The organism is Ruegeria sp. CF2, assembly GCF_056537385.1.
Map to the genome: position 1 here is coordinate 954,834 of NZ_JBQFRL010000001.1, position 110,275 is coordinate 1,065,108.

109 protein-coding genes, 3 tRNA genes and 1 pseudogene (2 of these 113 only partly in view) are annotated in these 110,275 nt (G+C 60.7%); 54 read left to right on the forward strand and 59 right to left on the reverse strand.

Translation table 11 applies throughout. The features are described from left to right. The 12 genes from ACR0IR_RS04625 to ACR0IR_RS04680 all read right to left on the reverse strand — a co-directional run. Positions 1-831: the 5' portion of a 2Fe-2S iron-sulfur cluster-binding protein gene (locus ACR0IR_RS04625; protein ID WP_170363611.1), read on the reverse strand. Its footprint begins 231 nt before the window's first position; only the first 831 of its 1,062 coding nucleotides appear in the window; its start codon is at positions 829-831; its stop codon lies beyond the left edge, outside the window. Positions 832-869: 38 nt separating this feature from the next. Then, positions 870-1,346 (reverse strand): hypothetical protein, encoded by a 477-nt coding sequence (locus ACR0IR_RS04630; RefSeq protein ID WP_170363610.1) that lies wholly within the window; start codon positions 1,344-1,346, stop codon positions 870-872. 88 nt (positions 1,347-1,434) lie between these two features. After that, the gene (locus ACR0IR_RS04635; RefSeq protein WP_170363609.1) at positions 1,435-2,598 is read right to left on the reverse strand and encodes an aromatic ring-hydroxylating oxygenase subunit alpha; all 1,164 of its coding nucleotides are present in this window, start codon (positions 2,596-2,598) and stop codon (positions 1,435-1,437) included. Positions 2,599-2,607: 9 nt separating this feature from the next. Next, a complete protein-coding gene (locus tag ACR0IR_RS04640; RefSeq protein WP_170363608.1) occupies positions 2,608-2,826 on the reverse strand; it encodes a hypothetical protein in 219 nt (72 codons plus the stop codon). A gap of 47 nt (positions 2,827-2,873) precedes the next feature. Then, the gene (locus tag ACR0IR_RS04645) at positions 2,874-3,464 is read right to left on the reverse strand and encodes a TetR/AcrR family transcriptional regulator (RefSeq protein ID WP_170363607.1); all 591 of its coding nucleotides are present in this window, start codon (positions 3,462-3,464) and stop codon (positions 2,874-2,876) included. A 262-nt stretch (positions 3,465-3,726) separates the two neighbouring features. After that, positions 3,727-4,371 (reverse strand): 3-oxo-tetronate 4-phosphate decarboxylase, encoded by a 645-nt coding sequence (otnC, locus tag ACR0IR_RS04650; protein ID WP_170363606.1) that lies wholly within the window; start codon positions 4,369-4,371, stop codon positions 3,727-3,729. Next, positions 4,368-5,597 (reverse strand): 3-oxo-tetronate kinase, encoded by a 1,230-nt coding sequence (gene otnK / locus ACR0IR_RS04655; protein WP_170363605.1) that lies wholly within the window; start codon positions 5,595-5,597, stop codon positions 4,368-4,370. Before otnK ends, otnC begins: the two co-directional genes overlap by 4 nt. Continuing rightward, the gene (locus ACR0IR_RS04660) at positions 5,594-6,391 is read right to left on the reverse strand and encodes an N-acyl homoserine lactonase family protein (protein WP_170363604.1); all 798 of its coding nucleotides are present in this window, start codon (positions 6,389-6,391) and stop codon (positions 5,594-5,596) included. Before ACR0IR_RS04660 ends, otnK begins: the two co-directional genes overlap by 4 nt. Further along, the gene (locus ACR0IR_RS04665) at positions 6,388-6,675 is read right to left on the reverse strand and encodes a putative quinol monooxygenase (protein ID WP_170363603.1); all 288 of its coding nucleotides are present in this window, start codon (positions 6,673-6,675) and stop codon (positions 6,388-6,390) included. The genes ACR0IR_RS04660 and ACR0IR_RS04665 overlap by 4 nt, the downstream gene beginning before the upstream one ends. Continuing rightward, positions 6,675-8,186 carry a tripartite tricarboxylate transporter permease gene (locus ACR0IR_RS04670; RefSeq protein WP_170363602.1) on the reverse strand — a complete coding sequence of 504 codons (1,512 nt, stop codon included), beginning with the start codon at positions 8,184-8,186 and terminating at the stop codon, positions 6,675-6,677. Before ACR0IR_RS04670 ends, ACR0IR_RS04665 begins: the two co-directional genes overlap by 1 nt. Before the next feature lie 4 nt (positions 8,187-8,190). Next, on the reverse strand, positions 8,191-8,940 hold the full coding sequence (locus tag ACR0IR_RS04675) for a hypothetical protein (RefSeq protein WP_170363601.1): 750 nt from the start codon (positions 8,938-8,940) through the stop codon (positions 8,191-8,193). A 58-nt stretch (positions 8,941-8,998) separates the two neighbouring features. After that, positions 8,999-10,006 carry a Bug family tripartite tricarboxylate transporter substrate binding protein gene (locus tag ACR0IR_RS04680; RefSeq protein WP_170363600.1) on the reverse strand — a complete coding sequence of 336 codons (1,008 nt, stop codon included), beginning with the start codon at positions 10,004-10,006 and terminating at the stop codon, positions 8,999-9,001. A 131-nt stretch (positions 10,007-10,137) separates the two neighbouring features. Between ACR0IR_RS04680 and ACR0IR_RS04685 the strand changes: the two genes are divergently transcribed. The 6 genes from ACR0IR_RS04685 (at position 10,138) to ACR0IR_RS04710 (ending at position 15,457) form a co-directional block, all read left to right on the forward strand. Continuing rightward, positions 10,138-11,229: an isocitrate/isopropylmalate dehydrogenase family protein gene (locus ACR0IR_RS04685; protein ID WP_170363599.1), complete on the forward strand. Its 1,092-nt coding sequence runs from the start codon at positions 10,138-10,140 to the stop codon at positions 11,227-11,229. Next, positions 11,226-12,257: a Gfo/Idh/MocA family protein gene (locus ACR0IR_RS04690; protein WP_170363598.1), complete on the forward strand. Its 1,032-nt coding sequence runs from the start codon at positions 11,226-11,228 to the stop codon at positions 12,255-12,257. The genes ACR0IR_RS04685 and ACR0IR_RS04690 overlap by 4 nt, the downstream gene beginning before the upstream one ends. Further along, the gene (locus ACR0IR_RS04695; protein ID WP_170338904.1) at positions 12,254-12,931 is read left to right on the forward strand and encodes a GntR family transcriptional regulator; all 678 of its coding nucleotides are present in this window, start codon (positions 12,254-12,256) and stop codon (positions 12,929-12,931) included. Before ACR0IR_RS04690 ends, ACR0IR_RS04695 begins: the two co-directional genes overlap by 4 nt. A gap of 114 nt (positions 12,932-13,045) precedes the next feature. Then, the gene (locus ACR0IR_RS04700) at positions 13,046-13,900 is read left to right on the forward strand and encodes a glycosyltransferase family 25 protein (protein WP_217357079.1); all 855 of its coding nucleotides are present in this window, start codon (positions 13,046-13,048) and stop codon (positions 13,898-13,900) included. A 133-nt stretch (positions 13,901-14,033) separates the two neighbouring features. Further along, on the forward strand, positions 14,034-14,402 hold the full coding sequence (locus ACR0IR_RS04705; protein WP_170363596.1) for a group I truncated hemoglobin: 369 nt from the start codon (positions 14,034-14,036) through the stop codon (positions 14,400-14,402). Then, on the forward strand, positions 14,399-15,457 hold the full coding sequence (locus tag ACR0IR_RS04710) for an adenylate/guanylate cyclase domain-containing protein (RefSeq protein WP_170363595.1): 1,059 nt from the start codon (positions 14,399-14,401) through the stop codon (positions 15,455-15,457). The genes ACR0IR_RS04705 and ACR0IR_RS04710 overlap by 4 nt, the downstream gene beginning before the upstream one ends. 3 nt (positions 15,458-15,460) lie before the next feature. On the opposite strand, the gene ACR0IR_RS04715 is transcribed toward ACR0IR_RS04710, so the two are convergent. The 9 genes from ACR0IR_RS04715 to guaA all read right to left on the reverse strand — a co-directional run bounded on the left by ACR0IR_RS04715 (position 15,461) and on the right by guaA (position 24,801). Beyond that, positions 15,461-16,075, reverse strand: coding sequence for a TetR/AcrR family transcriptional regulator (locus tag ACR0IR_RS04715; RefSeq protein WP_093961897.1), 615 nt, complete (start codon positions 16,073-16,075; stop codon positions 15,461-15,463). Between the two features lie 123 nt (positions 16,076-16,198). Further along, positions 16,199-17,068 (reverse strand): polyphosphate kinase 2, encoded by an 870-nt coding sequence (gene ppk2 / locus ACR0IR_RS04720; RefSeq protein WP_170363594.1) that lies wholly within the window; start codon positions 17,066-17,068, stop codon positions 16,199-16,201. Between the two features lie 49 nt (positions 17,069-17,117). Next, on the reverse strand, positions 17,118-18,047 hold the full coding sequence (locus ACR0IR_RS04725) for an alpha/beta fold hydrolase (RefSeq protein WP_254441543.1): 930 nt from the start codon (positions 18,045-18,047) through the stop codon (positions 17,118-17,120). 13 nt (positions 18,048-18,060) lie between these two features. Next, the gene (gene metA / locus ACR0IR_RS04730) at positions 18,061-18,978 is read right to left on the reverse strand and encodes a homoserine O-acetyltransferase MetA (protein WP_093961900.1); all 918 of its coding nucleotides are present in this window, start codon (positions 18,976-18,978) and stop codon (positions 18,061-18,063) included. Between the two features lie 37 nt (positions 18,979-19,015). Further along, entirely contained in the window at positions 19,016-19,888 is an 873-nt protein-coding gene (locus tag ACR0IR_RS04735) for an ATPase (RefSeq protein WP_170363592.1), read from the reverse strand. 49 nt (positions 19,889-19,937) lie between these two features. Then, positions 19,938-20,834, reverse strand: coding sequence for a DMT family transporter (locus ACR0IR_RS04740; protein WP_480778981.1), 897 nt, complete (start codon positions 20,832-20,834; stop codon positions 19,938-19,940). Between the two features lie 130 nt (positions 20,835-20,964). Continuing rightward, the gene (locus ACR0IR_RS04745) at positions 20,965-22,095 is read right to left on the reverse strand and encodes an OmpP1/FadL family transporter (protein WP_170363590.1); all 1,131 of its coding nucleotides are present in this window, start codon (positions 22,093-22,095) and stop codon (positions 20,965-20,967) included. A 142-nt stretch (positions 22,096-22,237) separates the two neighbouring features. After that, positions 22,238-23,143, reverse strand: a complete 906-nt coding sequence (locus tag ACR0IR_RS04750; RefSeq protein ID WP_170363589.1) for a DMT family transporter — start codon at positions 23,141-23,143, stop codon at positions 22,238-22,240. Between the two features lie 98 nt (positions 23,144-23,241). Continuing rightward, entirely contained in the window at positions 23,242-24,801 is a 1,560-nt protein-coding gene (guaA, locus tag ACR0IR_RS04755) for a glutamine-hydrolyzing GMP synthase (RefSeq protein ID WP_170363588.1), read from the reverse strand. 82 nt (positions 24,802-24,883) lie between these two features. On the opposite strand from guaA, the gene ACR0IR_RS04760 reads away from it, so the two are divergent. Further along, a complete protein-coding gene (locus tag ACR0IR_RS04760) occupies positions 24,884-25,321 on the forward strand; it encodes a GNAT family N-acetyltransferase (protein WP_170363587.1) in 438 nt (145 codons plus the stop codon). A gap of 140 nt (positions 25,322-25,461) precedes the next feature. Beyond that, a complete protein-coding gene (locus ACR0IR_RS04765) occupies positions 25,462-27,006 on the forward strand; it encodes a trimethylamine methyltransferase family protein (RefSeq protein ID WP_170357634.1) in 1,545 nt (514 codons plus the stop codon). Here ACR0IR_RS04765 and ACR0IR_RS04770 read toward each other — a convergent pair. Continuing rightward, on the reverse strand, positions 26,999-27,307 hold the full coding sequence (locus ACR0IR_RS04770; protein ID WP_170363586.1) for a DUF6477 family protein: 309 nt from the start codon (positions 27,305-27,307) through the stop codon (positions 26,999-27,001). The two genes, ACR0IR_RS04765 and ACR0IR_RS04770, sit on opposite strands and share 8 nt — an antisense overlap. Before the next feature lie 238 nt (positions 27,308-27,545). Here ACR0IR_RS04770 and ACR0IR_RS04775 point away from each other — a divergent pair, with 238 nt between their 5' ends. Both ACR0IR_RS04775 and ACR0IR_RS04780 read left to right on the forward strand, forming a co-directional pair. Next, the gene (locus ACR0IR_RS04775) at positions 27,546-28,649 is read left to right on the forward strand and encodes a DUF6456 domain-containing protein (RefSeq protein WP_170363585.1); all 1,104 of its coding nucleotides are present in this window, start codon (positions 27,546-27,548) and stop codon (positions 28,647-28,649) included. Positions 28,650-28,709: 60 nt separating this feature from the next. Then, complete coding sequence (locus tag ACR0IR_RS04780) at positions 28,710-29,633, forward strand: LysR substrate-binding domain-containing protein (RefSeq protein WP_170363584.1); 924 nt, start codon at positions 28,710-28,712, stop codon at positions 29,631-29,633. A gap of 48 nt (positions 29,634-29,681) precedes the next feature. On the opposite strand, the gene ACR0IR_RS04785 is transcribed toward ACR0IR_RS04780, so the two are convergent. Beyond that, positions 29,682-30,230: a peroxiredoxin gene (locus ACR0IR_RS04785; protein WP_170363583.1), complete on the reverse strand. Its 549-nt coding sequence runs from the start codon at positions 30,228-30,230 to the stop codon at positions 29,682-29,684. 266 nt (positions 30,231-30,496) lie between these two features. On the opposite strand from ACR0IR_RS04785, the gene lipA reads away from it, so the two are divergent. Together lipA and ACR0IR_RS04795 are read left to right on the forward strand one after the other, a co-directional pair. Continuing rightward, entirely contained in the window at positions 30,497-31,447 is a 951-nt protein-coding gene (gene lipA / locus ACR0IR_RS04790) for a lipoyl synthase (protein WP_170363582.1), read from the forward strand. Next, positions 31,444-32,598, forward strand: a complete 1,155-nt coding sequence (locus ACR0IR_RS04795) for an amidohydrolase (RefSeq protein WP_170363581.1) — start codon at positions 31,444-31,446, stop codon at positions 32,596-32,598. Before lipA ends, ACR0IR_RS04795 begins: the two co-directional genes overlap by 4 nt. Here ACR0IR_RS04795 and ACR0IR_RS04800 read toward each other — a convergent pair. Together ACR0IR_RS04800 and hpt are read right to left on the reverse strand one after the other, a co-directional pair. Further along, complete coding sequence (locus ACR0IR_RS04800; protein ID WP_170357639.1) at positions 32,588-32,761, reverse strand: hypothetical protein; 174 nt, start codon at positions 32,759-32,761, stop codon at positions 32,588-32,590. The two genes, ACR0IR_RS04795 and ACR0IR_RS04800, sit on opposite strands and share 11 nt — an antisense overlap. 23 nt (positions 32,762-32,784) lie before the next feature. Then, positions 32,785-33,327 (reverse strand): hypoxanthine phosphoribosyltransferase, encoded by a 543-nt coding sequence (gene hpt, locus ACR0IR_RS04805; RefSeq protein ID WP_005983543.1) that lies wholly within the window; start codon positions 33,325-33,327, stop codon positions 32,785-32,787. A 75-nt stretch (positions 33,328-33,402) separates the two neighbouring features. On the opposite strand from hpt, the gene ACR0IR_RS04810 reads away from it, so the two are divergent. Beyond that, on the forward strand, positions 33,403-33,849 hold the full coding sequence (locus ACR0IR_RS04810; RefSeq protein WP_480778982.1) for a type II toxin-antitoxin system RatA family toxin: 447 nt from the start codon (positions 33,403-33,405) through the stop codon (positions 33,847-33,849). Positions 33,850-33,887: 38 nt separating this feature from the next. Continuing rightward, positions 33,888-35,183, forward strand: a complete 1,296-nt coding sequence (locus ACR0IR_RS04815; RefSeq protein WP_170363579.1) for an MmgE/PrpD family protein — start codon at positions 33,888-33,890, stop codon at positions 35,181-35,183. On the opposite strand, the gene pyrC is transcribed toward ACR0IR_RS04815, so the two are convergent. After that, complete coding sequence (pyrC, locus tag ACR0IR_RS04820) at positions 35,180-36,217, reverse strand: dihydroorotase (protein ID WP_170363578.1); 1,038 nt, start codon at positions 36,215-36,217, stop codon at positions 35,180-35,182. The two genes, ACR0IR_RS04815 and pyrC, sit on opposite strands and share 4 nt — an antisense overlap. A gap of 144 nt (positions 36,218-36,361) precedes the next feature. On the opposite strand from pyrC, the gene ACR0IR_RS04825 reads away from it, so the two are divergent. Both ACR0IR_RS04825 and ACR0IR_RS04830 read left to right on the forward strand, forming a co-directional pair. Then, a complete protein-coding gene (locus tag ACR0IR_RS04825) occupies positions 36,362-37,270 on the forward strand; it encodes an AAA family ATPase (RefSeq protein ID WP_170363577.1) in 909 nt (302 codons plus the stop codon). Between the two features lie 37 nt (positions 37,271-37,307). Beyond that, complete coding sequence (locus ACR0IR_RS04830; protein WP_170363576.1) at positions 37,308-38,564, forward strand: vWA domain-containing protein; 1,257 nt, start codon at positions 37,308-37,310, stop codon at positions 38,562-38,564. A 2-nt stretch (positions 38,565-38,566) separates the two neighbouring features. Here ACR0IR_RS04830 and ACR0IR_RS04835 read toward each other — a convergent pair whose 3' ends face one another. Continuing rightward, positions 38,567-39,067: a hypothetical protein gene (locus tag ACR0IR_RS04835; RefSeq protein WP_170338859.1), complete on the reverse strand. Its 501-nt coding sequence runs from the start codon at positions 39,065-39,067 to the stop codon at positions 38,567-38,569. A 256-nt stretch (positions 39,068-39,323) separates the two neighbouring features. Here ACR0IR_RS04835 and ACR0IR_RS04840 point away from each other — a divergent pair, with 256 nt between their 5' ends. From ACR0IR_RS04840 to ACR0IR_RS04860, 5 genes are all read left to right on the forward strand, one after another. Beyond that, on the forward strand, positions 39,324-40,292 hold the full coding sequence (locus ACR0IR_RS04840; RefSeq protein WP_170363575.1) for an XdhC family protein: 969 nt from the start codon (positions 39,324-39,326) through the stop codon (positions 40,290-40,292). Beyond that, positions 40,289-41,293 carry a molybdopterin-binding protein gene (locus tag ACR0IR_RS04845; RefSeq protein WP_170363574.1) on the forward strand — a complete coding sequence of 335 codons (1,005 nt, stop codon included), beginning with the start codon at positions 40,289-40,291 and terminating at the stop codon, positions 41,291-41,293. Before ACR0IR_RS04840 ends, ACR0IR_RS04845 begins: the two co-directional genes overlap by 4 nt. 148 nt (positions 41,294-41,441) lie before the next feature. Next, positions 41,442-41,927 (forward strand): (2Fe-2S)-binding protein, encoded by a 486-nt coding sequence (locus tag ACR0IR_RS04850; protein WP_149775244.1) that lies wholly within the window; start codon positions 41,442-41,444, stop codon positions 41,925-41,927. An 81-nt stretch (positions 41,928-42,008) separates the two neighbouring features. Next, the gene (locus ACR0IR_RS04855; protein WP_170363573.1) at positions 42,009-44,369 is read left to right on the forward strand and encodes a xanthine dehydrogenase family protein molybdopterin-binding subunit; all 2,361 of its coding nucleotides are present in this window, start codon (positions 42,009-42,011) and stop codon (positions 44,367-44,369) included. Positions 44,370-44,469: 100 nt separating this feature from the next. Continuing rightward, positions 44,470-45,261: an FAD binding domain-containing protein gene (locus tag ACR0IR_RS04860; RefSeq protein WP_170338850.1), complete on the forward strand. Its 792-nt coding sequence runs from the start codon at positions 44,470-44,472 to the stop codon at positions 45,259-45,261. Positions 45,262-45,305: 44 nt separating this feature from the next. On the opposite strand, the gene ACR0IR_RS04865 is transcribed toward ACR0IR_RS04860, so the two are convergent. After that, positions 45,306-46,208 (reverse strand): MurR/RpiR family transcriptional regulator, encoded by a 903-nt coding sequence (locus ACR0IR_RS04865; RefSeq protein ID WP_170363572.1) that lies wholly within the window; start codon positions 46,206-46,208, stop codon positions 45,306-45,308. Between the two features lie 88 nt (positions 46,209-46,296). Here ACR0IR_RS04865 and ACR0IR_RS04870 point away from each other — a divergent pair, with 88 nt between their 5' ends. Both ACR0IR_RS04870 and ACR0IR_RS04875 read left to right on the forward strand, forming a co-directional pair. After that, on the forward strand, positions 46,297-47,058 hold the full coding sequence (locus tag ACR0IR_RS04870) for a beta-keto acid cleavage family enzyme (RefSeq protein WP_170363571.1): 762 nt from the start codon (positions 46,297-46,299) through the stop codon (positions 47,056-47,058). 1 nt (position 47,059) lies between these two features. After that, on the forward strand, positions 47,060-48,376 hold the full coding sequence (locus ACR0IR_RS04875; RefSeq protein ID WP_170363570.1) for an aspartate aminotransferase family protein: 1,317 nt from the start codon (positions 47,060-47,062) through the stop codon (positions 48,374-48,376). Between the two features lie 76 nt (positions 48,377-48,452). On the opposite strand, the gene infC is transcribed toward ACR0IR_RS04875, so the two are convergent. From infC to cobA, 7 genes and pseudogenes are all read right to left on the reverse strand, one after another. Then, on the reverse strand, positions 48,453-49,028 hold the full coding sequence (gene infC, locus ACR0IR_RS04880) for a translation initiation factor IF-3 (RefSeq protein ID WP_311201685.1): 576 nt from the start codon (positions 49,026-49,028) through the stop codon (positions 48,453-48,455). 131 nt (positions 49,029-49,159) lie between these two features. Next, positions 49,160-49,993, reverse strand: a complete 834-nt coding sequence (locus tag ACR0IR_RS04885; protein ID WP_170363569.1) for a ferredoxin--NADP reductase — start codon at positions 49,991-49,993, stop codon at positions 49,160-49,162. An 88-nt stretch (positions 49,994-50,081) separates the two neighbouring features. After that, on the reverse strand, positions 50,082-50,489 hold the full coding sequence (locus ACR0IR_RS04890) for a DUF934 domain-containing protein (protein WP_170363568.1): 408 nt from the start codon (positions 50,487-50,489) through the stop codon (positions 50,082-50,084). Next, positions 50,486-51,247 carry a phosphoadenylyl-sulfate reductase gene (locus ACR0IR_RS04895; RefSeq protein WP_093961927.1) on the reverse strand — a complete coding sequence of 254 codons (762 nt, stop codon included), beginning with the start codon at positions 51,245-51,247 and terminating at the stop codon, positions 50,486-50,488. The genes ACR0IR_RS04890 and ACR0IR_RS04895 overlap by 4 nt, the downstream gene beginning before the upstream one ends. After that, positions 51,237-52,901 (reverse strand): nitrite/sulfite reductase, encoded by a 1,665-nt coding sequence (locus ACR0IR_RS04900; RefSeq protein ID WP_170363567.1) that lies wholly within the window; start codon positions 52,899-52,901, stop codon positions 51,237-51,239. Before ACR0IR_RS04900 ends, ACR0IR_RS04895 begins: the two co-directional genes overlap by 11 nt. 65 nt (positions 52,902-52,966) lie before the next feature. After that, positions 52,967-53,281: a DUF2849 domain-containing protein gene (locus tag ACR0IR_RS04905; protein WP_093961929.1), complete on the reverse strand. Its 315-nt coding sequence runs from the start codon at positions 53,279-53,281 to the stop codon at positions 52,967-52,969. Continuing rightward, positions 53,281-54,027: pseudogene (gene cobA, locus ACR0IR_RS04910) on the reverse strand (uroporphyrinogen-III C-methyltransferase); the annotation flags it as partial. The pseudogene cobA and the gene ACR0IR_RS04905, both read right to left, overlap by 1 nt. A gap of 174 nt (positions 54,028-54,201) precedes the next feature. Between cobA and ACR0IR_RS04915 the strand changes: the two are divergent. Continuing rightward, on the forward strand, positions 54,202-54,681 hold the full coding sequence (locus tag ACR0IR_RS04915; RefSeq protein WP_170363565.1) for an Lrp/AsnC family transcriptional regulator: 480 nt from the start codon (positions 54,202-54,204) through the stop codon (positions 54,679-54,681). A gap of 7 nt (positions 54,682-54,688) precedes the next feature. Here ACR0IR_RS04915 and ACR0IR_RS04920 read toward each other — a convergent pair whose 3' ends face one another. Beyond that, complete coding sequence (locus ACR0IR_RS04920) at positions 54,689-55,870, reverse strand: cytochrome P450 (RefSeq protein WP_480779105.1); 1,182 nt, start codon at positions 55,868-55,870, stop codon at positions 54,689-54,691. A 47-nt stretch (positions 55,871-55,917) separates the two neighbouring features. Here ACR0IR_RS04920 and ACR0IR_RS04925 point away from each other — a divergent pair, with 47 nt between their 5' ends. The 7 genes from ACR0IR_RS04925 to ACR0IR_RS04955 all read left to right on the forward strand — a co-directional run bounded on the left by ACR0IR_RS04925 (position 55,918) and on the right by ACR0IR_RS04955 (position 63,344). Further along, complete coding sequence (locus ACR0IR_RS04925; protein WP_170363564.1) at positions 55,918-57,651, forward strand: sensor histidine kinase; 1,734 nt, start codon at positions 55,918-55,920, stop codon at positions 57,649-57,651. Further along, on the forward strand, positions 57,648-58,877 hold the full coding sequence (locus tag ACR0IR_RS04930; protein ID WP_170363563.1) for a sigma-54-dependent transcriptional regulator: 1,230 nt from the start codon (positions 57,648-57,650) through the stop codon (positions 58,875-58,877). The genes ACR0IR_RS04925 and ACR0IR_RS04930 overlap by 4 nt, the downstream gene beginning before the upstream one ends. A gap of 273 nt (positions 58,878-59,150) precedes the next feature. After that, a complete protein-coding gene (locus tag ACR0IR_RS04935; protein ID WP_170363562.1) occupies positions 59,151-60,152 on the forward strand; it encodes a DctP family TRAP transporter solute-binding subunit in 1,002 nt (333 codons plus the stop codon). 108 nt (positions 60,153-60,260) lie between these two features. Beyond that, positions 60,261-60,938: a TRAP transporter small permease gene (locus ACR0IR_RS04940; RefSeq protein WP_170338826.1), complete on the forward strand. Its 678-nt coding sequence runs from the start codon at positions 60,261-60,263 to the stop codon at positions 60,936-60,938. Next, entirely contained in the window at positions 60,938-62,314 is a 1,377-nt protein-coding gene (locus ACR0IR_RS04945) for a TRAP transporter large permease (RefSeq protein ID WP_170338824.1), read from the forward strand. The genes ACR0IR_RS04940 and ACR0IR_RS04945 overlap by 1 nt, the downstream gene beginning before the upstream one ends. Before the next feature lie 192 nt (positions 62,315-62,506). Then, positions 62,507-62,818 (forward strand): DMT family transporter, encoded by a 312-nt coding sequence (locus tag ACR0IR_RS04950; protein ID WP_170363561.1) that lies wholly within the window; start codon positions 62,507-62,509, stop codon positions 62,816-62,818. A gap of 49 nt (positions 62,819-62,867) precedes the next feature. Then, positions 62,868-63,344 carry a nucleoside deaminase gene (locus tag ACR0IR_RS04955; RefSeq protein ID WP_254441520.1) on the forward strand — a complete coding sequence of 159 codons (477 nt, stop codon included), beginning with the start codon at positions 62,868-62,870 and terminating at the stop codon, positions 63,342-63,344. A gap of 15 nt (positions 63,345-63,359) precedes the next feature. On the opposite strand, the gene tpiA is transcribed toward ACR0IR_RS04955, so the two are convergent. Next, entirely contained in the window at positions 63,360-64,109 is a 750-nt protein-coding gene (tpiA, locus tag ACR0IR_RS04960) for a triose-phosphate isomerase (protein ID WP_170363560.1), read from the reverse strand. 180 nt (positions 64,110-64,289) lie between these two features. Next, entirely contained in the window at positions 64,290-64,655 is a 366-nt protein-coding gene (locus tag ACR0IR_RS04965; protein ID WP_170338817.1) for a HesB/IscA family protein, read from the reverse strand. 231 nt (positions 64,656-64,886) lie between these two features. Here ACR0IR_RS04965 and ACR0IR_RS04970 point away from each other — a divergent pair, with 231 nt between their 5' ends. Then, complete coding sequence (locus tag ACR0IR_RS04970) at positions 64,887-65,159, forward strand: hypothetical protein (protein WP_254920117.1); 273 nt, start codon at positions 64,887-64,889, stop codon at positions 65,157-65,159. 262 nt (positions 65,160-65,421) lie between these two features. On the opposite strand, the gene ACR0IR_RS04975 is transcribed toward ACR0IR_RS04970, so the two are convergent. The 3 genes from ACR0IR_RS04975 to ACR0IR_RS04985 form a co-directional block, all read right to left on the reverse strand. Continuing rightward, a complete protein-coding gene (locus ACR0IR_RS04975) occupies positions 65,422-65,784 on the reverse strand; it encodes an SUF system Fe-S cluster assembly protein (protein ID WP_093961939.1) in 363 nt (120 codons plus the stop codon). Positions 65,785-65,879: 95 nt separating this feature from the next. After that, entirely contained in the window at positions 65,880-66,158 is a 279-nt protein-coding gene (locus ACR0IR_RS04980; RefSeq protein WP_170363559.1) for an NfeD family protein, read from the reverse strand. Further along, positions 66,158-67,048: an SPFH domain-containing protein gene (locus ACR0IR_RS04985; protein ID WP_170338815.1), complete on the reverse strand. Its 891-nt coding sequence runs from the start codon at positions 67,046-67,048 to the stop codon at positions 66,158-66,160. Before ACR0IR_RS04985 ends, ACR0IR_RS04980 begins: the two co-directional genes overlap by 1 nt. Before the next feature lie 175 nt (positions 67,049-67,223). On the opposite strand from ACR0IR_RS04985, the gene ACR0IR_RS04990 reads away from it, so the two are divergent. The 3 genes from ACR0IR_RS04990 (at position 67,224) to lon (ending at position 71,952) form a co-directional block, all read left to right on the forward strand. Then, positions 67,224-68,135, forward strand: a complete 912-nt coding sequence (locus ACR0IR_RS04990) for a nucleoside hydrolase (RefSeq protein WP_170363558.1) — start codon at positions 67,224-67,226, stop codon at positions 68,133-68,135. 63 nt (positions 68,136-68,198) lie between these two features. Beyond that, positions 68,199-69,329 (forward strand): tRNA guanosine(34) transglycosylase Tgt, encoded by a 1,131-nt coding sequence (tgt, locus tag ACR0IR_RS04995; protein ID WP_170363557.1) that lies wholly within the window; start codon positions 68,199-68,201, stop codon positions 69,327-69,329. 214 nt (positions 69,330-69,543) lie between these two features. Beyond that, entirely contained in the window at positions 69,544-71,952 is a 2,409-nt protein-coding gene (gene lon, locus ACR0IR_RS05000; protein WP_170363556.1) for an endopeptidase La, read from the forward strand. A gap of 47 nt (positions 71,953-71,999) precedes the next feature. Here lon and ACR0IR_RS05005 read toward each other — a convergent pair whose 3' ends face one another. Together ACR0IR_RS05005 and ACR0IR_RS05010 are read right to left on the reverse strand one after the other, a co-directional pair. Next, positions 72,000-73,583 (reverse strand): APC family permease, encoded by a 1,584-nt coding sequence (locus ACR0IR_RS05005; RefSeq protein ID WP_170363555.1) that lies wholly within the window; start codon positions 73,581-73,583, stop codon positions 72,000-72,002. A gap of 95 nt (positions 73,584-73,678) precedes the next feature. Beyond that, positions 73,679-73,753, reverse strand: a tRNA-Val gene (locus ACR0IR_RS05010). Between the two features lie 211 nt (positions 73,754-73,964). Between ACR0IR_RS05010 and ACR0IR_RS05015 the strand changes: the two genes are divergently transcribed. From ACR0IR_RS05015 to uvrA, 5 genes are all read left to right on the forward strand, one after another. After that, complete coding sequence (locus ACR0IR_RS05015) at positions 73,965-74,099, forward strand: hypothetical protein (RefSeq protein WP_260065949.1); 135 nt, start codon at positions 73,965-73,967, stop codon at positions 74,097-74,099. A 210-nt stretch (positions 74,100-74,309) separates the two neighbouring features. After that, positions 74,310-74,386: transfer RNA gene (locus ACR0IR_RS05020), tRNA-Asp, on the forward strand. 50 nt (positions 74,387-74,436) lie between these two features. After that, a tRNA-Asp gene (locus tag ACR0IR_RS05025) sits at positions 74,437-74,513 on the forward strand. 92 nt (positions 74,514-74,605) lie between these two features. Then, positions 74,606-75,175 (forward strand): methyltransferase domain-containing protein, encoded by a 570-nt coding sequence (locus ACR0IR_RS05030; RefSeq protein ID WP_170363554.1) that lies wholly within the window; start codon positions 74,606-74,608, stop codon positions 75,173-75,175. 104 nt (positions 75,176-75,279) lie between these two features. Then, on the forward strand, positions 75,280-78,138 hold the full coding sequence (gene uvrA / locus ACR0IR_RS05035; protein ID WP_170363553.1) for an excinuclease ABC subunit UvrA: 2,859 nt from the start codon (positions 75,280-75,282) through the stop codon (positions 78,136-78,138). 12 nt (positions 78,139-78,150) lie between these two features. Here the strand turns inward: uvrA and ACR0IR_RS05040 are convergent, their stop codons facing one another. From ACR0IR_RS05040 to ACR0IR_RS05055, 4 genes are all read right to left on the reverse strand, one after another. After that, a complete protein-coding gene (locus tag ACR0IR_RS05040) occupies positions 78,151-78,540 on the reverse strand; it encodes a hypothetical protein (protein WP_170363552.1) in 390 nt (129 codons plus the stop codon). A gap of 102 nt (positions 78,541-78,642) precedes the next feature. Then, positions 78,643-79,515 (reverse strand): 3-hydroxyisobutyrate dehydrogenase, encoded by an 873-nt coding sequence (gene mmsB / locus ACR0IR_RS05045; RefSeq protein ID WP_170363551.1) that lies wholly within the window; start codon positions 79,513-79,515, stop codon positions 78,643-78,645. A gap of 3 nt (positions 79,516-79,518) precedes the next feature. Beyond that, on the reverse strand, positions 79,519-80,553 hold the full coding sequence (locus ACR0IR_RS05050; RefSeq protein WP_170363550.1) for an enoyl-CoA hydratase/isomerase family protein: 1,035 nt from the start codon (positions 80,551-80,553) through the stop codon (positions 79,519-79,521). A gap of 7 nt (positions 80,554-80,560) precedes the next feature. Next, positions 80,561-81,703 carry an acyl-CoA dehydrogenase family protein gene (locus ACR0IR_RS05055; protein ID WP_170363549.1) on the reverse strand — a complete coding sequence of 381 codons (1,143 nt, stop codon included), beginning with the start codon at positions 81,701-81,703 and terminating at the stop codon, positions 80,561-80,563. A gap of 174 nt (positions 81,704-81,877) precedes the next feature. Between ACR0IR_RS05055 and ACR0IR_RS05060 the strand changes: the two genes are divergently transcribed. Continuing rightward, the gene (locus ACR0IR_RS05060) at positions 81,878-82,735 is read left to right on the forward strand and encodes a hypothetical protein (RefSeq protein ID WP_170338794.1); all 858 of its coding nucleotides are present in this window, start codon (positions 81,878-81,880) and stop codon (positions 82,733-82,735) included. A gap of 3 nt (positions 82,736-82,738) precedes the next feature. Here the strand turns inward: ACR0IR_RS05060 and ACR0IR_RS05065 are convergent, their stop codons facing one another. Beyond that, on the reverse strand, positions 82,739-83,854 hold the full coding sequence (locus ACR0IR_RS05065; protein WP_170363548.1) for a carboxylate-amine ligase: 1,116 nt from the start codon (positions 83,852-83,854) through the stop codon (positions 82,739-82,741). Positions 83,855-83,997: 143 nt separating this feature from the next. On the opposite strand from ACR0IR_RS05065, the gene ACR0IR_RS05070 reads away from it, so the two are divergent. Both ACR0IR_RS05070 and ACR0IR_RS05075 read left to right on the forward strand, forming a co-directional pair. Beyond that, positions 83,998-84,843: a class I SAM-dependent methyltransferase gene (locus tag ACR0IR_RS05070; RefSeq protein WP_170363547.1), complete on the forward strand. Its 846-nt coding sequence runs from the start codon at positions 83,998-84,000 to the stop codon at positions 84,841-84,843. 75 nt (positions 84,844-84,918) lie between these two features. Then, the gene (locus ACR0IR_RS05075) at positions 84,919-85,395 is read left to right on the forward strand and encodes a fasciclin domain-containing protein (RefSeq protein ID WP_170338788.1); all 477 of its coding nucleotides are present in this window, start codon (positions 84,919-84,921) and stop codon (positions 85,393-85,395) included. Positions 85,396-85,451: 56 nt separating this feature from the next. On the opposite strand, the gene ACR0IR_RS05080 is transcribed toward ACR0IR_RS05075, so the two are convergent. Together ACR0IR_RS05080 and ACR0IR_RS05085 are read right to left on the reverse strand one after the other, a co-directional pair. Further along, positions 85,452-86,048 (reverse strand): L,D-transpeptidase, encoded by a 597-nt coding sequence (locus ACR0IR_RS05080; protein WP_437342527.1) that lies wholly within the window; start codon positions 86,046-86,048, stop codon positions 85,452-85,454. Positions 86,049-86,268: 220 nt separating this feature from the next. Beyond that, the gene (locus ACR0IR_RS05085; RefSeq protein ID WP_170357673.1) at positions 86,269-87,768 is read right to left on the reverse strand and encodes a CoA-acylating methylmalonate-semialdehyde dehydrogenase; all 1,500 of its coding nucleotides are present in this window, start codon (positions 87,766-87,768) and stop codon (positions 86,269-86,271) included. A 101-nt stretch (positions 87,769-87,869) separates the two neighbouring features. Between ACR0IR_RS05085 and ACR0IR_RS05090 the strand changes: the two genes are divergently transcribed. The 3 genes from ACR0IR_RS05090 (at position 87,870) to coaD (ending at position 89,848) form a co-directional block, all read left to right on the forward strand. Continuing rightward, positions 87,870-88,772, forward strand: a complete 903-nt coding sequence (locus tag ACR0IR_RS05090) for a LysR family transcriptional regulator (RefSeq protein ID WP_170363545.1) — start codon at positions 87,870-87,872, stop codon at positions 88,770-88,772. Between the two features lie 61 nt (positions 88,773-88,833). Continuing rightward, positions 88,834-89,271 (forward strand): CBS domain-containing protein, encoded by a 438-nt coding sequence (locus ACR0IR_RS05095; protein WP_093961953.1) that lies wholly within the window; start codon positions 88,834-88,836, stop codon positions 89,269-89,271. A gap of 85 nt (positions 89,272-89,356) precedes the next feature. After that, the gene (gene coaD, locus ACR0IR_RS05100) at positions 89,357-89,848 is read left to right on the forward strand and encodes a pantetheine-phosphate adenylyltransferase (protein WP_093961954.1); all 492 of its coding nucleotides are present in this window, start codon (positions 89,357-89,359) and stop codon (positions 89,846-89,848) included. On the opposite strand, the gene gap (ACR0IR_RS05105) is transcribed toward coaD, so the two are convergent. The 3 genes from gap (ACR0IR_RS05105) to gap (ACR0IR_RS05115) form a co-directional block, all read right to left on the reverse strand. Continuing rightward, positions 89,840-90,844 (reverse strand): type I glyceraldehyde-3-phosphate dehydrogenase, encoded by a 1,005-nt coding sequence (gap, locus tag ACR0IR_RS05105; RefSeq protein WP_093961955.1) that lies wholly within the window; start codon positions 90,842-90,844, stop codon positions 89,840-89,842. The two genes, coaD and gap (ACR0IR_RS05105), sit on opposite strands and share 9 nt — an antisense overlap. Before the next feature lie 92 nt (positions 90,845-90,936). Next, entirely contained in the window at positions 90,937-91,080 is a 144-nt protein-coding gene (locus tag ACR0IR_RS05110; protein WP_170363544.1) for a hypothetical protein, read from the reverse strand. 71 nt (positions 91,081-91,151) lie between these two features. Next, on the reverse strand, positions 91,152-92,153 hold the full coding sequence (gap, locus tag ACR0IR_RS05115) for a type I glyceraldehyde-3-phosphate dehydrogenase (RefSeq protein ID WP_170363543.1): 1,002 nt from the start codon (positions 92,151-92,153) through the stop codon (positions 91,152-91,154). A 182-nt stretch (positions 92,154-92,335) separates the two neighbouring features. On the opposite strand from gap (ACR0IR_RS05115), the gene ACR0IR_RS05120 reads away from it, so the two are divergent. Next, entirely contained in the window at positions 92,336-93,307 is a 972-nt protein-coding gene (locus ACR0IR_RS05120) for a DUF808 domain-containing protein (RefSeq protein WP_480778983.1), read from the forward strand. Positions 93,308-93,364: 57 nt separating this feature from the next. On the opposite strand, the gene tkt is transcribed toward ACR0IR_RS05120, so the two are convergent. Beyond that, complete coding sequence (gene tkt, locus ACR0IR_RS05125; protein WP_480778984.1) at positions 93,365-95,386, reverse strand: transketolase; 2,022 nt, start codon at positions 95,384-95,386, stop codon at positions 93,365-93,367. A 235-nt stretch (positions 95,387-95,621) separates the two neighbouring features. Here tkt and ACR0IR_RS05130 point away from each other — a divergent pair, with 235 nt between their 5' ends. Genes ACR0IR_RS05130 through ACR0IR_RS05140 form a run of 3 tightly spaced genes read left to right on the forward strand, consistent with a single transcriptional unit; the run spans position 95,622 to position 97,047 of the window. Beyond that, on the forward strand, positions 95,622-96,308 hold the full coding sequence (locus ACR0IR_RS05130) for a hypothetical protein (protein ID WP_480778985.1): 687 nt from the start codon (positions 95,622-95,624) through the stop codon (positions 96,306-96,308). After that, positions 96,308-96,703 carry a cell division protein ZapA gene (locus ACR0IR_RS05135; RefSeq protein WP_170339348.1) on the forward strand — a complete coding sequence of 132 codons (396 nt, stop codon included), beginning with the start codon at positions 96,308-96,310 and terminating at the stop codon, positions 96,701-96,703. The genes ACR0IR_RS05130 and ACR0IR_RS05135 overlap by 1 nt, the downstream gene beginning before the upstream one ends. Next, positions 96,700-97,047, forward strand: coding sequence for an MliC family protein (locus tag ACR0IR_RS05140; RefSeq protein ID WP_170363539.1), 348 nt, complete (start codon positions 96,700-96,702; stop codon positions 97,045-97,047). The genes ACR0IR_RS05135 and ACR0IR_RS05140 overlap by 4 nt, the downstream gene beginning before the upstream one ends. Positions 97,048-97,055: 8 nt before the next feature. Here ACR0IR_RS05140 and grxD read toward each other — a convergent pair whose 3' ends face one another. The 5 genes from grxD to ACR0IR_RS05165 all read right to left on the reverse strand — a co-directional run bounded on the left by grxD (position 97,056) and on the right by ACR0IR_RS05165 (position 103,963). Continuing rightward, on the reverse strand, positions 97,056-97,418 hold the full coding sequence (gene grxD / locus ACR0IR_RS05145) for a Grx4 family monothiol glutaredoxin (protein ID WP_170338767.1): 363 nt from the start codon (positions 97,416-97,418) through the stop codon (positions 97,056-97,058). A gap of 382 nt (positions 97,419-97,800) precedes the next feature. Continuing rightward, the gene (locus ACR0IR_RS05150; protein ID WP_093961963.1) at positions 97,801-98,037 is read right to left on the reverse strand and encodes a BolA/IbaG family iron-sulfur metabolism protein; all 237 of its coding nucleotides are present in this window, start codon (positions 98,035-98,037) and stop codon (positions 97,801-97,803) included. A 139-nt stretch (positions 98,038-98,176) separates the two neighbouring features. Then, positions 98,177-100,336 carry a phosphoribosylformylglycinamidine synthase subunit PurL gene (gene purL, locus ACR0IR_RS05155; protein ID WP_170363538.1) on the reverse strand — a complete coding sequence of 720 codons (2,160 nt, stop codon included), beginning with the start codon at positions 100,334-100,336 and terminating at the stop codon, positions 98,177-98,179. Positions 100,337-100,532: 196 nt separating this feature from the next. After that, complete coding sequence (locus ACR0IR_RS05160; RefSeq protein WP_170363537.1) at positions 100,533-102,785, reverse strand: mechanosensitive ion channel family protein; 2,253 nt, start codon at positions 102,783-102,785, stop codon at positions 100,533-100,535. 269 nt (positions 102,786-103,054) lie between these two features. Continuing rightward, positions 103,055-103,963 (reverse strand): LysR family transcriptional regulator, encoded by a 909-nt coding sequence (locus tag ACR0IR_RS05165; RefSeq protein ID WP_093961966.1) that lies wholly within the window; start codon positions 103,961-103,963, stop codon positions 103,055-103,057. A gap of 169 nt (positions 103,964-104,132) precedes the next feature. Here ACR0IR_RS05165 and ACR0IR_RS05170 point away from each other — a divergent pair, with 169 nt between their 5' ends. From ACR0IR_RS05170 to argC, 4 genes are all read left to right on the forward strand, one after another. Then, positions 104,133-107,552 (forward strand): indolepyruvate ferredoxin oxidoreductase family protein, encoded by a 3,420-nt coding sequence (locus ACR0IR_RS05170; RefSeq protein ID WP_480778986.1) that lies wholly within the window; start codon positions 104,133-104,135, stop codon positions 107,550-107,552. A gap of 76 nt (positions 107,553-107,628) precedes the next feature. Then, complete coding sequence (locus ACR0IR_RS05175; RefSeq protein ID WP_170338757.1) at positions 107,629-108,507, forward strand: lysophospholipid acyltransferase family protein; 879 nt, start codon at positions 107,629-107,631, stop codon at positions 108,505-108,507. Positions 108,508-108,515: 8 nt separating this feature from the next. After that, positions 108,516-109,325 carry a glutamate racemase gene (locus tag ACR0IR_RS05180; protein WP_170363535.1) on the forward strand — a complete coding sequence of 270 codons (810 nt, stop codon included), beginning with the start codon at positions 108,516-108,518 and terminating at the stop codon, positions 109,323-109,325. A 93-nt stretch (positions 109,326-109,418) separates the two neighbouring features. Beyond that, on the forward strand, positions 109,419-110,275 hold the 5' portion of the coding sequence (gene argC, locus ACR0IR_RS05185) for an N-acetyl-gamma-glutamyl-phosphate reductase (protein ID WP_170363534.1). The gene runs 172 nt beyond the window's last position; only the first 857 of its 1,029 coding nucleotides appear in the window; its start codon is at positions 109,419-109,421; the stop codon falls past the right edge of the window.

The window sequence follows — 110,275 nt, forward strand, 5'->3', positions numbered from 1 at the left end:
AGGCACCTCGCGGGTTTCCCCATCCAGCGTCACCCTCGCTGTGGCCGCCATGCCGGATTGGTTCGTGTCATGAACTGGGTCGGCGCCGAAGCTTTCCATGTGGATGCGAGCATCGGGCACATCCAGCGCGTTCAGCGCTGCCCGAACGTCTGAGTTCATGCTGCCAGGGCCGCATATCCAATACTGGACGTCCTGTGCGAAGGGGGGTGACTCTTCGATTGCAGCCTTGATCGCATCCGAGTCAACGCGTCCGGTTCGCCAGGGGCTGAACCAGCTCAACAGCGATCGGGCAGACAAGACATGGCGCAAGGTGAACCGGTATGGGTTGGCCTCGACGAGGGCGTCCAGCGTTTTCCGAAACAGAATCTCGTTCTCGGACCGGTTACCGTAGATCAGATGGGCGACGGAATGTGGCTCGTGATCAAGCACGGCTCGGATCATCGCATAAAGCGGAGTCAACCCGCTGCCCGCGCCAAAAAAGTAGTGGGTGCGTCGTGCAGTTGCGTTGGGTTCCAGCGTGAAGCGGCCAAAGGGTGGCATCGCCTCGACCGTATCTCCGGCGCGCAGGGTGTTGCCGATATAGTTCGACACCAATCCCCTGGAAACGCGTTTCACGGTGATCCGCAGCGCCTCGTTTGGCGGGTTTGAGATGGTGTAGCAGCGTCGCTGCTCTTTCCCGCTCAGGCCGAAGCGCAGTGTCAGATGTTGGCCGGGGGACCAGCGAAACAGCTCGGTCAGGGCTGGTGGTACGTCCAGCACGACGGTGGTTGCTTCGCCACCGATTTCAGGCCGGATTTCAGCCACGGACAAGGGGAAGAATTCACGGGTCACGAGTGGTCCTTTCCTGAGCAAAAGACGGCCATCTTCAGTCAGCGATAATCCATGGTGGTGTGCAGTGCGCGGATCACCCATTTTCGGCCTTTGCGCGTGAGCGAAAAGCGGTCGGTTTGCGCCATCGTACCTGCGTGACCCTGCCAGTCGTACTTGACTGTGGAGACCGCTGTTGCCGTAGCGCTGCCCGGCTCTTCCGTGATCACGATCCGTGGGGGTGAGCGGTCTGTTTCCACATATCCCTGCAGCTCTGGGACAGATTCAAAGCCGGTGTCGCCGGTTCGCTGGGCCCAATCGGCCACCGAATAGCTAAAGTGATCATCCGGCTGGCCCTGACCATATTTTACGGTGATCGTGTGGATCGCTTCGGGATCCCAGTCGCTCCACGCGATCTGGGAGTCGGGGGCGGAGAGCTGACGTTCGGCAACCGCCTTCGGGTCGCTGCCGGGCGCGGCGAGTGCCAGTCCGCCTGCCAGGGCGATCCCAACCAAGCTGGCAAGAATGCGGAGTATCACGGGATGACCTTTGTGTTCTGGGCAATTGGGCGCGGGATGATTGGTGCCGGCCCAGGGATGGCGTTTGGGGAGAGTGTTTTGGGCCTGGTCATGTCTCGGCCTCAGCTTTGGTCATGAAGTCCAGAACAATTTGCTGATGCTGCAAAACCGGGCCTTCTCCGACAGAGGCGGGGCCGACTTCAAACAACGGGCTTGCCAAGGATTTCTGTTGCTGTTCGCAGGCATAGACATCTTCGGTCGTGAAGTCGCCCGAGGTCATCGGGTCATCTTTGGCCAACGCATCGTCGCCTTTGTATTTCGGGCCACCGAAGTCACGCCAGAACGCATAAGATGACCATTGCTGCCGCGAGTACTCCCACGCCGACGCGCTGGCCATTCTGGTGCGGTTCTCCACGCGTGTTTGGTCGGGCGCGAGTGGCGTGATGATGAAGATGTTCCAGCTGTCTTCACTGCCTGCCAGGCCAATGCCCGGAAACAGCATCGGCACCCAGGCGCCAACATGCGGTTTCGGGATTACCCGCGGAGTGGGCAGGTTTTTCTCGAGCGCGCGGGCATAGTCTGACGCGGGCGGCTCCCAAAAATGATAGTGCGGACCTTTCCAGCCATATTCGGCGCGACCGTGGTCATACATGTGAAGCGTGTTCGAATGCAGGTGGCTCAGGTGATAGACGTCGATGTAGTTCTCAACCACGATCTTCCAGTTGGCGCGGATCTCATAGCTTTGGCGGGCTTCGCTGTATTCGACCAATTCTTCGGGCTTGTGCGGGCCCAGCAACGGATCCACAGGCCCGAACCACTCCGCAAGGCTCGGCGCCTGCGGGTTAGGGTGCACAAAGATCATTCCGCGCCATAGATCGACGCTTGCGGGTTTCAACCCGAGGCAAGATTTGTCGATGCCGTCAGGATATTCGCGGTCTTCATCCGGGACCGAGATCAGGTTGCCTGCCAGATCGTAGGTCCAATCGTGATAGGGGCAGGTCAGTGCCTTCTGTGTTTTGCCCACTGCACGGATCAATTGGGTTCCGCGGTGACGGCAGATGTTGTGGAACGCCCGCAGCCGACGGTCGCGCCCCATTACCACGAAGATGTTGTTCAAACCCGCCTGGACCGAGATGTAGTGTCCGGGCTCGGGTACATCCTCTGCAAACCCGGCATATCGCCAGGTGCGAGAGAAGATCAGTTCTTGCTCGCGGTCGTACCAGTCCTGGGCTGTATAGGCAGAGGCGGGAAGCCGGTGATACATTGGTGTCATGAAAACCTCTCAGACCAGCCAGGCCGGATAGACGGCCGGTGCGATGTCGGCGGTAACCATCAGGCCGCCGAAGACCATCCAAAGAACAGTAACGGTCCAGAACAAGAGTGGATCGGTTTCGCGGTTGACGGTATCGATCAGGAAAGCTTGGCTGCTACGGATCGACGGTATGGCCCACCAGATGAATACCAGCCCCCAGGGCCACTGGAGCCCCAACCATGTGGCCACCAAAAGAACGGGTAGGGCTGCGTAGTTGATCAGTCTGGGGAGATTGATTATGCGTCACCCTCCAAGCTTGCAAGCAACGCCAGCGCCGCCGCTTTCAGATCGTCGCGCCACTGAACTGGCGGTGAAATCGGGACAAGCGCGTCGATGTTTTGAGCGCAAGCAGTTACTCCATGGGCGACTGCCCGAATGCGTTCGGGAGGTGCCGATGGATACGCGCGGGCCAGAATGCCTTCGATGACGGCCAGAAAGTCGGCGTAGCTTTGCGTCAGTTTGGGGCCCAGGTCAGGAATGCGTTCGGCGGCCGTTGCCAAAGCCTGCCAAGCCAGCATCAGACGGGGATCATGGCCGTGCCCGTCGTCAAACAGGGCATCAATCAACTCAGATGGCTCACCCTGCGACCCGAATTGAACCGAGACCGCCTCTGTCACTTCGGCAAAAGCGTTGATCACGTGGTCTGCCAATGCCGCCGTCATGTCATCCCGGTTTCCCAAGTAGTGGCGCAACAAGGGCCGCTTGACACCAGCCTCTGCCGCGATGCGTTCTTGTGTTGCGCCTTCCAATCCGAAACGGGCCACACAGGTCAGATAGGCATCGAGTATTTCAGCGGATCGTTGGTCTTTGAGCGTAGGCCGGGGCATTGGGGTTCCTTTATTGTCAGTTTTGACAAATAACTACGGCGCGTAAGTTGTCAATAATGAAAATTAACAGAGCAGGGTTGAGGACAGGCCAAAACCAGCCTGTCCCTGTTCAGGATTGGGCATGATGGGATGGTCGTCCGTGTCGGGTCTCGTCAGATCATACGACCGTTTTGCGCACCAGCACAAAAGCTGGCGACAATAGCCGATATCCGGCCGATTGGACCGCAAAGCGTGTTGTCAGAGCAGCAGGTGTTCGAACCGGCTACTTGCTGTGGCCTGTCATGTCGTACAGGGCTGAAATTTGTTCGGCGCTTAGCTGGTGAGGGTTCAGTCCTCGGGTCAACAGGGCGAGTTTTGCGGTTTCCTCCAGTTCCTCCATTGCGAAACTGGCCGCCCAGATGTCTTTGCCGGCAACCACAGGGCCATGATTGGCCAGCAGCACCGCGCTGCGCTGTCCGGCCAGTCCCCGGACCGCATTTCCCATTTCAGGGTCGCCGGGCAGGAAGAATGGCAGCAATTTCACCCGACCGACCCGCATGATTGAATACGGGGTCAATGGCGGCAGAACGTCCTCGGGGTCAACTTCGGGAAGCATGGACCAGGCCACCGAATGCGTCGAGTGGAGGTGGACCACAGCCCCGGTCTGCTGCCTTGTGTCGTAGAAGGCCGAGTGCAGAGGAACTTCCTTGGTCGGCAAGTCGCCATCAATGTGCTGAAACCGGGCATCCAGATGGCTGATCCGTGCCGGGTCGAGAAACCCCATCGAACTGCCGGTCGGCGTAACCAGGATCGTTCCGTCGGACAGCCGGGCCGAGATGTTGCCCGACGCACCGCAGGTCAGTCCCCGGTCGAACATCGACCTTGCAAGCAGACAGATTTCTTCCCGTAGCTTCGCCGCCTCGCTCATTGTTGTTGCTCCATTCTGTTCAAGGCGTCCGCAAAGAAATCGGGGCCGCCGAAATTGCCCGATTTCAGCGCCAGTGCAACGGACGGGGTGCCGGGCAGGAGTACCATGGGAACGCCGGCGGCCAAGCGGGGGCCGATCTGCAACTGTTGTGCGCGCAGGCCCTGGACAACCGCGCCCGAAGTCTCACCCCCTGCAATGACCATCCGGCGGAAGCCCGCGGTCCGCAGGCTGCGGGAGAGATCGGAGAACAGGTTTTCGATGGCTGCAGATGCCTTTTTCTTGCCGAAGCAGTCCTGTGCTTGCCTCACGACTTGTGGATCGGCCGAAGAGTAGATCAGCGGCGGTTGTTTCTGCTCGAGCGCCCAGTTGACCAATTCTTCCACCGAGATCGAGCCGCTGACCGCCTCCCGCGCGGTGACCTCGCGGTGTGGGGCGATGTCCCGGTAGCGCGAGACTTGCTCTCGGGTGGCGCGACTGCAGGATCCTGACAGCACAATGCCGGGTCCGGACACGCTGTCCCACTGTGGGTGTCGCGGTTTGAAGCCAAAATTTTCTGGCAACCCAAGCGCGATCCCGGACCCGCCGCAAAGGAGCAGGGTATCGCGGCCAGCCTTGCCGATTTCCAGCAGGTCTGCGTCGCGGATCGCGTCGACAATCGTATGACCTTTGGCAGGCAGGGCAGACCGAATGGCTGCAGCCCCCTGCATGACCACCAAGGCGGCCACATGATGAATCGGACGGGCGGACTGAGCGGCCAGCAGACGCCGGAGATCAGGGTCGGTCATCGGAGTCAGTGGATGGTTCTGCATGCCGCTTTCACTCAGCAACTTGTCCTGCACGAACAGGTGCCCTTGGTAGACGCTGCGCCCATTTTCAGGAAAAGCCGGGCAGACGATTGTGGTCGGAGCGTTCAGCCTTTCCGACAGCGCATCCAGAACCGGACCAATATTGCCCTTTGCGGTGCTGTCGAAGGTCGAACAGACCTTGAAGACGATTTGCTGCGCACCCTGGGACAGCAGCCAGTCACAGGCCGCCAGACTGTCGCGCACCGCCTCGTCAACCGGGGCCGTGCGTGACTTGAGCGCAACCACGGCCGCATCAAGATCCTGGTCCGCGTGGCCCTTTGGGATGCCAACAAACTGGCTGACGCGCATGCCGCCCTCAGCGAGGGTCAGGCCAATGTCGGATGCGCCGGTGAAATCATCGGCAATGACTCCGATCTTCATAGTTTGATCTCTCTGATTGGCCCCGTGTCCAAACGGTTGATGTGATCGGCTGGCCCCGGGGGAAAAACGGACCGGACCAGCGGATCGTGGCCTGGGATGATCAGGCCAGGGGCAGACGCGAGGCTTTGCAGCTTGTCAAAGCCGTCCAGCATGTCCTGCAGGTCGACCACAATGGGAAATGGTTTTCGGGCCATGAAGTTCTCGTAGTAATGCGATGCGTCCGACGCCAAAACCATCCAGCCGCTGGCAGTTCGGACCCGTACGCATTGCAGCCCGCGGGAGTGGCCGCCGATGCAGTGGACCGTGACACCGTCGGCCAACTCGGCGTCGCCGTCGTGGAAAACCACTTTGCCGGAATAAAGCCGCTTGACCGCCTCGCAGATATGACCGGCCGAAAATGGCGCGCGCAGAGTGCCGTGGCACATGCAGGGACCCGTGGCAAAGGCCATCTCGGCCGACTGCATATGCAACGTGGCGTTTGGAAACAGGTGCAGACCCCCTGCGTGGTCATAGTGCAGGTGCGTCACGATCACTTGCTGAATGGCCTCTGGCGCGATCCCGAAAGGCCGCATGGCTTCACGAGGATCCATGGCAATAGGCCGTCCGCGGCTCAGCCCTTCGTCGGTGTCATATCCGGTATCCACCAGAATGACCTGCGAGCCGCGCCTGAGCAGCCACAGGTAGTAGTCCATGGCATGAGGGGCCGCGTGATCGTCATCCATTATGAAGCTGTCGGCGCGGATGCGGGCATTTCTGTCCGCATATTTTATGGCATAGACTTCCCAGTCGTTCATCGCATGACCTCGGAGAATGTGTTGACCTGCTTTCGGACCACCATATCCGAAACCGCCAGATCGAATTCCTTGAAATGCGGACTGTCCAAGTGGATCCTGAACGCGTCAGCGTTCGAGTAGATCTCATACAGAAAAACGATGGCCGGATCGTCCCCTGCGCAGACATCGAATTGCAGGCACCCGGGCTCGTCGTTCAACGACGTGCGTGCGTTGTCCAGCATCAGAGGCAGGAAACGCTCGCGTGCCCAGGGCTTCAACTCGAAGGTTACGGTGACGGCATACATCAGGCGGGGGCTCCTTTCAGACGGGCGAACAGGCGTTTGACCGGAGGCAATTGGCTGAGGATCAGCGCCAGGTTCAACACCAGCAGAATTGCTGCTCCGGGTCGAGAAACAAATACCGACAGATCACCATCCGACAGGAACAGTGACCGGCGGAATGTCTCGTCGAACAACCCGCCAAGGATGACGCCAATGACCAGCGGCGCAATCGGATACTTCATCAGGTTCATGAAATACGCCACGAAGCCGACCCCCAGCATAAGGTAAAGGTCATTGATGCCGCCCCCCACACTGAACGACCCAATCGTGGTCAGAACCATCACGACGGGCAAGAAAACGGTTTGCGGGATTTTGAGAATCTTGATGAAGACCCGCGCGGTGAAAAGGCCCATCAGGAACATCGTCAACGATGCCAGCACCAGGATGGCCACGACCCGCAGGATGATTTCAGGGTCGATCGTGGGGCCGGGGATGACGTTGTTGATTTTGAACGCCCCCAGCAGCGCGGCCGCGGGTGGTGAGCCGGGGATGCCCAGCACCAACAGGGGGATCAGTGCGCCGCCGATGCAGGCGTTGTTGGCGGTCTCCGAACACAAAAGCCCGTCCAGTGAACCTTTGCCGAAGTTCTTCCCATCCTTCGAAACGGTTTTGCCGACACCGTAGCTGACCCATCCGGCAACATCCTCGCCGACGCCCGGCAGGGCACCAACGCCGGTGCCGATCACGCCGGACCTGCCGATGGTGGGCAGGTGACGGCGGACCGTCGAGAGATTTGGCAGGATCGAGCCTTTCAGAGCCATGACCTTGCCGGCTTCGACATGGCGCAGGCCTTCGATGATCTGAGGGATCGCGAAGGCCCCCATGAGAACGGGCACCACCTGGAACCCGCTCAGCATGTAGGACCAGCCGAAGGTGTAGCGGGGCTCGGACAGCAAGGGATCAAGCCCGACCATGGCCATGGCAAGCCCGATCAAACCGGATATCCACCCTTTGAGCACCAGGTCCTCGCTCATGAGCGTGCCAGACAGAAGGATACCGAACAGGGCCAGTAGCGCCTTTTCCGGGCTTGCGATGTTCTTTGAAACAAGCAGCAGCGCCCAGACGAAGATCAGGAGCGTGAGTGTGCCGATGATGGTCCCGATGAAGCTGGCCGTCGTCGTCAATCCAAGCGCCTCACCTCCGCGTCCGGCCTTGGCAAGCGGGTGACCGTCCATTGCGGTGGCGGCGCTGGCGGCGGTGCCTGGGATGTTCAGCAGGATCGAGGGGTAGGACCCACCGTAAATCGCCCCCACATAAGCGCCCAGCAGCGCGATCAAAGAGTAATCCAGCGGGATCTTGTTGCCGAAGAAACCGGTCAGAATGGTCACGGCAAGGGTCGCGGTCAGGCCGGGCAGGGCACCGAATGTGATGCCCAGAAAGACCGAAAAAACCAGATAGAGATAGGTCAGCGGATCGACGACCAGCGCAGCGAAGGCATGGCCGAAACCCGCCAGCTGAGACAAGACGAACTCCATGGTCTTAGCCTTTCCAGATCGGGCGGAGCGTCACGTAATAGTGGTACTCGATTTGTTGAAACAGCAGGCCACCGCGCGCCGGAACATTCTGGCGAAACCCGAAGGCCATTGCGCAAACAAGGGTAAACGGGGCGAGGACGGCAATGTAGGGAACGACCCGCAAAAGCCGCTCGGACCGGGCCTTGACCAAAACCGGGATCGTCAAGGCGACCCAAATGCCCAACGTGACCCAGTCGTCCGCATGTGCGTTCCAGTCGGCTTGAGCAGGGTAGAGCAACCAGGACGTGAACCCAGCCAGGCAAACGGCGCCGCAGGCGATCATCGCGCGCCGCGGGTGCCCCCCGTAATATCCAAATATGAGAGCGGTAATCAGAAGGCCGGAACACAGGATGAAATCGACTCGCGGGACCAGCCCGCCCACATAAGCCAGAAGGATCAGGCCAATCGTGGAAAAGCGAAATGCTTCGTCAGGGTTCCAGCCGATGCCAGCCGCACCAAGGGCGTGCCGCGCCCCGCCGGACCGGACCGAGATCACGAACAGCACCGTCGAGAGGCACAACAGGCCCACAAAGATGAACAACGGAACAATGGCTGCTGAGTCGTACCATTGGGTACCGCTGACCCCCGCCTTGTTTTCACCCCACAAGGGGATGTCCATGGTCTTCCACAGAAAGAACACCGATGTCGCCCCCAAAACCAGCGACGCCCAGAAATCCCGTGCGCGCAGGACCAGAATGTCCTCAGCCTTTTCCAACTTTGCCCTCCCGTGCAAAAAAGGGGCGCGGAACCGCGCCCCCAAGATCGTTTGTCGCTCAGGGCTTCTCGATGCCCAGAGAGGCCGGATCGACGGTCGTCGCACCCAAATCTTGCAGGGTGTATGCAAAGGTGGATTCCAACGTCGAGAACAGCTTCTGCGCCTCCGGTCCGTACTGTCCGCCGATGTCATAATTGTTTGCCGCGGCCCAATCGGCCACGGCCTGCGAGGCCATGGCTTTCTGGAATGCTTCGGCCAGTTTAGCCTTTACATCGTCGCTTGCCGAATTGTGGACCGCAAAGCCGATTGCCTGTTTCAGCGGCAAATACTGGTCGAGCCCGTCATAGATGCCAAAGGCCGAAGGAACGGTCATTCCCGCGATTTCCGCATTTTCAGGTGTCAGCATCGCCAGAGGGCGCAACTGTCCGCCTTCGATCAGCGGGGCCTGTTCCGCCAGCGAGGTCACGACCAGCGCAACTTCACCGGCGATGGCGGCCTCTTGCCCCGGAGCTGAGCCGTTGTAGGGGACGAATTTGAACTCGGCGCCCGAGCCCTTTTCGATGGCCAGCAGGTTCAGGTGGTGGATGGATCCCGCACCCGAGGCTGCCGCGGGGATGGTTCCGGGCGCGGCCTTCGCCGCGTCCACCAGCTCTTCAAGGCTGTTGTAGGGGCTGTCAGCGGGAACCGAGATCAAATCCGGAGAGCCGCCAACGATGAACGGATACCAGTAGTCGAACTTTTTGTCCCAGCCGCCCTGGACGGCGGCGGTCACGTTCGATTCGGAAAGTCCGACCATCGTATAGCCGTCATCAGGCTGGTTCATGACGTAGACCATTCCGTTTGAACCCGCCACGCCTCCGGTCTGGTTGATCACGTTGATCGACACCGGCAGGTGTTTCTCCATCTCGGCCATGATCATCCGGTTGATGGTGTCGGTACCGCCTCCGGCGCCCCAGACGACGGCGGTGGTAATGTCCCGGTACGGATATTCCTGTGCGCTGGCGAGCCCTGCGGCACCTGCCGTCAGTAGGGCGGCCGCAGCCAACCTTGCGATTTTCGACTTCATCTTTTCCTCCCAGATGCAGTGATGTGTTTATTGTTGCATTAAATTGCGTATACGTTACACAATGCGTTGTCAACGACCGGAATTGATTTAAGGTCGAACGCAAGAACACAGGAAAAGGACGCAGGGCGCAGATGGCCGAGAAACTAGAGATTGCAGTGTTCCACGGGGACGGGATCGGCCCGGAAATCATGGCTCCGACGCTAAGCATCCTTGCGCAGCTGTCTGAGCAGACCGAGGACTATACACTTGAGTTTCGGGAGGTTCCGGCCGGGGCAGCCCACTATGCGCAAACCGGAGAATCATTTCCGAAAGCGTCAATGGATGCGGCGCGGCAGGCGGATGCCATTCTACTGTCCGCGATGGGTTTGCCGGACGTTCGGTACCCGGATGGGACCGAGATTTCACCTCAGATCGACCTCCGCAAGGCGCTGGGGCTGTTTGCCGGTGTGCGCCCTGTGCGGGTGAGAGCTGGGCAAGCAACACCGTTGGCCCTGCCGCCTGGCAAGGAAATTGACTTTGTTTTGATCCGCGAAAGCACTGAGGGGTTGTTTAACACCCAGGGGTGCGGAGAAGTGACCGAGGATGAGGCGCGCGAGACGCTGCTGATCACCCGGGAGGTCTGCGAAAAGCTGTTTCGGTTTACCTTCCAGTTGGCGCATGACCGAAAGGCATCCGGGCAGGGTCGGGGTCGGGTCACCTGTGTGGACAAGGCCAACGTCTTCCGTGCCTTTGCATTCTTCCGGGATCTGTTCGATGCCGAGGCTGAGCGTCACCCGGATTTGGTAGCGGATCATGCCTATGTGGATGCAACGGCCTTGTGGATGGTTCAGAAGCCTTGGGAATTTGATGTTCTGGTCACGGAAAACATGTTTGGCGACATCCTGTCTGACCTTGGGGCCGGTCTGATGGGAGGGCTGGGGCTGGCGCCCTCGGCTGACATTGGTCTGGATCATGCGGTGTTCCAGCCCTGTCACGGTTCCGCCCCCGACATTGCCGGGGAAGGCATCGCCAATCCGTTTGCCATGTTCCAGTCGGCGGCGATGATGCTGGAATGGCTTGGGCTGCGGCATCAGAACCCCGCGTTGTCGCGAGATGGGCGACGGCTGCACACGGCAGTCGACAGCGTCGTGTCCGAGGGCCGAATTCTGACCCGTGATCTGGGCGGAGAAGCCGATACGCTGGCCGCGGCGCGAGCGGTGGCGGACAGGGTGTTTTTGGCGTGAGCAGCCAGCAGTTCATTCGGGTCGCCTGTGTCGGCGCCGGCTATTTCAGCCAGTTCCACTATGGCAGCTGGCGCCGCATACCGCAGGTTCAACTGGTCGCCGCATGTGATCGCGATCTCGAGAAGGCGGCCGCCACTGGATTGACTGCCTATGATGATCTGCCGTCGATGCTGGCCCAGGAAATGCCCCAGCTGTTGGACATAATCCTGCCGCCTGACGGTCATGCCGACGCAATTCGTGCCGCGCTGGACGCAGGTGTGAGTTGGATCCTGTGCCAAAAACCGTTTTGTCGATCTCTGGCAGAAGCGGAGGATGTACTGCAGGACGCTCGGGATGCCGGAGCCACCGTCGTTGTCCACGAGAATTTTCGTTTCCAGCCGTGGTATCGGCTGATGAAGGACGCCCTGACACGCGGGGATATCGGGATGCCGTTGCAGGCTACGTTCCGACTGCGCCCGGGCGACGGGCAGGGGCCTCGCGCCTATCTTGATCGGCAACCCTATTTTCAGGAAATGCCGCGTTTTCTGATCCACGAAACGGCGGTGCATTGGGTCGATACGTTCCGGTTCTTGTTCGGCAATCCGATCTCGGTTTATGCCGATCTGCGGCGGATCAACCCGGTCATTGCCGGAGAGGACGCAGGCTATGTCATCTTTGAGTTCGAAAACGGCTTGAGGGCCGTATTCGATGGCAACCGGAACCTGGATCATGCCTCGGACAATCTGCGCCGCACCATGGGGGAGGCCCTGATCGAAGGCACCGGCGGAACGCTGACGATGGATGGCTTTGGCGCCGTTGGGCTGCGTGAATTCGGCAGCCAGAGCAGCGTGCAGTTGCTTGCACCCGATAAATGGGAGGGTTTTGGTGGCGATTGCGTGCACGCGTTGCAGCAGCATGTCATATCCGGTCTTCTAAATGGTACGCATTTGGAAAATACTGGCCCGGACTATCTGGACGTTATCCGCATTGAACAGGCGATCTACAGATCTGATGCGGAGGGCAGGAAAATCGTTTTGGAGGCCGAATGAAAAACGAGACCGGCAAGGCTCTCTCGAATACCCAGCGCGCGGTGCGGGACTTGCGGCGGATGATCCTGACCGGAGAGTTGGCCGCCGGCACCGACCATCTGGAAACCGAACTGGCCGAGCAGTTGGGGATGTCGCGCACGCCGGTTCGCGAAGCAGCGCTTATGCTGGAAAGCAAGGGCCTGCTGGAAATGCGGCCGCGCAAAGGGGTGCGGATCCTGCCAGTATCTCCGGATGACATGCGCGAGATCTATGACATTCTGACCGAGTTGGAGAGCCTTGCAGCCGAACGCGCGGCCGAGGCCGGATTTTCCGAACAGGACCTTCAGCCGTTGGCGGACTCGATTGCCCAAATGGATCGCGCAATCGGTGAGGAAGACCTGGAGGCCTGGGCCAAGGCCGACGACCTTTTCCACCGCGAGCTTGTCCGGTTGGGTGGCAACCGCCGAGTGGAAAGCATCGTGTCCATGATGAGCGACCAGGTCCGCAGGGCGCGGGCCTCGACCCTGTTCATACGCCCGTTGCCGGTCAAATCGAACGAGGATCACCGTGCGGTCTATACCGCAATCCGTGACGGCAAACCTGATGTCGCGCGCGACCGGCATCGCCAGCACCGGCTGCATGCCAAATCCGTCATCATCGACATCTTGGAAAAGCATCGGCTGAACAAGCTGTAGCCAGTCAGTTCGCTCAGCCCGCTGGCCGTAGATCTGCCGGCGGTGCAATCTGGACTTCCAGTCCCAACTGAGGATATGGCCAATAAAGCGGCGCGCGATGCGAAAGGACTTCCGGTGCAGATAACCCAGCAGATGGCAGGCGACAGCGTCTATTACATCAATCTGGACCGTGTGCCCGAGCGCCGAGCGTTCATGGAAGCGCAGTTTCTAAAGGCGGGCCTTGTGGGTGCACATAGGATCAGCGCCACGGATGCCAGTCAGCCAGGCGCGTTGGAGCAAAACGGATATGTCGCGGGAACGGGAACGCGCTGGGGTTTGACGACCAGCGAAATCGCCTGTTTCGAAAGCCATAGATCGGTTTGGCAACGGATCGCCGATCGGAACCTTCCAGCCGCTGTCGTCTTTGAGGATGATGTGGAAATGTCCTTTGACGCTGGCCGGGTCATCACCGAAGTGCTGAACCACGCGGAAGCCTATGATTGCGTCAAATTGGATTACTCGCCCCGGTCACTGCGCTTTGGGCCGGAGACCGGGATCGGAAATGTCCGCGTGCGCCCAATGCTGGAAATGGCGCCAAGTGCGGCGGCCTATGTTCTGTCACAGGCGGGCTGCCGCAAATTGTTGGCCTGGTCGCAGAGATATTCTGACCATCTCGATGACTTTCTGTCCTTGCCGCGCAGGGATTGGAACATGTTTCAGTGCTTTCCGGCCGTTGGTGTCCAGATGATCTGGTCGGGACGGCAGGAGCAGATCGACGAACCGGTCAAAAGCAGCGAACGAACCCAAAACGCAGCCACAAACAGCGGATTGGACAAGGGCCCCACGTGGTATCGGCTGCGGCGCGAGCTTCAGTCGGCCGGCCGAAAACTGAAATGGAAGCTGGGCGGTCAGGCGCGGCTTGTCCAGCGCGGCGGCATGGTGGACTTCATTCCCTGTGCCGACGATCTGATCGTGCGCCCTTGGTCCTGAAGTCTTTGTGCCAGTGGTGAAAAACCGAGCGGTTCCAATCATCCGCGCCGATCGCAAATTGCATAAACGTTAACAAAACTCTCGATTTGATATAATCTCGCAGTGTTATTGCGCGATTTTTTGGGGTTTTGGTGTGGGTCAAACGATTTACGAGAAATACGGCGGGTTCAAAACCATCAGCCGGATCGTGATGACATTTTACGAAATGGCATTGGAATCGGATGAGATCGGAGGCTACTTCGAAGATATCGACATGCCACGGTTGATCGATCACCAAACCAAGTTCGTTTCGTCTCTGGTGGGGGGTCCCGCGTCTTTCAGCGATGATCGGATCGAGGCCGTGCATCGCCACCTCAACATCAGCCACGATGATTTCGACGAGATGGCTACGCTGTTCGGTGAAGCGCTTTCAATTCATGGAATGACCGAAGATGACGTGCAGGTCGCGCTGGCTGCGATCGAAGGCAAAAGGCCGATCATCGTTGCCCGGGATGCGGCATGAGCATCCTGGCCATCAACGAGCATCTGCTGCGTGCCATCGGGGTCGGTGTAGCGGTATTGCGGGCCTCGGACCTGACCTTCGTGTTCCACAATGGTCCATTTGCCGAATGGTTCGGCAAACCCGAGCCCGGCCAGACACTTTTGGATATATTGCCGGATCTCGACCAGCGCGAACTGGATGACGTCAAGCAATCGGGCCTGCGATACTCGGTCGAGCTGCAGATGAAGCCGAAACGCCGCACGCTGATCTTCGCGGTGACGATTTCCTTGGCCAACGGGATGGATGAGCAGGTTCTGGTTGTCGAATGTCAGAACATAACGAAAATTCGTGAGCTGGAAAGCATGATCGACAGCTATTCGACCATGGTCGAGCGCAACACCCGCGAGTTGGAAAGAGAAAAGGAACGGGTCGAACGGCTTTTGCTGAACCTGATGCCGCGTGCGGTCTATGAAGAGTTCAAAACCTTCGGCGTAGTGACGCCTCAGCTGTATGATCAGGTTTCCGTGGTCATGCTGGATTTCGTCGGCTTTACGGATTTTGCGGCAAAAACAGACCCTACGGTCACCCTCAGTGAGTTGAATGACATCTTCACCGCCTTCGACCGGATCGTCGAACAGTTCGGGTGTGAACGGATCAAGACGATCGGGGACGCTTATCTTGCGGTGTCAGGCATGCCCGACGCCACGCCTGACCACGCCACGGCGGTTGCACATTGTGCGGTCCGATTTCTGCGGTATCTGGAACGGCGCAACGAAAGTCATCCGCACAAATGGCAGGCCAGGATCGGGCTTGGCATGGGGCCCGCCGTTGGGTCCGTGGTAGGGATCCAGAAATACGTCTATGACGTTTTCGGACCGGCCGTGAATATCGCATCGCGGTTGCAGGTCTTTGCAAACCCCATGAACATCGTTGCCCCGGAAGAGATGAAATACGCCCTGATCGATGAATTTCAGGTCTCGGACCTGGGTCCGGTCGACATCAAGGGGATGGGCATGATGGATCTGATCAATGTCACCTCACGGCTGAACGCACCGCATGCCAGCCGGATGTTTTGACGATCATTCGTCGGGCGGCACCAGCCCCAACCCTCTGAGGTAAATGCCTATCCCGGATTCCAGCAGGTCTTCGGGCGGGAAGGGCGAACTGGCCCCCGCATTGCGGGCATAAAGCTCGACGACACCATGGCTCATCGCCCAGATATGCGCGCTGAACATAGACGCCGGTGGTCGCTTTTCAGGCGGGATGTGTTCTGAAAGATCGGCCGCAGCCATTTCCAGCACCTCCTTTGCCCGGTTGGCGGCCAGCGCCAGCTCGGGCGTCCGGTTGACCGAGATTCCGCTTTCGAACATCGAGATGTAGTGGCCGGGGTGCTTGCGCGCAAACGCCAGATATGCGCGCCCAGTCGCTTCGAAAGCAGCCAGCGCCGAGGGCTGCCCCTTGTCATAGGCATACTGCATGAGGTCTGCGAACATCTCGAACCCCTGACGGGCCGCCTCGGCGATCAGATCCTCGCGACCCTGATAGTGCCGGTAAACCGCGGCTGGGGTGACACCGGCCCGTTTTGCGGCCTCAGACAGGGTAAAGCCGGTCGGACCTTTTTCTTCGATAAGCGAGAGGGCGGCGTCGATCAGCGCCTGTTTCAGATTTCCATGGTGATAGCCGCGTTTGGTCATTCCGCCGGCACCTGCCTGTGTTTGCGTGCTCTTTTACCAACCAGACATAATGCACGCGGCGCAGCAGGTCCAATCCCTGGGGCATGATCGGAGGGGCCACTGCTTGACCAAAGGCGCACTAGACTACGCATCCCAGATTTCCGGTCCGCCACAAATCATCGGGTCGGGCTCTCCAACGGCTTCGGCGTCCTTTTCGTCATAGTCCAAGGTCGACAATACCGCCCGGATTGCCGCAAGCCGGGCGCGCTTCTTGTCGTCCGAACGGATGATCGTCCAAGGGCACAGATCGGAATGGGAGCGTGTCAGAGTTTCGGAAATCGACTGCGTGTATTCATCCCATTTGCCCAGACCGGCGATGTCGATAGGGCTCAGTTTCCATTGTTTCAGCGGATCATTCTCGCGCGCGAGAAACCGGCTGAGCTGTTCCGCGCGCCCGACGTTGAGCCAGAATTTGAACAGGTGAATGCCGTCATGCACAAGCCCGTTCTCCAGTGGCATGACCTGCCTGAAGAAGCGTTCCCGCTGGTCTGCGGTGCAAAATCCAAAGACGTTTTCGACGACCCCCCGGTTGTACCAGCTGCGATCGAAGAAAACGATCTCGCCGGCTGATGGCAGGTGCTGGATGTACCGCTGGAAATACCATTGGCTGCGCTCGGCGTCGGAGGGCTTGCTGAGGGCGACATTGCGGGCGCCACGCGGGTTCAGGTTTTCCCGGAACCGCTTGATCGTACCGCCTTTGCCCGCTGCATCCCGACCCTCGAACACGATCGCGATGCGTTGCCCGGTTTCCTTGACGCATGCCTGCATCTTGACCAGTTCGATCTGCAGGGCCTCCATCTGCTTGTCATAGTCCTTGCGCTTCATCCTCTCCTGATATGGGTAGCTGGGGTTCAGGATGTCGCCTTTTTCAGCGTCCTCGATGGCCTTTCGCACGCTCTCGGGAGCGTCGTTCCGAAAGTAGCTGTTGATTGCTCGGTCCGCTGCACGGGTCATGAGTTGCCTCGCCATAAAATCCAGTTTCTACTATGGATTACGGGCGGGGTTAACGCAAACCCGCTCGTTCCGCGGCACGTTCGACCGCAGCAGCAACTTCCGGAGCGTCCACCACCTGCGGCATGTGCCCCATGCCTTCAAGTTCAATCAGCTCAGCGCCGGGGATTTGTTCGATCAGCCGTTCGGAATGCCAGCCCAGACCAACTGTCGTATCTGCCGTACCATGCACGATTTCGGTGGGCACCGATATCTCAGGGTAGCGCGGTTGCAGTTTGGCAACTTCGTCCAGGAGGTTGGCCCGTTGTTTTGCGTTGGCATGCATCGACGACCGGCGGAGCGTCAGGGCCGGGCCAAAATGCTCGGCATAGCCTTCGGGTGCGGTCTGGGGGGCAAAGACCGTATCCAGGGCCTTGTTGACGTACCAGTCCGGAACGTAGGCGGTGATCAACGGCAGGACGAGAGCATTTCCCCAGGCGGTCGAGGCAATGCGGTTGAAGGAATCGAGCGGAGTTTCCCATGGCACCGCGGCCGGGGCGATCAGGACCAGAGCCGAGATGTTGTCAGGGCGCGTCACAGCCCAGGCCAGTGATACCGACCCGCCATAGCTTTGGCCGGCGACGATGGGTTTGTCGGCCCCCAGCATCGCGGCAGCTTTCTGCAGGATTTCCGCCTGCTCAACGATGGTTTCGCCATCCGCCGAGAAGCTCTGAGAATAGCCCAGCCCCGGCCGGTCGAATACAATGACCCGAAAGGATTTTGCCAGCAACGGCGCCAGAGCAAACGTCATGTCCCGGGTATTGCCGCTGGACCCGTGGATCAGGACGACATCTGGGCCTTCGCCCATCACGACGGCATGTACAGTAACGCCGTCGACATCCAATACCTGACCCTCTGGCGGAAACGCGGCCTCGGCCCGTGCCTCATGGCGTGCGGCAAGCCAAGCCGTCAAAGCCGCAAAAAGGGCCGCAAACAGGCCCAAGTATATCAACGACTTAATGACCAATTTTCGTCATGTCGAAAGGAGTGGTCTGGTAGATCTCGTTGATCCAGTTCCCATACAACAGATGCGCATGGCTGCGCCACCGGTTCTGAGGCGTGCGAGACGGGTCATCGTCGGGATAATAGTTGATAGGCACATTGATCGGAGTGCCGTTGGCCACGTCCCGGTCGTATTCCTGTTTCAGCGTGTCACTGTCGTATTCGAAGTGATTGAAGATATACAGCGCCCGGTTCTGCCGATCTTCAACAAGACACGGACCGACCTCGTCGCTGCCCAGAAGGGTCACAAGCCCTTCGGCAGCGTCGATTTCATCCTGACGGACTTCGGTCCAGCGACTGACCGGGATCACGCAGTCATCCGAGAAGCCTCGCAGGAAAGGCGAGGCCGGTGACAGGTTCCGATGCCGGAAACACCCAAACGCCTTGGCGTCCAACATATATTTTTTGACGCCATGAAAGTGATAGATCATCGCCATACCACCCCAGCACACGCCGAAGGTCGAATGCACATTGGTTCGGGTCCATTCGAAAACCTCGGTCAGTTCGTCCCAATAGGTGACGTCCTGAAACTCCAGATGCTCGATGGGGGCGCCGGTGATGATCAGGCCGTCAAATTTCTGGTCCTTCACGTCCTGAAAGGGGCGGTAGAACTCCTCCATGTGTTCGGCCGCGGTGTTTTTGGTCTGATGCTCGGTCATGCGGATCAGGGACAACTCGATCTGCAGAGGCGTCGCGCCGATCAATCGGGCAAACTGGTTTTCGGTCTGGATTTTCTTCGGCATCAGGTTCAGCAACCCGATCTTCAGGGGCCGGATGTCCTGCCGTGCGGCCTGATCCTCGGCCATGACCATGACGCCCTCTTTCGTCAGAACGTCAAAGGCCGGGAGGTCGGACGGAATCTTGATAGGCATGAGGCGGGTTTTTCCAGTTTCTTCTGAAGCGTTCTAGTTAGGACGCCGCGGCGCGGGTCTCAAGTGTGCTCTCGATCAACTCATCGAAATCACGCGCATCCCGCACCTTTCCGATTGCGTCGGCGGTAACAGTGACCCCCCAATTCTCAGCCATAGATTGGTATCTGGGCTGTCGGTGGGCAAGAGCGCGGGCATAGGTCCAGCGGATGAAGTCGTCGGGATTCACCTCTGCCTCGGCGCAGCCGTGCTGATCAAGGTATTCCTGCCAGGCGCGCGTCAGGAAATCGGCCTGATACGACATCGGTTTGGGGGCCTTGTCGAACCGCCGGATCAGTTCGGCGGTATGATCGTCGTCGCCCTTGATCCAGACCATCAGGGTCTGGCGCGACAGTTCCGACAGGACGTGGTCGGAAGGATTGTCAGGGTCCACCCATTCGCAGATTGACCCGCCGGTGTCACAGATGAAATGCGGGTATCCGTACAGACGTTGAGCGCGGTCAATGAAATATTCGGTGTCCAGCAGAGCGTGGATTTCGGCCTGCCGGAACTGCTCTTGTCTACGCCGATATTCCGGCATCGCCAGCCCACCCAGGGCCGGGTTTCCGGGCTTGCCCAGATAGGCGGCGACCGGCGTCAGGTTTTCGAACGAAATGTTGGATCCGATATAGATCGAGTCAGAGAGCAGCAGGTCCCGCAGAAAGGGAACTTTCATGGCCTCAGCCTTGGCGTTGTCGGTGATGTATTCACCCATGTAACGCGTGCCAATTCGATAATCGATCGAGTAGTGGAACCAGTCGCCCGAGTCGCGAAGGATGTTCGACACGTATGTCTTGCCCAAGCCGGACATGCCGAAAAACAGCACCTTTTTGCGCGCCGTGTCGCGCCAGTCCTTCGCCGAGCTGTAGATCATGTGCAACCGTCCCTTGTTTTGTCCTAGCTAAATCGGCCCGGCGATGGCGTCAATCTCGGCCGCGGGATCGGCTTAGGATCAATAGCCCCAATGCAAGGATTGCAAAGCCGATGAAGGCATTCGGGGCAAGGGTTTCGTGCCGGACATAGGCGCCGAGCAGAATGGCGACCGGAGGGATGATCAGGGTGACCAGCAGCAGGTTGCCGCTGCCGGCGGCGGCCAGAACCCTGTAGTACAGCAAGTAGGCACCAGCCGTAGCGACGAGAGCGTAATAGGCTACGGCGATCCACGTTGTCGTTGGCAGGTCGAACGATGGCGCACCGTCGACGACCAGCATTACCGGCAGCATGACGATGGTTGACCCGCTCAGCATTCCCGCCGCCGCAACCTGCGGCGCCAGGCCTGACAAGCGCAAACGGGCCCAGACAGCCGCCAGCGCATAGGATATGGTCCCCGCCAGAATGGCCAGCTGAGCAGCGCTTTGCAGGCTGAACCCAAGGAAATTGTGCAATCCGATTGCGGTGGAAACTCCGCCAAAGCCAAGCGCAACACCCACGGCTCGACGTTTGGTCAGTCGCTCGTCGGGAAAGAACGCAGCAGCAACCAGAACACCGAAGATTGCCGTGGCAGCGTTCAAGATCGAGGTCAGACCGGTGTCGACATACAATTGGCCCCAGGCCATCAGCGAGAAGGGCAATACGTTGTTCAGCAGACCCATGACCAGAAAAGCACCCCAAATACGCGGGTCCCTCGGTATTGTTTCTCGGCGGAGGAGAACGACGGCCCAAAGTGCAAGCGCGGCCCAGAAAACGCGATGAAAGACGGCCGTCATCACAGGTATCGTGTCCAGTGCGACGCGGATCGCCAGGAAGGACGCGCCCCAGATCAGTCCAAGAAGAATGAGCTCGAACCAAGCAAGGGCGGAGAGGGATTTTTGTTGCGTCATGGCTATTTCTTGCATGTTTCTGTTTGCCTCACGCGGAATACTTGCATTCGGCAATTCGGTAAGCGACCCGGATCATGCGAAAAACCCCGCCACAAGGGCGGGGTTTTCCAATTCTGTATGAGCGTATCCCTTAGTTCAGGGCGTAGGTCACCTGAATACCAACGCTCCACGCGCTGTTTCCGGAGAAGTTCGCCCGCGCCCCGGGGCCCGCACCGTCAGCGGTTGCGTCGCCCAGATCGGTATAGCGAACGCCGCCCGAAATCTTGGCGCGTTCCATCGAGTAGGTGCCGCCAAGGCCGATGCTCCAGAACCCGTCGGTCGGACCCAGGTTGGAAACGGGCTCATTGGTTGCCGATTCATAGCCAAGGGTCACTGCGCCCGAGAACTGTTCGGAGAACTGGTAGCCAAGACCCAGCGAATAGGTCCAGGTCGGATCGTCATAGTCCACCAGCGCGCTGGTCGGCGGATAGTTCGGGGGATCGTAAACCGTTTGCGGCCAGTCAACCCAGCGGATCGATCCGAACAGCAGTGTCTTGGGCGCAACGCCGGTCTGGAAGTCCAGATTCACCGATTGCGGAGAAACAACCTCGCTGGAAGTGTCGAACGTCGCAACAAAACCTCCAGGGGCCGGGGGGGGAGGGTTTAGCGACTCGGTTTGCGACAAGTCATGCGAGATCTTCGAGTTGTAGGTCAGCGCCACGCGCGCTGCGATCTCGGGCTTTTCCCAAGCCACACCTACGACGTAACCCAGCGCGGTATCCTTGTCGGCATTCACCTCGTAACCAGCCGCCGCCGGCACGGCAACGTCAGCGCTGAGCCGCTGAATACGCAGACCACCGATGGCGCTGAAGCCGCCGTCGAACTTGTAGCGCAACAAGGCAGTAATTGCCTCTGTGTCGGCTTTCGCGCGCAGAACGTCAGTGCGACCGCCCGGGATCGGGTTCTGCGAGAGCGGGTAGTTCGAACCGTAGGCGATATCGGCACCGAACGGTTCGTCATAGATCAGCGCAAAGTCGAGTTGGTCGGTGAAGGCGTGCTTGTACGCGAGATGAGGCGAGAAGAAGTCGTTTGCGACGTTGCCCGAGTCAACGCCCAGCATCGTGCCGCTTACGCTTGGGTTGGTGTAGCCCAGGCGAAACTGTACGACGGAACCTTCCTCAAAGATAATGTTGATGCCTTGCCCACTACGGTCGATACCGCCGGCATGAGCGGCGGTCGCCCCTGCACAGAGCACGCACGCCTGTAACAGCGCTTTCTTCATGTATTCCTCCCATTTCACTATCCGGCGCCACAGTATTGTCTTGTGAGTGTCAGTGGCGGTGATTTCTGTGACCATTATTCACGGGGAGTTTAAAAAAACGTCAACCACTGACCATACGTTAGTTTCTGCCAGTGACCGAACGTCAGTTTTTGTGTGTGGTTTTTGCCAGAGTGCCCGATCCCGCGCGGCCTTCGGACCAGACATTCAGGAAAATGCCCGAGAAAATCACGACGGCGCCCAGCATGGTCCACTGATCCAAGGGTTCGTGATAGAGCAGCATCCCAACGATGGCGATGGTCGGCAGGCGCGCGAAATCAAAGGGAATAACGACCGTGGCCGGAGCAATGGCAAGCGCATTAGTAATGCAGAAATGGGCCAGCAGGCCGGCCAGCCCGACCAGCAACAACAGGGGCGCGCTTTGAGCGGTTGGCAGGACGATCTGCCCGTCCGCTCCGGCAACAGCAAGACCCATTGCGGCCTGCATCGTAGTCAGCCAGAAAACGATGCATCCGATGCTGGCGAACCCTGTTAGTTTCTTCGTCGAAATCGTTGTAAGCGCGAAGAAAACAGCCGAGGAGGCCGCTGCAAGAACACCGGGCGTGAGCGGTGTGGCTCCGGGTCGGGCGACGATCAATATGCCTGCGAAACCTATGATTGCCGACATGACCCGCGTGGGTGTCAGGCGTTCGCCCAGCAGAAGCGGAGACAGGAGTACGACCCATATCGGTTGCGTAAATTCCAACGCAAAAACCTGCGCCAGCGGGATGACGCTGACAGCGTAGAACCACAGGTTTTGGCCCGCAAAATGCAACGAGTTTCGAACCGCGTGCAGACCCAGACGTTGTGTCGATACCTGGTGCCATTTGCCGGTTGCCGTCAAAACGGCCGAAACGACGATGACGCCGACAATGCTGCGGTACATCATGATTTCAAACGTGTCGTGCGTCAGGCTAAGCTCGCGCCCGGCAACGGCCATTGACGAGAACGAAGCGATCGCCCCGGTCATCCACAGCGCGGTTTTGGCAATAATCGATTTGCTATCGCGCATGTTTCGATCCTTGGGCTGAGCGTGCGTTTGGCCACCGAACCAAAACCGACGCCGGTTCACAACAACAAAAAAGCCGGGTCAGCGCCCGGCTTTTGGTGTCATTCCCATTCGATCGTGCCCGGAGGCTTGGAGGTGATGTCATAGGTGCAACGGTTGATGCCCTTGACCTCGTTGATGATCCGGGTGGCGGTTTCGCCCAGGAATTCGTGGGTGAACGGGTAGTAATCGGCCGTCATTCCATCAACCGAGGTCACCGCCCGCAAGGCGCAGGCATAGTCATAGGTGCGCCCGTCGCCCATCACGCCGACTGTGCGCACCGGAAGGATCGCGACGAAGGCCTGCCAGATCTCGTCGTACAGGCCGTGCTTGCGGATCTGGTCGATATATATCGCGTCGGCCTCGCGCAGGATCTCCAGCTTTTCGCGGGTGATCTCGCCCGGGCAGCGGATCGCCAGGCCCGGTCCGGGGAAGGGGTGGCGGCCGATGAAGCTGGGCGGCAGGCCCAGTTCACGGCCCAGCGCGCGCACCTCGTCCTTGAACAGTTCGCGCAGCGGCTCGACCAGTTTCAGGCCCATCTTCTCGGGCAGGCCGCCGACGTTGTGATGCGATTTGATCGTGACTGACGGGCCGCCGGAAAACGACACTGATTCAATGACATCGGGGTAGAGCGTGCCTTGGGCCAGGAACTCGGCACCCTCGATCGTGTCGGCGTGTTTCTGGAACACGTCGATGAACAGCTTGCCGATGATCTTGCGCTTGGTCTCGGGGTCCGAAACGCCGTCGAGCTCTCCCAGGAACAACTCGCTTTCATCCGCGTGGATCAGTTGGATGTTGTAGTTGTCGCGGAACATCGAGACGACTTCCTGCGCCTCGTTCTTGCGCAGCAGGCCGTGATCGACGAAGACGCAGGTCAGCTGGTCGCCGATCGCCTCGTGGATCAGGATCGCGGCGACCGAGCTGTCGACACCGCCCGACAGGCCGCAGATCACCCTCTTGTCGCCGACCTGTTCGCGGATCTTGCGGATCATCTCGTCGCGATAGGCGCCCATGGTCCAGTCGCCCTTGAACCCGGCCAGTTTCACGAAATTCTCGTACAGTTTTGCGCCCTTGGGGGTGTGGTGCACCTCGGGGTGGAACTGAACGGCATAGAAATGACGGCTGGTATCGGCGGTGATCGCGAAAGGCGCGTTGGGCGAGGTGCCGAACACCTCGAACCCCGGTGCGATTTGGCTCACATGATCACCGTGGCTCATCCAGACCTGTTCGTCGCCATCGGTGAACCAGCCCTCGAGCAGGTCGAGCTTGCCGCGCGGCGTCACGAAAGCCCGCCCGAACTCGGCGGTGCCGTGGCCGCTTTCGACCTTGCCGCCCAGCTGGTGCATCATGACCTGCTGGCCGTAGCAGATGCCCAGGATCGGAACGCCATACTCGAATATCTCTTGCGGGACGCGCGGTGATCCCTCGCGGGTCACGCTGTCCGGCCCGCCGGAAAAGATGATGGCGCGCGGGGCCATGTCCCGCACGAAATCCATCGTGACGTTCTGGTAGGGGTGGATTTCGCAATAGACGTTCAACTCGCGCAGGCGGCGGGCGATCAGCTGCGTTACCTGGCTGCCGAAGTCGATGATCAGAAGGCGGTCATGGGATGTCTCGGTCATACCCGGCCTTTAGGTCGGAAGCCTTGCATGTGCAAGCGCCTTGACGTCATTTGGCGGGAAAGAGTGACGCGGAGCGCATTGAATGACCGGAATTTCGCTCAGAAGGGCTGTGGCAACCGATGCGGAGCCCATCCGCCGATGTATCGAAGCGGCCTATGCCGCAGCGCGCCAGTCCATTCCCGACCTGCCGGATGTGACCGAGGGGGTCGAGGAGGACATTCGCGACCGGAACGTCGTTGTGGCCGTGGATGAAACATCCCTGCAGGGTGTCGTGGTTTTTGGTTTCGAAAGAGAAACCGCGATGATCTTCAATCTGGCCGTTTCACCGGATGCGCAAGGGCGGGGCATTGCTCGTCGGCTGCTCGATTTCGTCGCGACAGAGGCTCGCGAAAACGGAGTTCGGAACATGCGCCTGACAACCCACCGCCTGATGACGGGCACCCGCGCGATGTACCGCCATCTTGGGTGGCAGGAGACCGAGCACGAGGGGAACAAGGTTTATTTCAGCAAGCCAAACTGACGCCCCGTAAGGCCTGTTGCTGGTGCTGGACAGCGCGGAATATGTCGCTTTTCCCCCTATTGCGCCGGAATCCACATCTGGTGAAGTCGCGGCATCTTGTAACAAGCAATCCAATCTAAACTTTCACACGGGATCATCTCATGACAGAGGCAAGCACCCGACGCAGAGCGCGTGGTGGCGGAGGCGCCGCCCGCCGGGCCGAGCGTACCGCGGTTCGGATCGAAACGGCGAAGTATATCGAACGCAACATTCCGAACTTCGAGATCCTCAATGACGAAGCGTTGGAGATCATCGAGGCCAATGCGGAAACCGTGCTGGAGGAAGTCGGCGTCAATTTCGTCGACAACCCCGCGGCGCTGGAACGCTGGCGCGATGCCGGGGCCGACATCGATGGTGAGCGCGTTCGCATTCCGCGAGGTCTGGCCCGCGAACTGATCAAGACCGCGCCCAAGGAGTTCACGCAGCACGCGCGCAACCCCGAAAAATCGGTGGTAATCGGCGGGCGCAACCTTGTGCTGGCGCCGGTCTACGGACCGCCTTTCGTGCGGGACGCGCAGGGTGGTCGCCGCTATGCCACGATGGACGATTTCAACAAATTCGTGAAACTGGCCTACATGTCCAAGTGGCTGCACCACTCGGGTGGCACGGTTTGCGAACCCACAGACGTTCCGGTGAACAAACGTCATCTGGACATGCTGATGGCGCATATGACGCTGTCTGACAAACCCTTCATGGGTTCGGTGACCGATCCCAGCCGGGCGCAGGATTCGGTCGAGATGTGCGAGATCCTGTTCGGCAAGGAGTTCGTTCAGGAAAACACCGTTATGACCTCGCTCACCAACATCAACTCGCCGATGACCTTCGACGACGTGATGATGGGGTCGCTGGAAGTCTATGCGCGCAACAACCAGGCCTGCATCATCTCGCCCTTCATCGTGGGCGGTGCGATGGCTCCGGTTTCGGTTGCTGGTACTCTGACGCAGGTGCTGGCCGAGGTGCTGGCCGGCATCGCCTACAGCCAGATCATCCGCCCGGGTGCACCGGCCATTTTCGGCGCATTCGTGTCGTCGATCGACATGAACTCTGGTGCACCGACCTTTGGCACGCCCGAAGCCGCGCACATCACCTATGGCGCCGGTCAGTTGGCGCGCCGTTTGGGTGTTCCATACCGCTCGGCCGGGTCGTTCTGCGGATCCAAGCTTCCGGACGCGCAGGCGGCTTACGAGACTGCGAACTCGCTGAACATGGGTCTGCTGTCAGGCGTCAACTTCATGCTGCACGCCTGTGGCTGGCTCGAAGGCGGTCTGGTTGCGGATTTTGAAAAATTCGTCATGGACGCCGATCAATTGGGAGCGCTTCATGCGTTGGCCAAAGGGGTGGCCTATGATGAAAACGCGCAGGCCATGGACGCGATTCGTGAGGTGGGGCCGGGTGGCCACTATCTTGGTTGTGCGCACACCCAGGCCAATTTCCAAAGCGCCTTCTGGAAAACCGACCTGCTGGACTACAAGCCCTTTGAAACATGGGAAGAAGAGGGTGCACGGGACACACGCATGCTGGCCTCGGCCCGGGTCGAGCACCTGCTGGCCAACTACCAGCAACCGCAACTCGACCCGGAAAAACTGGCGGCGCTAACCGCCTATGTCGAGGAAAAGAAAGCGTCCATGCCCGACGCCTTCACTTGACGACATGCAGTTCCGGGGCGCGGCTGGCTTGATGCAGTCGCGCCTCACCAATCAGAGCGATCAGTAGGTCCAGGTGGCGCACCAGCGAATACGCGGCGTTGCCCGAGCGTCGTTGGTCGTCGACGCTCCGCTCCATCTCCAACAGTCGCATCAAGGCCGCTCCGGTTCCCGGTAGCGCGCCATAGCCAAACAGGCGCTGCAAGTGGCGGTCACGGTCGTATTCCTGTGCTCCGACCTTGGCTGCCCGAGACAGCAGTCGCGGGCGGCGGAGGGCGGTGATCATAGTCGTCAGGTCCTGCATTTCGGCGTTCCTCTGTTCAATTTTGCCTGCAGCAATTTTGCACAACCTAAGCGGGTGTTGCCGTGATCGGGCTCGCGCCGAACGATGGTTTCACGACTGTTTATCTTTTTGAATCAATTCTGGTCAGAGCCGTTGGAGGTTAACGAACGAGTAACGAAAGCAACTCTAGGTAGATTTGGTTAACACTTTATCCGACGGCGGACAGTGGCAGTTTGATTGTCGACGAGGGCGAATAACGATGGAAAACAGCACCGCATTCACCGTTCCAGCTTGGGTTCCCGAAGGGGCACAGCGATACCTGGCTCATACCGAGGCGGGACGGTCGATCCGGGATCTGGCGCGGTCGGCAGGGTGTCACGCGTCAACCATTCTGCGACAGATTCGAAGGATCGAAATGCGCCGCGACGATCCCTTGGTGGATGCAGCACTGCAGTCACTTGCCGAAACACACTTTCCCGGTGCAGGGAATGAAGTCGCCTCTGGTCCCTTGTTTAGCGTCGGCGATGATCCTCATCGCATTCCCAATGCCGAAGACGAGGCGTTCGAGCGCGAGGCCTTGCGGGTGCTGCGGCGCCTTTGCGAAACGGGTGCGGTTCTGGCCGTGGCCGAGGACATGGAAAAGGCGGTCGTTGTCCGCGACAGCGGCGAGGGCGGTACAACTCGGACCGCCGTTGTTGATTGCAAGACCGCTCAGGCTCTGGCTCTGAAGGACTGGATCGTTTGTGACAATGCGGGGCGTGTGTCGCGTTACCGGATCACGCAAATGGGCCGAACCGCATTAAGCCAGTTGATTGCCGATGCCGAAAACCGCGCGCGGACACAGACAGAATATGGCATGGCCGAGGCACCGGCGAAGTTCAAAACGCGCAGTCAAGCCGACGAGAAGCGTCCACGGCGCATCCGTTATTGCGCAGCGGAGAGCCCGCTGATTGCATTGTCGCGCCGACGCGACCGGGATGGAAAGCCGTTTCTGGACGAAAGCCTCGTGCGCGCCGGAGAGCGACTGCGCGAGGATTTCGAGCTGGCCCAGATCGGACCGCGGGTCACGCAGAACTGGGACCGGTTCCTTACCGCTGGCGGTCGTGCGGGTTTCGAAGGCGATGCACTGGTTGGGCGCGGGTCGTCCGAGGCGCGTGATCGCGTGGCTCGGGCCTTGTCGGATCTGGGTCCGGGTTTGAGCGACGTTGCGCTGCGGTGTTGTTGCTATCTGGAAGGCCTGGAACTGGCCGAGAAACGGATGGGCTGGTCAGCACGTTCCGGGAAGATCGTGCTGCGCATTGCGTTGCAGCGCCTCAAGCGCCATTACGAGAAGCAAGCAGAGTGTGACAGATTGATCGGCTGATATACCTTTGTTTCGATTGGCCGGAGTTGCGGAAAACGCAGCAGGTGATAATCAGGGGTTATGAATTTTACCCTCAGACAGCTGCAATACTTTCGCGCCGTGGCCGAGCAGCGCAACTTTGGCCGGGCCGCTCAGGTGTGTCATGTGTCTCAACCGGCACTATCGGTGCAGATCCGGGCTTTGGAAGACATCATGGACGGGCCGCTGTTTGAAAGGCGCGCCCGTGATGTTCTGCTGACACCATTGGGGCGCGATGCGCTTGAGCACGCACGGCGCATTTTGGGCGCGGCCGAGCGGTTGGATCGGTTCGCGCGTGACAACTCCACCGGGCATCGCAGTCTGTCGGTCGGTTTGATCCCGACCGTCGCACCGTATCTGCTGCCGGGTGTCTTGGCTGGTCTGCGGTCGGCGGATGTGTCCCTGCGCGTACAGGTACGCGAGGCACGCACCGAGCGGTTGCTGTCGATGCTGAAAGCGGGCGAGATCGACGCCGCCGTGCTGGCCCTGCCGGTGGGCGCGCGCGGCCTGGACGAGGTACCTCTGTTTGAGGATCGTTTTCTGCTGGCTGGCAGCGAGACGCGCCTGAACAGCCTGACCGTCAGCCCCGACGCTCTGCGCCCGATCGACCTGAACGCGGCCCAACTGATGCTGCTGGAAGACGGGCACTGCCTGACGGATCAGGCACTTGAGGTGTGCGGGCAGGACCGGACCAGCGCCCATATCAACATGGGCGCGTCGTCTTTGGCCACGCTGTCGCGGTTGGTGGCGGAGGGGTTCGGCCTGACCTTGATTCCGGAATTGGCGGCGCGTTCCGAGGCCGATGCCGTGCCGGGGCTGAAACTGCTGCGGTTCGGCGCCCCGGAGCCCGCGCGGCAGATCGGCCTTGTGCGGCGCGACTCGTCGGATGGGGCTGTGTGGTTCGATCAACTCGCCCAGGTGATCCGGCAGGTCGGTGAAAGCATCGTGTCGGAAACCCGGAACTGAAAAGGGCCCGCGCGCGGCGAGCCCTTCGAGTGGAGGCGGGTTGACGGCTCAGGCCATTTCGGGCTGTTGCGCTTCTTCCAAGTGCTTCATCAGGTTTTCGGGCGACGAAACGCCATAGGGGTCCTCGGGGCAGTTGTCCATCAAGCCGGGCTCTTCGAACCACGCCTCGACCACACCGTCCTTGATGATGGCGGCATAACGCCACGAGCGCATGCCAAAGCCCAGATTGGCCTTATCGACCAGCATGCCCATCTTGCGGGTGAACTCGCCCGACCCGTCAGGAATGACCTTGACGTTCTTCAGCCCCTGATCCTGCGCCCATTTGTTCATGACAAAGCTGTCATTGACCGACATGCAGTAGATCTCGTCGATGCCCTTGGCCTTGAACGCCTCGTAGTTGTTCTCGAACCCCGGCAGCTGGTAGGTCGAGCAGGTGGGCGTGAACGCACCGGGCAGCGAGAACAAGATGACCCGCTTGCCTGCGAAGTAGTCTGCCGTGGTCTTGTCTTCCCAGCGGAACGGGTTGGGCCCTTCGATCGAGTCGTCGCGCACGCGGGTGTGGAATGTCACGTCGGGCAACTTGGCACCGGTTTTCATGGGGCATCTCCTGTGATTCACATTTGTTCGGCCCGTGGGTTAAAACGATTCCAAACCGGCTTCAACACGGGATGTGCTGCGTTTGCGAATATCCTCTTGTCTCCGGAAATCATGTCGAAATTTGCGTTGACCTCCCAAGAAATCGCGCTTCTATTCTGCATCTGCAAAACGCTGACGCATGGCTGCTATGCACGGCTGGCGTAATACATCCGACCGGTTTATGTTATGCACCAACCAAATTGACCCAAAGTCAGGAAACCGGCCCCGTGCGCGATCTGAAAATCCCTGAACAACGTCACCCGGAAAAGGCGCATAAGCCCGACAATGCGCAGCCGAAAAAGCCCAACTGGATTCGGGTGAAAGCGCCCGGCGGCAAGGGCTATGCCGACACGCGCCGGATCATGCGCGACAACAACCTGGTCACCGTCTGCGAAGAGGCCGGCTGCCCGAATGTGGGCGAATGCTGGAGCCAGGGCCACGCGACCATGATGATCATGGGCGAGATCTGCACCCGCGGCTGCACCTTCTGCAACATCGCCACCGGTCGCCCCGATGCGCTGGACGCGTTCGAACCGGGCCGGGTGGCCCATGCGGTGGAAAAGCTGGGCCTGAACCACGTCGTGATCACCTCGGTCGACCGCGACGACCTTGCCGATGGCGGGGCCGAGCATTTCGCTCAGACCATCCGCGCAGTGCGTCACCGGTCGCCCAAGACCACGATCGAGATTCTGACCCCGGATTTCCTGAAATGCGATCCGTCGGTTCTGGAAACCGTGGTCGCGGCCAAGCCGGACGTGTTCAACCACAACCTTGAAACCGTGCCGGGCCTGTACCCCGAAGTGCGCCCGGGCGCGCGCTATTTCCATTCGCTGCGTCTGTTGCAGAGGGTCAAGGAACTGGACCCGTCGATCTTCACCAAGTCGGGCATCATGGTTGGTCTGGGCGAGGACGAACAGCAGGTGCGCCAGGTCATGGACGACATGCGCGCCGCCGATATCGATTTCCTGACCATCGGCCAGTATCTGCAGCCCACGCCGAAACACCACCGCGTGGACCGCTTTGTCACGCCCGAAGAGTTCGCGGCCTATGAAAAAGCCGCCTATGGCAAGGGGTTCCTGATGGTCTCGGCCACGCCGCTGACCCGGTCGTCGTACCATGCGGGCGATGATTTCGCGCGTCTGCGGGCGGCACGACAGAAAAAGCTGGGGCAGGCGTGACGCCCGAACGGCTCGCGCAACTGACTGCGTTGCGCCACGCTTTGCACCAGCGGCCCGAGGTCTCGGGTGAAGAGGCTGAAACAGCGGCATTCATAGCCGAGCAATTGCGCGGTGTGACCGGCCGGGTTCTGACCGGGATCGGTGGGTACGGGGTCGCGGCCGTGTTCGACACGGGCCAGCCGGGGCCCACCGTGGGCATTCGCTGCGAACTGGACGCGCTGCCGATTTTGGAGATGCCGGGCAAACCCTGGTACTCGCAGGTTCCGGGCAAGGGTCATCTGTGCGGACATGACGGCCATATGACGATGGTGTTGGGCGTGGCGCAGGAATTGGCGCAAACGCCCGTGTCACGCGGTCGGGTCGTGCTGATCTTCCAGCCCGCCGAAGAGACTGGGCAGGGCGCACGCGACTTTCGGAACGATCCGCAATACGCTGAAATGCAGCCGGATTTCCTGTTCTCCCTGCATAACCTGCCGGGGCTGGACCTGGGAGCGGTCGAGCTGTGCTCTGGCCCGGCCAATTGCGCCTCGCGCGGGATGCGGGTGCGGCTGACGGGCAAGACCTCGCACGCGGCGGCTCCGCAGGACGGCCTGTCGCCGGCCTCGGCCATGGCGCAGTTGATGCCGGCCCTGACCGCCTTGGGGCCGGGCGGAGAGCTGACCGAGGATTACGCACTGACCACCGTCACCCACGCCCAACTGGGGGCCCCGACATTCGGGGTGGCGCCCGGCGAGGCCGAGATATGGGTCACGCTGCGCACCGTCTCGGACGCGCGTATGGGACAACTGGTCGATCAGGCCGAGGCGCTGGTCCGCAATGCCGCCGCCGACGAGGTTCTGGGTGTCGAGATCACCTATGACGACGTTTTCGACGCCTGCGTCAATGACCCGGAGGCCGTGCAGATCCTGGCTCATGCCTGCGCGCAGGCCGGGGTGCAACCGCGCCTGACCACCGTGCCGCAACGGTTCTCGGAGGATTTCGGGCAATTCGCCAAGGGGTCGAAAACCGCCATGTTCTGGCTGGGGGCCGGGGTTGACCATCCGCAACTTCACAACCCCGACTATGACTTCCCCGATGCGCTGATCCCTGTCGGCGCGGGTATATTTCTGGCGGCAATCCGTCAGGTTCTGGACGCGCCGGTCACGGCCTGAGCTTGCGCGGCTGGCTGGTTGCCCATTCGGGCCACCAGCCCATGTATTCAACGCCGGCAATCACCAGGCACAGCACGATCAGGCCCAGCACCAGCTTGACCCGCTGGTCCGAGGGCGGATTGCGCGCCGATCGGGACATTCGCAGAAGGTGGCGCAGGATCATGGGGCCTCGAATCCGCGGCGGGATCAGTCTTCGGTAAAGCGGACCTTGCCGATGAAGGGCAGGTTGCGGTTGCGTTGGGCATAGTCGATGCCATAGCCCACGACGAATTCGTCCGGGATTTCAAAGCCGATCCAATCGGCGCGGAAATCAACCTCGCGGCGGCTGGGTTTGTCCAGCAAGGCAATCGACTTGAGCCGTTTCGGCTGGCGGCTGCGCAGCAGGTTGGTGACGTGGTTCAGCGTGTGCCCCGTGTCGACGATATCTTCGACCACCAGTACGTCGCGCCCTTCAATTGCGCCGCGCAAGTCCTTGAGAATGCGAACTTCCCGGCTGCTTTCCATTGAATCGCCATACGAGGACGCCTCGAGGAAATCGACCTCGATCGGAAGGTCCAGTTCGCGCACCAGATCGGCAATGAAGACGAAGCTGCCGCGCAGCAGGCCTACGACCACCAGCTTGTCGGTATCGCCGAATTCGCGGGTGATTTCGCGGCACAATTCCTCGATCCGCGCCGCGATGGCCTTGGCCGAGATCATCTCATCTATCACATATGCGCGCTGGCTCATGGCTGCCCCCTTGATCTTTGGCGCGCAACATACGACATGACGCGCCATTGTCACGTTTCAAATGCCCAGGTTGCCATGCCCACTCATTCGGAAACCCGCCACCTCCCATACAGCGCGCAGCAGATGTATGATCTGGTTGCGGAAGTGGCGAAATACCCCGAGTTTCTGCCTTGGTGCGCGGCCGCGCGGATCCGGCGGACCTATGCGGCGGGCGAGGCGCAGGTGATGGAGGCCGATCTGGTGATCTCGTTCAAGGTGTTCCGCGAACGGTTCGGCAGCCGGGTGACGCTGTACCCCGAGCAGAAGAAGATCGACACCGAATACCTGGACGGCCCGTTCAAATACATGAAATCGGACTGGCATTTCGAGGACGCCCCCGAGGGCGGCTGCAACGTGTCCTTCCACGTGGATTTCGAGTTCAAGAACGCCGTGTTGCAGGGCATCATCGGCGTGGTCTTTAACGAGGCGATGCACCGGATCGTGCGCGCTTTCGAGCAGCGCGCGGCCAGCCTCTACGGCTGAGGGTTTACCCGGCGCGGGCGCACGTTAGACTGCGCCGCATGACTGATTTCACACGCACTCTTTCCGAATTGGCCGCAGGGCCGGTCAAGACAACGGCGCAGGCACGGATCGTGACGTCTCTGTCCGCGCTGGATTGGCTGGCGGTCGGGCGCGCAGGGGGCAACGAACCGGTCTCTCACATCCTGCGAGGGATGGTGCTGGACGAAGCCGGGGCCGGACAGGCCACCCTGTTCGGCGGCGGGGCCGCGCCGATGCGTGCGGCGGCATTGGTCAACGGCACGGTGTCGCATGCGCTGGATTATGACGACACGCATTTCGCCCATATCGGCCACCCCTCGGTGGCGGTGTTTCCGGCCGCGCTGGCCGTGGCCGAGTGGCAGGACCAGCCCATCGTCGATTTGCTTGAGGCGGCCTTGGTGGGGATGGAACTGTCCATCCGTGTCGGCCTGTGGCTGGGGCGGGGGCATTATCAGGTCGGGTTTCACCAGACTGCGACGGCGGGCGCGTTCGGAGCGGCCGTGGCGGCCGCCCGCCTGCTGGGATGCGATCCGGCGGCCATGCGCCGGGTTCTGGGGCTGACCGCGACCCGGGCGGCGGGCCTCAAGGCGCAGTTTGGCACCATGGGCAAGCCCTATAATGCGGGGCAGGCGGCTTCGGTCGGGGTCGAGGCCGCGCTGCTGGTGCAGCGGGGGTTCGTTCCCAATCCCGATGCCCTGACCGGGCCGTTCGGGTTTGGCGCGACGCATCACGGTGCCGATGACACAGCCACAGCGCTGTCGGGGCTTGGGGATGAGTGGCGGTTCGAAAGCGTCAGCCACAAGTTCCACGCTTGCTGCCACGGGCTGCACGCCGCGCTTGAGGCTGCGCGCGATCTGGACATCGCCGAACCCGAGGTGGCCGAGATCAAGATCCGCACCCATCCGCGTTGGATGAGCGTCTGCAATCAGACCGCTCCGACCACCGGGCTGGGCGCCAAGTTTTCCTATCGGACGGTGATCGCCATGCAGGCGCTGGGATACGAAACGGCCCTGCCTGAAAGCTACACGGACAAGGTCTGCGCCGATCCGCGCCTGCAATCGCTGCGCGACCGGATCACGGTCGAAGCGGACGAAACGCTGTCCGAGACCGAGGCCCGCGTGGCGCTGCTGCGGCGGGACGGAGTACGGCGCGAGGCGACCCACGATTTGGCCGCACCGATAGCCTTGTCCGACCGCGAGGATCGCGTGCGCGGCAAGGCCGCCAAGCTGATCGGAGCGGACGAGGCCGATGCGATCTGGTCGATGCTGCGCACCGGCGGGCGCGCAGCGGATCTGGCAAAACGACTGGTTGATTAGACCACGCGCCAGTGAAGCGGGAAGCCGGGGTCGAACACGGTGACCGGGCCGTCCTGCGTTTCGATCTTGTCGGGGTAGCTGACCGGTTCGCCCTTCTGCAGGGTGATGGTCTGATCGTTGACGGGCAGCCGATAGAACCTGGGCCCGTTGACCGAGGTGAACCCTTCCAGCTTGTCCAGCGCACCCGCGCGGTCAAATACCTCGGCCACCAGTGACATGGTGTTGGTCGCAGTGAAACATCCCGCGCAGCCGCAGGCCATTTCCTTGTTGGCATCCGTATGCGGGGCGCTGTCAGTCCCCAGAAAGAACCGTTCGTCGCCCGAAGTCGCGGCATCGACCAGCGCCTTGCGGTGCTCTTCGCGTTTGGCGACGGGCAGGCAGTAGTAGTGCGGCTTGATCCCGCCAACCAGGATGTGGTTACGGTTGATGATCAGGTGATGCGCAGTGATCGTGGCGCCCAGGTCGGTTTCGTTCGCGCGCACATACTCCACGCCGTCACGGGTGGTGATATGCTCCATCACCACGCGCAGGCCGGGTGTACCCTTACGGATCGGGTCCAGAACGCGGTCGATGAACACCGCCTCGCGGTCGAAGATGTCGATCTCGGCATCGGTGACCTCGCCGTGCACGCAGAGCGGCAGGCCGATCTCGGCCATCCGTTCCAGCACGGGGCGCACCTTGTCGAAATCCCGCACGCCCGAGGCCGAGTTGGTCGTGGCCCCTGCCGGGTACAGCTTGACCGCCTTGACCAGACCGCTTGCATGGGCCGCGGCCATGTCGTTGGGGTCGGTATCCTCGGTCAGGTACAGGGTCATCAACGGCTCAAAGCTCATGCCTTCGGGCAGGGCGGCCAGGATACGGTCGCGGTAGGACGCGGCCTGAGCGCCGGTGACCACCGGGGGCACCAGATTGGGCATGATGATGGCTCGCGCGAAATGGCGGGCGGTTTCGGGCAGGACGGCCTGCAGCATGGCGCCATCGCGCAGATGCAGGTGCCAGTCATCGGGGCGGCGGAGAGTCAGAGTATCGGTCATGGCGCCGGGCTAGCACAGGCAGGCCGCACGGGAAAGTGACAACAAACCTTGCCAGGCGACCAGATTGCCGCAAGTCCCGGAAAGATCACGGTCTTGACGCGCAGCGGCAGCCATGACCTGTTGTGCCAAGGGAGATTGAGAAACATGAGCCAGCCAGATTCCATCGATGCCGTTCAGAAGATGCTGGGCGAACAGGGCTATGTCTGTGGGCGCGCGCTGGCCACCGTGGTGTTCCTGTCGCTGAGACTGGGCCGGCCGCTGTTTCTGGAAGGTGAAGCGGGCGTCGGAAAGACCGAGATCGCCAAGGCCCTGGCCGCTGGACTGGGTCGCCGCCTGATCCGGCTGCAATGCTATGAGGGGCTCGATGCGTCCTCGGCCGTCTATGAATGGAACTTTCCCGCGCAGATGGTGGCCATCCGCACCGCCGAGGCGGTCGGCGGGTCCGACCGGAAGGGTCTGCAGGAGGAACTGTTCAGTGGCGACTATCTGATCCGCCGCCCATTGCTCGAGGCGATGGAGCCCGACCCGGCTGGCCCGCCGGTGCTGCTGATCGACGAGTTGGACCGCACCGACGAACCGTTCGAGGCCTTCCTGCTGGAGGCGCTGAGCGATTTCCAGGTGACAATCCCCGAGATCGGCACGATCAAGGCGCCCGAACCGCCCATCGTCATCGTCACGTCGAACCGCACGCGCGAGGTACATGACGCGCTCAAGCGCCGCTGCCTGTACCACTGGGTCGACTACCCCGATTTCGACCGCGAGCTGGAGATCCTGCACGCCCGCGCGCCCGAGGCCGCCGAGGCGCTGAGCCGTGAAGTGGTGGCCTTTGTCCAGCATCTGCGCACCGAGGACCTGTTCAAGAAACCCGGCGTGGCCGAAACCATCGACTGGGCAAAGTGCCTGCTGGCGCTGGACGTGATCAACCTCAGCCCCGAGGTGATCGGCGACACGCTGGGCGCGATCCTGAAATACCAGGACGACATCCAGAAACTACAGGGCTCCGAGGCCAAGCGCATTCTGGATCAGGCCAAAGCCACGCTCGAACCGGTCTGATGTCGTCGCGGCGCCAAAACACTCCGGGGGCCTAGGGATGGCCGAACAGCTTCCGCTGGAAATTCCGACCGATCCGAAACTGGCGCAGAACATCATTCATTTCGCGCGCGCCTTGCGCAAGGCCGGGCTGCCGATCGGCCCCGGCCGCGTGGTCGACGCCATCCGAGCGGTGCAGGCGGCGGGCTTTACCCGCAAGCAGGATTTCTATTGGACCCTGCACGCCTGTTTCGTGAACCGGCCAGAGCATCGCACCGTGTTTTCCCAGATCTTCCGCCTGTACTGGCGCGACCCGCGGTATCTTGAGCACATGATGTCGATGATGCTGCCGGCCATTCGCGGAGTTCAGGAGGAACGCATGGCCGAAGCGGGCGAAAAACGCGCGGCCGAGGCCCTGCTGGATGGTGTCGAACGGGACGAGCCCAAGGGCGTCGAGCAAGATGGCGAAAGCGAAATCGAGATTGACGCCACGCAGACCGCTTCGTCCGAGGAACAGCTGCGGTCGCTGGATTTCGAACAGATGAGCACCGCGGAAACCGCGCAGGCCAAGCGCATTCTGGCGCGGTTGCAACTGCCTGTGGACCCGATCGCCTCGCGCCGGGGTCAGGCCAGCCATCTGGGCCAGCGGATCGACCGGGCGCGCACCTTGCGCGCGGCCATGCGTCAGGGCGGCGAGATGCACCAGATCGCACTGGTCAAACCGAAACCGCGCTGGCCCAACTTGATCGCGCTGTGTGACATCTCGGGGTCGATGAGCCAGTACAGCCGGATCATCCTGCACTTTCTGCACACGGTCTCGAACGCCAAGGGGGCCGGCTGGGCCAAGGTGCATGCGTTCACCTTCGGCACGCGGCTGACGAACATCACGCGGCACCTGCATCAGCGCGACGTCGATGCCGCGCTGGCCGCCGCCGGGGCCGAGGCGCAGGATTGGGAGGGCGGCACGCGCATCGGCGAATGCCTGCACCAGTTCAACCGCGACTGGTCGCGCCGGGTGATGGGGCAGGGGGCCGTGGTGCTACTGATCACCGACGGGCTGGAACGGGGTGACCCCGATCTGCTGGAAAAAGAGATCGAACGCCTGCACTTGTCAGCCCGGCGGCTGATCTGGCTGAACCCGCTGCTGCGCTGGGACGGGTTCGCGCCGAAGGCGAAGGGCGTCGCCACCATGCTGCCGCATGTGGACAGCTTCCGCGCCGGTCATTCGATTGCATCGCTTGCGGATCTGGCCGCCGTGATTTCACGACCCGACGACCAGGGAGAGAAAGCGCGGTTGTTGGCCGCGCTTTCAGGCTGACGTTACTGCAGTTGCTTTTCGTTGCACTCGCGCGCCATTTCCATGGCCTTGTAGGTGCCGGTCAGATCGACGGTGAAGCCAAAGGATTTCTCGGGGAACACCGCCATGACCTTTTGCTTGGCCAGGTCGTCGGCGAATTGCGGGTCGTCCGACAGGACATAGCCGCCCGAATACCCCTTGGTGATGTTGCCCTTCATTCCGGTTGCCTCGCCGACATACAGGTTGTCGCCCAGCAGGATGGCGACGGCCTCCTTGTCTCCGCGCTTGATGTCGGTTTCCGCCTTGGTAAAGACACCGACATATCCAACGCTGCGGTCTTCGGTCAGACCCATCTGCACCACGTTCTCGGCATCATCGACCGCTTCGATCAGGCATGACTTTTTGTCCTTGTCGACAAAGACCTTCCAGCCCTCGACCTCTCCGTAGCGTTCGAAAGTGTCGGCCCAGGCGCTGCCTGCAATCAATGCCGCTGCGCCGATGGTTAGTGTAAATATCTGTTTCAAGACATTGTCTCCTTTACGAAATCTCTTGCGTCAATTCGGCCGCAAGTCGGGCCTGACCGCAGGCTAGTCGGCGTCCGAAAAACAATCAAATGTTTGATTGTCTGGCGCGGACTTCGGCCGAAACCTGCCTTCTGCGTCACATGAAGAACCAAGTTGGCAGGGTCGGTGTCCGAGATAATCCACCTGAGAACGCGCTCCTTGCTTTTCATCGCGTCAAACCTGCTTATGTTGATGCGAACCACCGCGGGAGGGTCCGATGGACAGATTTGACAACAGTCCGGAAACGGCATCGGCGTGGTTTCGCGAGGGTCGCGGCGCGGTTCTGGCGACGGTCGTCGAAACCTGGGGCAGCGCACCCCGGAGGGTGGGGGCCCAGTTGGTCATCAGCGGCGACGGCCGGATCGAAGGCTCGGTCTCGGGTGGCTGTGTCGAAGGCGCGGTGATCGTCGAGGCGCTTGAAGCCATCGAAGAAGGCGAAGCGCGCCTGCTGGAATTCGGGGTCAGCGACGAGGATGCCTTTGCCGTCGGGCTGGCCTGCGGCGGCACGATCCGGGTTCTGGTCGAGCCGGTGGGCTCGGTCCTGCCCGAACTGATGCTGGCCGAACTGGTGGCGGCGCGGGCGCGGCGCGAGCCCGTGGCCTATGAGGTCAATGTCGAAACCGGCCACCGCGCGCTGCGGCGCAACGCCTATGCGGACCGGTTGCGCATGGATCGATCAGGGTTCGAGGAAGACGGCCAGACCTTCGTAGCCGTGCACAACCCGCCCCTGCGACTGATCGTGGTGGGCGCGGTCCATATCGCGCAGGCGCTGGTGCCGATGGCGCGGATCGCGGGCTATGACCCGATCATCATCGACCCGCGCGAGGCGTTTGCGTCGCAATCCCGCTTTCCCGGTGAAAAGCTGCTGACCGACTGGCCGGACGAGGCCGTGGCCAGCATTGGACTGGATGCGCGTACGGCGGTGGTGCTACTGACCCACGACCCCAAGCTGGATGATCCGGCCCTGCAGGCCGCGCTGAATTCGGACGTGTTCTACATCGGCGCGCTGGGGTCGTCGCGCACCCATGCCAAACGGGTGCAGCGGATGACCGAGGCGGGCTTCTCGGCATCGCTGTTGCAGCGCATCCACGGGCCGATCGGTCTGGATATCGGCGCAGCCGGACCGGCCGAGATTGCAGTTGCGATCATCGCGCAGATGACGGCGGTGCTACGGGGCAAAGCATGAAGTTCGGCCCTGTACCGGTTGCGGACGCAAAGGGCGCGATCCTTGCGCATTCGGTCATGGCTGGCACGAAAAAGCTGCGCAAGGGAATGATGCTGGACGACACGCATGTCGCCCTTTTGGCCGAGGCGGGCGTGTCCGAGGTGGTCGTCGCGCGGCTGGAACCCGGCGACTGTCACGAGGACGAGGCCGCGCGCCAATTGGCTGCGGCACTGACCCCGGATCCGAAGGGGGCCAACTTGCGCGTGACCGAGCCGTTTACAGGCCGCGTCAACCTAATTGCGGATCAAGCTGGGGTTGCCGCTCTGGACGTTGAGGCTCTGCTGGCGTTCAATCAGGTCAACCCGATGATCACTGTGGCCACCGTTCCTCAGCATCAGCAGATGGGTGCGGGTGGCATGGTCGCCACGATCAAGGTCATTTCCTACGCGGTGCCGCTGGCGGACGTTCAGCGCGCGGCCGAGCTGGCAAAAGGGGCCATTCGCCTGGCAGCGCCGAAGTTTGGCAGCGCCGGGTTGGTGGTTACCGACATTCCCGGCGGGCCGCCGAACGACAAGGGCATCGCCGCGATGCGCGGCCGGGTCGAGGCCCTGGGTCTGAGCCTGGAGGACGTGCAGATCGTTCCGCACGCGGTCGACGCTCTGGCGCAGGCATTGTCCCGGATGAACACCGATATCGTGATGATCCTTACCGGCTCGGCCACATCCGATGTCGAGGACGTGGCGCCTCAGGCTGTTCGGCGCGCGGGCGGGCAGGTGGACCGTTTCGGTATGCCGGTTGATCCGGGCAACCTGTTGTTTCTCGGGGTTTTGGGCAAGCGGCCGGTCATCGGTTTGCCGGGATGCGCACGTTCGCCCGCGTTGAATGGGGCTGACTGGGTGCTGTCTCGGGTCGCCTGCGGCATCCCGACCACCGGAGCCGATATCGCGGCGATGGGCGTCGGTGGTCTGCTCAAGGAAATCCCGACCCGTCCGCAACCTCGGGCTAAACGCAAAGTGACGTAACGGCAGTTTCGCCCCGTTGGCGACCTGCAATACATGTTGGCAGTTGGCTCCCAAGGGGCGGGTTGGAAACGGCCAAGTTTTTTGTTCTCAAACGACTTTTCCCGTGTTTAACTCGGGCCAAGGATAAATACGAAAATGGGAGGAACTTATGACACAGGTCTCAATGACCGTGAACGGAAAGACCGTGAGCGGTGATGTCGAAGGCCGGACGCTGCTGTCCAGCTTTCTGCGTGATCACCTGTCCCTGACCGGTACCCATGTGGGCTGTGACACGGCCCAATGCGGCGCCTGCGTGGTTCATGTGAACGGCGAGGCGGTGAAGTCCTGCAACATGCTGGCGCTCGAGGCGGATGGAGCAGAGGTTGGCACCATCGAAGGGCAGGCCAACCCGGACGGATCGCTGAACGTGATCCAGCAGGCGTTTCAGGATCATCACGGCCTGCAATGCGGTTTCTGCACGCCCGGCATGGTGATGTCGGCAGCGGCCCTGCTGAAGGAAAACCCGCGCCCGACCGAGGCCGAAATCCGCAAATACCTGGAAGGCAACCTGTGCCGCTGCACCGGGTACCACAACATCGTCAAGGCGATCATGGCCGCGTCCGGCCAGGACGTCAGCCACATCGCCGCCGAGTGATGCCGCTGCGGGCGTGACTGAGAACGCCCGTGGGATGACTGGGATGCACGCAAGCATCCGTTTATGGGAGGAGAACAAGCTATGCCCAAAGACAGTGGCATCGGAGCCAGTTCCAAGCGCCGCGAGGACGTGCGCTTTTTGACCGGAGCGGGCAATTACACCGACGACATCAACGTACGTGGTCAGGCCTATGTGTATTTTCTGCGATCCGACATCGCGCATGGCCGGATCAAAAGCATCGACACGTCCGCCGCCGAGTCCATGCCCGGCGTGGTCCGGGTGTTCACCGGCAAGGATTTCGAAGGCGTGGGCGGCATGCCCTGCGGCTGGGAGGTGACCGACAAGCACGGCGCACCCATGCAGGAACCGCCGCACCCGATCCTGGCGCAAGGCAAGGTACGCCATGTGGGCGACCCGATCGCGGCCGTCGTGGCCGACAGTCTTGAGCAGGCCCGCGACGCGGCCGAAGCGATCGACGTGGATATCGAGGAACTGCCTGCCGTTCTGGACATGAAAGCCGCCGCCGAAGAGGGCGCGCCGCTGGTCCATGACGATCTGCAAAACAACATCTGCTATGACTGGCAGTTGGGCGAGGCCGACGATGCCAAGGTGAACGAGGTTTTCGCCAATGCGGCGCATGTCACCACCTTGGAACTGGTGAACAACCGCCTGGTCGCCAACCCGATGGAGCCGCGCGTGGCCGTGGCGGAATACAGCCGGGGCACGGATGAATACACGCTCTATACCACCTCGCAGAACCCGCATGTGATCCGGCTGCTGATGTGCGCCTTCGTGCTGGGCCTGCCCGAGCACAAGGTCCGCGTCGTGGCGCCGGACGTAGGTGGCGGTTTTGGCACCAAGATCTTCCACTACGCGGAAGAGGCGTTCTGTACCTTCGCCGCCAAGGCCTGCAACCGTCCGGTCAAGTGGACGGCCAGCCGCTCCGAGGCGTTCATGTCGGATGCACAGGGCCGTGACCATGTCAGCAAGATCGAACTGGCGCTGGATGCCGACAACAATTTCGTCGGGCTGCGGACAAACACTTTTGCCAATCTGGGCGCGTATCTGTCGACGTTTTCCAGCTCGGTGCCGACCTGGCTGCACGGGACGCTGATGGCAGGCAACTACAAGACGCCGGTCATTCAGGTGAACGTGCGGGCGATGTTCACCAACACCGTGCCGGTGGATGCCTATCGCGGCGCAGGCCGCCCCGAGGCGACCTATCAGCTGGAGCGCGTGATCGACAAAGCCGCGCGCGAGCTGGGGGTCGACCCGGTGGCGCTGCGCCGGCAGAACTTCATCACGCAGTTCCCCTATGACACGCCTGTGGCGCTGACCTACGACACCGGCGACTACAACGGCACCATGGACAAGCTGGAGCAGGCCGCCGATTTCGCGGGATTCCCGGCACGTCGCGCCGAAAGCGAGGCGCGGGGCAAGCTGCGCGGCCTGGGCGTGAACTGCTATATCGAGGCCTGCGGCATCGCGCCTTCGAACATCGTAGGCATGCTGGGGGCGCGTGCGGGTCTCTATGACGCGGCAACCGTTCGGGTGAACGCCACCGGCTCGATCAGCGTCATGGTCGGGGCGCACAGCCACGGGCAGGGGCACGAGACCGCCTTTCCGCAGGTCGTGGCCGACATGATCGGCATCGACGAGTCGATGGTCGAGATCGTGCACGGCGATACCTCGAAGATCCCGTTTGGCATGGGCACCTATGGGTCGCGCTCTCTCGCGGTCTGTGGATCGGCCATGGTCAAGGCGACCGAGAAGGTGATCGACAAGGCCAAGAAGATCGCGGCGCACCTGCTGGAGGCGTCCGAGGCCGATATCGAGCTGAAGGATGGCCAGTTCACCGTGGCCGGCACCGACAAGTCGGTGGCCTGGGGGGATGTGACCCTGACGGCCTATGTGCCGCACAACTTCCCGCTGGAGGTCGAGCCGGGGCTGGAGGAGACCGCGTTCTATGATCCGGCCAACTTTACCTTCCCGGCCGGCGCCTATGCCTGCGAGGTCGAGGTTGACCCCGAGACCGGGCAGGTGACCATCGAACGGTTCACCGCGGCGGATGATTTCGGCAACATCATCAACCCGATGATCGTTGACGGCCAGGTGCATGGCGGCATCGGGCAGGGCATCGGTCAGGCCTTGCTTGAGAACTGCGTCTATGACGAGAATGGCCAGCTGCTGAGCGCGTCCTTCATGGACTATGCCATGCCGCGGGCCGATGACGTGCCGTTCTATACCGTGGATCATTCGAGCCAGACGCCATGCACGCACAACCCGCTGGGTGTGAAGGGCTGCGGCGAGGCCGGGGCGATTGGATCGCCGCCTGCGGTGGTCAATGCCGTGATCGATGCGCTGAACTCGGGTGGCAAGGCGGTGGACCACATCGACATGCCGGTCAGCCCGTCGCGTGTTTGGGCGGCGATGAACAGCTGAGTGGAGAGGTTGGACCGCGAGGGGTCAGCCCCTCGCGATCCCTGGTCAATCAAATGCCAGATGAAGGGCGGTTCTGCGCCTTTCGGAAAGGAAAAGCGAAATGTACAATTTCGAGTTCAAGAACCCCTCAACCATTGCTGATGCGGTTGCCGCGTTGGCGGGAGAGGATGCACAGGCGTTGGGGGGCGGTCAGACCCTGATCCCGACGATGAAGCAAAGACTGGCCTCACCCGCGACGCTGGTGAGCCTGGGTGCCATTCCCGAGTTGAAGGGCGTCTGCATCGAAGATGATGGGTCGATTTCGATTGGAGCGGCGACCACGCATGCCACGGTAGCGGCAGAAGTTGCGGGCAAGTATCCCGCGCTGGCTGATCTGGCGGGGCATATCGGTGATCCTGCCGTTCGCAATAGGGGCACGATAGGTGGGTCCTTGGCCAATAACGATCCGGCGGCCTGCTACCCTGCTGCTGCATTGGGGTCCGGCGCGACCATTCGTACGAATGCGCGCGAAATCGCTGCGGATGACTTCTTTCAGGGCATGTTCACGACAGCGCTGGACGAGGGCGAGCTGATCACGACGGTGCGGTTCCCGGTACCGCAGGCAGCAAGCTACCAGAAGTTTCTGCAGCCTGCCTCGCGCTTTGCGCTGGTGGGGGTTTTCCTTGCCCGCTTTGCGGACGGGGTGCGCGTTGCCGTGACCGGAGCCAGCGAAGACGGCGTGTTCCGTTGGAGCGAAGCCGAACAGGCGTTGAGCAAGGAATTCCGGCCCGATGCCCTTATGGATCTTCGGGTCAACCCGATGAACATGATCGGAGATCTGCACGGCAGCAAAGACTACCGCGCCCACCTGGTGGGTGTCATGACCCGGCGGGCGGTTCAGGCCTGCATGTGACGCGGTCGCAGTGACTGCTTTGGGCCCCGGACGTGTTCCGGGGCCTATTTCTTTTTTGCCACGCGCGGAAGCCTTTTGGGCTGCCAGTAGGCTCCGGCATCCTCGCGCGCTTTCTGATAGTCCTGAACCCGGTGATAAGCCGCGTCGCCCTTGACTGCGAAAAGGTGGCTTAGAAGAACCTCGAGAACGGCCATCGCTCCGGAGAAGCTGGAGAACTGATGCTGTGATCGGGTGCTGACGGTCAAGGTCACGTCCGCCTCGACCCCCGGAGCAATGACATCGCTGTCGGCCAGCAGAACAACACGCATACCCTTTTCCCTGGCAAACCGGATGGCACGTATCGTGTCGGCCGAATAGGGATGAACGGTGATCGCGAACAGGCAGTCGGTTTCGCCCGCGCTCAGAAGGTCGTCGATGGCCGATCCCATATGCCTTGGGATCAACTGCATTCCCGGGTGGGCCATACGTCCGGCGTAGTGGAAGTAATAGGCCAAGGCATAGCTTGCGCGGGTTGCAGTGACCAAGCACTGGGGAGCATCGGACATCAGGGTGACTGCGGATCTGACCTTGCCCGGATCCAGCTGGCGCAACGAACGTGACACCACGTTCATTTCGTTTCGCGCATAGCTGGCCTGTGCCGACGCAAAGGCATCGCCGGCATTCAACTGGGTCAGCCAATCCCGGCTGAGGCGGTCTTCGCTGTCTGTCACAAGATCCCTGCGGAAAGGGCGGCGAAAGGCTTCGAAGCCATCAAAACCAAGATGCTGCGCCAGCCGAACGATCACGTTTGTACTGACGCCGATCTTTTCGGCCGACACGCGGATGGAGTCGATTCCGAAATCGCCCGGATGGTCGATGATGTATTTTGTTGCGGCCTGCAATTGGGCCGGCAAATGGTCGATCTCTCGGCGCAGCCGATCCATCAGGTAGTGAGTTGAGGGTGTCATGATGGGAGAAAAACAAATGTTATGATTATTACAAGAGAAAAACATCCTCACACGAGCTAAGCACGCAAGAAACCGATAGGATGATTCAATGTCTGACACACAGGCTTCGTCGCTTCCGTATGTTTTGGTCGCACCGAACGGTGCGCGGCGCGGTCATGCGGATCACCCCGCCGTGCCGGTTTCGACCTGTGAGATTGTGGAGACGGCCATTGCCTGCCACGCGGCCGGGGCAAACGGGTTGCACCTGCATGTCAGGGATGGGCAGGGCGCGCATTCTCTGGATGCAGGGCGCTATCGGGAGGCTATGGCCGAGCTTGCCCGAACCGTGCCCACGATGGATGTTCAGATCACGACCGAGGCCGCCGGTATCTACGACGTTTCTGCACAGTTGGAGTGCCTGCAGCAGGTGGCCCCGAAATGGGCCTCGATCTCGGTTCGGGAAATTGCGCGCGCGCCCGATCTGGCCCCGCGGGTCTATGCGCTGTGTGCGGAACAGGGAACTCGGGTGCAGCATATCCTCTACGATTCGACGGATGCGGATCTGCTGGAGCGATGGCAGTCGGATGGGATCGTCCGGCGCGAGCAGGAAGACCGCTTGCTGGTGCTGGGACGCTATGCCGCCGGGCAGGAATCCCAACCGGCGGACCTCGAGGCCTTTCCCGCTGCTCGTACGCCTTGGATGGTTTGTGCGTTCGGGCGTCTGGAACACGCCTGTCTGGCCGCTGCGGCCGCTCGTGGCGGCGATGTCAGGGTCGGTTTTGAGAACAGCCTGACGAACTCGGATGGAACCCGATGGACGGACAACGCGGCCTCGGTTGCGGTTTTGATCGCTTTGCTGAAAGGGAAATGATATGAGCCATGTTTTTCCGCGCCACACCAAGGCGGAATTGCCGGTCGCTGTCGGCGGTGACGGGTGTTATTTGATCGACGCACAGGGCAAACAGTATCTCGACTGTGGGGATGCGGCCGTGTCGTGCCTGGGACATTCAAACCCGGCAGTGATCCACGCGGTACAGGAGCAGGTTCAGAAGATCGCTTTTGCCCATACTGGTTTCATGACCTCGGAACCGGCCGAAGCCCTGGCAGATCTGCTGATCCAGCACGCGCCCGGATCGTTGGACCGGGTCTATTTCGTGTCCGGCGGGTCCGAGGCGACCGAGGCCGCGATCAAGCTGGCGCGCCAGTACTTCCTTGAAATCGGGCAGCCCGATCGGTCTCGGGTCATCGCACGGCGGCAGAGCTATCATGGCAATACGCTGGGCGCGCTTTCAGCGGGCGGAAATGCATGGCGACGGGCTCAATTCGCGCCAATGCTGATCGAGATGAGCCATATCGCGCCCTGCTACGAATACGCCGAAAAGCCCGAAGGCGAGAGCAGCTATGACTATGGCCAACGCGTGGCGAATGAGCTTGAGGTGGAGATCCTGCGGCTGGGCCCCGAGACCGTGATGGCGTTTATGGCGGAACCGGTGGTCGGGGCCACGTTGGGCGCCGTCCCCGCGGTCGAGGGGTATTACAAGCGGATCCGCGAAATCTGTGATCAATACGGCGTGTTGTTGATCCTCGACGAGGTCATGTGCGGCATGGGCCGGACCGGCCATCTGTTTGCCTGCGACCACGATGGGGTGGCGCCGGATATTCTTTGCATCGCCAAGGGCTTGGGGGCTGGATATCAACCCATCGGTGCCACGCTGTGCACCGATCGGATTTATGACGCCATCCGAAATGGCTCGGGTTTCTTCCAGCACGGCCATACCTATGTCGGACACCCGGTGGCCACGGCGGCAGCCCTGGCTGTTGTGACAGAACTTACCTCGCGCGATTTGCCGGCCCGTGCCCGCGACATGGGTGACAAACTGCAAGCCAAACTCGAGGCGGCCTTTGGCCAGCATCCCAATGTCGGGGACATCCGTGGTCGCGGCCTGTTCCGAGGCATCGAACTGGTGGCTGACAGAGATACGCGCGAACCGTTTGACCCGGCCCGGGGAGTGGCGGCCAAGATCAAGAAAGCCGCCGTCGAAGCGGGTTTGATCTGCTATCCGATGTCCGGAACACGCGACGGCAGGAGAGGCGACCATGTGCTTCTGGCCCCGCCATTCATCATCGAAGAGCCTCAGTTGGACGAACTGGTGGACAAGTTGTCGGTTGCGATTTCCAAAGCAATCTGACACGCCGCCTTGACTTTGACCCACAAAAAAAGCTCCCTCGAACAAGGGAGCTTTGGTCACTCGGATCCATGTGCCGTCACTTCTGGGGAAGCGGTCCGATCATCATGATCATCTGGCGGCCTTCCATCTTCGGCATGTTTTCGATCTTGCCGATTTCCTTGACGTCTTCCGCCACGCGCTCAAGCAGTTCACGTCCCAGGTTCTGGTGCGCCATTTCCCGGCCGCGGAAGCGCAGGGTCACTTTGACCTTGTCGCCATTCTCGAGAAACTTGAAAACGTTCCGCATCTTGACGTCATAGTCATGCGTATCGGTGTTGGGCCGGAACTTGACCTCTTTCACCTCGATGATCTTCTGTTTCTTGCGGGCTTCGCTTTCGCGTTTCTGCTGCTCGTACTTGAACTTGCCAAAGTCCATGATCTTGCAGACCGGCGGATTCGCGTTGGGCGAGATCTCGACCAGATCAAGACCGGCATCGGCTGCCATCTGCATGGCCTTGGCGGGATGAACCACCCCGACATTCTCACCTTCGGCGCCGATCAGGCGAATTTCGGGGGCACGGATCTTTTCATTGACGCGCGGGCCGGTATCACGTTGTGGCGGCGCGTTGTGAGGTCTGCGGGCTATGGGTTCATTCCTTTGATAATTGCCGATTTCCGAGCCGGGAACTTAAACTGAGACGAAGGTTCTTTCAAGCGCCATATAGGTGCTATGACACGAAATTCGCACGTGTCGACGCGGTGCTCGGGCCGGCGGAACGGGCGTTCGCCGGCCCGGATCTCGGCTCAGCCGACAAAGGCTTTTTCGATCACGAATTCCTTGGGGTCCGAGTTCGCGCCTTCGCGCAAGCCGAACTCTGCGAGAATGGCCTTGATGTCGTGGTTGAAGGCCAGGCTGCCGCAGACCATCGCTCGATCGGTCTCGGGCTTGATGCCGCCTTCGATGCCCAGGTCCTTGAAGACGGTTCCGTCCTTCAGCAGGTCGGTGATCCGGCCCATCTTGGGGCTCTGTTCGCGGGTGGTGGTCGGGTAATAGCGGATCTTGTCGGCGAAACCTTCGCCGATCAGTTCGGCCAGCAACTCGTCCTTGCGGATGTTCTCGATCAGCTGGCGGCCATATTCCAGTTCCGCCACTTCGCGGCAGGTGTGGGTGATGATGACCTCGTCGTAGTCCTCATAGGTCTGAGGCTCGCGCAGCAGCGAGGCAAAGGGGGCAAACCCGGTTCCGGTGGCAAAGAACCACAGGCGCTTGCCCGGCAGCAGTGCATCATGCACCAGCGTACCCACAGGTTTGGGCCGCAGAATGATCTGATCGCCGGGCTGGATGTGCTGCAGTTTCGAGGTCAGCGGGCCGTCCTGCACCTTGATCGAATAGAATTCCAGTTCCTCGTCCCACGACGGCGACGCGATCGAATAGGCGCGCAGCAACGGTTTCCCGTTGTCGCCCAAAAGGCCGATCATCACGAACTCGCCCGAGCGGAAGCGCAGCGATTGCGGACGCGTGACCTTGAACGAAAACAGGCGGTCGGTCCAGTGTTTCACTTCCAGAACGGTCTGGGCGTCCGGCAGGACGGGGGCCTTCACGGCGGTTGCTTCGGTCACGGGCTTCATCTCTGTCATCGTTTCACTACCGGTCTGGTAAACCGGCATCTCCGTTTAAGCTTTGATCCAGGTCAGGAAAAGGGGGCAGATTGCCCCGATCGTCGCGTCAGCCGCGCAGGCGGGCCTGATAATCGTGGTCCTGCCAGTTGGCGCGGGCCAGCCATTGGTCCTCGGGCTGGCGGGCGGCAAGGTCTGCGTCAATCTCGACTTCATCGAAGCCGCTGCGCCGGGCCATCGCGTATTGGTCGGCCAACACATGTCCTTTGGCGCGCAGACGGCCTTCATAGCCCTTCAGGCGCAGCGTGCGGGCAATGGTAAAGCCGCGGCCATCGGCAAAGGACGGAAAGTCGACGCGCACCATGCGCGTGTTTCCAAGCCGTTCGAACAATTCGTCGGGGTCCGTATCCGAGGTGACGTCCAATGCGATCACATCGTTTGCGGCATCGTCGAGTGTGACAAAGCCGTCGGTCCAGTCATCAGGGGCAAAGCCCCGGTCATTCACGATCACGTTCATGTTTTCTCTCCGCTGCGTACCATTTTGCCGTCGACGAAATGGATGCCGCATTCTTCCTTGTTCTGATCGCGCCAGCGTCCGGCGCGGGGATCTTCGCCATCCTTCACCGGCGAGGTGCAGGGCGCACAGCCGATCGAGGGATAGCCCTTTGCCACCAACGGATGCCGGGGCAGGCGGTTTTCTTCCATGTAGGCGCGCACGTCCTGAGGCGCCCAATGCGCCAGAGGGTTCACCTTGATCCGGCCGGTGCCGTCCTCGACCTCGAAGAACTCGAGCGTGGCGCGGGTACCGGATTGGAACCGCTTTCGCCCTGTAATCCAGCCTTCATAGCCCGCCAAGGCCCGCTGCAAGGGGAAGGTCTTGCGCAGGTTGCAGCAGGCATCCATGTCGCGCAGCCGCAGTGCGCCATAGGGGTCTTCGCGCTGAATATCCTCGTCATCCGCGCGGATGATCTGGACGTTCTTCAAACCCAGACGCTCGCTGACTTCGTGCTGGTACTCCAGCGTCTCGGTAAACAGCATCATCGTGTCGATGAACAGGACAGGCGTGGCCTTGTCGACCACGGCAGCCATGTGCAGCAACACCACCGACTCGGCGCCGAAGCTTGAGACAAGCGCTAGGTTGCCTGCTTCCTCAAGCGCACCATGCATGACGTCATGTGCGCTGTGGTGGCGGAACCGGGCGTTCAGCGCCTCGACCTTTTCGGTCAGTTCGCGTCGTTCCCGGCCCAGTTCCGTCTGGATCAGGTCAAGCGGCATTGGCCCGCGCCTCGGGGTAGAGGGCCGCCTTGAACGGGGCCATTCCAACACGGCGGTAGGTTTCCAAAAAGGTCTCCTCGGCGCTTGCGCGCTGTTCCAGATAAGTTTCCACGATCCGTTCGACCGCGGGCACGATCTCGTCATAGGCAAAGCCCGGACCGGTGCGGTCGCCGATGGCGGCCGTTTCGGTGGCGTCTCCGCCCAGCGTGATCTGGTAGTTCTCGACGCCCGCGCGATCCAAGCCCAGGATGCCGATGTGACCCACGTGGTGATGTCCGCAGGCGTTGATGCAGCCCGAGATCTTGATCTTGAGGTGGCCGATGTCGTGCTCCAGCTTCAGCTCGTCGAACCGGGTCGCGATCTGCTGCGCCACCGGGATCGAGCGGGCCGTTGCCAGTGCGCAATAGTCCATGCCGGGGCAGGCGATGATGTCGCTGATCAGGCCGATATTCGCGGTGGCCAGGCCGTGCTCTTTCAGCTTGGCATGGATCGCGGGCAGGTCCGATTTGTGGACATGCGGCAGGATCACGTTCTGCTCGTGGCTGATGCGCAGCTCGTCATAGGCGTATTGCTCGGCCAGATCGGCCATCACGCGCATCTGCTCGGCGGTTGCGTCACCCGGCGTCTGGCCGTGTTTCTTGATCGAAATCGTGACGATCGCGTGATCCGCCTGCTTGTGCGGCGCGATGTTGGTGTCGATCCACGAGCGGAACACCGGGTCGTTCGAATAGGCGCTCTCGAATCCCGCGACCGAGCCTTCGCGGAAGGTGGGCGGGGCGAAATGCGCCTTGATTTGATCCAGCAGCGCCATGTCGGCGCCCTTGAACTGCGGGCGGACCTGCAGGAAGCGCTCGTTCACCTTGGCGCGGATCGCGTCGATACCGTGTTCATGCACGGTGATCTTGATGCGGGCCTTGTACTTGTTGTCCCGGCGGCCGATCTGGTTCCAGACCGAAACGGTGGCCTCCAGATAGGCCAGCAGGTCGTCGAAGGCCACGAAATCAGACAGCTCCTTGCCGATCATCGGCGTGCGGCCCAGACCGCCGCCGACCAGAACGCGGGCGCCCAGAACGCCGTCGCGCTCGACCAGTTGCAGGCCGATGTCATGGGCCTTGATCACGGCGCGGTCATGCTCGGACCCGGTGATGGCGATCTTGAACTTGCGCGGCATGAACTGAAATTCCGGGTGGTCGGTGGACCACTGGCGCAGCAGTTCGGCATAGGGGCGCGGATCGGCGATCTCATCCGCTGCGGCGCCGGCGAAATGGTCCGCGGTCACATTGCGGATGGTGTTGCCGCTGGTCTGGATCGCGTGCAGGCCGACCTCGGCCAGCGCGTCCAGCATGTCAGGCACGTCGCGCAGTTTCGGCCAGTTGTACTGGATGTTCTGGCGCGTGGTGAAGTGGCCGTAACCTTTGTCCCACTTCTCGGCCAGCAGGGCCAGTTGGCGCATCTGGGCGCTGTTGAGCGTGCCATAGGGGATGGCCACCCGCAGCATGTAGGCGTGCAGTTGCAGATACAGGCCGTTCATCAGGCGCAGGGGCTTGAACTCGTCCTCGGTCAGCGAGCCGTCGATGCGGCGTTCGACCTGGGCGCGGAACTGTGCGTTGCGCTCGGCCAGGAATGCTTTGTCAAACTCGGAGTAGCGGTACATCTTTGGCTGTCCTTTGTTGCAGCCCCGGATCCGGGGCCTTTTTACGGGGAGAGAGGGGCCTGAGGTCAGACCCGGGGCTGCGGGGAAGATTCCTGTTTGCCGTGGGCATAGTTGGACGGACCAGTCCGGCGGAAGTCTTCCCGAAAATGGGTGGGTTCAGGACCGTTTTCGCCTGCAACGACATCGGCAAGATAGGCACCTACGATCTTGTCGACTTGCTTCTGGGCATCCAGAAGACGCAGCTGAGCGTGCGCTTCGTCGGTGATCAGTTCGGCCTCGCGCAGATCGCGCGACCAACGGTCATCGGCGGTCAGATAGATTACGTCGCCTTCCAGCAGGTCATTTGCGGTAACGACTTTAGGGGTGAAAGCGCGGGCCATCAGGCAAGCTCCTTGTTGAATTCGGTGACGGCTTTGGCCGCGTCGCGCGGGGCCAGGCCATAGAATGTGAGTGCAGGACCGCCGAGGCCGGCAGCGGCGAGGTCTGCAGGCAGTTGATCCAGCGTCGTGGCGACAACGCGCTGATCAGGTCGCGAGGCATTTTCGACCAGCGTGACCGGCGTGGCGCGATCGGCGCCGTGCATGATCAGGCGTCCTTGGATGAAACGGGCGGATTTCTTCCCCATGTAGATGGCTGCAACCGACCCCGGACGGGCCAGCGCAGCCCAGTCGTGATCGGCAAAGCCCTGCATGTCGTGCCCGGTCAGAAACCGGACCGAGGAGTTTCGGCCGCGTCGGGTCAGGCTTTGGCCAATTCCGGCCACCGCCGCCGAGGCAGCGGTAATGCCAGGAACGATCGTCCACGGGATACCGGCGGCGTCCAGCGCATCGATCTCTTCGTCCAGCCGGCCGAAGAGGGTCGCGTCACCGGATTTGAGGCGAACGACCCGCTGTCCCTTGAGTGCGTAGTCAACCAGCAATGCGTTGATGTCACCCTGCTTCCAGGACGGACCAAAGCCGGCCTTGCCCACGTCGACCAGCCGGGCGTTCTGGCCGGCCAGTCGCAGAACTTCTGGGCTGATCAGGCGATCATGCAAAACAACCTCGGCCCGCTGGAATGCGGACAGGGCCTTGAGAGTCAGCAATTCAGGATCACCGGGTCCTGCGCCGACGAAGTCGACCTGTCCCGTTTGTCCTCTTGTCTGCGTGGCCTTCATTGGGGAGCCCTGGTTGTTGTTTGACTTGGCCCTCAATATAGGAAATATTCCCGCCCAGATGCCATATTGCCGATCAAATAAGGACACGCGTTCTGAAATTCGCGGCAGGCGGAACATGGGTTTTCATTCGGAAGGAAAATTGGAATGTCGGTTCGAATAGACGACACGGATCGGAAAATTCTGGCCGAGCTGCAGCGAGACGCCAGTCAATCGCTGGACGAAATCGCGGCCAAAGTGGGCAGTTCAAAGACACCCGTTTGGAATCGGATCCGCAAGATGAAAGGGGCCGGAATCATCGGTCAGCAGACCGTTCTGCTGGACGCAGAGGCGCTGGGTTTCGAGGCGACGTTCTTTGTTCTGATCCGAACCTCCGAGCATGAGGCGGACTGGCAACGCAAGTTCCTGCAGGCCCTGCGTAATCGTCCCGAAGTTCAAGAGGCGCACCGCCTGGCTGGCGACATCGACTACATTCTGAAGGTTCGGGTCAGGAACGCACGGGCCTACGATGCGTTTTATCAGGCGCTGATCTCGGAAGTGCGCGTGCACAACGTCACCGCGCTGTTGTCGATGGAAGAAATCAAGTCGACCACCATGCTGCCCCTGAACGCCCTGGCAGACACCTGATCGGCGCTCAGGTTTGGACCATTAGTCGTGTCAGCCCGTGGAAGTGGTACGTGTTGGCATATTCCGGGGATTCGGCCAGTCGCAGACCCGGGCAACGGTCAAAAAGAACCGGCAGAGCGATCCGCATTTCCAGCCGGGCCAGCGGAGCGCCGACGCAGAAATGCAAACCACCGCCAAAGCTCGCGTTGGCCTGAATGCTGCGGGTGGGGTCGAATTTGTCCGGGTCGGTCCAGACGTCGGGGTCACGGTTGGCGGCCCCAAGCATCAACGCCACCTGATCGCCGCGGGCAAACTGATTGCCAAAAACCTCGACGTCCTCATAGGCATAGCGCGTGAACATATGTAGCGGCGGGTCGAAGCGCAGGATCTCCTCGACCGTCATTTCGATTGTGTCCGGGCTCAGGGCATCAGGGCTGGTTCCGGACTCCAAAAGCGTTTTGACGCCGTTGCCCAGCGAATGAACGGTTGCCTCATGGCCGGCGTTCAACAAAAGGATGCAGGTTGCGATCAACTCGTCGCGTGACAGTTTCTCGCCGTCTTCCTCTGCCGTGATCAAACGGGTGATCAGGTCGTCTTTCGGTTCGGATCGACGGTGAGAGACGTAGTCGTTCAGGAAAGCCGAGAACTCGGCGGAGGCCTGTGCTGCCTGATCTTCGGTCTCACGGGTGCGGCTGGCCTGATACATGGCGACCATGGCGTGGGACCATTGCAATAACTGCGGTGCCATGCTCTCGGGTACACCCAGCAACCGGCAGATCGTGATCACTGGAACCTGCGTGCAATAGGCATCCAGAAGGTCGAATGGAGCATCGGGGAATGCGTCGATCAGATCGTGACACAGCCTTTCGATGTCCGGTTCAAGCGCTCCGATAGCCCGCGAGGTAAAGGCGCGCAGAACCAGAGCGCGAAGGCGGGTATGGCGCGGAGGTTCGGCTTCGAGCAGCGAAAGCGCTTCGACCTTCAGCCACGGCGCAAGGTGATCGGGGCCTTTTGTGGCCATCTCTGGCGGTACTTCGCGTCCGAAACGCCGATCGCGCAAAAGCGCCTGGACCGCCGCGTGAGACATCGCCGCGGGCATGTCGTAGTCCTGCCAGTATACCAGATCACCCTGATCGCGCGCTGCCCGGTAGAAAGGGTAGGGGTTCTGAACAAATTCGGGCTCGGTCGGAGATTGGTGAACGGTCTTCATGCGGCGCAGACTTGCCATGCGGCGCTGTGAATGCAAGACCCTGTTTCATGCAAAGGGTTTGGGTCACGATTGGTTTCCTGTTCGCGGTCGCGCTGTTGTCGGCAGCCGTCTGGTCTTATGGGTACCGGCAGGCGCTCTCTCAGCTAAGCGAGAAAGCCGAAGCCGATCTGGAGTTGGCGTCGGATCGTCTGAGCACTCAGTTGCAGGTCTATCAGGAACTTGCGGTACTGATGGCCGAGCATCCGGCACTGCGGGCGTTGGACACCAGCGACCGGCGGCGGGCGGCGCAGGCACTTCTGCTGGAGGTCGCGGACAAGACTTCGGCGGTGGATGTTCTTTATGCAGACGAGACCGGGCGCGTTCTGGCCGCTGCGCGGGACGTGGTGAATGGCAACATGGCCGATCAGCCCGCGTTTCAACGCGCGCTGCACGGCGCTCTTGGCAGCTCGCACGGGGTTTTGCGCGACACGGGAAACCGGATCTATTCCTATGCGGCGCCTGCGTTTTCCGAGGATGGTCAGGTAACCGGAGCCCTGATGGTCATCGCGGATGTCGAAGACGTTGAAAGCACGTGGCGCGGCAGTACAGAGGCGGTGTTCTTCGTGGATCGTTCTGGCTCGGTCTTCATTTCCAACCGGTCCGAACTGCTGTTTTGGCAACGTCCGCTGGGGCAGATCGGCTTGCAGCCGGCTGATGGCAAGCCGGGCGCGTTTTCGTCTACACGCATGGGCCCGCACGAACTATGGTCGATCGGCTGGAGCCCGTACCTGCCGGATCGCGCCCTGCACCTGACCCGCGATCTGCCGGTGATCGGAATGACCGGCGAAGTCTTGATGGATGTGACGCCGGCAAGACGTCTGGCCGGATTGCAGGCTGCCGCGGTCGCAGCGATCTGCCTTGCCTTTGGCGCGTTGCTGTTTCTGGCGACCGAACGGAGGCGTACTCTGGCCGAAGCCAATGCGGTGCTGGAGAGCCGGGTGGCCCAGCGGACCCGCGCTTTGACGGCCGCAAACGTGGCGCTGCGCCGCGAGGTGGCCGAGCGGCAAGAGGCCGAGGCGGCGTTGAAACGCGCGCAAGACGATTTGGTTCAGGCCGGCAAGCTGAGCGCTCTGGGGAAAATGTCGGCGGGCATCAGCCACGAATTGAATCAGCCGCTGATGGCGATCCGGCAATACGCCGACAATGGCACGGCCTTTCTGGCGCAGGTCAAGCCCGAAAAGGCCCGCGAAAACCTGGGGCGAATCTCGGACATGGCTGCCCGTATGGCACGCATTATCAAGAACTTGCGAGCCTTTGCCCGCAATGAGAGTGAGCCGATGGGCAAGGTCGATCTGGTTCAGGTGCTCAACACCGCCGTCGAACTGACCGACGGCCGGTTGCGCTCGGACGGGGTCAAGTTGATCTGGCAACCGCCCAATGCACCTGTCTTTGCCTGGGGCGGTGAGGTGCGGCTGGTGCAGGTCTTCGTCAATCTGATCACCAATGCCGCCGACGCAATGACCGGTCGCGAAACCCGAAGCCTGACGATCTCGCTGACCCGTGGCGAGCGGTTGATGGTCGCGGTGCGCGATACCGGCCCGGGCATTCAGGATCCCGATCGCGTTTTTGAGCCGTTCTACACGACCAAAAGCGTTGGTTCATCCGAGGGAATGGGCCTTGGCCTTTCGATCTCATACGGTTTGGTCCAGAGTTTCGGAGGCGAGATACGCGGCGCGAACATGCCCGATGGAGCAGAATTCACCGTCGAGTTGGAACCTTTTGAAAAGGAAGCCGCGGCATGATCCGAACGGTTCTATTGGTCGATGACGACGCCGCCGTGCGTGAGGCACTGGCCCAGACTCTGGAGCTTGCGGACTATTCCGTAATTGCAGCTGGATCGTTTGTGGCTGCCAAGGACCATATCCGGGACGATTTTCCCGGTGTGATTGTCTCGGATATTCGGATGCCGGGACGGGATGGGTTTCATCTTCTGTCCTATGCCCGCGAGGTCGACTCGGAGTTGCCGGTCGTTCTGCTGACCGGCGAGGGTGACATACCGATGGCGGTGCAGGCTATGGGGCAGGGCGCGTTCGACTTTCTTGAGAAGCCCTGCGCCGCCGCCGATCTGCTTGCGGTTCTGAGCCGCGCATTTGCTGCGCGCAGTCAGGTATTGGACCACCGGGCAGCCAAGCGCGAACTGGAGAAGGGTGATCCTGCGGCCCGCTTGTTGTTCGGTTTGTCACCGCAGGCTGATGCATTGCGGAACAGGGTGCGTAGCGTTGCCCCAACTCAGGCCGAAGTTCTGGTCACCGGACCGCCTGGCAGCGGCATTTCCAAAGTCGCCGAAGTCATCCATTTGATGTCACCCCGCGCGCAGGGGCCGTTCGTCAAGCGCCCGGCGTCAGGTCTGGGGGCGGATGCCCTGCAGGCGATATGCAAGGATGCGGCAGCCGGATCGTTGTTTCTGGATGAAGTCTCGGCCATGCCCGAGGCGACGCAATATGCGGCCCTGGAGATGATCGAAAACGGGCCCGGCGTCCGCATCATCGGCGGAACAACCGCGGATCTGGCCGAGATGGCGGCCGAGGGTCGGTTCAACGCCGATTTGTTCTATCGGTTGGACGTGATGCGGGTGCGAGTACCGTCTTTGGCCGAACGCCCCGAGGACATCCCGGTAATCTTTCGCCACTACGTCGCCCAAGCGGCCGAGCAGGCCGGGATCGCGGCACCGGATGTCTCTTCCGAACACTTGGCGTCATTGATGGCGCGGGACTGGCCCGGCAACGCGCGGTCACTGATGTCAGCTGCGATGCGTTTTGTTCTGGGGATGCCCGAGGATGTTGCCGCCGCCGCCGATCTTGGGCTGAACGAACAGATGGCGCGCGTTGAGCGCTCGTTGCTGATTGCGGCCTTGGGTCGTCACAACGGAAGGGCGTCGGATGCGGCCAAGTCCCTGAAACTGCCGCGTAAGACGTTCTACGACAAATTGGCCCGCTACGGCATACGCCCTGAAGACTACCGCCGCTGACGCGGAACGATTCGCCCGATGATTCGATGTATGTGCGGATTTTCGCACAGTGGCGCATTTGGGTGTGCGGTTTCCCGCACAAATGTCTGCGATAACAAAATACTCATTGCGGATGTTCTATTTAAAATACTGAAAAATAATTAGAAAAACTGTCCTCTGCCAGCCGTTCTCGAATTGTTGAACGGTGACCGTCGATTCGTTTCACTCTTGCGCATCCGGCATCCCCATGGATGTCAAAGGAAGTTTCTTTGGAAGTCTGGGAGGAAAAGACAGATGAAATTCCTGGCAACAGCCGCCACCGCGCTTGCGCTTTCCGTTACCGCAACAGCAGGCTTCGCTGCCTGCGACGATGGCGAGATCGTCGTCAAGTTCGCGCATGTGACGAACACCGACAAACATCCCAAGGGCATCGCCGCATCGCTGCTCGAGCAGCGCGTGAATGACGAGATGAACGGCGTCATGTGCATGGAAGTCTATCCGAACTCGACCTTGTACAACGACGACAAGGTGCTCGAGGCGATGCTGCAGGGCGACGTGCAACTGGCTGCCCCGTCGCTGTCGAAGTTCGAGAAATTCACCAAGCAGTTCCGCCTGTTCGACCTGCCCTTCATGTTCAAGAACATCGACGCGGTTGATGCGTTCCAGGCCTCGGCGGATGGCCAGGCAATGAAAGACAGCATGCAGCGCCGCGGCCTGCAGGGTCTAGCGTTCTGGCACAACGGCATGAAGCAGATGTCGGCCAACAAGCCGCTGATCGATCCTTCGGACGCCAATGGCCTGAAATTCCGCGTTCAGTCTTCGGACGTACTGGTTGCGCAGATGGAAGCCATCGGCGGCAGCCCGCAGAAAATGGCCTTCTCGGAAGTCTATGGTGCTCTGCAGCAGGGCGTTGTGGACGGTCAGGAGAACACTTGGTCGAACATCTACGGCAAGAAGTTCTTCGAAGTGCAGGATGGCACCACCGAAACCAACCACGGCATCATCGACTATCTGGTCGTGACTTCGGTCGACTGGCTGGACAGCCTGGATCCGGAAGTGCGCGAGCAGTTCCTGACGATCCTGGCCGAGGTGACCGAAGTGCGCAACAAAGAGGCGTTTGCGGTCAACGAAAAGGCCAAGCAGGCCATCATCGACGCAGGCGGAACGATCCGCGAGCTGACACCCGAGCAGCGTCAGGCCTGGGTTGATGCGATGAAGCCGGTTTGGGACAAATTCTCTGGTGACGTCGGTCAAGACAAGATCGACGCCGCTCAGGCGATCAACGCCGGGTTCTGATCCGACTCGCAGGTGTGCTCCGACGGTCGCAAGCCCGCCGGAGCACATACCAGGCGGGCCTGACCGCGCCCGCCACTTCGATAAATCAACAAAAATGGGGACAGAAAGATGTCTGGTGCGAAAACCGGCCCCGGTGGGCTGGTCGACCGAATCGAAGAAACCCTGATCGCGTTGCTTCTTGGCCTGATGACGGCCGTGACCTTTGCCAACGTGATCGCGCGTTTCGTCTTCAACTCCAACATCCTTTGGGCGCTAGAGCTGACCGTATTCACCTTCGGATGGCTGGTATTGCTGGGGGCGTCCTACGCCGTCAAAAAGCACGCGCATCTGGGTGTGGATGCCATCCTGAACATGCTGCCACCGGCACCGCGCAGGGTATTGGCACTGATCGCGGTGGGGTGCTGCCTCGTATTCTCTCTGCTGCTGCTGAAGGGGTCCTACGACTACTGGGCGGTCTTTGCCGACCTGCCTCCGACCTCTGGACGCTGGTTCCCCACGGGCTTTGATTTCGACGCTCGTAGTCAGAGCTTCTACGAGGTGGACGACATCCCCATGGTCGCGCCGCTTCGGTTCCTCGAAGATCTCATCAACTATGGCGAGTACTACGAGAAGCTGCCCAAGGTCGTGCCGTATTTCGTTCTGCCGCTGTCGATGCTGCTGCTGGTGATCCGCTTTGCCCAGGCAGGGCTGCAGATCCTGCGCGGTGAGGCCGACCGTATTGTCGCAAGCCACGAGGTTGAGGACGAGATCGAAGAAGTCCGGGCCCTTCAGGGAGAACACGACTGATGGATGTAGTACTACTTTTTGCCATGGTCGTGGGCCTGTTGCTGATCGGCGTCCCGATCGCGGTCGCCCTAGGGCTGAGCTCGACCCTGTTTCTTCTGATCTACTCGGACAGCTCGCTGGCTTCGGTTGCCGGGACCCTGTTCGAGGCGTTCGAGGGCCACTTTACCCTGCTGGCCATCCCGTTCTTCATCCTTGCATCGTCCTTCATGACGACCGGAGGGGTGGCACGGCGGATCATTCGGTTCTCGATCGCCTGCGTTGGTCACCTGCCTGGCGGTCTGGCAATCGCGGGCGTGTTCGCATGTATGCTGTTCGCCGCGCTGTCAGGATCGTCCCCGGCCACCGTTGTTGCGATCGGTTCGATCGTGATCGCCGGTATGCGGCAGGTCGGCTATTCCAAGGAATTCGCAGCGGGCGTCATCTGTAACGCCGGTACGCTGGGTATCCTGATCCCGCCGTCGATCGTCATGGTTGTCTACGCGGCCGCGGTCGAAGTCTCGGTCGGCAGGATGTTCTTGGCCGGTGTCATTCCAGGGCTCATGGCCGGGTTCATGCTGATGGTCACAATCTATGTTATGGCCAAGGTCAAGAACCTGCCGAAAGGTGATTGGAAAGGCTGGGGCGAGATATTTGCGTCGGCACGCGAGGCCGGTTGGGGTCTGTTCCTGATCGTCATCATCCTGGGCGGCATCTATGGCGGTATCTTCACACCGACCGAAGCGGCGGCGGTCGCGGCTGTATACGCCTTCTTCATCGCCAGCTTCGTCTACAAGGACATGGGGCCACTCAGCACCCAGGACGGTGAGCAAAACCTCTCGCTTGTGAAAAAGCCGCTGGCGCTGATCACGGCCTTTTTCCACCCCGACACCAAGCACACGCTGTTTGAGGCTGGCAAGCTGACGGTCACCCTGCTTTTCGTCATCGCCAACGCGCTGATCCTCAAGCATGTTCTGACCGATGAGCAGGTGCCGCAACACATTGCCGGCGCAATGCTGTCGGCGGGTCTGGGGCCGATCACCTTCCTGATCGTGGTCAACGTGATCCTTCTGATCGGCGGTCAGTTCATGGAGCCCTCGGGCCTGCTGGTCATCGTGGCGCCGCTGGTGTTTCCGATTGCCATCGAACTGGGCATCGACCCGATCCATCTGGGCATCATCATGGTGGTGAACATGGAAATCGGGATGATCACGCCTCCGGTCGGTCTGAACCTATTCGTTACGTCGGGCGTCGCGGGAATGCCGATGATGGCCGTCGTGCGCGCAGCACTGCCGTTCCTGGCCGTTCTGTTCGTCTTCCTGATCATGATCACGTATATCCCGTGGCTGTCGACGGTGTTGCCGAACACCTTCATGGGCCCCGAGATCATTACGAACTAGACGATCGCGTTCGATCCGAACCGGGCAACCGGTTCGGATCACTTTTGCGCGGCCGGCCAGCATCTGACGGGCCGCCACGCTGAATGGCCGGGCTTGAACTCACCACCGGTTCTTCCCACATAGTGACCGAGGACGACCTCCCCGCCATGGGTGATCATTCGGGACGACCCGAAGTTGATTGAGGTGTCCCCGATGTCCTGGATCTTTCTTCTTTTTGCCGGTTTGCTGGAAATCGTCTGGGCAGTTGCCATGAAGCAGTCTGCTGGATTCACGCGGCTCTGGCCGACCGTTGTGATGGGGGGCGCGATGGTCGGTTCGTTCGGTTTGCTGGCCCTGGCCATGCGCTCCTTGCCACTGGGAACCGCCTACGTGCTGTGGACGGGTATTGGCGCGGTCGGTGCGTTCTTGGTTGGTGTGATGTTTCTGGGCGAGGCACTGACCCCGCTGCGTATCATCGCGGCGACGTTGATCGTGTCCGGCATGGTCGCAATGAAGCTTGCGTGACCGGCCCGTTGTTGACGCAGGCACCCGCGGTAGGCAGGCTGGAACCATCTTGACCACCGCAACCAACGAGTGCCGAAACATGCTGACCGATGATGACAAGCGCCTGATGCGCGTTGCCTACCAAGAAGCCAAAGCCGGTTTCGATGAGGGCGGTTGCCCGATCGGATCTGTACTGGCTCGGAACGGCACGATTATCTCGCAGGGCCGAAACCAAAGGGTTCAGCAGGGGGATCCGATCGCCCATGGCGAGATGGATGCGCTGCGCAAGGCAGGCCGGCAGAAGACGTACCGAGATACCGTTCTGTATACCACCCTGTCTCCGTGCATGATGTGCGCCGGAACGATCGTTCAGTTCGGCATCCCACGCGTGGTCATCGGTGACACGGAAAACTTCGGCGGCAACGAAGACTTCCTGCGCGATCATGGGGTCGAGGTTGTTTTGGCCGAAGACCCGGACTGCATTGCCCTGATGTGCAGGTTCGTGACCGAACAGCCTGAGCTTTGGGCCGAGGACATCGCGGACTGAGTGTGCGTGGACCGGTCAGGCCTGTCCCAGCGCTGAAATGATGCCCGAGAAATCGCGTGCCTTCAGGCTTGCACCGCCGACCAGCGCGCCGTCCACGTTTGACACTCCGAAAATCTCCGCCGCGTTGTCAGGCTTGACCGAACCGCCATAGAGCAAACGAACCGACCGGCCGACGCCTTCGCCAAATCGCCGTTCAAGTCTGGCGCGAATGAAATCGTGGACTTCTCCGATTTCTTCCAAAGTGGGAACCTTGCCGGTGCCGATTGCCCAGATCGGTTCGTATGCCACGACGAGGTTCTCTCCGGTGGCAAGGTCCGGGATCGAACCGGACAACTGCCCGCCAATGATGTCGAGCGTATTGGCCGCTTCGCGCTGTTCAAGGCTTTCGCCGACGCAGATGATTGCGGTCAGGCCCGCGTTCATGGCCGCCCGGGCCTTGGCGCGGATATCGTCGTCTTTCTCGGCGTGGTCTTCGCGCCGTTCCGAATGCCCGACGATTACGCTGGTCGCGCCGGCGTCTTTCAGCATCTCGGCGCTCAGATCACCCGTATAGGCGCCCGAAACTTCGGCGTGGCAATCCTGTCCGCCGATGGCGACGCCCGAGCCTTGCACGGCTTGTGCGGCCCGGTGGATCAAAGTTGCCGGAGGGCAGATCAGAATATCGACTGTCGGAGAAGGGTGCGTCGCAGTCAGCGTGTCCAACTCGGAAAGAGCAGCCCCGGTTCCGTTCATTTTCCAGTTTCCGGCTGCCAGTCTGCGTCGCATAGCGGGGTCTCCGTGATCTTTCGTGCGTTTCTATCCAGTTAGCACCCGGATCTAGGTCTGACAATTGCGCTTGGGTGGCCGCGCGCTGGCGAGTCGCGCGACGGATCGATCTGGGTGGACTCAACCAGACGGCGCCGGCGGCAGTTCACCTGCCCACAAACGTTGCAGGCTTTAGGTGACTCAGCGCTGTTCGGCCAGGTTTTCGTCGAACTTGATCGACTCGCCGCAGCCACAGGCATCGACGACATTGGGATTCTTGAACTTGAACCCGGATTCCAGCAGCGAAACCTCGTAGTCGATCTCGGTTCCGAACAGAAACATCTGAGCCATCGGAGCGATCATGACCCGCGCCCCATCCTGTTCGACCACTTCGTCATGCGGATCCGGCTGATCGACATACTCCATGGTATATTCCATACCGGCGCAGCCACCTTTCTTGACGCCAATCCGCAGACCGGCATGGCCGCCCGACGTCATCAGGCGGAGGATCTGCTCTGCAGCTTTGGGCGTCATCGTCACGGCCTGTTTGCCGGGAATGCCGAACATCGTCGTCTCCATTTTCGCGCGTTATACCTAATCTAAGGCCCCGAGGGCCCGGGCTCAAGAGAGCGCAGAGCCACAAGTTTGCTCATCGCCGGTTTTGACCGTACCGTACGGGCAGAGGGCAGGGTTTGCCGATGAGATCGAATTGACAGCAGAACAAGGTGGGTTTCGATGATGTTGCGGATTTCAAATAAGATTGGCTTTTGCCGGCAGGTTGCGTTTCTGGCTCTTCTGGTGGCCGGTAGTGCCGTTCATGCAGCGGGCGATCAAAAGCGGCACCCGGTGAATTGCTCGACCGCCGAAGGCGACCTGCGTGCAATTGCGGCGGAAAAGAAACACGCCGAGGATCAGCAGGCGGAAAGTGTGGTCGCGATCACGCCGGCCGGGGCGTTGCTTGGATTGATCTCTGGCACAGAGCAGAAGCGGTTGCAGATGCTGTCGGGTGACTATGTCAAGAAACTGGACGACCGCGCCGCCGAGATCAAAGCACAGTGCAACGTGAACTGAGTGTACCTCAGAGAGTAAAATAGGGCCGCTTTCGGGCAAGAACGGCCCAGTATTGCAGAGCCTCGGCGGGGGGCGGTAGACGCTCAAACGTGGTCGCCATTGACTGCTGGAGCGATATTTGAGTTGCCGAGTTCCTGTGACGGGTCCGACTGCGAAGCCCGCGTTGTACTTGTTGCGCAGCAACGTAACGGTTCGACGACCGATCCGTGACAACTGGGTTTCAGTTTTGTGACAATTCCCACGCGCTCAGCGCGACAGGCCCTTACATGAAGCCAAGTTCCAGCCTGGCTTCGTCGGACATCATCTCCATGCCCCAGGGTGGTTCCCAGGTCAGTTCGACATCCACCTCCTTGACCCCGGCAACGGGCTCGATGGCCTCGACGATCCAGCCGGGCATGTCACCGGCCACCGGGCAACCCGGAGCGGTCAGGGTCATGATGATCTTGACGGCGTTGTCGCTGCTGATGTCGATCGTGTAGATCAGTCCAAGGTCATAGATATTGACCGGAATTTCAGGGTCATAGACAGTCCTGCAGGCCTCGACCACGGATTCGTACAGAGGGTGCTCAACGGTCGAAGGCGCAATCAGGGGCGTGCCTTCAAGCTGTTCGCTGGGGTGGGTCATGAATGCCTCGGGTTGTTACCTGAGCAATTATATAGGGAAAGCTGAAGGCAGCGTCCAGAGGGGGTAGGGCACCCCGCTACAGGGCGCCGCACCGGTCAGTCGTTGATGTCGTGGTCAAACGTCCTGACTTGCCCATGTGGCAGCGCGAACATGCGCCGCAGAACGAGCCATGCGATCAACGACAAGGTGGCGAAGATCAAAAGCAGGACAGGCAGGTTCGGCGCTAAGCCGGGGATGACCAGAAGGATGCCGGTGATAGCCGCGCCGATAGCGAAGCCAAGGAAGATGAAACCTGGCAGGGCCACTTCCAGAATGCCCAGCGCCAGTGCGGCTGCCAGCCATACCCACCACGTCAGCCAGATCGGATCTGCCATCATTTGCCTCCCTTGAGCATTTTGAAGGCGTCGCCAAACGCTTCGAGCGCATTTGCGGGCACGACGATCGTCTGGCTGCCTCCGCTTTTGCCCATCGCATTCAATGCCTCAACTTGCTTCAGCGCAACCTGATACTGGGCGGCTTCGATCCCGTTGTCCTGGATGGCCTTTGCGACGACGCCGGTTGCATAGGCTTCCGCGTCCGCCTGAACGCGACGCGCCTTGGCGGCTTGTTCCGCCGCATACAGCTCGGCGTCGGCCTGCAGTTCGACCGCGCGTTTCTGGCCCTCGGCTTCGGTCACCTGCGCGCGACGGGCGCGTTCGGCATTCAACTGCTGCAGCATGGCGTCGCGGGTCGCCTGATCCAGGTTCACGTCCAGAATTTCGGCGCGGGTTACCTCGATCCCCCAGTCATCAACTGCGGTTTCGACACTTTCTTGAATGCGTTCAATCAGTTGCGCGCGATTTGACTGAACTTCGTCCAGGTCCATTTTGCCGATTTCGGCCCGCACGATACCAGCGACGGTCGTTGCGATGGCGCCGTCGACGTCGCGAATGCGGTAGACGGTCTTTTCAGGCTCGAGGATACGGTAGAAGACCGAAGTATCGATCTGCACCAACACGTTGTCCTTGGTGATGGCGTCCTGCGTCGCATTGGGCAGCTGACGTTCCAGAATGGATATCTTGTGGCGCGCAACGTCCAGAAAAGGAACGATAAAGTTGATCCCGGGGCCCAGCACAGAGTGGAGGCGTCCGAACCGTTCGACCACGTATTTCTCGGATTGTGGAACGATCTTGATACCCTTGAGGATGATGACGACGACCAAAGCCGCCCCAAGCAGGTAGATGATGTTCGATGATAGCAGTCCGATGATCTGGTCTTCGGTCATTTCTGTCCTCATTTTTTGTGTACGATGGTATACATTTGGGGATTGAAGGGCTGAATTTCAACTCAGCTATGAAATGAACCGAACAGGATATCCATGCAAGGTAATTGGGACAAAGCACGGATATTTCGGGCTGTGGCCGCTTTGCATCCGCCGTTGATTGCGCTATCGGGGCGAAATGAAACTGATTATCGACACAGACCCCGGCATCGACGATGCCATGGCGATCGCCTACGCCGCCGCCGCCCCGGAAATTGACCTGATCGGCCTGACTACGGTTTTTGGCAATACGCATGTCCAGCAGTCCAGCCGGAACGCGCGGTTTCTGGTTCACAAGCTTGGGTTGGACATACCTGTTGCGCAGGGCGCAGCGTTTCCATGGGAAGCTGATGCGCACACGCCCTCTCGGCACGTGCATGGGGATGAGGGTTTTGGCGATGTAACCGATGTGCCCGAGATCGGCGCGAACCACGACCTGAGCGCAGACGAGTTTCTGGTCGAGATGGCCCGGCGTCACAAGAGGGACCTGACGGTGTGTGCGGTTGGGCCGCTGACCAACATTGCCGATGCGATGCGTCTGGATCCGGATTTCGCTCAGAACATCGGCCAATTGGTCATCATGGGCGGAGCAGTCTTCTGTCCTGGCAACATCACCGAACACGCCGAGGCGAATATCTATCATGATGTCAAAGCTGCGGACGAGGTGTTTGCCCAGCCCGCTCCGACGGTTCTGGTGGGTCTGGATGTGACCCTGAGAACGCTCTATCGCGCGGCTGATTTCGAGGAACTGGCACGACGTGCGCCTCAAATCGGTGGATTTCTGAACGATATCTCTCAGTTCTATCTGAATTTCTACCGCGATGTTGCCGGGTTGGACGGCTGCGGTCTTCATGACTCGACGGCCGTCATCGCCTGTTCGCACCGTGCGATGTTCGAAACTCAAAAAACAGGTTTGAAGGTAGTAACCGAGGGGCCCAAGGTTGGGGCAACCCGGCCGGACTCGTCTCGCCCACCATTGCAGGTGTGCTGTGACGTCGTTGGTCAGCAGGTGGTGGACCTGTTCACGCAAAGGGTTGCCAGCTTGCCCTGACGGGTTGCATTGCGCGCGCCGATCGGGCAAAGCCTGCCCGGTTCAGCGACCCGAGGCGATGACATGACCCAGCGTTTCTCATTCGAATTGAAGGCCACCGACGGCAAAGCCCGCACCGGCGTGATCCACACGCCGCGGGGCGAGGTGCGCACGCCGGCCTTCATGCCCGTGGGCACGGCCGCGACGGTCAAGGCGATGATGCCCGAAAGCGTGCGGGCCACCGGCGCCGACATCCTGTTGGGCAACACCTATCACCTGATGCTGCGGCCCACGGCCGAACGGATCGACCGCTTGGGCGGCTTGCACAAGTTCATGAACTGGGAGCGCCCGATCCTGACCGACTCGGGCGGGTTTCAGGTGATGTCCCTGGCGGGCCTGCGCAAGCTGACCGAGAAGGGCGTGACCTTCAAATCGCATATCGACGGTTCCAAACACGAGCTGACACCCGAGCGGTCGATGGAGATCCAGCGCCTGTTGGGGTCGGACATCGTGATGTGTTTCGACGAATGCCCCGCATTGCCTGCCGACCGCGACCGGATCGCCGAGTCGATGCGCCTGTCGATGCGATGGGCCGAACGGTCGCGCGAGGCGTTCGGCGACCGGCCCGGCCATGCGCTGTTCGGGATCATGCAGGGCGGGTTGGAGCGCGACCTGCGCGAGGAAAGCGCCGAGGCGCTGAAGGCCATCGGGTTCGAGGGATATGCCGTTGGTGGCCTCGCGGTGGGCGAGGGGCAGGAGGCCATGTTCGACTGTCTGGACTATGCGCCTGATTTCCTGCCGACCGATAAGCCGCGCTATCTGATGGGCGTGGGCAAGCCCGACGACATCGTGGGCGCCGTGGCGCGCGGGATCGACATGATGGATTGCGTGCTGCCGTCGCGCTCGGGACGGACGGGGCAGGTGTTCACCCGCCGCGGGGTCGTGAACATCAAGAACGCCCGCCACGCCGACGATCCGCGTCCGCTGGACGAACAGTGCACTTGCCCGGCCTGCTCGAATTACTCGCGCGCCTACCTGCACCATGTATTCCGGGCCAACGAAATGATTTCGGGCATGCTGCTGACCTGGCACAATCTGCATTATTTCCAAGAGATCATGCAGGGTATGCGGGACGCCATCGCCGCCGGTGCATTCGAGGTCTGGCAGGCCGAGTTCCATGCGCAGCGGGCGCTGGGTGATATCGAGCCGCTCTAACGGGCGTGTTGGGCGACCCAAGTCAAAATCAGTGGATATGTTGCCGCGATGCCTTGCAGTCGGGGAAACCTCGGGCCATTCTGATTTGTACAGGTAAGGCGACGAGGTTGAAATGGGGCGGTCCGCGCCCCACCTTTATCGTCCGAGAAAGGAGATGGCCGACGGCTGCCTGAAACAGGGGTCAGTGCCATCTTGCCAATGATAAGGATAGAGCATGCAAGAGCCTCTTAATTCCTCATACCCCGTTCTGCCGCTGCGCGACATTGTCGTGTTTCCGCACATGATCGTCCCGCTGTTCGTGGGGCGTGAAAAGTCGGTGCGCGCGCTGGAAGAGGTGATGCAGGATGACAAGCAAATTCTGCTGTCCAGTCAAGTTGACCCTTCCGTCGACGACCCGACCAAGGACGGTATCTACCGCAGCGGCGTTCTGGCAAATGTCCTGCAGCTGCTCAAGCTGCCCGATGGCACGGTCAAAGTGCTGGTCGAAGGGCAGGCACGCGTCAAGATTTCGGAGTTCATTGAGAATGAAGAATTCTTTGAGGCCCGCGCCGAATACCTGACCGAAATTCCCGGCGACGTTACGACGACGCAGGCGCTTTTGCGCACTGTCGCCGATGAGTTCGAGCGGTACGCCAAGGTTCGCAAGAACATCCCGGAAGAAGCCCTGACCGCTGTCAGTGAGACAACCGATCCGGCGAAACTGGCCGATTTGGTTTCGGGTCACCTTGGCATCGAGGTCGAACAGAAGCAGGACCTGCTGGAAACGCTCAGCATCAGCGAGCGTCTGGAAAAGGTCTATGGCCTGATGCAGGGCGAAATGTCGGTTCTTCAGGTCGAGAAGAAGATCAAGACCCGCGTCAAGTCGCAGATGGAGAAGACCCAGCGCGAATACTATCTGAATGAGCAGATGAAGGCCATTCAGAAGGAGCTGGGCGATGGCGAGGACGGCGCGAACGAGATCGCCGAGCTGGAAGCCAAGATCGCCGAGACCAAGCTTTCGAAAGAAGCCCGCGAAAAGGCCGAAGGCGAGCTGAAAAAGCTCAAGAACATGTCGCCGATGTCGGCCGAAGCGACCGTGGTGCGCAACTATCTGGATTGGATCCTGTCGCTGCCTTGGGGCACCAAGTCTCGGGTCAAGAAAGACCTTGGCCGGGCGCAGCAGATCCTCGATGCCGATCACTATGGCCTCGAAAAGGTCAAGGAGCGGATCGTCGAGTATCTGGCGGTTCAGCAGCGCTCGAAGAAGTTGAAAGGCCCGATCATGTGCCTTGTCGGCCCTCCGGGCGTGGGCAAGACCTCGCTTGGGAAGTCGGTCGCCAAGGCCACGGGGCGCGAGTTCATCCGCATCTCGTTGGGTGGGGTGCGCGATGAATCCGAGATCCGCGGACACCGCCGGACCTATATCGGTTCGATGCCCGGCAAGATCATCCAAGCGCTGAAAAAGGCGAAAACCACGAACCCGCTGATCTTGCTCGATGAAATAGACAAGATGGGGCAGGATTTCCGTGGTGATCCGGCTTCGGCCATGCTTGAGGTGCTGGACCCGGAACAGAACAGCACGTTCATGGACCACTATCTTGAGGTCGAATACGACCTGTCGAACGTGATGTTCCTGACCACGTCGAACAGCTACAACATGCCTGGGCCGCTTCTGGACCGGATGGAGATCATCCCTCTGGCCGGCTACACCGAAGACGAAAAGCGCGAAATCGCAAAGCAGCACCTGATCTCGAAGCAGGTGAAGAACCACGGGCTGAAAGCCAAAGAGTTTGAGCTGACCGACGAGGCGCTGACCGCGATCATCCGCACCTATACCCGCGAGGCCGGTGTGCGGAATCTTGAGCGCGAGATTGCCAAGGTGGCGCGCAAATCGTTGACCCGGATCATCAAGAACGAGACCGACCGGGTTGTCGTGACGGCTGAGAACCTGCACGAGTTCCTGGGTGTACCCAAGTTCCGTTACGGTTTGGCTGAACAGGATGATCAGGTCGGCGTTGTGACCGGTCTGGCCTGGACCTCGGTCGGTGGCGACCTGCTGCATATCGAGGCGTTGAAGCTGCCAGGCAAGGGTCGGATGAAGACCACAGGCAAGCTGGGCGATGTGATGAAGGAATCCATCGACGCGGCTTCGTCCTATGTGCGGTCGATTTCGCCTCAGATCGGGGTCAAACCGCCGCAGTTCGACAAGATCGACATCCATGTGCACGTGCCTGACGGCGCGACTCCCAAGGATGGACCCAGCGCCGGCCTGGCGATGGTGACTTCGATCGTGTCGGTTCTGACCGGTATCCCGGTCCGCAAGGACATCGCCATGACGGGCGAAGTTTCGCTGCGTGGCAACGCCATGCCGATCGGCGGGTTGAAGGAGAAACTGCTCGCAGCTTTGCGGGGTGGCATCAAGACGGTGCTTATTCCGGAAGAGAACGAGAAGGATCTGGCCGACATCCCCGACAACGTGAAGGAAGGGCTGGAGATCATCCCGGTCAAGCACGTGTCCGAAGTTCTGGAGCGCGCACTGGTGCGCAAACCTGAGCCGATCGAATGGGACGAGGCCGCCGAAGAAGCCGCGGCCGCAGCGGCCAAGGCTTCGGATAACAGTGGACCTTCAGCCACGGCGCACTGATCTGAAAACAACGAGAAGGGCGGGGAATAATCCCCGCTCTTTCTGATTCAAAGCCCGATTACAGGTTTTGATGGGTCCAGAACTTCTTCCTCGTCTATGTAGCGCTGGAATTTCTCAGGGGGCAGGGCGGACCGGACTGCGATCCAAAAAATGGTCGATGACAGCAGGGTGCACAACAAGATGTCCCACCCGAACGGGATCAGGTGCAGCGCACCGTCTCCGAATTGACCAAGAAACGAGATCAACCCCAGTCCAGCCAGATAGGGCGCGAGCCACAAGGCCTGTTTGAGATCCATCTGTTCCAGGCGTCCCCGAAACCGCGCCAAAAGCAGGAGCAGTCCGATCAGAAGGGTGATGCCCAGGCGCCAGACAGTATCCCAGCCGCTCCAGTATACGATCAGAGTTGCAATCGCAAAGGCCAGCATTCCGACAAAACCAACCGCTGGAACGCGGATCGAACGGGGCCTGTCTGGCAATAGGCTGCGCAGGCATACAACGGCGATGGGGCCGACGGCAAAGGACAGGACGATCGCTGCCCCGTTCAGGGCGATCACCGTCTCAAAAGGAATGGTCAAAAGGAAAAGGGTGCCAATCACGAAGTTGAGCACCAGCGCCCAGATGGGCACGCCAAAGGCCGACAGATGCTGGATGCGCGCGGGCAGAAACCCGTTCTGCGACAGGGCCATCGCGATCCGCGCATTCGAACCGGTGGCCACGAGGGCGTTTCCGAACGGCCCGATCACCGAGCCGACGTTGAGGATGCTGATGAACCATAATATCCCGACGGACATTATGACTCCGTCCAAAGGGCCTTCTCCGGCAAAACTCAGTTTGGCCCAGCCTTGCGCCAGCATCTGAGGGTCGAGCGAGCCGATGAAAGCAATCTGCAGGCCCAGATAGATTGCCGCACACATGATGATCGACAATACAAGCGCCGCCGGAATGTCGAATTTCGGGTTTCGCACCTCGCCTGCCATGTCGACCACATGCCTGAACCCGATGAACGAGAAGATTACCCCACCGGTCGAAACGGCGGCCATTATTCCCTTGAGCCCATACGGTGCGAACCCGTCGGGCTGCGTGAAGTTCTCGGCATTGAAACGTGAGAGGATCAGCACCACGGATAGCAGGATCGGAATAGCCACCTTTGCGCTTGTTATCATTGTGTTGACCCGCGCAAAGAACTTGACACCCAGCATGTTGATCAGGACGAAGAACACCATGAATACCAAGGCCACAGCCTGTCCGGGCGTGGTCAGGTCACCAGATGGCGCATGCAGCCAGCGTGCATAGGGTGCGAGGTAGGACAGCATTGCCTCGACCTCGATCGGAGCGGTCGTGTTGTACCCGATCCAGGCAGTCCAACCCATCGTCATGGCGACGATATTGCCGTGTGAAAACTGCGGGACCCGGGCGATCCCTCCGGGGATCGGCAACATGGCCGAGATTTCGGCGAATGTGATGGCCAGAATGAACATTGCCACAGCCCCGATTATCCAGGACAAAACGGCCGCGGGGCCAGCGTGCTGAACGGCCAGAAGCGGCCCGAACAGCCAGCCTGAGCCAATGATTCCTCCGACAGATATGAATGTCAGACCCACCAGGCCGATGTCGCGCTTTAGTTCGGCCATGCATGTCCCTGATTGCCATGCCGGTGCTGCACCGGCCCGAACTCAAGGATAGACGCCGAGTCTCATCCGTATCAAGCGTTGAAAAAGAGAGGGAATGGTGGGTGATAAGAGATTTGAACTCCTGACATCTTCGATGTGAACGAAGCGCTCTACCACTGAGCTAATCACCCGTAGGGCGGCGTATTACAGTGCTTTCTATCCGGCTGCAAGAGGGGAGGCATGCGGTTTTTTTCCATATCCGGACAAGACCGTTTGGGTCCTGTGACTGGGCTTTTTCCCTGTCCGATAGTTTTGAGCGTCTAACAAGTGGCGCAGCCCAAATGCGGTTAATGCAGCGAGCCAGCTGCGCCAGATTGAAACCGAAACAAATGAAGCCTTGGTATGAACCAGACACTGATCGCTGAATTCGTCCCGGAACTAGGAAACGACTGCAACGTGGACGGCTATGAAAGCCAAGCGATTTGTGTCGAGGGGGATTTTGCAGGGCAATTGTTAGCAGTAGAATCTGCCGTCTGACTATTCGTTGGCAAGTTCGCCGTTTTGTTGCGGCTCGGCGATGGCAACCAAGGGTTAGGGTGTCTCCGCGCCGGCGCTATCCCAAAGGAGCATGCCAAACGGGCTCGGGAACAAATTTTCCGGTTCGTGCAAAAAACTTGAAAACGCCGCTTGACGATGCCCGGGCGTAGCCATAATACACCCCAACGTTCAGCAATGAACGGGCAGCGGGCGGTTGTAGCTCAGTTGGTTAGAGTACCGGCCTGTCACGCCGGGGGTCGCGGGTTCGAGCCCCGTCAACCGCGCCATCGCTGCCAGCCTTTGATCCAGGCAAACGGATCGACATAGACCCTAATGCGCGGTTGTAGCTCAGTTGGTTAGAGTACCGGCCTGTCACGCCGGGGGTCGCGGGTTCGAGCCCCGTCAACCGCGCCACTTCTCCTCAAAAGTCGTTGCGTTCCCTGTGGACACAGTTTTGCTTTTCTGGACAATCGGTCCCGGCAGGTAGCACGCAGTCGGGGTTTTCGATGGTCAGCTTGAACCGCGTCGTCATGGTTCGTCAAAGCAAGAAATGGATAGGGAGTCTGGGGCCCGAGGCGCTGGATTGCGCCGAAATTTCGGGAAAATGGGGAACGCAGTTCGGGTTTCGCAGCCATACCCAGATCTGGCATCGTCAGCACGATATCTGCAAAGGCCCGCTGATGGATGAGCGTGGGGAGGTTCGACAATTCGATCTGATCTTGGCCAACCAGGTCTGGGAACATCTTGACCGGCCCTATGAAGCCACTCTGAACGTGCTCGAAATGCTGCGGCCGGGAGGGTGGTTTTGGTTGGCCGTGCCGTTCTTCATCCCATTCCATGCCGCACCGCACGACTGTTCGCGCTGGTCGGCGCGGGGATTGCGCAACCTGCTGACCGAATGTGGCTTTGATCCGGAAAGTATTCAGGCTGCGCAATGGGGCAACCGTCAGGCGGGTTTGCGGAACCTCGAACCGGTCTGGCCGCCTGTCTATGACCCTGAAACCGACAGCCTGGAAAACGACCCGGATTTTCCGATCTGTGCCTGGGCCATGGCGCGAAAGCCCGAAGACGGGTGACCCAAGCGGAGAAAATCTGCTCGTTCCCACTTTGTTCTAACTTTTCGGTTGGAGACTCAGCGTCGCTCGCCTATCTCTAGGACACTTGTGTGTTGGGGGCCTGGATGGCTGAGCTGAAGAATATCGAGGTGCGCGGTGCGCGCGAGCACAACCTGAAAAACATCGACGTGGACATTCCGCGCGATCAGCTGGTTGTCGTCACGGGGCTGTCCGGTTCAGGCAAGTCGTCCTTGGCGTTCGACACGATCTATGCCGAGGGCCAGCGCCGTTATGTCGAAAGCCTGTCGGCCTATGCGCGCCAGTTTCTGGACATGATGGAAAAGCCCGATGTGGATCACATCAGCGGCCTGTCCCCGGCGATCTCGATCGAGCAGAAGACCACGTCGAAGAACCCGCGTTCGACCGTGGGAACGGTTACCGAGATCTATGATTATCTGCGCCTGCTGTTCGCGCGCGCAGGCACGCCCTACAGCCCCGCCACCGGTTTGCCGATCGAAGCCCAGCAGGTTCAGGACATGGTCGATCGGATCATGGCGATGGAGGAGGGCACCCGAGGCTATCTGCTGGCGCCCATCGTTCGCGACCGCAAGGGTGAGTACAAGAAAGAGTTTCTGGAACTGCGCAAGCAGGGGTTCCAGCGCGTCAAGGTCGATGGCCAGTTCTACGAACTGGACGAGCCGCCGACGCTGGACAAGAAGTTCCGCCATGACATCGACGTGGTCGTTGACCGGATCGTCGTGCGCGAGGGGATGGAGACCCGCCTGGCCGACAGCCTGCGCACCGCGCTGGACCTGGCCGATGGCATCGCGATACTGGAGACCGCCCCGCGCGAGGGCGAGCCCGAGCGCATCACGTTCTCAGAGAATTTTGCCTGTCCGGTCAGTGGGTTCACCATCCCCGAGATCGAACCGCGCCTGTTTTCGTTCAACGCGCCCTTCGGGGCCTGCCCGGATTGCGACGGGCTGGGGGTCGAGCTGTTTTTCGACGAACGGCTTGTGGTGCCCGATCAGACGCTGAAACTGTATGACGGCGCGCTTGCCCCGTGGCGCAAGGGCAAGTCGCCCTATTTCCTGCAAACGATCGAGGCGATCGCGCGCCACTACGAGTTCGACAAGAACACGCCGTGGAAGGACCTTCCGGCGCATGTGCAGCAGGTGTTTCTGCATGGCTCGGGCGATGATGAAATCCAGTTCCGCTATGACGAAGGCGGACGGGTCTATCAGGTGACCCGCAGCTTTGAAGGCGTTATCCCGAACATGGAGCGCCGCTATCGCGAAACCGACAGCGCGTGGATCCGCGAGGAATTCGAACGGTATCAGAACAACCGTCCCTGCCACACTTGCGAGGGCTATCGCCTGCGCCCCGAGGCGTTGGCCGTCAAGATTGCAGGGCTGCATGTCGGTCAGGTGGTCGAAATGTCGATCAAAGAGGCTCTGGCCTGGGTCGAGGACGCGCCGAACCATCTGAGCGCCCAGAAAAACGAGATTGCCCGCGCGATTCTGAAAGAGATCCGTGAGCGGTTGGGGTTTCTGAATAACGTTGGTTTGGAATACCTTACGCTGTCTCGTTCAAGTGGTACCCTGTCAGGCGGCGAAAGCCAGCGCATCCGGCTGGCCAGCCAGATCGGCTCGGGCCTAACCGGCGTGCTTTACGTGCTGGACGAACCCTCGATCGGGTTGCATCAGCGCGACAATGACCGCCTTTTGGGCACGCTGAAGAACCTGCGCGATCAGGGCAACACCGTGATCGTCGTCGAGCATGACGAGGAAGCCATCCGCGAAGCCGACTATGTGTTCGACATCGGCCCCGGTGCCGGCGTGCATGGCGGGCAGGTGGTCAGCCACGGCACGCCCGAGCAGATCGCTGCCGATGCGGCCTCGATTACAGGGCAGTATCTGTCGGGGGTTCGGGAAATTCCGGTGCCCGCCGAGCGGCGCAAGGGGAGCAAGAAAAAGGTAACGGTTGTAAAGGCTTCGGGCAACAACCTCAAAGACGTGACGGCCGAGTTTCCGCTGGGCAAGTTCGTCTGCGTGACCGGGGTGTCGGGCGGCGGCAAGTCGACCCTGACGATCGAGACGCTGTTCAAGACCGCCTCGATGCGTCTGAATGGTGCGCGTCAGACGCCTGCGCCCTGCGAAACGATCAAGGGGCTGGAACATCTGGACAAGGTGATCGACATCGACCAGCGGCCCATCGGGCGCACGCCACGGTCGAACCCGGCCACATATACCGGCGCCTTCACCCCGATCCGCGACTGGTTCGCCGGTCTGCCCGAGGCGAAGGCGCGGGGCTACAAGCCCGGGCGGTTCAGTTTCAACGTCAAGGGCGGGCGCTGCGAGGCCTGTCAGGGCGACGGAGTCATCAAGATCGAGATGCATTTCCTGCCCGACGTCTATGTCACCTGCGAGACCTGCAAGGGCGCGCGTTACAACCGCGAGACGCTCGAGATCAAGTTCAAGGGCAAGTCCATCGCCGACGTGCTGGATATGACGGTCGAAGACGCGCAGGAGTTCTTCAAGGCCGTACCCTCGATCCGCGACAAGATGGATGCGCTGGCACGCGTGGGGCTGGGCTACATCAAGGTCGGCCAGCAGGCCACGACCCTGTCGGGCGGCGAGGCGCAGCGAGTCAAGCTTTCGAAAGAGCTGGCAAAACGTTCGACGGGCCGGACCCTGTACATTCTGGACGAGCCCACAACCGGCCTGCATTTCGAAGATGTGCGCAAGCTGTTGGAAGTGCTGCATGAACTGGTCGATCAGGGCAATACTGTCGTCGTGATCGAACACAATCTGGACGTGGTGAAAACCGCCGACTGGATCATCGACATCGGCCCGGAGGGTGGCGATGGCGGCGGCGAGATCGTTGCTGTCGGCACCCCGGAAGAGGTCGCCAAATGCGAGCGCAGCCACACCGGGCGATACCTCAAACCGATGCTGAACCCCGAACGCGTGGCGGCCGAATAGGCTGGCTGCGCGTCAGTACAGAATATCCGCCACTGCGCCGATCAGGTTCAGCACTTTGCGCGTATCGGGGTCGATGCTGTAGACGTAGTCGCCCGCGCGAACGTAGTTGCCGCCGCGTTTCAGACCATAGCGGTACGGATCGTCGATCCAGACATAGTCGCGATCAATCCGGTCACCGACCTTGTACCAGTTCTTGACCTGCCCGGGCGGGACGCAAGGCACGGCCTTCTTGGCCAATCCGGGCGGGCAATTGGCAACGGATTTTGCGCCCTTCTGCGGGGCAGTGCGCTCGACCGAGATCGTGTTCTTGGTCTTTCCCTTGCCTTTGCCGTTGTCAGCCAGCGTCGCGACCGGAATCAGTGACAGGCCGGCAAGCAGTGCAATATGCAAAAGTGTCTTCATGGGCGGTTCCCCTCGGTTCGTTGCGCCGTCATGCCGCGTTTCCCGATATTTTGGAATGACCGCCCGAAGTGCAAGCCCTGGGCGGCGAAATGCCGCCCAAGCTCAGCCGCGGCTGCGCTTTTCGAACCGGGGCAGCATGGCCGAGAAATCCATTCCCTTGCCGTCTTCGGATTCGACGAACTGTTCGTACAGCGCAGTGGCGATCTGGCCCATCGGCGTGTCGGCGTCGGCGCTTTCGGCGGCCTGCTGGCTGAGCCGCAGGTCCTTGAGCATCAGCTCGGCGGCGAAACCGGGCTTGTAGCCGTTGTCGGCAGGTGACTGCGGCCCGACACCGGGGGCGGGGCAATAGGCGTTCATGCTCCAGCTGTAGCCCGACGAGGTGCTGACCACGTCGAACATCTTCTGCCTGTCCAGGCCCAGCTTGTCGGCCAGGGCAAAAGCCTCGCAGGTGGCGATCATGGTGACGCCCAGGATCATGTTGTTGCAGATCTTGGCGGCCTGACCGGCGCCCGCCGCGCCGCAATGCACCGCCTTCTGGCCCATGGTGTCGAACAGCGGGGCCGCCTTGGCAAAGGCCGCGTCCGAGCCGCCGGCCATGAAGGTCAGCGTGCCGGCGGCCGCGCCACCAATTCCGCCCGAAACCGGCGCGTCCACGGCCAGAAGCCCGGCCTGTTCGGCCTGATCCGCCACGGCGCGGGCGCTGTCCACATCGACGGTCGAGCAGTCGATGAACACCGCGCCTTTCTCCATGTGCGGAATGATCTGATCGGCCACCGCACGCAGGATGTCGCCATTGGGCAGCATGGTGATGACCGCCTCGGCCCCGCGGACCGCATCAATGGCCGTTTCGGCCTTGGTCACGCCCTCGACCGACACGCCTGCGGTGTCGAACCCGGTCACGTCGTGACCGGCCTTGGCCAGATTGGCCGCCATCGGCGCGCCCATGTTGCCCAGGCCAATGAATCCGATCTTCATGTTTCACTCCTCCTCGAATGTCAGCGTGTCCGCGCCCAGCGGCATCAGCATCCGTGATACCGCCGTGGCCGGCACGTTCATGTCCGCAAACTGCCATCTCGGGTTGCGGTCCTTGTCGATGATCTGCGCCCGGATACCTTCGAGGAAATCGCCGTGCTCCATCGACCGGAAGGTAAAGCGGTATTCCAACTCCAGCGCCTTTCGCATGGTCAGGGCGGGGCCGCGCAGGCGGTGCAGCATCTCGATCGCGCAGGCCATGGACAGCGGCGAATTGCGGCCCATCGCCTCGAGCGCGCCGCGGGTGAACTCGGTGTCGCCATTGCGCAGGTCGGTCAGTACGTCGCCCAGGGTTTCACCGCCGAAGAAACGGTCGATGTCGTCCTGCGGCAAAGTCCGGTCAGGGGCAGGGGCGGCATGTTCGGCCAGCAGGTCGGCCTGGCCTGAGGCCTCGAGCATCTCGATCATGTCGGGCCATTGGTCCTGCGGTATGAAGTGGTCGGCGAACCCGGCATAGATCGCGTCGCCCGGACCCATGCGCGTGCCGGTGACGCCCAGATATTCGCCCAACCGCCCCGGCGCCAGCGCCAGCAGCAGCGACCCACCCACATCCGGCACCAGCCCGATCGAGCATTCGGGCATCGCGATCTTCGAGCTTTCGCCGACGATCCGGTGTGTGCCGTGACAGCCGATGCCCACGCCGCCACCCATCGTAAAGCCCTGCAGGAAGCTGACCACCGGCTTGGGATATTCAAAGATCATCGCGTTAAGGCGGTATTCATCGCGCCAGAACTTCTGCCCATGGGCATAGTCGCCCTTGGTGCCCGTTGCATACAACTCGGCGATGTCTCCGCCCGCGCAAAAGGCCTTGTCGCCCTCGGCGTCCAGGATGACCAGGTCGACCTCGTCATCCTCGCGCCAATTGCGCAGGGCGGTGTCGATGGCCATGCACATCTCGTAGCTCAGCGCATTCAGGGCTTTGGGCCGGGTCAGGGTGATCCGGCCGGCGCGGCCCGTGGTGCGGATGTCGATATCGGACATGGAAACCTCAGCGATGGGCGAGCAGTTGGCGGGCGACAATCACGCGCATGATCTCGTTCGTGCCTTCCAGAATTTGATGCACCCGCAGATCGCGCACAAGCTTTTCGATGCCGTAATCGGCTAGATAGCCGTAGCCGCCGTGCAGCTGCAGGCACTGATCGACCACTTTCGATCCGGTCTCGGTCACGAATTTCTTGGCCATCGCGCAGAATTTGGTGGCGTCGGGCGTGCCCTGATCCAGCTTCCATGCGGCCTGACGCAGGAAGGTGCGGGCGGCCTGCAGCTCGATCTCCATGTCGGCCAACCGGAATTGCAGGGCCTGAAACTGGTCAATGTTCTGGCCGAAGGCCTTGCGCTCGGACATGTACTGCAGCGTCATGTCCAGCCCCGCCTGCGCCGCACCCAGCGAGCATGAGGCGATGTTCAGACGCCCGCCATCCAAGCCCATCATCGCGTATTTGAACCCGTCGCCCTCGGTCCCGACAAGGTTTTCGGTCGGGATCTTGCAGTCGTCGAACTGGACCTGCGCGGTGGGCTGGCTTTTCCAGCCCATCTTCTGTTCCAGCGCCCCAAAGCTGAGGCCCGGTGTGCCGTCCTCGACATAGACGGTCGAGATCCCCTTGGGCCCGTCGCCGCCTGTGCGCACCATGCAGACATAGGCATCAGAATAGCCGCCGCCCGAGATGAAGGCCTTGGTGCCGTTCAGCGTATAGCCGTCGTTGGTGCGCTCGGCCCGTGTCTTGAGCGCCGCCGCGTCCGAGCCCGAGCCCGGTTCGGTCAGGCAATAGCTGAGCACCGTGTTCAGGCTGAGAACGTCGGGCATGATGCGCGATTTCAATTCATCGCTTGCAAAGCTGTCCAGCATCTTGGCGCACATGTTGTGGATCGACAGAAAGGCCGCGACCGAGGGGCAGGCCATCGACAGCGCCTCGAACACCAGCGTGGCGTCCAGACGGGTCAGGCCCGAGCCGCCGCTTTCTTCGGACACATACAGCCCGCCAAAGCCCAGTTCGCCGACTTTGGGCCACAGATCCTTGGGTATGGTGCCCTCGGCCTCCCACTGGCGGGCGAAAGGTGCGATCTGTTCTTGCCCGAACGCGTAGGCCATATCGAAAATGGCCGTCTGTTCTTCGGTCAGCGCGAAATCCATGGCCGGTCTCCCCCTTGTGGCGACGTGAATTGAACGACTGTTTATTTATTGCGCAATCCTTACAGAAATTTTTCACGCTGAGCAAACCCCGTGATGCACGTGCGCCGGATTTGGGTGATTGCCAAAAGGCGGTTATGCTGAGCCATTCGTTTTATTGATTGATCGGAGTTGTGGATGTCGAATTACAAGATGGCCGTGGTTGCGATACACGGAATGGGCAGCCAGTCGGTCGGGCCGAACCAGCCGTCCTCGGTGCCGACGTTTTCGAGCGACTTGCACGACCGGGTGGGGCGGCAGTTGGGGCAGGACATGAGCAAGGTTGCCTGGCACGAGGTGATCTGGGCGCAGATCCTGCAGGGGCGGCAGATGGCCTATCTGAACAGCATAAGCCCCTATACTGGCTATGACCGCACGCGCCGTTTCGTAGTGTGCAACCTGTCCGACGCGGCATCCTATCGCCCGACCCCCGACGGCAGCGACAAGACCTATGCCGCGATCCATGAACGAGTTGCGCAAGTGATACGCATCGTCCGGTTTCAGATCGGCGAGCGTGCCCCCATCCTGATCGTCGCCCATTCCCTGGGTGGGCATATCATGTCGAACTACATCTATGACCTTCAGCGCCATCTGCGCCACGGTGGATTGCCGCAGCACGGTGTTCCGGTGGAAGACATGCAGACAGTGGCCGGGCTGGTCACGTTTGGCTGCAACATCCCGATCTTTCTGTTCGCCTATCCCGAACAGGACATCACGCCGATCCAACGCCCCAACCAGGAATTGCCATTGACCCTGCAATTCCATAACTGGTGGCAGAACTATTATGACAAGCACGACGTTCTTGGCTTCCCCCTTGGACCGATCGCGCCCAGCTATGGGCAGCTTGTCGGAACGGGGGAGATCACCGACCAGGCAATCCGGGTCGGGAATATCTTCACCGGATGGAATCCGTTTTCGCACAATGGGTATTGGAAAGCCCGCAGCCTGTACGAGCCCGTGGCCGACCGGATCAGACAGATCCTCAATGCGGTGTGAGAGTCAGAGATCAGCGTGGAATTCGTCAATCAGGTGCCGGACCACCGCCTGGCCCGGATCGTCGCCATTGGCCAGCGCTTCGGCGTGAACGCGACGCTGTCGCGTGGCTGAGGTGCCGCTCTCGGCGATCTGACGCAAACGGGCCAACTCGGCCATGGTGCCCAATGCTTCGGCATCTTCGGCCAACATGCCCATCAACTCGCCCATCAGGTCGGGCATCGGCTTGATCGAGCGGTCTCCGAAGTCGATAAGCCCTTCACCCACACCGTAGCGCTGCGCTCGCCAACGGTTTTCGCCGATCAGGAACCGATCATATTGCCGCCAGCGCAGGTTGCGGTCTTTCAGACGGCAGAGCATTCGGGTCAATGCCTGTACCATGGCCGCCAGCGACAGCGCGTGTTCCATGCGAGGCTGCACATCCATGATCCGCGTCTCGAGAGTCGGATAGCTGTGCGACGGTCGGAGGTCCCACCAGATTTTCGAGGTATCCTCGATTACACCCAATTCGACCAGGACACCGGTGGTGCGCTCGTATTCGGACCAACTGCCAAAAATGGGGGGCAGGCCGGTGCGGGGCAGGTTGTCGAACACCGTCAGGCGATACGAGGACAGCCCGGTATCCTGTCCGTTCCAGAATGGTGATGAGGTTGAAAGCGCCAGGAGGTGGGGCAGAAAATAACATAGTTGCGGCAGGATATCGGCGCGCTGCGCGGGATCGTCCACGCCGACATGCACATGCATCCCGCAGATCAGCATGCGCCGGGCGACACCCCCCAGCGCGTGTTGCAGGTTGTCATACCGCTCTTTTCGCGTGTGGTGCTGGTCTTTCCAATCCGCAAAAGGGTGGCAGGATACAGCGATAGGCGACAGGTTGTGCTCGGCGGCGCGCTTGGCGACACAGGACCGCAGCCGACTGAGGTCCTCACGCGCGGACTTGACCGTCGTATGCGGGCGGGTTCCAACCTCGATCTGGCATTGCAGGAATTCCGGGCTGACCTGGCCTTCAAAATCCGCCTGGCAGGCCTGCATCAATGCCTCGGGCGCCTGCGCCAGTTGCAAACTGTCGCGATCGACCAGCAGGTATTCCTCTTCGATGCCGATCGTGAAATCCTGCTGCATGCGCGGGCCTCCCGTTCCCTATTGGGATCAGTGAATACGGAATCCGCTCTTTTGCCAAGGCTTTGGCGCCATCGACCTTGCGCTGACCCGTGTGCCGACGGTAAGCACCGCAGAAGCCAGACAGATAATCGGAGCCGTATGTCGTGAAACCCAGGAAATTCCCGAAGCTCAATGCATTCTTGGACAGGTTCGGCACACGGTTGATCGACAAGGCCCCCGAGAGGGATGAGCGGGCACGGCTTGAAGCATTCGAGCGGGCAGGCGGCCTGACTCGACCGGCCTATGCCCTGTCACCCGGGATGGAAGGGTTCGATATTGCCGAACTGGTCTCCGAGTATGCGGTCCATGCCGAAGCACTGGCTGCTTTGAAGGATCCTGAGCGGAACCAGACCGGCTACCGGATCGGCAACGGGTACTACGACAGTCCGGACGCCGACGCCCTGTACTTGATGATCCGGCGGTTCAAGCCGAAACGTGTCGTTGAGGTCGGATGTGGAAACTCCACCCGTGTTACCCGGCAAGCCGTTCTTGATGGCGGCTTGGAAACCCGTATCACGGCGGTTGACCCGTATCCGCGCGCAGACATCGCGCATGTGGTTGATCAATTCGAACAGAAACGACTGGAAGAGGTCGACGCATCCGTGTTCGATCAGCTCGAGGCGGGTGACGTTCTTTTCATCGACTCGAGCCATGTCGTGCGCATGAGCAATGACGTAGCGCATCTATTCTGCCGCATCATTCCGAACCTGAAATCAGGCGTCGTGATCCATGTCCACGATGTTTTTTTGCCCTATGAATATCCCAAGCGGTTTTTCTATGACTGCCCGGGTTGGGGCGAGCAGTACATGCTGCACGCGTTGCTGCAATCTGGTTCGTTTTCAATGCTTTGGCCCGGCTACTACCTTCAGCAGGCGCGTCCCGATGCCGTCGAAGCCTTGCCCTTTCTGACAGAAGGCCGAGCGCAGAGTATCTGGGTTCAGAAGCGGTAAAGCAGATTTTTTCGTGATCCGCTTTTCGAAAGCGCGCGTACCCCTTTCCATATCACGCTGGAGAGGAGACTAAACATGTTCCGTCGTACATTCATGGGTGCCGCAGCCGCCGTCGCACTCGCACTGCCGATGAAAGCCCAAGCTGCAGACATCGTGGACACCGCCGTTTCGGCAGGGTCGTTCAACACGCTGGTCGCCGCTGTGCAGGCCGCCGGTCTGGTGGACACGCTGAAGGGCAAAGGCCCTTACACGGTGTTCGCGCCCACCGATGAAGCGTTCGCCGCTCTGCCCGAGGGCACCGTCGAGACGCTGCTGATGCCCGAAAACAAGGATCAGTTGGTCGCCATCCTGACCTATCACGTTGTGCCGGCCAAAGTGATGTCGGGTGACATCGCGGGTAAGCGGGCCAAGGTTCTGACCGTTCAGGGCGAACGTCTGAGCGTCAATGCCAAGAACGGCGTCAAGGTCGACGGAGCGAATGTCGTTCAGGCCGACATCGAAGCCAGCAACGGTGTCATCCACGTTGTCGACACGGTTCTGATCCCCGAGTAATCAAGCCACTCGCCACAAAATCGAAGCCCCGGTCGATCAGCCGGGGCTTTGTCGTTTCACAGCAGTCTGACTTTTGTTCCGATCTGGACCAGAGGATACAGTTCCTCGACATGCTGGTTGTACAACCCGATGCACCCGGATGAACTTTGGCGTCCGATCTTGCGGGTGTCATGTGTGCCATGCACCAGGTAAGCCGGCCAGGAAAGGTACATGGCGCGAGTGCCAAGTGGGTTGCCCGGATCTCCACCTTCCATGCGGACCGGCAGGTTGGGATCGCGCTCGCGCATCGATGCGGTCGGCGTCCAGCTGGGATTTTCCGCTTTGCGCACGACTTCGGTGTAGCCGCGTTTGGTCAGCTCTTCGCTCATGGGAACCGAGCTGGGGTACAGTTTGTAGGTACCGTCAGGACCCCAGTAATGCACCGCGCGGCTGGTTATGTCAGCCAGCAAGCAGCCCACGCCCAGTTCATCGAAGTGATCCTGCCAGTCCTGCTTGGAAAAGGACGATACGTTGCGGCGAACGGGAAGCTGAGTACTGATCGCCTCTTCGGTTTGAGGGAAGGCGTCCTGGCTCTGCGCCCGCAACAAAGTCGGCGACGCCAATACGGATGCTACCCCCAAAAGGGCAGAGCGGCGGGAAATTCTGGTTGTCACGATGGCCTCCTGGCGACTGACTGCTCGAATTTTCGGCCAATTTATGCCGGGCATAGAGGTGAAGCCAGAGGTCGGTGCTGAAATTCTCGTGAACGCGTGCCGGATTGCGCAGTTTTTTGCCAAGCAGAAGGTGCACAAGGTAACGGTTGGCGAATTGGGTTTGCCTGCGGACAAAAAGGCCGCCCCAATTTAGGGCGGCCTTTGTTCTTAAATCAGTCTGTTAGTCCATCGCTTTGAAGTTGAACTCGCCACCTTCTTTGATGCCCGACGGCCAGCGCGACGTCACTGTTTTGGTGCGAGTGTAGAACTTGAAGCTGTCGGGGCCGTGCTGGTTCAGGTCTCCGAACATGGATTTCTTCCAGCCGCCGAAGGTGTGATAGGCCAGCGGCACCGGGATCGGGACGTTGATGCCAACCATGCCGATATTGACCCGGCTGGCGAAATCACGGGCGGTGTCGCCGTCGCGGGTGAAGATCGCGGTGCCGTTGCCGTATTCATGGTCCATCGCCAGCTTCAGCGCCTCTTCGTACGATCCGGCGCGGACGGTGGACAGAACGGGGCCGAAGATCTCCTGTTTGTAGATGTCCATGTCAGGGGTGACATGGTCGAACAGGTGGGGGCCGACAAAGAAACCGTCTTCATAGCCCTGCAGCTTGAAGTCGCGGTTGTCGACGACCAGTTTCGCGCCCTGTTCCACGCCCGAATTGATCAGGCCCAGGATGCGTTCCTTGGCGGCGGCGGTCACGACGGGCCCCATATCGACGTCGTCGCCCGCGGTATAGGGGCCGACCTTCAGCTTTTCGATGCGCGGCACCAACTTCTCGATCAGCGCGTCAGCGGTTTCCTCGCCCACCGGAACGGCCACCGAAACGGCCATGCAGCGTTCGCCGGCAGCGCCGAAACCGGCGCCCACCAGCGCGTCGGCGGCCTGATCCAGGTCGGCGTCGGGCATGACGATCATGTGGTTCTTGGCCCCGCCAAAACACTGGGCGCGTTTGCCGTTCGCCGTGGCGCGCGAATAGATGTACTGCGCGATGGGGGTCGAGCCGACGAAGGACACACCCTGAATGATCTCGCTGTCCAGCAGGGTGTCCACGGCTTCTTTGTCGCCGTTGACGACTTGGAACACACCTTTGGGCAGACCGGCCTCGACGAACAGTTCGGCCAGCATCAGCGGTACCGATGGGTCACGTTCCGAGGGCTTCAGCACCACCGCGTTGCCGCAGGCCAGTGCAGGGCCGACATGCCACAAGGGCATCATGGCCGGGAAGTTGAACGGCATGATGGCGGCGACAACGCCCAGCGGCTGGCGCATGGAATACATGTCGATGCCGGGGCCGGCGCTGTCGGTGAATTCACCCTTCAGCATCTGCGGGGCGCCGATGCAGTATTCGATTACCTCAAGCCCGCGCTGCAGGTCGCCTTTGGCGTCGGGCAGGGTCTTGCCGTGCTCGCGGCTCAGCGCTTCGGCCAGCTTTTCCATGTCGCGATGCATCAGGTGGACCATCTGCATCATCACGCGGGCGCGCTTTTGCGGGTTGGTCGCGCCCCATGCGGGCTGGGCTGCAGCGGCGTGTTCGATTGCTGCCGTCGTCTCGGCAGCGCTGGCCATCGGGCATTTGTACTGAACCTCGCCCGTGGCGGGGTTGTAGACGTCGTCAAATCGACCGGATGTGCCGGGCGTGTATTCGCCGTTGATGAAATGGGTCAGGTCTTGCATCGCAAACTCCTCCGCTGAATTTGCGCGCAGCATAGGCTTGCATAAATCTCATGAACAGAGGCAATATCCCAAAAGAGTTTTGCAAAAATGCAGGGGTGGGGATGGATCCGAACTGGGATGACATGCGCGTATTCCTGGCGGTTGCGCGCGAGGAAAGCCTGTCTTCGGCCGGGCGGTTATTAAAGATCGACCCGGCGACAGTGGGGCGGCGGGTTTCCCGGTTGGAAGCAGCACTGAAAGCGCCGCTTTTCACGAAGTCACCGCAGGGCTACGTACTGACCTCGGCCGGAGAGCGACTGTTCGAGCACGCTCAAGGCGCTGAGGAGGCGATGCGCGCAGCGGCTGGCGCGATGGAAGGCGCGACCAAGTCGCTGAGTGGTCAAATCCGGATCGGTGCTCCGGACGGAAGCGCCAACTATCTGCTGCCACAAGTCTGCGCCAAAATCAGCGACTCGAATCCCGACCTGGACATACAGATCCTGGCCTTGCCGCGGATCATCAACCTGTCGCGCCGCGAGGCGGATATGGCCATCACCGTCAGCGCCCCGACGGCCGGCAAGCTGCTGGTGCAAAAGATCAGCGACTACAAGCTGCATATGGTGGCAACAGCCGGCTACCTTTCGCGGCATGGACCCATTCGCTCGGTCAGTGAGCTGAAGGGTCACCGCATGATCGGTTATATCCCGGACATGATCTTCGACCGCGAGCTCGATTATCTCAACGATCTGGGTATTGATCGTGTCCCACTTGCATCGAACTCGGTCTCGGTGCAGTTGCGGCAAGCCTCGCTGGGTACCGGGGTATGTATCGCGCATGACTTCACGTTGCCGTTCCATCCTCAGCTGAAAAAAATTCTGACGGATCAAGTCAGTCTGACGCGCAGCTTTCACCTGGTTCGCCATCAGGGTGATCAACGCAACGAACGGTTGAACCGATTTGCAGAAGCGCTCAGCCGGGGAATTCGCGACGAAGTTGCGCGGCTGGAAGCCGAAGCCCAAGCTTGACAGGTTGATCTAATCGGGCAACGCTTTGGAAAACGGGAAAATTATTTCGGAGGTATTGCCCATGCTTGTACAGGCCATTCTGAAGTCCAAGTCGACGGACGGGGTTGTGACGGTGGCGCCTTCGATGACCGTGTCCGACGCGGCAAAGATTCTGGCCGATAAGCGCATTGGTACGGTGATCGTATCGGAGGACGATGGCGAAACCGCAGCCGGCATCCTCTCGGAACGCGATATCGTGCGGGAATTGGCCGCCAGTGGCAGCGGGTGCCTGACACAGCCGGTCAGCGCCTACATGACCAAGAAACTGGTGACCGCCACCCAACAGGACAAGGTACAGGACGTTCTCGCTCGCATGACCGAAGGTCGGTTCCGCCACATGCCGATTGTCGAAGATGGCAAACTGATTGGGATCGTCACTCTGGGCGACGTCGTAAAAGCGCAATTGTCCGAACTGGCCATGGAAAAAGATGCCCTGCAGGGCATGATCATGGGGCACTAGCCCCATCTGACGACATTGCGGCCTCTTGCAGCTGCGGAAAACTTGTGTTTGCTTGCGCAGAAATTTTATTGCTCAGGAGGGCGCGATGCGGGTTGGATTATATCCGGGAACCTTTGACCCCATCACCATGGGTCATATAGATATCATCCGCCGGGCAGCCATGCTCGTCGACAAGCTGGTGATTGGCGTCGCGATCAACCGCGACAAGGGTCCGTTGTTCTCGCTCGAAGAGCGGGTGGCCATGATTGAGGCGGAATGCGCCTACCTGACCGAACAGACCGGCACTGAAATTGTTGCGCATCCATTCGAAAACCTGCTGATAGACTGCGCCCGGGACGTAGGGGCGCAGATCATCGTACGCGGCCTGCGTGCTGTTGCCGATTTCGAATATGAATTTCAGATGGTTGGGATGAACCGGGCGCTCGACGATTCGATCGAGACCGTGTTCCTGATGGCCGAAGCCCGGCACCAGGCGATTGCCTCGAAACTGGTCAAGGAAATCGCCCGGCTGGGTGGGGACGTGTCGAAATTCGTCACGCCCCAAGTCAATATCGCGCTGAAAGAGCGGTTAGGCTAGAGCGCCCATCGCGGCAGCGGTGTCCAGCATCCGGTTCGAGAACCCCCACTCGTTGTCGTACCAGGCCAGAACGCGAACCAGCGTGCCGTCGGTCACTTTGGTTTCGGCCAGCGACACGGTCGAGCTGTGGGAATCGTGGTTGAAGTCGATCGAGATCAACGGGCGGGTTTCCGCAGCCAGAACCGTCGGGATCTTGGCCGCGGCCTCGGTGAACAGGGCGTTGACCTCGTCTTCGGTGGTGGGGCGCGAAACCTCGACCACCAGATCGACGACCGAGACGTTCGGGGTGGGAACCCGGATCGCCTGACCGGTCAGTTTGCCCTGCAGTTGCGGCAGAACCAGCCCCACGGCCGAGGCCGCACCGGTGGTGGTCGGGATCATCGATAGGGCCGCCGCGCGCGACAGGTACGGGTCTTTGCCGGCGGTGTCATGCACCGGCTGGCTGGCGGTATAGGCGTGCACCGTGGTCATATTGCCGTGCACGATACCCAGGCCCGCATCCAGCGCGGCAGCGACCGGCGACAGGCAGTTGGTGGTGCAGGATGCGTTGGAAACCACGGTGTCGGCGGCGGTCAGCTCGTGGTCGTTCACGCCGAACACCACGGTTTTTACCTCGCCATCCCCACGTGCTGGCGCCGAAATCAGAACCTTCTTCGCGCCGTTCTTGAAATGGCGAGACGCAGCTTCGCGCGTGCGGAACACGCCGGTGCATTCCAGAACCACGTCGACGTCCGACCAATCAAGCGCCTCTGGGTCGCGCTCGCTGGTCAGCCGGATCGGGCCTGCGCCTACGTCCAGCCCGGCCTCGCTCAGGGTGACCGGTTTGGCGTAGCGGCCATGCACGCTGTCGAACTCGAACAGATGCGCATTCATTTCCGGCTTGGCGAGGTCGTTGATCGCGACGATCTGCACATCCGTACGACCGCTTTCCATCAGGCCGCGCAGGACACCGCGCCCGATCCGTCCAAATCCGTTGATAGCAAGTTTGAGTGTCATGTCGCGCTCCGTCTAAATGGCCGCTAAGCCGCGATTGAAATCAGTTAGCGCTAACAAAGGCAGTCAGGCGAAAATGTCAAGCAAAACCTCTGTCAGCGCCAGAACGCGACCCAGTCGAGAAAGTCGTAAAACTTCTTGCCGAGGAACAGGAGATGCTCGGTTCCAAACAGCGCGAAGTCCAGCATCAGACCGCCAAGAATAAAGACTCCCAGCCAGATCGCGATTTGGTTTGTCATTGCTGCTCCGAACAAAAAAGCCCGCTCAGATAACCTGAGCGGGCGACGCGGTTCAAGCGGTCTTGATGAGATCAGTTAAGGCGCCCCATGGCGACGGCGACATCGGCCATGCGTACCGAGAAGCCCCATTCGTTGTCGTACCAGGCCAGCACGCGGACCATTCGGCCGTCCACGACGCGGGTCTGGTCCGGCGCGAAGATCGAGCTTTCTTCGGTGTGGTTGAAATCGGTCGACACCAGGGGGGCGGGTTCATAGCCCAGAACGCGCTGCATCGGCCCCTTGGCGGCCTCGGCGACGATGGCGTTGACTTCGTCGACGGTCACCTCGCGCGCGGCGCGGAAGGTCAGGTCGACGGCCGACACGTTCGGCGTGGGCACGCGAATGGCCGAGCCGTCCAGACGCCCTTTGAGGTTCGGCAGAACCTCGCCCAGCGCCTTGGCGGCACCGGTGCTGGTGGGGATCATCGACATGGCGGCGGCGCGGGCGCGGTACAGGTCGCTGTGGCGGCGGTCCAGCGTGGGCTGGTCGCCGGTATAGGCATGGATCGTGGTCATGATGCCGTTTTCGATGCCGATGCCTTCGTCCAGCACCTTGGCAAGCGGGGCAAGGCAATTCGTGGTGCAGGACCCGTTCGAGACCATGTTGTCATTCGCGGTCAGTGTATTGTGGTTCACTCCGAACACGATCGTCTTGTCCACGTTCTTGCCCGGCGCCGACAGCAGAACCTTTTGCGCGCCACGTTCAAGGTGTGTTTTGGCTTTCAGCCCGTCGTTGAACTTGCCGGTGCATTCCAGAACGACGTCACAGCCTTCCCAGTCCAGCTCGTTCATGTCGTAGGTCGAGAACATCTGCATCGGCCCGCGGCCCAGGTCCATCGTATTGCCGCTGATCGAGACATCGCGCGGAAAGCGGCCGTGGATGCTGTCGTATTTCAGCAGGTGCGCCGAGGTTTCAAGCGGTCCGGTGGCGTTGACCTTGATCACTTCGATGTCGTTGCGGCCTGACGCGGCGATGTGCGACAGGGTACAGCGGCCGATGCGGCCAAAACCATTGATGCCGACCTTGATGGTCATGTGACGTCTCCAAATCCGCTTGTGTTCCGGGCGATATAGCGATGATCGGTCCATCTAAAAAGATAGAAAATATCATATTTGCAATGTGTTAGCGCAAACTTGGCGTGGTTGCGCTAACGCTTGCGCTAGCTGTCGGATCGGTTAGGGTCCAAAGTGCGACGGATGAACGGAAAGGATGCGGCATGAGCGGTTTGCTGGCCCTGTTGGACGATGTGGCGGGAATCGCCAAAGTGGCGGCGGCCTCGGTCGACGATGTTGCGGCGGCGGCCGGCAAGGCGGGGGCCAAGACCGCGGGCGTGATCATCGATGACGCGGCCGTTACGCCGAAATACGTCCAAGGGTTCGCCCCTGCGCGCGAGTTGCCGATCATCTGGCGCATCGCGCGCGGGTCGATGTTCAACAAGGTCATTCTGCTGTTGCCGGTTGCGTTGTTGCTGGCGAACTTTGCGCCGTGGCTAATAACGCCCTTGCTGATGATCGGCGGGTCATACCTGTGTTTCGAGGGCGCCGAGAAGATTTTTCACGTGCTGTTCCCGCATGGCAGCCACGTGATCGAAGAGGACATGAACGTCCGTGATCCGGGTCATCTGGAGGAGCAGAAGATCAAGGGCGCGATCAAGACCGATTTCATCCTGTCGGCCGAAATCATGACCATCGCGCTTTCTGCCATCGAGGCGCCGAATGTCTGGATGCAGGCCGCAACGCTGGCCGTGGTGGGGATCGGTGTCACGGTGGCCGTCTATGGCTCGGTCGCATTGATCGTAAAAATGGACGATGTCGGTCTTTATCTGGCAAAGAACGCGCCGACACCGATTGGCCGCGGGCTGGGTCGCGGGCTGGTCAAGGCGATGCCAAAGGTCATGAAGACCCTGTCAGTCGTGGGCACGGCGGCGATGCTGTGGGTTGGCGGCTCGATCATGATCCATGGGCTAGAGGTGCTGGGCTTTGGCTGGCTCGGCCACCACATCCACGATTGGGCTTATGCGGCCGGTCATGCCGTGTCCGATCAATGGGCCCGCGCGGTGGAGTGGATCAGCAAGGCTGCCATGGACGGCGTGTTCGGGCTGGCCTGGGGGTTCGTTCTGATCCCGTTGGCGACCAAGGTCATCGCGCCGCTGTGGCCCAAAAAGGCAGAGCAGACAGCGGACCATTGAGGCACAAAAGAAAAGGGCGGCACGATGGCCGCCCTTTGATTGCTTGGATCGGCTGGATCAGCCCAGCAATTCCTTGACCTTGGCAACCGTTGCCTCGGCGGTGATGCCGAAATGCTTGTACAGTTCGCCTGCCGGAGCGGACGCGCCAAAGCCCGACATGCCGATGAAACCGGCCTTGGCCTCGCGGCCACGCTCGCCCAGCAGCCAGCGGTCCCAGCCGCCGGCACGGACGGCGGCCTCGATGCCGACGCGGACGGGGCCGGCGGGCAGGACCTTCTTGCGATAGGCTTCGTCCTGCTCGGCGAACAACTCCATGCAGGGCATCGAAACGACGCGGGTGCCGATCCCTTCGGCCTCGAGCATCGCCTTGGCTTCCATGGCCAGCGATACCTCGGACCCGGTCGCGATCAGGATCGCCTGACGCTTGCCCTCGGCCTCGGCCAGAACATAGGCGCCCTGGGCGGTCAGGTTCTTGGCCTTGTGCTGGGTGCGCACGGTCGGCACGCCCTGACGGGTCAGCGACAGGACCGAGGGGCTGTCCTTGAAGGTCAGCGCCAGTTCCCAGGCCTCGGCGGTCTCGACGGTGTCGGCGGGGCGGAACACATAGGTGTTCGGCGTCGCGCGCGAGATCGCCAGATGCTCGACCGGTTGGTGCGTCGGGCCGTCTTCGCCCAAACCGATCGAGTCATGGGTCATCACGAAAACGCTGGGGATCTTCATCAGCGCGGCCAGACGCATCGACGGGCGCGCATAGTCGGTGAAGGCCATGAAGGTGCCGCCATAGGGGCGGATGCCGCCATGCAGCGCCATGCCGTTCATCGCCGCGGCCATGCCGTGTTCACGGATGCCGTAGTGAATATAGCGGCCCTTGCGGTTCTCCGGCAAAAACACGCCCATATCGGCTGATTTGGTGTTGTTCGACCCGGTTAGGTCCGCCGATCCGCCAACCGTCTCGGCCATGATCGGGTTCACGACGTTCAGCACCTTTTCCGACGAGGCGCGGGTGGCCAACTTGGGTTGATCTTCCGAGACCTGCTTTTTGAAGGCACGGATGGCGCCAGCCAGCTTTTTCGGCGCCTCGAAAGCATAAGCGCGGTTGAACTCGGCCTGCTTGCGCTCGGACAGTTGGGCAAAACGTTCTTCCCACGCCTTCCGTTCCATTGCGCCACGCGCGCCGATTGCTTCCCACGCGGATTTCACCTCGGTCGGAATTTCGAACGGTCCGTGCGGCCAGCCATATGCATCCTTGGCGGCCTGCAGCTGTTCGGCATCGGTCAATGCGCCGTGACCTTTCGAGGTATCCTGCGCGGCATGACCCAGCGCGATATGGCTTTCGCAAGCGATCATGGTCGGTTTCTTCGACGCTTTTGCCTGCACAATCGCCGCATCGATGGCCTTGGGGTCGTGGCCGTCAATCTCGATCACATGCCAGCCCGAGGCCGCGAACCGGCGCACCTGGTCGGTGCGGTCGGCTATGTCCACGGTGCCGTCGATGGTGATGTTGTTGTTGTCCCAGAACACGATCAGCTTGCTGAGCTCATGCCGACCGGCCAGGGTGATGGCCTCCTGGCTGACACCTTCCATCAGGCAGCCGTCACCGGCAATCACATAGGTGTAGTGGTCGACAACCTTTTTGCCGTAATGGGCCCGCTGGATTTCTTCGGCCATCGCAAAACCGACGGCATTGGCAATTCCTTGCCCAAGAGGGCCGGTGGTGGTTTCGACACCGTCAATCAGGAAGTTTTCCGGGTGGCCGGCGGTTTTCGCGCCCAGTTGGCGGAAGTTCTTGATCTCGTCCAGAGTAACTGCGCTGTAGCCCGTCAGGTAGAGCAGGGCATAGATCAGCATCGAGCCATGGCCAGCCGACAGGATGAACCGATCGCGGTCAGGCCAGCTTGGGGCCGAGGCGTCGAATTTCAGGTGTTTTTCAAACAACACGGTCGCGACGTCGGCCATGCCCATCGGCATTCCGGAATGGCCGGAATTGGCGGCGGCGACAGCATCAAGGGTCAGGGTGCGAATGGCCGCAGCCTTCGCCCAGTGTTCAGGGTTGGCATTGCGCAGCGCAGTCAGGTCCACGGGTGTTGTTCCTTTGGATTACGGCAGATTGCGGGCTGAATACCATCCACCCCCCAAAGTGCAAGCGGAACCCGGCGCGGCGCATTGCCATCGCTTCAAGAGTGTTGCTCAAGCCTTTGAAAGCAAAGAGTGGGTATTTTGGCGAACATTCCGTTAGACTAAGTACCGGTACGAGCCGTATTGATTCGGCCATCGGAAAAACAGAACGAACCTTGGTAAAGAGGTGACAGGGGCAATGAGCCAGATCGAAGACTTACAGCGACGCGTCATGGCCGCGATGGATCGGATTGGCACCGGGATCGAGGCGTTGCAATCGGCGGGTCCGGTCTCGGGCAGCGAAGATGGACAATTGCGCGCCGCTCTGGACGAGGAAAAGCTGGCCAATGCGCAATTGGAAGAGCGCCTGAAGTCTCTGAAAGAGCGGCATGATCAGGAAATCGACGCTTTGCGCGCCCAGTTGGGCGAGTCCAATGCCAAACTGGCCACAGTTGAGGCCGCGCGAGCCGAACTGGCCGAAGCCAAGGCCGCGCTGGAAAATCAGGACGAAGCTGCAGCGCTGAAGGCCGAGATCTCCGAATTGCGGCGGCAGCTGGAGGATTCAGAGCGTATCCCCGAATTGAATGCCGAACTGGAAATGCTGCGGGCCGAACGCGCCAGCCACGGTGCCGCCATGTCGCGGCTTGATGACGACCTGCAGCGCTTGCGAAAGGCAAATGACCAATTGCGCGAAGCGGTCGACGAGTTGCGAAAGGCTGCCGAGGACGGCGTTCCCGATGCCGAGCTTCTGAACAAGGCAACCGTGGCCGAGCTGGAGGCCACCCGGGCCGCCCGCGCCACCGACGCGGCCGAAGCTCATGCGGTTCTGGCGCGGCTTGAGCCATTGCTGACCCACGCCAACCTGGCCGAAGGAGAGGTAGAGTAATGCCCGAGGTTACCATTCATATTGGCGGGCGCGGATTTGAGGTTTCCTGCCAGGACGGCGAGGAACCGTTTCTGCACGCAGCCGCGAAGATGCTGGACGATGAGGCCCAGGTGATGGCCGACCAGATTGGCCGTATGCCCGAGTCGCGGATGCTATTGATGGCAGGGCTGATGCTTGCCGACAAAGCAGCGGCCACCGAGGATCGCATCAAAACACTCGAGGCGAAGCTGGCCGAAGTTGAAGGCGAATTGGAGCGTATGCGCAGTGCGCCCGCGCCAGAACCAGAACGGATCGAAGTGGCTGTTGTCCCGCCCTCGGTTACCGACACACTTGCAGAGATGGCGGCACGCGCCGAGGCGCTGGCCTCGGTGATCGAAGAGAAGAACGCGAGATGACACATTTGCGGAGTTTGTGCCTGGCGGCGTTGGTCGGGGCGGTCTCGGGCCCGGCATTTGCACAGATTGACATCCTATCGGTGACCTTCACCTGCGAAAATGGCGTTGAGCTGCCCGTGACATACTTCAACCCCTCCGACGGCGAAGGGGCTGCGGCGATGATCGTCGATGGTCAGTTGATTGCGTTGCGCCAGGTCCAGAGCGGCTCGGGTATCCGTTACGAGTCGGTGAACGGGCAGGGGACGTATACCCTGAGGTCGAAAGGCTGGAACGCGATGGTCAGTTTCGCGGCGGCCGGAGCCACCGACGAAACCGATATTTTGAAAGACTGTGTCAGCCGCTGAGCGGCTGATCAGGCGTTTGCCTCGCGGATTTTGTCGGCGGCTTCCTTGTTGTAGGCGACACCGTTTTCATCGAACAGCGTGTCCAACTCTCCTGACAGGGTCATTTCCGTGATGATATCACAACCACCCACAAATTCGCCTTTGACGTAGAGTTGAGGTACAGTCGGCCAGTCCGAATAGTCCTTGATGCCTTGACGGATTTCCTCGTCCGCCAGAACGTTCACGTCGGTGTATTCGACACCCATATAGTTCAGAACACCGGCCACCCGAGATGAAAATCCGCACTGCGGCATTTCTTTGGTGCCTTTCATGTACAGCACCACATCGTTGCTTTTGACGGTCTCGTCGATCTGGGTCTTAACGTCGGTCATTTCGCGTTTCCTTGTTTGCGTTCGTCCGTCTGTCGGGCGGTCATTTCGATCGGCGGCTGCGCCACCAGTTTCTTGGTTCATTACGCTGGTTCATCGCATGAACCGCGTCGATTACATTGACTTTTGTCACACCGTCGGCTTCCCACGGTCTGCGTTTCAAAGCGTTTGGGTCGGGGCGCATATCCGACAATCATCTTGTTCTGTTCCGTTTCAGATAGGCTTCGAGCAGAGCCTCGGCAACTACCAGCCCGCCGACACATATTCCGAACCAGACAGCCCAACCGATCATATCACGCGACCGAATTGTCGGATGCCATCGGAATGCACAAGGCAGCGCGTGCCATCACCAGAGTGAGCATGGCACTGGCCGCCGCCAGCCTCATCACTCAGGTACTTTCGTGGTCAACGCCAGCGCGTGCAACTCGCCATCCGGGCCGTCCATCTTGCCCTTCAGTGCAGCATAGACCGCGCGCTGCTGCTGGACCCTGTTCTTCCCGCGAAAGCTTTCGTCCACGACCATGGCGGACATGTGTACGCCATCGGTGCCGCCGACCTGGATTTCCGCATTCGGAAAGGCTTCGCGCAGCAGATGTTCGATTTCGTGGGCGCTCATTGGCATTTAGGATACTCCTGAAGGTCTTTTCAAAGATGTAGAGCGATGCCGAAGCCCGCGCAAGGGTGTGCAGCGCCCTTGGAAAAGTCAGATCCCGCGCTGATCGAACAGCGCAGGAGCCGATTATGGTTCAGCGTCGTCGCGCTCAGGCGACGGCTTCGGCAAAACTGCTGCGATACATCGCTGAGAGTTCACTCAGAGGAGCTTCGGACGCTCCGATCCGCACGGTTTCTCCGGTAAAGCGACCGACCGAAACCAGCGGCACGCCCGCCTGGCCCGCCGCAATCATCAGCGCTTCGGCCTGATCGAAATTGCAGGCCACCAGGTAACGGCCCTGATCCTCACCGAAAAGGAACTCGGTCGGGGCGTCATCAAGATGCACACCCACGCCCGCGGCTTCGGCCAGTTCGAAGGCTGCCAGTGCAATGCCGCCATCGCTCAGGTCAGTACAGGCCTTGATCATCTCGCGATTGGCCCGGATGAAGTCGCCGTTGCGCTTTTCAGCATCCAGATCCACATGCGGGGCGTCGCCGTCTTCGCGGTTGAAGACCTCGGCCAGCAGGGCGGATTGGCCCAGATGCCCCTTGGTTTCACCGATCACCAGCGCCACATGCCCTTCCCGAACCTCGGTGCCGATGATGTCGTCGGCGTGATCCAAAAGGCCGACCGCACCGATGGTCGGTGTGGGCAGGATCGCCTGACCGTCGGTTTCGTTGTAGAGCGACACGTTGCCCGAAACGATCGGCATGTCCAGCGCGGCCACAGCGGCTCCGATGCCTTGGATGGCACCGACGAACTGGCCCATGATCTCGGGCTTTTCGGGGTTGCCGAAATTCAGGTTGTCAGTGGTGGCCAGCGGTTTGGCACCAACGGCGGTCAGGTTGCGATAGGCTTCGGCCACGGCCTGCTTGCCGCCTTCCTCGGGGTTGGCGCGCACGTATCGCGGGGTCACGTCCGAAGTGAAGGCCAGCACCTTGTCGGTGCCATGCACGCGCACCATGCCTGCACCAACGCCAGGCGTACGCGCCGTGTCAGCCATCACCATCGTGTCGTATTGCTCATAGACCCAATGCTTGCTGGCATAGTTGGGCGACGAGATCAGCGCACGCAGCCCGTCGATCGGGTCGATCTGCGGCACCTCGCCCAGATCTTCGGCCGCCGGGGTGGGGACCCAAGGGCGGTCGTATTCCGGTGCCGTTGAGGCCAGCTTCGACAGCGGCAGGTCGGCTTTGATTTCGCCGTTGTGCATGATCAGGAATCGGTCTTCGGCGATGGTCTCACCGACGATGGCGAAATCCAGATCCCATTTCTCGAACACGGCGCGGGCTTCGGCCTCAAGCTCGGGCTTCAGCACCATCAGCATGCGTTCTTGAGACTCGGACAGCATCATCTCGTAGGCGGTCATGTTCTCTTCGCGCTGGGGCACGTTTTCCAGGTCCAGCCGGACACCCAACCCGCCCTTGTCGCCCATCTCAACGGCCGAGCAGGTCAGGCCCGCCGCGCCCATGTCCTGAATCGAAATCACGGCGCCGGTCTGCATCAGTTCCAGCGTCGCCTCCATCAGGCGTTTTTCGGTGAAGGGGTCACCGACCTGCACGGTGGGGCGCTTTTCCTCGATCGTGTCGTCGAATTCGGCCGAGGCCATCGTGGCACCGCCCACGCCGTCGCGACCGGTTTTGGCGCCCAGATAGACAACGGGCATGCCAACGCCCGACGCGGCCGAGTAGAAGATCTTGTCGGCATCGGCCAGCCCGGCGGCAAAGGCGTTCACGAGGCAGTTGCCGTTGTACGCCGGGTGGAACCGAACTTCACCGCCCACGGTCGGTACGCCGAAGCAGTTTCCGTAGCCTCCGATGCCTTCGACCACGCCATTGACCAGCTGGCGGGTCTTGGGGTGGTTGGGTTCGCCGAAGGACAGCGCGTTCATTGCCGCGATGGGCCGCGCGCCCATGGTGAACACGTCGCGCAGGATGCCGCCCACGCCGGTTGCCGCCCCTTGATAGGGTTCGATGTACGACGGGTGGTTGTGGCTTTCCATTTTGAAGACCACGGCCTGCCCGTCGCCGATATCGACCACACCGGCGTTTTCACCGGGTCCGCAGATCACCTGAGGGCCCGAGGTGGGCAGGGTGCGCAACCATTTCTTCGAGGATTTGTAAGAACAGTGCTCGTTCCACATGGCCGAGAAAATCCCCAGCTCGGTAAAGGTCGGCTCGCGCCCGATAATCTCGAGGATCATGTCGTATTCTTCGGGTTTCAACCCGTGTGCGGCAATCAGATCCGGTGTGATGGCGGGCTCTTGCATCGTGTGTCCTGTTTCCAAGGTGGCCGGGATTGCGGGCCTTTTAGGGCAACCGGGCGATTTGGGAAAGGGTCAAGAGCGCGCAGCGAACAGGAACCCGCTATTTGCTGGCAGAATGCAGCGGTCTGCGACCGGGAAATGCAGGTTGCACCACCGGAATGACGGGGACAGCAGCGCATGCGCCACTGTCCCACCGCCGTTATTGAGGCGGCTCTTCCTTCTTGTTCACTGCGTCGGCCGCGGCCGCGCCGATCGCCGCTTTCTGCTGTTCGGTCAGGTTTTCGGCCTCTTCCAAACCGGGGATGGCGACGCGCACCTCACGGCGGGCAAAGTCGATCCCGTTCTCCTTGAAGGCGGCCTTGACCCGGTTGAAGATCTCCTTGCGCAGGGTGAACTGCTTGCCGGGCTTGGCCATGAACTTGCCGCGGATGATCATGCCGACATCGTCAAAGTCGAACACGCCCTGCGATTTGAAGGGCTGCAGGAAGCCATCCTTGTGGAGCGGGTCCTCCATCATCTCGGCGCCGATCTTCTTGAAGATCTTCTTGACCTTGTTCGGATCAGTGTCGAAGGGCACGGTGAATTTCAGCTTCATGATGACCCAGTCGCGGCTGTAGTTGGTCAGCTTCTGAATCTCACCGTAAGGGATGGTATGCACCGGACCGCGATGGTGGCGCAGCTGCATGGAGCGGATCGAAATCTTCTCTACCGTGCCGGTGGTGCCACCCACATCGACATATTCACCCACGCGGAAAGCATCGTCGATCAGGAAGAAGATGCCGCCCACGATGTCCGAGACCAGTTTCTGCGCACCAAAGCCGATGGCCAGACCCAGGATACCGGCACCAGCCAGAAGCGGCGTGATGTCCAAGCCCAGAGCGCCCAGCGCCAGCAAGGCGAAGATCACCGCGATGGCCACCTGAGCAGTCACGCGCAGCAAAGGCAGAACCGTGGCCAGGCGCGAGCCGCCGGCACCGCCGCCTTCGCCGGCTTCCTCATCGGGGCTCTGCTCCGAAGCTGTTTGCTCTTTGGCAAGCCGGCGGTTGATCCAGAGCGAGACCACCTCGTTCAGGATGTAGCCGATTGCGATGATGATGAAGAACTGAACCAGTTTGCTGCCGGTTTCCGAGTCCCCGCCCGCAATATCCTGCAGGTCCAAATTCCAGGCATCCGCAATCATCAGAATGACCAGAATGCCGGCCAGAACGCGTCCGATGCGGATGTAGCTGCGTTTGGTCGATTTGTAGGCACGTTCCGCGATCGGACCATCGCCCATCATCGGCGGCAGCAGGTGCCGGGTCAGCCCTCGGATCAGCGTGTCGAGCGCCGGTGCGATCAGCAGCCAGAACATCGTGACGAAATGCGCGCCTTCGGCCAGAAGGGCAAACACGGCCGGATTACGCTGAGCGGCGAGGAACTCGACCAAAAGCCAGGTACCCGCCGACACGGCGATCGCAAAATACGGATAGTAGCGGGCGACTTCTTCGTCGAAATGCGTACGATCCGGATCGGAACCACGCATCATGTCGGTCAGACCGTTGCGGGCCGTCCAAGCAATGACACCGACATAGATGTGGATGGCGGTGTTCAGCCAGAAACCAAGGCGCGATTCACCCGGCATCACGCCATTCATCGCATTGAAATCCAGGATGAACAGGGTGAACCCGATCAGCAGGAACAGGCCGATCAGGTTCCGATGCAGGTATTTTGCCCATTTGTCATTCACGTTGACCAGGCGCAAGTTGCTCTGCTTCGGGGCCAGAATGAAACGGGAAATCGCGGCTCCCAGGCGGGGGAACCAGATCAGGAAGAATACGAACGGTGCCGCCTGGGCAATTTGCTGTTCGTCCAGCAATCGACGCCCGACGAAAACCAGCGTGTAATAAAAGACAAGCAGGCCCAGAAACTCGACGCAGAAGCGCTTGAACAAAAAGACAACCGCGCCTTTTAGGTTGGTCGAAGCATCCCCATCGACGACTTTGATCCAACGGCGTGTCCAAAGGCCAACCGCGGTTTCTGCGGCATACCCGATTGCAAGCGCCAGGAAGGTGAACCCGAACAGGGTTGCCAGACCGCTTGCGCCAAACTTGTTTCCGAAATTGCTGAAGGCTTCGACCTGAGCCGAAACCAGTAGCGGAACCTTGCGGATCACATCCAGCCAAGACGCAGCCATGTCGCCCGCCGAGGATGAGATCGTTTGCAGCAGCCCCTTACGGGAAGTCTGCGTTTCAGTCTGTTTCGCCGCGACCGCATCAAGCCGTTCCAGCAAAATGGCCCGGACTTGATCGTCAGACATTCTCGCCACCAGATCGTCGACCTGTTCGGGGGTCAGATCTTCGGGGATGGTCACATGGCTGGTGGTGGGTTCGCTGGTGCTCTGGGCCATGCTTGGCCGGGCCAGGAACGTGACGGATACCAACGCCATCAAAAACAGGCGGAGTAGGCTGGTCATAAACTTTGTCCTCGAACACGAAATATTATGGTTTTTCGCGATCATAGGCCCGTTGGCAAAATAATTCCAAACGATTTGGCACCGCGCGCCCGGGTGCAGGCCAAAAAAAAGGCCGAGCACTAAGCTCGGCCGTAGTCCAACAGGGAGGTATGAAGATGATGAGCGTTTCAGCATCACCGCCTTCGAGTGCTCATTTAGGGATCACTCTTTGAACGATCAAGGTTTTTTGGGCGCATTGAGGGCATGTCCGCTATGCCGCGAGTGCATAGCTACAGTTTTCCCAGATGTTTCAGCTGCTTGCGATGAGCAATGATTTCATCCTGAACGAAATCTCGGAACGCTGCGACCCGTTTTGAGTGCCTCAGTTCTTCGGGATAGGCCAAATATACCGGCACATTCGCCGTCTCGATGTCGGACAGGATCGGGACCAGGTCAGGGAAATCCTCGGTCACGTAGTCGGGCAGGACGCCAATTCCGAGGTCATTCAGGACACCCTGCAGAACACCAAAGTAGTTGTTCACTGTCAGCAGTGAGCTGGGTTCGTAGGTCATAAGGTGACTGACCATCGAAGCGCCAACGCCAACCTGGGGTGCGGCAGGGGTCTGACAGATCAGGCGGTGTTTCGAAATATCCTCCAGCGTCTGGGGCGCACCGCCGTGCGAATCCAGGTAGGTCTTGGTCGCATACAACATCATTCGAACGGTCATCAGACGCTTGCGGACAAGATCGGCCTGACTGGGCTCCTTCATCCGGATCGCGACATCCGCTTCGCGCATCGGAAGATCCAGCACACGTTCTTCGAGCATCAGGTCAATATTCAGGTCCGGATACTGCTCATACAGCTTGGGCAGACGCGGCGCCAGCCACAGGGTCCCGAAGCCAAAAGTCGTGGTGACCCGCAGGACTCCAAAGACCTCATCCTCGCTGTCGCGGATTCGCGCCGCGGCAGCGTCCAGACGCTTGGACATGGCCGTTGTTGCATCGAACAGAAGCTCGCCCTGTTCCGTTAGAATCAGACCGCGGGCGTGGCGGTGGAACAGCGTGGCGCCCAGCGATTCCTCAAGCGCGCGAACCTGCCGGCTGACGGCGGATTGGGACAGATTCAGCTTGTCTCCGGCATGCGTCAGGCTGCCGGCGTCAGCTACCGCGTGAAATATTCTGAGCTTGTCCCAATTCATCGTCGCAACTTTCGTTATCCTTTGGCAGCCCTATATGAAAGAGGTAACAAATTCCATATTCAAACGGGGAAATCGTTACAGAACAGGGGGAATTTTGTATACAGGTCAGAAATTATGACCTAAAATGACGTCAAATGCAGCACACTATTCCGACGTGGGGAGGCGTCTGATGAGTCAGCCAAAGATTTCGCTCAATGACCGTTTCGATCTGACCAAAAGCCCGGTGCTTTTGAATGGCACGCAGGCGCTTGTTCGTCTGATGATGATGCAGAAGGCGCGCGATACCGCCGCGGGTCTCAACACTGCCGGTCTGGTCACCGGATACCGGGGGTCTCCGCTGGGTGCGGTCGATCTTCAAATGTCGCGCGCCGAAAAGCAATTGGCCGAGTGCGATGTGACCTTTCAATACGGTCTGAACGAGGACCTGGCCGCCACAGCCCTGTGGGGCAGCCAGCAGGCCGGTCTGCGCGGCGACGGCAAATATGATGGCGTGTTCGGCCTGTGGTACGGCAAGGGGCCGGGTGTGGACCGGTCCGGCGATGTGATGCGTCACGCCAATATGGCCGGAACCGCCAAGCATGGTGGCGTTCTGATGGCGATGGGCGACGACCACACGGGCGAAAGCTCGACCGTGCTGCACCAGTCGGAATGGTCGATGGTTGATATGTACATGCCCGTCGTCAGTCCGGCCGGAGTGCAGGAAATCCTCGACTATGGGATCTACGGCTTTGCGCTCAGCCGGTTTGCTGGGGTCTGGGTCGGCCTCAAGACGATGAAGGACACGATCGAGGTGACCTCGGTCGTGGATGGCCGGCCTGACCGGATGCAACTGGTGACGCCGGAATTCGACATGCCCGAAGGTGGGCTGAACATCCGGCTGGGCGACACGCCGCACCTGCAGGAGGCGCGGATCATCGACTACAAGCGGTTCGCGGCCGAAGTGTTTTCACACGCCAACCGGATGGACCGGCGGGTCTGGGGCAAGCCGGGCGCCAAGATCGGCATTGCCGCGGCGGGCAAGAACTGGCTGGACCTGGTCCACGCCATGTCGCTACTGAACATCGACGAGGCCGAGGCCGAACGGCTCGGGATCACCACCTACAAGATCGGCCAGACCTTCCCGTTGGACATGAAGGGGTTCCATGATTGGGCCGAGGGGCTGGACCTGATCATCATCGTCGAAGAAAAGCGCAAGCTGATCGAAGTGCAGGTCAAAGAGGCGATCTTTGACGACCGTCGCGGACGTCGCGTGTACGGCTGGTACAAGGGCGGGGCAGGCACGCTGCACCGCGAAGAGCTGTTCCCGACCCGTGGCGCGCTTGATCCGATCATGATCGCCGAAAAGCTGGGCGAGATCTTCATCGAGGAAGGTCGCGAAACCGACGGTATTCGCGCAGGGCTGGCCAGCCTGCAAGAGGCGCGCCGCAACGACAACGCACAGGAGATCGCGACGCGGCTGCCGTATTTCTGCTCGGGCTGTCCGCACAATAGCTCTACCAAAGTGCCGGAGGGCAGCCGGGCCTATGCCGGGATCGGCTGTCACTACATGGTGCAGTGGATGGATCGCGAGACAACCGGCTTTACCCAGATGGGCGGCGAAGGCGCCAACTGGATCGGTGAGGCGCCGTTCTCGACCACGAAACACGTGTTCCAGAACCTGGGCGACGGCACCTACAACCACTCGGGCGTGCAGGCGATCCGGGCGGCGCTGGCGGCCGGAACCAACATCACCTTCAAGATCCTGTTCAACGACGCGGTCGCCATGACCGGAGGGCAGGAGAACGAGGGCCATCTGACCGCCGAGCGCATCGTGCGCGAGGTCAAATCCATGGGCGTCCAGCATGTGGCCGTCGTCTATGACGAGAAGGAAGACGTGAACTTCAAGGCGCTGCCGGGCGACGTGGAAACCCACGAACGGGCCGAGCTGATGGCGGTTCAGAACAAGTACCGCGAGATCGAAGGCGTGTCGGTCATCGTCTACGTCCAGACCTGCGCCGCCGAGAAGCGCCGTCGCCACAAGCGCGGCACCTTCCCGGACCCGGACAAGCGGGTGTTCATCAACTCGGACATCTGCGAGGGCTGCGGCGATTGCGGGGTGCAGTCGAACTGTGTCTCGATCGTGCCCAAGGAAACCGAGCTGGGCCGCAAGCGGGCGATCGACCAGTCCAGTTGCAACAAGGATTTCTCCTGCCTCAACGGGTTCTGCCCGTCCTTCGTCACGCTGGAAGGCGCCAGGATCCGCAAGGAAGCCACCACCGAGATCGACATCCCGCATCTGCCGCAGCCGGTTCTGCCGCACATCGAGGGCACGCATAACGTGGTCATCACGGGCGTCGGCGGCACCGGTGTCGTGACGATCGGGGCGGTTCTGGCGCAGGCCGCGCAGATCGACGGCAAGGGCGCGGGCATGATGGAAATGGCCGGGCTGGCGCAGAAGGGGGGCGCGGTGCATATCCACTGTCGCCTGGCCAACAAGCCAGAAGACATCAGCGCCATTCGCGTGGCTACGGGCGAGGCGCATGCGCTGATCGGCGGCGACCTCGTGGTGTCGGCCGGGGCCAAGACGCTGGGCCTGACGCGCACTGGTCAGACCGGCGCGGTGGTCAACAGCCACGAGATCATCACCGGCGATTTCACCCGCAACACCGAATTCCACATTCCGGTCGACCGGCTGGAATTGGCGCTGGAAGCGCGACTGAAGGACGGTCTTGCCCTGTTCGACGCGACCGAGTTGGCACGCGCGGTGATGGGCGATTCGATCTATTCCAACATGATGGTGTTCGGGGCGGCCTGGCAGCGGGGGCTGCTACCGGTCAGCCACGAGGCGATCATGACCGCAATCGAGCTGAACGGCGCCGCGGTCGAGCGCAACAAGCGCGCCTTCGAGGTCGGCCGCTGGGCGGTTCTTCATCCCGAGGAAGTGGCGCGCATCGTGACCCCCACGGTGACCGAGTTGCCCAAGACGCCCGAGCAGGCCATCGCATTCCGTGCCGATCATCTGGTGGCCTATCAGGGCAAACGGTTGTCCAGGCGCTATCTCAAGCTGCTCGAGTCGATCGAAGACCCGAATGTCCGGGATGCCGTCGCGCGTGGGTATCACAAGCTGTTGTCCTACAAAGACGAATACGAAGTGGCCCGCCTGCTGCTGGACAGCCGCGACAAGGCCGCCGCCGAATTCGACGGCGACATCAAGATGACCTTCCACCTAGCTCCGCCGATCCTGGGGGGCAAAGGGCCGGACGGGCGTCCGCGCAAACGGCAATTCGGCGAATGGCTGCTGGGGCCGATGAAGGTTCTGGCCAAGCTGAAGGGGCTACGTGGCACGCCGCTGGACATCTTCGGCTATACCGCCGAGCGCCGAATGGAACGGGCCTTGATCCGTCAGTATGAGGCGGACATGAAAGAGGTTCTGCCCAAGCTGGATGACAACACCCGCGATGGGATTGTCGCGCTGGCGCGGTTGCCGCTGGACATCCGCGGTTTCGGTCCGGTATTGGCCGCCAACGAAGCCAAGGCCGCCAAGCGGCGCGAGGAACTTCTGGCCGTAATCCGGCAGGGAGGGACCGAGACGCGGGCCGCGGCCGAGTAACGTCATATCGGTGTCATGGAGGCGCGGTAAGGTTCCTGTCCGCGCCGTCCGATGACGGCCACGCCGGAGACCCGTGATGAAATCACGTCGCCAAGTCGCTCGGGACATTTCCTACGCCCATTCTGCAGAAACGCGGGGTGGGCGCATGGTTATCAAGCTGATGGAGAACACGACCGGTCGGCTGCGCCTGATCCGGCGCGCGGATGGTTACGAGCGCGAGGTCGCCAATGGCCGCGATTTCTGGTCGGTCATGGTCGAACGTTACGGGCTGAGCCTGAACGTGGTGGGCGGGGCGCTGTCGAACATCCCCAAGGACGGCCCGCTGATCCTGATCGCCAACCACCCCTACGGGATTCTGGATGGATTGATGATGGGTCATGTGCTGTCCCAGACCCGCGGAGATTTCCGGATTCTGGCCAATCATGTGTTCCACAAGGCCGAGGATCTGAACCGTATCATCCTGCCGATCTCTTTCGATCAGACCAAAGAGGCGATGCGGTTGAACCTGCAGACCCGAAAAACCGCCCTGGATTATCTGGGGCAGGGTGGGGCAATCGGGATTTTTCCCGGCGGCACGGTCAGCACGGCGGCCCGACCGTTCGCGCACCCGATGGACCCGGGCTGGCGAGGATTCACCGCTCGGATGGTAGCCAAGTCAAACGCCACCGTGGTGCCTTTGTTCTTTGATGGTCACACCTCGCGCCTGTTTCAGATCGCCAGCCATCTGCATGTGACGCTGCGCATGGGTTTGCTGATCAAAGAGTTCAAAAAGCGCGTCGATACCCCGGTTGATGTGGTCGTGGGGCAGCCCATCGGCCGCGACGTTCTGGACCCATTGGCCGGCGATACGCGCAAGATGATGGATTTCTTGCGCAAAGCCACGTATGAGCTGTCTCCGAAGCCGCTGAAGTCGTATGACTATGGCTATGAATTCGAGGAACGGCATCGCGCCTGAAGGGGCAAATGGCAGTAGGCATCTTTGATTCCGGATTGGGCGGGCTGACCGTCCTGAACGCCGCGCAGACACGTCTGCCGGAGGTGGATTTCCTGTATTACGCGGACAGCGCGCACGCGCCTTATGGCGTGCGCGACGCCGAGGATATCTACAACCTGACCCGAAACGCGGTGCAGGACTTGTGGTCGCGCGGCTGCGATCTGGTGATTCTGGCCTGCAACACAGCCAGCGCCGCGGCGCTGCGCCGGATGCAGGAAGAGGGCGTGCCCCAGGGCAAGCGCGTTCTGGGTGTGTTCGTCCCGCTGATCGAGGCGCTGACCGAGCGCCAGTGGGGCGACAACAGCCCCCCGCGCGAAGTGGCGGTCAAGCATGTGGCTCTGTTTGCCACGCCGGCAACCGTGGCAAGCCGCGCGTTTCAGCGTGAACTGGCGTTCCGCGCCATCGGCGTCGATGTTGAGGCGCAGGCCTGCGGTGGCGTGGTCGATGCCATCGAGGACGGTGACATGATCCTGGCCGAAGCCCTTGTGCGGAGCCATGTGGACGCGTTGAAGCGCAAGATGCCGCAACCGCAGGCTGCGATCTTGGGCTGCACCCATTACCCCTTGATGGCCGAAGCCTTTCAGGCGGCGTTGGGACCGGACGTGCAAGTGTTCAGCCAGGGCGACCTGGTGGCCGAAAGCCTTGCGGATTATCTCCAGCGGCATCCGGATATGCCGGGTGGGGGTGAGGCGGGTTACCTGACCACAGGCAATCCGCAGAAGGTCAGTGACCGGGCAACGCAATTTCTCCGACGACAGATCACCTTCAAGGCCGCCTGACTTAGGTCAAGGACCGGCCCCTGTCATGAATTTATTCGGTACCTGTCATGTCGGCGGGTGCCAGACGTGTCACATAAATCTACGAGGTCTAACATGACCCACAAAATCGCAATCCTGGGCGCTTCGGGCTATACCGGTGCCGAACTGGTGCGGCTGATCGCCGAGCACCCGAACATGGAAATCACCGCCCTGGCGGCCGAGCGCAAGGCCGGGCAGACCATGGCAGAAGTGTTTCCGCATCTGCGCCATCTGGATTTGCCGCGTCTGTGCAAGATTGAGCAGATTGACTTTGGCCAGATCGACCTGTGCTTTTGCGCGCTGCCGCACAAGACCAGCCAGGAGGTCATCCGGGATTTGCCCTCCGACCTCAAAATCGTTGATTTGTCGGCGGATTTCCGGCTGGCCGACCCCGATGAATACGAGAAATGGTACGGCAATCCGCATGCCGCACTCACGCATCAGGATGAGGCTGTCTACGGACTGACCGAGTTCTACCGTGAGGACATCCGCGCTGCGCGACTGGTGGCTGGCACCGGGTGCAATGCTGCCACGGGGCAGTATGTGCTGCGGCCGTTGATCGCGGCCGGTGTTATCGACCTGGATGACATCATTCTTGATCTGAAATGCGCTGTCTCCGGGGCGGGGCGCGCGCTGAAAGAGAACCTTCTGCACGCCGAACTGAGCGAGGGCACCAACGCCTATGCCGTCGGCGGTACCCACCGGCATCTGGGCGAGTTCGATCAGGAGTTCTCGAGACTGGCGGGCCGCGCGGTTCACATCCAGTTTACGCCGCACCTGATCCCCGCGAACCGGGGCATTCTGGCGACCTCGTATGTGAAGGGTGATCCGCAGAGCGTTTATGAAACGCTGTGTGCAGCCTATGCAGACGAGCCTTTCATTCAGATGCTGCCCTTTGGCGACACACCTTCGACCCACCATGTGCGCGGATC

What these genes read in the sequence shown, in the direction of transcription:
- ACR0IR_RS04635 (WP_170363609.1), bottom strand. Translation starts at nt 2,598, where the DNA reads ATGACACCAATGTATCACCGGCTTCCCGCCTCTGCCTATACAGCCCAG.
- ACR0IR_RS04645 (WP_170363607.1), bottom strand. Translation starts at nt 3,464, where the DNA reads ATGCCCCGGCCTACGCTCAAAGACCAACGATCCGCTGAAATACTCGAT.
- otnC (WP_170363606.1), bottom strand. Translation starts at nt 4,371, where the DNA reads ATGAGCGAGGCGGCGAAGCTACGGGAAGAAATCTGTCTGCTTGCAAGG.
- otnK (WP_170363605.1), bottom strand. Translation starts at nt 5,597, where the DNA reads ATGAAGATCGGAGTCATTGCCGATGATTTCACCGGCGCATCCGACATT.
- ACR0IR_RS04660 (WP_170363604.1), bottom strand. Translation starts at nt 6,391, where the DNA reads ATGAACGACTGGGAAGTCTATGCCATAAAATATGCGGACAGAAATGCC.
- ACR0IR_RS04665 (WP_170363603.1), bottom strand. Translation starts at nt 6,675, where the DNA reads ATGTATGCCGTCACCGTAACCTTCGAGTTGAAGCCCTGGGCACGCGAG.
- ACR0IR_RS04670 (WP_170363602.1), bottom strand. Translation starts at nt 8,186, where the DNA reads ATGGAGTTCGTCTTGTCTCAGCTGGCGGGTTTCGGCCATGCCTTCGCT.
- ACR0IR_RS04680 (WP_170363600.1), bottom strand. Translation starts at nt 10,006, where the DNA reads ATGAAGTCGAAAATCGCAAGGTTGGCTGCGGCCGCCCTACTGACGGCA.
- ACR0IR_RS04685 (WP_170363599.1), top strand. Translation starts at nt 10,138, where the DNA reads ATGGCCGAGAAACTAGAGATTGCAGTGTTCCACGGGGACGGGATCGGC.
- ACR0IR_RS04695 (WP_170338904.1), top strand. Translation starts at nt 12,254, where the DNA reads ATGAAAAACGAGACCGGCAAGGCTCTCTCGAATACCCAGCGCGCGGTG.
- ACR0IR_RS04710 (WP_170363595.1), top strand. Translation starts at nt 14,399, where the DNA reads ATGAGCATCCTGGCCATCAACGAGCATCTGCTGCGTGCCATCGGGGTC.
- ACR0IR_RS04715 (WP_093961897.1), bottom strand. Translation starts at nt 16,075, where the DNA reads ATGACCAAACGCGGCTATCACCATGGAAATCTGAAACAGGCGCTGATC.
- ppk2 (WP_170363594.1), bottom strand. Translation starts at nt 17,068, where the DNA reads ATGACCCGTGCAGCGGACCGAGCAATCAACAGCTACTTTCGGAACGAC.
- metA (WP_093961900.1), bottom strand. Translation starts at nt 18,978, where the DNA reads ATGCCTATCAAGATTCCGTCCGACCTCCCGGCCTTTGACGTTCTGACG.
- ACR0IR_RS04735 (WP_170363592.1), bottom strand. Translation starts at nt 19,888, where the DNA reads ATGATCTACAGCTCGGCGAAGGACTGGCGCGACACGGCGCGCAAAAAG.
- ACR0IR_RS04740 (WP_480778981.1), bottom strand. Translation starts at nt 20,834, where the DNA reads ATGACGCAACAAAAATCCCTCTCCGCCCTTGCTTGGTTCGAGCTCATT.
- ACR0IR_RS04745 (WP_170363590.1), bottom strand. Translation starts at nt 22,095, where the DNA reads ATGAAGAAAGCGCTGTTACAGGCGTGCGTGCTCTGTGCAGGGGCGACC.
- ACR0IR_RS04750 (WP_170363589.1), bottom strand. Translation starts at nt 23,143, where the DNA reads ATGCGCGATAGCAAATCGATTATTGCCAAAACCGCGCTGTGGATGACC.
- guaA (WP_170363588.1), bottom strand. Translation starts at nt 24,801, where the DNA reads ATGACCGAGACATCCCATGACCGCCTTCTGATCATCGACTTCGGCAGC.
- ACR0IR_RS04760 (WP_170363587.1), top strand. Translation starts at nt 24,884, where the DNA reads ATGACCGGAATTTCGCTCAGAAGGGCTGTGGCAACCGATGCGGAGCCC.
- ACR0IR_RS04765 (WP_170357634.1), top strand. Translation starts at nt 25,462, where the DNA reads ATGACAGAGGCAAGCACCCGACGCAGAGCGCGTGGTGGCGGAGGCGCC.
- ACR0IR_RS04770 (WP_170363586.1), bottom strand. Translation starts at nt 27,307, where the DNA reads ATGCAGGACCTGACGACTATGATCACCGCCCTCCGCCGCCCGCGACTG.
- ACR0IR_RS04775 (WP_170363585.1), top strand. Translation starts at nt 27,546, where the DNA reads ATGGAAAACAGCACCGCATTCACCGTTCCAGCTTGGGTTCCCGAAGGG.
- ACR0IR_RS04780 (WP_170363584.1), top strand. Translation starts at nt 28,710, where the DNA reads ATGAATTTTACCCTCAGACAGCTGCAATACTTTCGCGCCGTGGCCGAG.
- ACR0IR_RS04785 (WP_170363583.1), bottom strand. Translation starts at nt 30,230, where the DNA reads ATGAAAACCGGTGCCAAGTTGCCCGACGTGACATTCCACACCCGCGTG.
- ACR0IR_RS04800 (WP_170357639.1), bottom strand. Translation starts at nt 32,761, where the DNA reads ATGATCCTGCGCCACCTTCTGCGAATGTCCCGATCGGCGCGCAATCCG.
- hpt (WP_005983543.1), bottom strand. Translation starts at nt 33,327, where the DNA reads ATGAGCCAGCGCGCATATGTGATAGATGAGATGATCTCGGCCAAGGCC.
- ACR0IR_RS04810 (WP_480778982.1), top strand. Translation starts at nt 33,403, where the DNA reads ATGCCCACTCATTCGGAAACCCGCCACCTCCCATACAGCGCGCAGCAG.
- ACR0IR_RS04815 (WP_170363579.1), top strand. Translation starts at nt 33,888, where the DNA reads ATGACTGATTTCACACGCACTCTTTCCGAATTGGCCGCAGGGCCGGTC.
- pyrC (WP_170363578.1), bottom strand. Translation starts at nt 36,217, where the DNA reads ATGACCGATACTCTGACTCTCCGCCGCCCCGATGACTGGCACCTGCAT.
- ACR0IR_RS04825 (WP_170363577.1), top strand. Translation starts at nt 36,362, where the DNA reads ATGAGCCAGCCAGATTCCATCGATGCCGTTCAGAAGATGCTGGGCGAA.
- ACR0IR_RS04830 (WP_170363576.1), top strand. Translation starts at nt 37,308, where the DNA reads ATGGCCGAACAGCTTCCGCTGGAAATTCCGACCGATCCGAAACTGGCG.
- ACR0IR_RS04840 (WP_170363575.1), top strand. Translation starts at nt 39,324, where the DNA reads ATGGACAGATTTGACAACAGTCCGGAAACGGCATCGGCGTGGTTTCGC.
- ACR0IR_RS04845 (WP_170363574.1), top strand. Translation starts at nt 40,289, where the DNA reads ATGAAGTTCGGCCCTGTACCGGTTGCGGACGCAAAGGGCGCGATCCTT.
- ACR0IR_RS04850 (WP_149775244.1), top strand. Translation starts at nt 41,442, where the DNA reads ATGACACAGGTCTCAATGACCGTGAACGGAAAGACCGTGAGCGGTGAT.
- ACR0IR_RS04855 (WP_170363573.1), top strand. Translation starts at nt 42,009, where the DNA reads ATGCCCAAAGACAGTGGCATCGGAGCCAGTTCCAAGCGCCGCGAGGAC.
- ACR0IR_RS04860 (WP_170338850.1), top strand. Translation starts at nt 44,470, where the DNA reads ATGTACAATTTCGAGTTCAAGAACCCCTCAACCATTGCTGATGCGGTT.
- ACR0IR_RS04865 (WP_170363572.1), bottom strand. Translation starts at nt 46,208, where the DNA reads ATGACACCCTCAACTCACTACCTGATGGATCGGCTGCGCCGAGAGATC.
- ACR0IR_RS04870 (WP_170363571.1), top strand. Translation starts at nt 46,297, where the DNA reads ATGTCTGACACACAGGCTTCGTCGCTTCCGTATGTTTTGGTCGCACCG.
- ACR0IR_RS04875 (WP_170363570.1), top strand. Translation starts at nt 47,060, where the DNA reads ATGAGCCATGTTTTTCCGCGCCACACCAAGGCGGAATTGCCGGTCGCT.
- ACR0IR_RS04885 (WP_170363569.1), bottom strand. Translation starts at nt 49,993, where the DNA reads ATGACAGAGATGAAGCCCGTGACCGAAGCAACCGCCGTGAAGGCCCCC.
- ACR0IR_RS04890 (WP_170363568.1), bottom strand. Translation starts at nt 50,489, where the DNA reads ATGAACGTGATCGTGAATGACCGGGGCTTTGCCCCTGATGACTGGACC.
- ACR0IR_RS04895 (WP_093961927.1), bottom strand. Translation starts at nt 51,247, where the DNA reads ATGCCGCTTGACCTGATCCAGACGGAACTGGGCCGGGAACGACGCGAA.
- ACR0IR_RS04900 (WP_170363567.1), bottom strand. Translation starts at nt 52,901, where the DNA reads ATGTACCGCTACTCCGAGTTTGACAAAGCATTCCTGGCCGAGCGCAAC.
- ACR0IR_RS04905 (WP_093961929.1), bottom strand. Translation starts at nt 53,281, where the DNA reads ATGGCCCGCGCTTTCACCCCTAAAGTCGTTACCGCAAATGACCTGCTG.
- ACR0IR_RS04915 (WP_170363565.1), top strand. Translation starts at nt 54,202, where the DNA reads ATGTCGGTTCGAATAGACGACACGGATCGGAAAATTCTGGCCGAGCTG.
- ACR0IR_RS04920 (WP_480779105.1), bottom strand. Translation starts at nt 55,870, where the DNA reads ATGAAGACCGTTCACCAATCTCCGACCGAGCCCGAATTTGTTCAGAAC.
- ACR0IR_RS04925 (WP_170363564.1), top strand. Translation starts at nt 55,918, where the DNA reads ATGCAAAGGGTTTGGGTCACGATTGGTTTCCTGTTCGCGGTCGCGCTG.
- ACR0IR_RS04930 (WP_170363563.1), top strand. Translation starts at nt 57,648, where the DNA reads ATGATCCGAACGGTTCTATTGGTCGATGACGACGCCGCCGTGCGTGAG.
- ACR0IR_RS04935 (WP_170363562.1), top strand. Translation starts at nt 59,151, where the DNA reads ATGAAATTCCTGGCAACAGCCGCCACCGCGCTTGCGCTTTCCGTTACC.
- ACR0IR_RS04940 (WP_170338826.1), top strand. Translation starts at nt 60,261, where the DNA reads ATGTCTGGTGCGAAAACCGGCCCCGGTGGGCTGGTCGACCGAATCGAA.
- ACR0IR_RS04945 (WP_170338824.1), top strand. Translation starts at nt 60,938, where the DNA reads ATGGATGTAGTACTACTTTTTGCCATGGTCGTGGGCCTGTTGCTGATC.
- ACR0IR_RS04950 (WP_170363561.1), top strand. Translation starts at nt 62,507, where the DNA reads ATGTCCTGGATCTTTCTTCTTTTTGCCGGTTTGCTGGAAATCGTCTGG.
- tpiA (WP_170363560.1), bottom strand. Translation starts at nt 64,109, where the DNA reads ATGCGACGCAGACTGGCAGCCGGAAACTGGAAAATGAACGGAACCGGG.
- ACR0IR_RS04965 (WP_170338817.1), bottom strand. Translation starts at nt 64,655, where the DNA reads ATGTTCGGCATTCCCGGCAAACAGGCCGTGACGATGACGCCCAAAGCT.
- ACR0IR_RS04975 (WP_093961939.1), bottom strand. Translation starts at nt 65,784, where the DNA reads ATGACCCACCCCAGCGAACAGCTTGAAGGCACGCCCCTGATTGCGCCT.
- ACR0IR_RS04980 (WP_170363559.1), bottom strand. Translation starts at nt 66,158, where the DNA reads ATGGCAGATCCGATCTGGCTGACGTGGTGGGTATGGCTGGCAGCCGCA.
- ACR0IR_RS04985 (WP_170338815.1), bottom strand. Translation starts at nt 67,048, where the DNA reads ATGACCGAAGACCAGATCATCGGACTGCTATCATCGAACATCATCTAC.
- ACR0IR_RS04990 (WP_170363558.1), top strand. Translation starts at nt 67,224, where the DNA reads ATGAAACTGATTATCGACACAGACCCCGGCATCGACGATGCCATGGCG.
- tgt (WP_170363557.1), top strand. Translation starts at nt 68,199, where the DNA reads ATGACCCAGCGTTTCTCATTCGAATTGAAGGCCACCGACGGCAAAGCC.
- lon (WP_170363556.1), top strand. Translation starts at nt 69,544, where the DNA reads ATGCAAGAGCCTCTTAATTCCTCATACCCCGTTCTGCCGCTGCGCGAC.
- ACR0IR_RS05005 (WP_170363555.1), bottom strand. Translation starts at nt 73,583, where the DNA reads ATGGCCGAACTAAAGCGCGACATCGGCCTGGTGGGTCTGACATTCATA.
- ACR0IR_RS05015 (WP_260065949.1), top strand. Translation starts at nt 73,965, where the DNA reads ATGAACCAGACACTGATCGCTGAATTCGTCCCGGAACTAGGAAACGAC.
- ACR0IR_RS05030 (WP_170363554.1), top strand. Translation starts at nt 74,606, where the DNA reads ATGGTCAGCTTGAACCGCGTCGTCATGGTTCGTCAAAGCAAGAAATGG.
- uvrA (WP_170363553.1), top strand. Translation starts at nt 75,280, where the DNA reads ATGGCTGAGCTGAAGAATATCGAGGTGCGCGGTGCGCGCGAGCACAAC.
- ACR0IR_RS05040 (WP_170363552.1), bottom strand. Translation starts at nt 78,540, where the DNA reads ATGAAGACACTTTTGCATATTGCACTGCTTGCCGGCCTGTCACTGATT.
- mmsB (WP_170363551.1), bottom strand. Translation starts at nt 79,515, where the DNA reads ATGAAGATCGGATTCATTGGCCTGGGCAACATGGGCGCGCCGATGGCG.
- ACR0IR_RS05050 (WP_170363550.1), bottom strand. Translation starts at nt 80,553, where the DNA reads ATGTCCGATATCGACATCCGCACCACGGGCCGCGCCGGCCGGATCACC.
- ACR0IR_RS05055 (WP_170363549.1), bottom strand. Translation starts at nt 81,703, where the DNA reads ATGGATTTCGCGCTGACCGAAGAACAGACGGCCATTTTCGATATGGCC.
- ACR0IR_RS05060 (WP_170338794.1), top strand. Translation starts at nt 81,878, where the DNA reads ATGTCGAATTACAAGATGGCCGTGGTTGCGATACACGGAATGGGCAGC.
- ACR0IR_RS05065 (WP_170363548.1), bottom strand. Translation starts at nt 83,854, where the DNA reads ATGCAGCAGGATTTCACGATCGGCATCGAAGAGGAATACCTGCTGGTC.
- ACR0IR_RS05075 (WP_170338788.1), top strand. Translation starts at nt 84,919, where the DNA reads ATGTTCCGTCGTACATTCATGGGTGCCGCAGCCGCCGTCGCACTCGCA.
- ACR0IR_RS05085 (WP_170357673.1), bottom strand. Translation starts at nt 87,768, where the DNA reads ATGCAAGACCTGACCCATTTCATCAACGGCGAATACACGCCCGGCACA.
- ACR0IR_RS05090 (WP_170363545.1), top strand. Translation starts at nt 87,870, where the DNA reads ATGGATCCGAACTGGGATGACATGCGCGTATTCCTGGCGGTTGCGCGC.
- ACR0IR_RS05095 (WP_093961953.1), top strand. Translation starts at nt 88,834, where the DNA reads ATGCTTGTACAGGCCATTCTGAAGTCCAAGTCGACGGACGGGGTTGTG.
- coaD (WP_093961954.1), top strand. Translation starts at nt 89,357, where the DNA reads ATGCGGGTTGGATTATATCCGGGAACCTTTGACCCCATCACCATGGGT.
- gap (WP_093961955.1), bottom strand. Translation starts at nt 90,844, where the DNA reads ATGACACTCAAACTTGCTATCAACGGATTTGGACGGATCGGGCGCGGT.
- ACR0IR_RS05110 (WP_170363544.1), bottom strand. Translation starts at nt 91,080, where the DNA reads ATGACAAACCAAATCGCGATCTGGCTGGGAGTCTTTATTCTTGGCGGT.
- gap (WP_170363543.1), bottom strand. Translation starts at nt 92,153, where the DNA reads ATGACCATCAAGGTCGGCATCAATGGTTTTGGCCGCATCGGCCGCTGT.
- ACR0IR_RS05120 (WP_480778983.1), top strand. Translation starts at nt 92,336, where the DNA reads ATGAGCGGTTTGCTGGCCCTGTTGGACGATGTGGCGGGAATCGCCAAA.
- ACR0IR_RS05130 (WP_480778985.1), top strand. Translation starts at nt 95,622, where the DNA reads ATGAGCCAGATCGAAGACTTACAGCGACGCGTCATGGCCGCGATGGAT.
- ACR0IR_RS05135 (WP_170339348.1), top strand. Translation starts at nt 96,308, where the DNA reads ATGCCCGAGGTTACCATTCATATTGGCGGGCGCGGATTTGAGGTTTCC.
- ACR0IR_RS05140 (WP_170363539.1), top strand. Translation starts at nt 96,700, where the DNA reads ATGACACATTTGCGGAGTTTGTGCCTGGCGGCGTTGGTCGGGGCGGTC.
- grxD (WP_170338767.1), bottom strand. Translation starts at nt 97,418, where the DNA reads ATGACCGACGTTAAGACCCAGATCGACGAGACCGTCAAAAGCAACGAT.
- ACR0IR_RS05150 (WP_093961963.1), bottom strand. Translation starts at nt 98,037, where the DNA reads ATGCCAATGAGCGCCCACGAAATCGAACATCTGCTGCGCGAAGCCTTT.
- purL (WP_170363538.1), bottom strand. Translation starts at nt 100,336, where the DNA reads ATGCAAGAGCCCGCCATCACACCGGATCTGATTGCCGCACACGGGTTG.
- ACR0IR_RS05160 (WP_170363537.1), bottom strand. Translation starts at nt 102,785, where the DNA reads ATGACCAGCCTACTCCGCCTGTTTTTGATGGCGTTGGTATCCGTCACG.
- ACR0IR_RS05165 (WP_093961966.1), bottom strand. Translation starts at nt 103,963, where the DNA reads ATGAATTGGGACAAGCTCAGAATATTTCACGCGGTAGCTGACGCCGGC.
- ACR0IR_RS05170 (WP_480778986.1), top strand. Translation starts at nt 104,133, where the DNA reads ATGAGTCAGCCAAAGATTTCGCTCAATGACCGTTTCGATCTGACCAAA.
- ACR0IR_RS05175 (WP_170338757.1), top strand. Translation starts at nt 107,629, where the DNA reads ATGAAATCACGTCGCCAAGTCGCTCGGGACATTTCCTACGCCCATTCT.
- ACR0IR_RS05180 (WP_170363535.1), top strand. Translation starts at nt 108,516, where the DNA reads ATGGCAGTAGGCATCTTTGATTCCGGATTGGGCGGGCTGACCGTCCTG.